The sequence below is a fragment of the Micromonospora sp. NPDC049662 genome (genome assembly GCF_040675055.1).
GTDB lineage: Bacteria > Actinomycetota > Actinomycetes > Mycobacteriales > Micromonosporaceae > Micromonospora.
This window is the reverse complement of the sequence record NZ_JBFAOC010000020.1, coordinates 1-113585: the sequence shown is the minus strand read 5'-3', so window position 1 is coordinate 113585 and position 113585 is coordinate 1. Positions and strand designations below refer to the sequence as shown.

The 113585-nt window shown below is 70.6% G+C and carries 113 protein-coding genes and 3 tRNA genes (1 of these 116 running past the window's edge); 64 read left to right on the top strand and 52 right to left on the bottom strand.

Going from position 1 to position 113585, the window contains the following annotated elements; all coding sequences use genetic code 11:
* Positions 1-593: the final stretch of a GH25 family lysozyme gene (locus AB0J36_RS17595; protein ID WP_357393815.1), read on the top strand. It extends 637 nt beyond the left edge of the window; only the last 593 of its 1230 coding nucleotides appear in the window; its start codon lies beyond the left edge, outside the window; its stop codon occupies positions 591-593.
* 57 nt (positions 594-650) lie between these two features.
* On the opposite strand, the gene AB0J36_RS17590 is transcribed toward AB0J36_RS17595, so the two are convergent.
* The 3 genes from AB0J36_RS17590 to AB0J36_RS17580 form a co-directional block, all read right to left on the bottom strand.
* On the bottom strand, positions 651-1307 hold the full coding sequence (locus AB0J36_RS17590) for a response regulator transcription factor (protein WP_357131747.1): 657 nt from the start codon (positions 1305-1307) through the stop codon (positions 651-653).
* Positions 1295-2521: a sensor domain-containing protein gene (locus AB0J36_RS17585; RefSeq protein ID WP_357393813.1), complete on the bottom strand. Its 1227-nt coding sequence runs from the start codon at positions 2519-2521 to the stop codon at positions 1295-1297. Before AB0J36_RS17585 ends, AB0J36_RS17590 begins: the two co-directional genes overlap by 13 nt.
* A gap of 185 nt (positions 2522-2706) precedes the next feature.
* The gene (locus AB0J36_RS17580) at positions 2707-3546 is read right to left on the bottom strand and encodes an ATP-binding cassette domain-containing protein (RefSeq protein ID WP_357171814.1); all 840 of its coding nucleotides are present in this window, start codon (positions 3544-3546) and stop codon (positions 2707-2709) included.
* 159 nt (positions 3547-3705) lie between these two features.
* On the opposite strand from AB0J36_RS17580, the gene AB0J36_RS17575 reads away from it, so the two are divergent.
* The 3 genes from AB0J36_RS17575 (at position 3706) to AB0J36_RS17565 (ending at position 7570) form a co-directional block, all read left to right on the top strand.
* Positions 3706-4923 (top strand): low temperature requirement protein A, encoded by a 1218-nt coding sequence (locus tag AB0J36_RS17575; RefSeq protein WP_357171813.1) that lies wholly within the window; start codon positions 3706-3708, stop codon positions 4921-4923.
* Positions 4924-5171: 248 nt separating this feature from the next.
* Positions 5172-6290, top strand: coding sequence for a ricin-type beta-trefoil lectin domain protein (locus AB0J36_RS17570; RefSeq protein WP_357171812.1), 1119 nt, complete (start codon positions 5172-5174; stop codon positions 6288-6290).
* The gene (locus AB0J36_RS17565; protein ID WP_357171811.1) at positions 6287-7570 is read left to right on the top strand and encodes a cellulose binding domain-containing protein; all 1284 of its coding nucleotides are present in this window, start codon (positions 6287-6289) and stop codon (positions 7568-7570) included. The genes AB0J36_RS17570 and AB0J36_RS17565 overlap by 4 nt, the downstream gene beginning before the upstream one ends.
* Positions 7571-7666: 96 nt before the next feature.
* Here AB0J36_RS17565 and AB0J36_RS17560 read toward each other — a convergent pair whose 3' ends face one another.
* The 4 genes from AB0J36_RS17560 to wrbA all read right to left on the bottom strand — a co-directional run bounded on the left by AB0J36_RS17560 (position 7667) and on the right by wrbA (position 11077).
* Positions 7667-8263 carry a TMEM175 family protein gene (locus AB0J36_RS17560; protein ID WP_357131729.1) on the bottom strand — a complete coding sequence of 199 codons (597 nt, stop codon included), beginning with the start codon at positions 8261-8263 and terminating at the stop codon, positions 7667-7669.
* Positions 8264-8415: 152 nt separating this feature from the next.
* Positions 8416-9618: a low temperature requirement protein A gene (locus AB0J36_RS17555; protein WP_357131726.1), complete on the bottom strand. Its 1203-nt coding sequence runs from the start codon at positions 9616-9618 to the stop codon at positions 8416-8418.
* Positions 9619-9758: 140 nt separating this feature from the next.
* Positions 9759-10184, bottom strand: coding sequence for a peptidase inhibitor family I36 protein (locus tag AB0J36_RS17550; RefSeq protein ID WP_357131723.1), 426 nt, complete (start codon positions 10182-10184; stop codon positions 9759-9761).
* A gap of 284 nt (positions 10185-10468) precedes the next feature.
* On the bottom strand, positions 10469-11077 hold the full coding sequence (gene wrbA / locus AB0J36_RS17545) for an NAD(P)H:quinone oxidoreductase (RefSeq protein WP_357131720.1): 609 nt from the start codon (positions 11075-11077) through the stop codon (positions 10469-10471).
* A gap of 140 nt (positions 11078-11217) precedes the next feature.
* Between wrbA and sigJ the strand changes: the two genes are divergently transcribed.
* Both sigJ and AB0J36_RS17535 read left to right on the top strand, forming a co-directional pair.
* Positions 11218-12153, top strand: coding sequence for an RNA polymerase sigma factor SigJ (gene sigJ / locus AB0J36_RS17540; protein ID WP_357131717.1), 936 nt, complete (start codon positions 11218-11220; stop codon positions 12151-12153).
* A gap of 225 nt (positions 12154-12378) precedes the next feature.
* Positions 12379-12756 carry a hypothetical protein gene (locus tag AB0J36_RS17535; RefSeq protein WP_357131714.1) on the top strand — a complete coding sequence of 126 codons (378 nt, stop codon included), beginning with the start codon at positions 12379-12381 and terminating at the stop codon, positions 12754-12756.
* Here AB0J36_RS17535 and AB0J36_RS17530 read toward each other — a convergent pair whose 3' ends face one another.
* From AB0J36_RS17530 to AB0J36_RS17500, 7 genes are all read right to left on the bottom strand, one after another.
* The gene (locus AB0J36_RS17530; protein WP_357131711.1) at positions 12757-13521 is read right to left on the bottom strand and encodes a hypothetical protein; all 765 of its coding nucleotides are present in this window, start codon (positions 13519-13521) and stop codon (positions 12757-12759) included.
* A complete protein-coding gene (locus AB0J36_RS17525; RefSeq protein ID WP_363660861.1) occupies positions 13511-14107 on the bottom strand; it encodes a hypothetical protein in 597 nt (198 codons plus the stop codon). Before AB0J36_RS17525 ends, AB0J36_RS17530 begins: the two co-directional genes overlap by 11 nt.
* The gene (locus tag AB0J36_RS17520; protein WP_357171807.1) at positions 14104-15357 is read right to left on the bottom strand and encodes a sulfotransferase; all 1254 of its coding nucleotides are present in this window, start codon (positions 15355-15357) and stop codon (positions 14104-14106) included. Before AB0J36_RS17520 ends, AB0J36_RS17525 begins: the two co-directional genes overlap by 4 nt.
* A gap of 19 nt (positions 15358-15376) precedes the next feature.
* Positions 15377-17545 (bottom strand): ATP-binding cassette domain-containing protein, encoded by a 2169-nt coding sequence (locus AB0J36_RS17515; protein WP_363660860.1) that lies wholly within the window; start codon positions 17543-17545, stop codon positions 15377-15379.
* Between the two features lie 8 nt (positions 17546-17553).
* Positions 17554-17736, bottom strand: a complete 183-nt coding sequence (locus tag AB0J36_RS17510) for a hypothetical protein (protein WP_357131699.1) — start codon at positions 17734-17736, stop codon at positions 17554-17556.
* Entirely contained in the window at positions 17729-20797 is a 3069-nt protein-coding gene (locus AB0J36_RS17505) for a type 2 lanthipeptide synthetase LanM family protein (RefSeq protein ID WP_363660859.1), read from the bottom strand. Before AB0J36_RS17505 ends, AB0J36_RS17510 begins: the two co-directional genes overlap by 8 nt.
* A gap of 100 nt (positions 20798-20897) precedes the next feature.
* Positions 20898-21113: a hypothetical protein gene (locus AB0J36_RS17500; protein WP_357131693.1), complete on the bottom strand. Its 216-nt coding sequence runs from the start codon at positions 21111-21113 to the stop codon at positions 20898-20900.
* Positions 21114-21523: 410 nt separating this feature from the next.
* Here AB0J36_RS17500 and AB0J36_RS17495 point away from each other — a divergent pair, with 410 nt between their 5' ends.
* Entirely contained in the window at positions 21524-21724 is a 201-nt protein-coding gene (locus AB0J36_RS17495) for a hypothetical protein (RefSeq protein ID WP_357171805.1), read from the top strand.
* A gap of 358 nt (positions 21725-22082) precedes the next feature.
* Here AB0J36_RS17495 and AB0J36_RS17490 read toward each other — a convergent pair whose 3' ends face one another.
* Positions 22083-22400, bottom strand: coding sequence for a hypothetical protein (locus tag AB0J36_RS17490; RefSeq protein WP_363660858.1), 318 nt, complete (start codon positions 22398-22400; stop codon positions 22083-22085).
* Positions 22401-22749: 349 nt separating this feature from the next.
* On the opposite strand from AB0J36_RS17490, the gene AB0J36_RS17485 reads away from it, so the two are divergent.
* Positions 22750-22983, top strand: coding sequence for a GntR family transcriptional regulator (locus tag AB0J36_RS17485; protein ID WP_357131684.1), 234 nt, complete (start codon positions 22750-22752; stop codon positions 22981-22983).
* A gap of 302 nt (positions 22984-23285) precedes the next feature.
* Here AB0J36_RS17485 and AB0J36_RS17480 read toward each other — a convergent pair whose 3' ends face one another.
* Positions 23286-24566, bottom strand: coding sequence for an MFS transporter (locus AB0J36_RS17480; RefSeq protein WP_363660864.1), 1281 nt, complete (start codon positions 24564-24566; stop codon positions 23286-23288).
* A 78-nt stretch (positions 24567-24644) separates the two neighbouring features.
* Complete coding sequence (locus tag AB0J36_RS17475; RefSeq protein WP_357131681.1) at positions 24645-25166, bottom strand: GNAT family N-acetyltransferase; 522 nt, start codon at positions 25164-25166, stop codon at positions 24645-24647.
* Positions 25167-25773: 607 nt separating this feature from the next.
* Here AB0J36_RS17475 and AB0J36_RS17470 point away from each other — a divergent pair.
* A complete protein-coding gene (locus AB0J36_RS17470) occupies positions 25774-27630 on the top strand; it encodes a hypothetical protein (RefSeq protein WP_363660857.1) in 1857 nt (618 codons plus the stop codon).
* A 15-nt stretch (positions 27631-27645) separates the two neighbouring features.
* Positions 27646-28314, top strand: a complete 669-nt coding sequence (locus AB0J36_RS17465; RefSeq protein WP_357171801.1) for a hypothetical protein — start codon at positions 27646-27648, stop codon at positions 28312-28314.
* Between the two features lie 115 nt (positions 28315-28429).
* Here the strand turns inward: AB0J36_RS17465 and AB0J36_RS17460 are convergent.
* A tRNA-Arg gene (locus tag AB0J36_RS17460) sits at positions 28430-28502 on the bottom strand.
* A 35-nt stretch (positions 28503-28537) separates the two neighbouring features.
* Positions 28538-28628: transfer RNA gene (locus tag AB0J36_RS17455), tRNA-Ser, on the bottom strand.
* Positions 28629-28941: 313 nt separating this feature from the next.
* On the opposite strand from AB0J36_RS17455, the gene AB0J36_RS17450 reads away from it, so the two are divergent.
* Positions 28942-30189: a hypothetical protein gene (locus AB0J36_RS17450; protein ID WP_357171800.1), complete on the top strand. Its 1248-nt coding sequence runs from the start codon at positions 28942-28944 to the stop codon at positions 30187-30189.
* Between the two features lie 4 nt (positions 30190-30193).
* Here AB0J36_RS17450 and AB0J36_RS17445 read toward each other — a convergent pair whose 3' ends face one another.
* The gene (locus AB0J36_RS17445; RefSeq protein ID WP_357131669.1) at positions 30194-30964 is read right to left on the bottom strand and encodes a CPBP family intramembrane glutamic endopeptidase; all 771 of its coding nucleotides are present in this window, start codon (positions 30962-30964) and stop codon (positions 30194-30196) included.
* 144 nt (positions 30965-31108) lie between these two features.
* Here AB0J36_RS17445 and AB0J36_RS17440 point away from each other — a divergent pair, with 144 nt between their 5' ends.
* The gene (locus tag AB0J36_RS17440; RefSeq protein ID WP_357131666.1) at positions 31109-32224 is read left to right on the top strand and encodes a globin domain-containing protein; all 1116 of its coding nucleotides are present in this window, start codon (positions 31109-31111) and stop codon (positions 32222-32224) included.
* A 70-nt stretch (positions 32225-32294) separates the two neighbouring features.
* Here the strand turns inward: AB0J36_RS17440 and AB0J36_RS17435 are convergent, their stop codons facing one another.
* Positions 32295-33824 (bottom strand): peptide deformylase, encoded by a 1530-nt coding sequence (locus tag AB0J36_RS17435; protein WP_357131663.1) that lies wholly within the window; start codon positions 33822-33824, stop codon positions 32295-32297.
* A gap of 153 nt (positions 33825-33977) precedes the next feature.
* Here AB0J36_RS17435 and AB0J36_RS17430 point away from each other — a divergent pair, with 153 nt between their 5' ends.
* The 3 genes from AB0J36_RS17430 to AB0J36_RS17420 all read left to right on the top strand — a co-directional run bounded on the left by AB0J36_RS17430 (position 33978) and on the right by AB0J36_RS17420 (position 36402).
* The gene (locus AB0J36_RS17430) at positions 33978-34502 is read left to right on the top strand and encodes a SigE family RNA polymerase sigma factor (RefSeq protein ID WP_357131830.1); all 525 of its coding nucleotides are present in this window, start codon (positions 33978-33980) and stop codon (positions 34500-34502) included.
* Entirely contained in the window at positions 34499-35410 is a 912-nt protein-coding gene (locus AB0J36_RS17425; RefSeq protein ID WP_357131659.1) for a hypothetical protein, read from the top strand. Before AB0J36_RS17430 ends, AB0J36_RS17425 begins: the two co-directional genes overlap by 4 nt.
* A 209-nt stretch (positions 35411-35619) precedes the next feature.
* Positions 35620-36402, top strand: coding sequence for an IucA/IucC family C-terminal-domain containing protein (locus AB0J36_RS17420; protein WP_357131656.1), 783 nt, complete (start codon positions 35620-35622; stop codon positions 36400-36402).
* Between the two features lie 8 nt (positions 36403-36410).
* Here AB0J36_RS17420 and AB0J36_RS17415 read toward each other — a convergent pair whose 3' ends face one another.
* Entirely contained in the window at positions 36411-38240 is a 1830-nt protein-coding gene (locus AB0J36_RS17415; RefSeq protein ID WP_357131653.1) for a hypothetical protein, read from the bottom strand.
* Between the two features lie 212 nt (positions 38241-38452).
* On the opposite strand from AB0J36_RS17415, the gene AB0J36_RS17410 reads away from it, so the two are divergent.
* Entirely contained in the window at positions 38453-39163 is a 711-nt protein-coding gene (locus AB0J36_RS17410; protein WP_357131650.1) for a class I SAM-dependent methyltransferase, read from the top strand.
* A gap of 97 nt (positions 39164-39260) precedes the next feature.
* Here AB0J36_RS17410 and AB0J36_RS17405 read toward each other — a convergent pair whose 3' ends face one another.
* Complete coding sequence (locus AB0J36_RS17405) at positions 39261-39803, bottom strand: YbhB/YbcL family Raf kinase inhibitor-like protein (RefSeq protein WP_363660856.1); 543 nt, start codon at positions 39801-39803, stop codon at positions 39261-39263.
* Positions 39804-39946: 143 nt separating this feature from the next.
* On the opposite strand from AB0J36_RS17405, the gene AB0J36_RS17400 reads away from it, so the two are divergent.
* Positions 39947-40102: a hypothetical protein gene (locus tag AB0J36_RS17400; RefSeq protein WP_355048704.1), complete on the top strand. Its 156-nt coding sequence runs from the start codon at positions 39947-39949 to the stop codon at positions 40100-40102.
* A 10-nt stretch (positions 40103-40112) separates the two neighbouring features.
* Here AB0J36_RS17400 and AB0J36_RS17395 read toward each other — a convergent pair whose 3' ends face one another.
* Both AB0J36_RS17395 and AB0J36_RS17390 read right to left on the bottom strand, forming a co-directional pair.
* On the bottom strand, positions 40113-40418 hold the full coding sequence (locus AB0J36_RS17395; protein ID WP_357393779.1) for a hypothetical protein: 306 nt from the start codon (positions 40416-40418) through the stop codon (positions 40113-40115).
* 337 nt (positions 40419-40755) lie between these two features.
* Positions 40756-41967 (bottom strand): helix-turn-helix transcriptional regulator, encoded by a 1212-nt coding sequence (locus AB0J36_RS17390; protein ID WP_357393821.1) that lies wholly within the window; start codon positions 41965-41967, stop codon positions 40756-40758.
* Between the two features lie 342 nt (positions 41968-42309).
* Here AB0J36_RS17390 and AB0J36_RS17385 point away from each other — a divergent pair, with 342 nt between their 5' ends.
* The gene (locus AB0J36_RS17385; protein ID WP_357393777.1) at positions 42310-44256 is read left to right on the top strand and encodes a hypothetical protein; all 1947 of its coding nucleotides are present in this window, start codon (positions 42310-42312) and stop codon (positions 44254-44256) included.
* 322 nt (positions 44257-44578) lie between these two features.
* Here the strand turns inward: AB0J36_RS17385 and AB0J36_RS17380 are convergent, their stop codons facing one another.
* From AB0J36_RS17380 to AB0J36_RS17370, 3 genes are all read right to left on the bottom strand, one after another.
* Positions 44579-45640 (bottom strand): hypothetical protein, encoded by a 1062-nt coding sequence (locus AB0J36_RS17380; RefSeq protein WP_357393775.1) that lies wholly within the window; start codon positions 45638-45640, stop codon positions 44579-44581.
* Positions 45637-46605 (bottom strand): hypothetical protein, encoded by a 969-nt coding sequence (locus AB0J36_RS17375; protein ID WP_363660855.1) that lies wholly within the window; start codon positions 46603-46605, stop codon positions 45637-45639. The genes AB0J36_RS17380 and AB0J36_RS17375 overlap by 4 nt, the downstream gene beginning before the upstream one ends.
* 242 nt (positions 46606-46847) lie before the next feature.
* Positions 46848-46934 (bottom strand) — tRNA-Ser (locus AB0J36_RS17370).
* A gap of 339 nt (positions 46935-47273) precedes the next feature.
* Between AB0J36_RS17370 and AB0J36_RS17365 the strand changes: the two genes are divergently transcribed.
* Positions 47274-48251: an NAD(P)H-quinone oxidoreductase gene (locus tag AB0J36_RS17365; RefSeq protein ID WP_357393771.1), complete on the top strand. Its 978-nt coding sequence runs from the start codon at positions 47274-47276 to the stop codon at positions 48249-48251.
* On the opposite strand, the gene soxR is transcribed toward AB0J36_RS17365, so the two are convergent.
* Together soxR and AB0J36_RS17355 are read right to left on the bottom strand one after the other, a co-directional pair.
* The gene (gene soxR, locus AB0J36_RS17360; RefSeq protein ID WP_357131626.1) at positions 48234-48689 is read right to left on the bottom strand and encodes a redox-sensitive transcriptional activator SoxR; all 456 of its coding nucleotides are present in this window, start codon (positions 48687-48689) and stop codon (positions 48234-48236) included. The two genes, AB0J36_RS17365 and soxR, sit on opposite strands and share 18 nt — an antisense overlap.
* A gap of 48 nt (positions 48690-48737) precedes the next feature.
* Positions 48738-49445, bottom strand: coding sequence for a glycosyltransferase family 2 protein (locus tag AB0J36_RS17355; protein ID WP_355240514.1), 708 nt, complete (start codon positions 49443-49445; stop codon positions 48738-48740).
* A 124-nt stretch (positions 49446-49569) separates the two neighbouring features.
* On the opposite strand from AB0J36_RS17355, the gene AB0J36_RS17350 reads away from it, so the two are divergent.
* Complete coding sequence (locus AB0J36_RS17350; RefSeq protein ID WP_357393769.1) at positions 49570-51798, top strand: hypothetical protein; 2229 nt, start codon at positions 49570-49572, stop codon at positions 51796-51798.
* Positions 51799-51853: 55 nt separating this feature from the next.
* On the opposite strand, the gene AB0J36_RS17345 is transcribed toward AB0J36_RS17350, so the two are convergent.
* The 6 genes from AB0J36_RS17345 to AB0J36_RS17320 form a co-directional block, all read right to left on the bottom strand.
* A complete protein-coding gene (locus tag AB0J36_RS17345; protein ID WP_357131619.1) occupies positions 51854-52447 on the bottom strand; it encodes a hypothetical protein in 594 nt (197 codons plus the stop codon).
* Between the two features lie 56 nt (positions 52448-52503).
* Entirely contained in the window at positions 52504-53970 is a 1467-nt protein-coding gene (locus AB0J36_RS17340) for a histidine kinase dimerization/phospho-acceptor domain-containing protein (RefSeq protein WP_357131616.1), read from the bottom strand.
* Positions 53963-54655, bottom strand: a complete 693-nt coding sequence (locus AB0J36_RS17335; RefSeq protein WP_357393768.1) for a response regulator transcription factor — start codon at positions 54653-54655, stop codon at positions 53963-53965. Before AB0J36_RS17335 ends, AB0J36_RS17340 begins: the two co-directional genes overlap by 8 nt.
* 78 nt (positions 54656-54733) lie before the next feature.
* A complete protein-coding gene (locus AB0J36_RS17330) occupies positions 54734-55246 on the bottom strand; it encodes a hypothetical protein (RefSeq protein WP_357131610.1) in 513 nt (170 codons plus the stop codon).
* 112 nt (positions 55247-55358) lie between these two features.
* The gene (locus AB0J36_RS17325) at positions 55359-56372 is read right to left on the bottom strand and encodes an aminoglycoside phosphotransferase family protein (protein ID WP_357393766.1); all 1014 of its coding nucleotides are present in this window, start codon (positions 56370-56372) and stop codon (positions 55359-55361) included.
* A 54-nt stretch (positions 56373-56426) separates the two neighbouring features.
* Positions 56427-57599, bottom strand: a complete 1173-nt coding sequence (locus AB0J36_RS17320; protein ID WP_357393764.1) for an acetyl-CoA C-acyltransferase — start codon at positions 57597-57599, stop codon at positions 56427-56429.
* 134 nt (positions 57600-57733) lie between these two features.
* Here AB0J36_RS17320 and AB0J36_RS17315 point away from each other — a divergent pair, with 134 nt between their 5' ends.
* The gene (locus AB0J36_RS17315; RefSeq protein WP_357131601.1) at positions 57734-58162 is read left to right on the top strand and encodes a PH domain-containing protein; all 429 of its coding nucleotides are present in this window, start codon (positions 57734-57736) and stop codon (positions 58160-58162) included.
* Here AB0J36_RS17315 and AB0J36_RS17310 read toward each other — a convergent pair.
* Positions 58155-59072 carry a rhomboid family intramembrane serine protease gene (locus tag AB0J36_RS17310; protein ID WP_357131598.1) on the bottom strand — a complete coding sequence of 306 codons (918 nt, stop codon included), beginning with the start codon at positions 59070-59072 and terminating at the stop codon, positions 58155-58157. The genes AB0J36_RS17315 and AB0J36_RS17310 overlap by 8 nt on opposite strands.
* A gap of 100 nt (positions 59073-59172) precedes the next feature.
* Positions 59173-59703 carry a peptidylprolyl isomerase gene (locus AB0J36_RS17305; RefSeq protein ID WP_357131595.1) on the bottom strand — a complete coding sequence of 177 codons (531 nt, stop codon included), beginning with the start codon at positions 59701-59703 and terminating at the stop codon, positions 59173-59175.
* Between the two features lie 84 nt (positions 59704-59787).
* Here AB0J36_RS17305 and AB0J36_RS17300 point away from each other — a divergent pair, with 84 nt between their 5' ends.
* Positions 59788-60555 carry a hypothetical protein gene (locus AB0J36_RS17300; protein WP_357171791.1) on the top strand — a complete coding sequence of 256 codons (768 nt, stop codon included), beginning with the start codon at positions 59788-59790 and terminating at the stop codon, positions 60553-60555.
* Positions 60556-60634: 79 nt separating this feature from the next.
* On the opposite strand, the gene corA is transcribed toward AB0J36_RS17300, so the two are convergent.
* The 4 genes from corA to AB0J36_RS17280 all read right to left on the bottom strand — a co-directional run bounded on the left by corA (position 60635) and on the right by AB0J36_RS17280 (position 64224).
* Positions 60635-61783: a magnesium/cobalt transporter CorA gene (gene corA / locus AB0J36_RS17295; RefSeq protein ID WP_357131588.1), complete on the bottom strand. Its 1149-nt coding sequence runs from the start codon at positions 61781-61783 to the stop codon at positions 60635-60637.
* Positions 61784-62088: 305 nt separating this feature from the next.
* A complete protein-coding gene (locus tag AB0J36_RS17290; RefSeq protein ID WP_357131584.1) occupies positions 62089-63183 on the bottom strand; it encodes a PLP-dependent aminotransferase family protein in 1095 nt (364 codons plus the stop codon).
* Between the two features lie 106 nt (positions 63184-63289).
* The gene (locus AB0J36_RS17285; RefSeq protein WP_357171790.1) at positions 63290-63748 is read right to left on the bottom strand and encodes an ester cyclase; all 459 of its coding nucleotides are present in this window, start codon (positions 63746-63748) and stop codon (positions 63290-63292) included.
* Positions 63749-63831: 83 nt separating this feature from the next.
* Positions 63832-64224 carry a CBS domain-containing protein gene (locus AB0J36_RS17280; protein WP_355048683.1) on the bottom strand — a complete coding sequence of 131 codons (393 nt, stop codon included), beginning with the start codon at positions 64222-64224 and terminating at the stop codon, positions 63832-63834.
* A gap of 114 nt (positions 64225-64338) precedes the next feature.
* Here AB0J36_RS17280 and AB0J36_RS17275 point away from each other — a divergent pair, with 114 nt between their 5' ends.
* The 5 genes from AB0J36_RS17275 to AB0J36_RS17255 all read left to right on the top strand — a co-directional run bounded on the left by AB0J36_RS17275 (position 64339) and on the right by AB0J36_RS17255 (position 67843).
* Positions 64339-64518 (top strand): NUDIX domain-containing protein, encoded by a 180-nt coding sequence (locus tag AB0J36_RS17275; protein ID WP_363660854.1) that lies wholly within the window; start codon positions 64339-64341, stop codon positions 64516-64518.
* Complete coding sequence (locus AB0J36_RS17270) at positions 64515-65282, top strand: hypothetical protein (protein ID WP_357131574.1); 768 nt, start codon at positions 64515-64517, stop codon at positions 65280-65282. The genes AB0J36_RS17275 and AB0J36_RS17270 overlap by 4 nt, the downstream gene beginning before the upstream one ends.
* A gap of 77 nt (positions 65283-65359) precedes the next feature.
* Positions 65360-66091 carry a phosphocholine cytidylyltransferase family protein gene (locus AB0J36_RS17265; RefSeq protein ID WP_357171787.1) on the top strand — a complete coding sequence of 244 codons (732 nt, stop codon included), beginning with the start codon at positions 65360-65362 and terminating at the stop codon, positions 66089-66091.
* Entirely contained in the window at positions 66079-67146 is a 1068-nt protein-coding gene (locus AB0J36_RS17260; RefSeq protein ID WP_357131568.1) for an iron-containing alcohol dehydrogenase family protein, read from the top strand. Before AB0J36_RS17265 ends, AB0J36_RS17260 begins: the two co-directional genes overlap by 13 nt.
* Positions 67121-67843 carry a CDP-alcohol phosphatidyltransferase family protein gene (locus AB0J36_RS17255; protein WP_363660853.1) on the top strand — a complete coding sequence of 241 codons (723 nt, stop codon included), beginning with the start codon at positions 67121-67123 and terminating at the stop codon, positions 67841-67843. The genes AB0J36_RS17260 and AB0J36_RS17255 overlap by 26 nt, the downstream gene beginning before the upstream one ends.
* Positions 67844-68212: 369 nt before the next feature.
* Here the strand turns inward: AB0J36_RS17255 and AB0J36_RS17250 are convergent, their stop codons facing one another.
* Positions 68213-69226: a tetratricopeptide repeat protein gene (locus tag AB0J36_RS17250; RefSeq protein ID WP_357131562.1), complete on the bottom strand. Its 1014-nt coding sequence runs from the start codon at positions 69224-69226 to the stop codon at positions 68213-68215.
* Positions 69227-69526: 300 nt separating this feature from the next.
* Between AB0J36_RS17250 and AB0J36_RS17245 the strand changes: the two genes are divergently transcribed.
* The gene (locus AB0J36_RS17245; protein ID WP_357131559.1) at positions 69527-69649 is read left to right on the top strand and encodes a hypothetical protein; all 123 of its coding nucleotides are present in this window, start codon (positions 69527-69529) and stop codon (positions 69647-69649) included.
* Entirely contained in the window at positions 69639-70835 is a 1197-nt protein-coding gene (locus tag AB0J36_RS17240) for a tetratricopeptide repeat protein (protein ID WP_357131556.1), read from the top strand. The genes AB0J36_RS17245 and AB0J36_RS17240 overlap by 11 nt, the downstream gene beginning before the upstream one ends.
* 30 nt (positions 70836-70865) lie before the next feature.
* Here the strand turns inward: AB0J36_RS17240 and AB0J36_RS17235 are convergent, their stop codons facing one another.
* Positions 70866-72140, bottom strand: a complete 1275-nt coding sequence (locus AB0J36_RS17235) for a glycosyltransferase (RefSeq protein ID WP_357131553.1) — start codon at positions 72138-72140, stop codon at positions 70866-70868.
* A 24-nt stretch (positions 72141-72164) separates the two neighbouring features.
* On the opposite strand from AB0J36_RS17235, the gene AB0J36_RS17230 reads away from it, so the two are divergent.
* From AB0J36_RS17230 to AB0J36_RS17210, 5 genes are all read left to right on the top strand, one after another.
* Positions 72165-73025, top strand: coding sequence for a DNA-formamidopyrimidine glycosylase family protein (locus tag AB0J36_RS17230; protein ID WP_357131550.1), 861 nt, complete (start codon positions 72165-72167; stop codon positions 73023-73025).
* A gap of 264 nt (positions 73026-73289) precedes the next feature.
* Positions 73290-74861 carry a sugar transferase gene (locus AB0J36_RS17225; RefSeq protein WP_357131827.1) on the top strand — a complete coding sequence of 524 codons (1572 nt, stop codon included), beginning with the start codon at positions 73290-73292 and terminating at the stop codon, positions 74859-74861.
* Between the two features lie 32 nt (positions 74862-74893).
* Positions 74894-76120 (top strand): histidine kinase, encoded by a 1227-nt coding sequence (locus tag AB0J36_RS17220; protein WP_363660852.1) that lies wholly within the window; start codon positions 74894-74896, stop codon positions 76118-76120.
* Positions 76117-76875, top strand: a complete 759-nt coding sequence (locus AB0J36_RS17215; protein WP_053651534.1) for a LytTR family DNA-binding domain-containing protein — start codon at positions 76117-76119, stop codon at positions 76873-76875. The genes AB0J36_RS17220 and AB0J36_RS17215 overlap by 4 nt, the downstream gene beginning before the upstream one ends.
* 66 nt (positions 76876-76941) lie before the next feature.
* A complete protein-coding gene (locus tag AB0J36_RS17210; RefSeq protein WP_363660851.1) occupies positions 76942-77604 on the top strand; it encodes a DUF5701 family protein in 663 nt (220 codons plus the stop codon).
* 28 nt (positions 77605-77632) lie between these two features.
* Here the strand turns inward: AB0J36_RS17210 and AB0J36_RS17205 are convergent, their stop codons facing one another.
* A complete protein-coding gene (locus tag AB0J36_RS17205) occupies positions 77633-78184 on the bottom strand; it encodes a Uma2 family endonuclease (RefSeq protein WP_357131539.1) in 552 nt (183 codons plus the stop codon).
* A gap of 183 nt (positions 78185-78367) precedes the next feature.
* Here AB0J36_RS17205 and AB0J36_RS17200 point away from each other — a divergent pair, with 183 nt between their 5' ends.
* The 7 genes from AB0J36_RS17200 to AB0J36_RS17170 all read left to right on the top strand — a co-directional run bounded on the left by AB0J36_RS17200 (position 78368) and on the right by AB0J36_RS17170 (position 86953).
* Positions 78368-79045, top strand: a complete 678-nt coding sequence (locus tag AB0J36_RS17200; RefSeq protein WP_355048673.1) for a response regulator transcription factor — start codon at positions 78368-78370, stop codon at positions 79043-79045.
* 68 nt (positions 79046-79113) lie between these two features.
* Positions 79114-80115, top strand: a complete 1002-nt coding sequence (locus tag AB0J36_RS17195; protein ID WP_357131824.1) for a HAMP domain-containing sensor histidine kinase — start codon at positions 79114-79116, stop codon at positions 80113-80115.
* 185 nt (positions 80116-80300) lie between these two features.
* Complete coding sequence (locus tag AB0J36_RS17190) at positions 80301-82106, top strand: DUF4173 domain-containing protein (RefSeq protein WP_363660850.1); 1806 nt, start codon at positions 80301-80303, stop codon at positions 82104-82106.
* Positions 82107-82150: 44 nt separating this feature from the next.
* Complete coding sequence (locus AB0J36_RS17185; protein WP_355048671.1) at positions 82151-82564, top strand: hypothetical protein; 414 nt, start codon at positions 82151-82153, stop codon at positions 82562-82564.
* A 1-nt stretch (position 82565) separates the two neighbouring features.
* On the top strand, positions 82566-84206 hold the full coding sequence (locus AB0J36_RS17180) for a cation acetate symporter (RefSeq protein WP_357131532.1): 1641 nt from the start codon (positions 82566-82568) through the stop codon (positions 84204-84206).
* A gap of 288 nt (positions 84207-84494) precedes the next feature.
* Positions 84495-85259, top strand: a complete 765-nt coding sequence (locus tag AB0J36_RS17175) for an ABC transporter ATP-binding protein (protein ID WP_355048664.1) — start codon at positions 84495-84497, stop codon at positions 85257-85259.
* A complete protein-coding gene (locus AB0J36_RS17170; RefSeq protein WP_363660849.1) occupies positions 85244-86953 on the top strand; it encodes an ABC transporter permease in 1710 nt (569 codons plus the stop codon). Before AB0J36_RS17175 ends, AB0J36_RS17170 begins: the two co-directional genes overlap by 16 nt.
* On the opposite strand, the gene AB0J36_RS17165 is transcribed toward AB0J36_RS17170, so the two are convergent.
* Together AB0J36_RS17165 and AB0J36_RS17160 are read right to left on the bottom strand one after the other, a co-directional pair.
* The gene (locus tag AB0J36_RS17165; RefSeq protein WP_363660848.1) at positions 86950-87150 is read right to left on the bottom strand and encodes a DUF397 domain-containing protein; all 201 of its coding nucleotides are present in this window, start codon (positions 87148-87150) and stop codon (positions 86950-86952) included. The genes AB0J36_RS17170 and AB0J36_RS17165 overlap by 4 nt on opposite strands.
* Entirely contained in the window at positions 87147-87932 is a 786-nt protein-coding gene (locus tag AB0J36_RS17160; protein WP_363660847.1) for a helix-turn-helix transcriptional regulator, read from the bottom strand. Before AB0J36_RS17160 ends, AB0J36_RS17165 begins: the two co-directional genes overlap by 4 nt.
* 448 nt (positions 87933-88380) lie before the next feature.
* Between AB0J36_RS17160 and AB0J36_RS17155 the strand changes: the two genes are divergently transcribed.
* From AB0J36_RS17155 to AB0J36_RS17095, 13 genes are all read left to right on the top strand, one after another.
* Entirely contained in the window at positions 88381-89133 is a 753-nt protein-coding gene (locus AB0J36_RS17155) for a flavin reductase family protein (RefSeq protein ID WP_357131821.1), read from the top strand.
* A 174-nt stretch (positions 89134-89307) separates the two neighbouring features.
* Positions 89308-89673, top strand: a complete 366-nt coding sequence (locus AB0J36_RS17150; protein WP_355048660.1) for a DUF485 domain-containing protein — start codon at positions 89308-89310, stop codon at positions 89671-89673.
* Positions 89654-91342, top strand: a complete 1689-nt coding sequence (locus AB0J36_RS17145) for a cation acetate symporter (protein WP_357131519.1) — start codon at positions 89654-89656, stop codon at positions 91340-91342. The genes AB0J36_RS17150 and AB0J36_RS17145 overlap by 20 nt, the downstream gene beginning before the upstream one ends.
* An 82-nt stretch (positions 91343-91424) precedes the next feature.
* Positions 91425-92402 (top strand): NAD-dependent epimerase/dehydratase family protein, encoded by a 978-nt coding sequence (locus AB0J36_RS17140; RefSeq protein ID WP_357131516.1) that lies wholly within the window; start codon positions 91425-91427, stop codon positions 92400-92402.
* A 76-nt stretch (positions 92403-92478) separates the two neighbouring features.
* Positions 92479-93693, top strand: coding sequence for an LCP family protein (locus tag AB0J36_RS17135; RefSeq protein ID WP_363660846.1), 1215 nt, complete (start codon positions 92479-92481; stop codon positions 93691-93693).
* Positions 93694-93899: 206 nt separating this feature from the next.
* The gene (locus AB0J36_RS17130; RefSeq protein ID WP_357131509.1) at positions 93900-94301 is read left to right on the top strand and encodes a hypothetical protein; all 402 of its coding nucleotides are present in this window, start codon (positions 93900-93902) and stop codon (positions 94299-94301) included.
* 274 nt (positions 94302-94575) lie between these two features.
* Positions 94576-95835 carry an LCP family protein gene (locus AB0J36_RS17125; protein ID WP_363660845.1) on the top strand — a complete coding sequence of 420 codons (1260 nt, stop codon included), beginning with the start codon at positions 94576-94578 and terminating at the stop codon, positions 95833-95835.
* A 214-nt stretch (positions 95836-96049) separates the two neighbouring features.
* Complete coding sequence (locus AB0J36_RS17120) at positions 96050-96964, top strand: LCP family protein (RefSeq protein WP_357171779.1); 915 nt, start codon at positions 96050-96052, stop codon at positions 96962-96964.
* A gap of 58 nt (positions 96965-97022) precedes the next feature.
* Positions 97023-97358, top strand: coding sequence for a rhodanese-like domain-containing protein (locus tag AB0J36_RS17115; protein WP_357131500.1), 336 nt, complete (start codon positions 97023-97025; stop codon positions 97356-97358).
* Positions 97359-97368: 10 nt separating this feature from the next.
* Positions 97369-98157 carry a glycerophosphodiester phosphodiesterase family protein gene (locus tag AB0J36_RS17110; protein WP_357131497.1) on the top strand — a complete coding sequence of 263 codons (789 nt, stop codon included), beginning with the start codon at positions 97369-97371 and terminating at the stop codon, positions 98155-98157.
* A 116-nt stretch (positions 98158-98273) separates the two neighbouring features.
* Complete coding sequence (locus AB0J36_RS17105; RefSeq protein ID WP_357131494.1) at positions 98274-99728, top strand: ATP-binding protein; 1455 nt, start codon at positions 98274-98276, stop codon at positions 99726-99728.
* 60 nt (positions 99729-99788) lie between these two features.
* Positions 99789-100199 carry an ATP-binding protein gene (locus AB0J36_RS17100; protein WP_357131818.1) on the top strand — a complete coding sequence of 137 codons (411 nt, stop codon included), beginning with the start codon at positions 99789-99791 and terminating at the stop codon, positions 100197-100199.
* Positions 100200-100277: 78 nt separating this feature from the next.
* Positions 100278-101165, top strand: coding sequence for a DUF5926 family protein (locus AB0J36_RS17095; RefSeq protein WP_363660844.1), 888 nt, complete (start codon positions 100278-100280; stop codon positions 101163-101165).
* A gap of 31 nt (positions 101166-101196) precedes the next feature.
* Here the strand turns inward: AB0J36_RS17095 and AB0J36_RS17090 are convergent, their stop codons facing one another.
* Positions 101197-102426: an arginine deiminase gene (locus tag AB0J36_RS17090; RefSeq protein ID WP_357131487.1), complete on the bottom strand. Its 1230-nt coding sequence runs from the start codon at positions 102424-102426 to the stop codon at positions 101197-101199.
* Positions 102427-102589: 163 nt separating this feature from the next.
* Between AB0J36_RS17090 and AB0J36_RS17085 the strand changes: the two genes are divergently transcribed.
* From AB0J36_RS17085 to pheA, 5 genes are all read left to right on the top strand, one after another.
* The gene (locus AB0J36_RS17085) at positions 102590-103330 is read left to right on the top strand and encodes a hypothetical protein (RefSeq protein ID WP_357131483.1); all 741 of its coding nucleotides are present in this window, start codon (positions 102590-102592) and stop codon (positions 103328-103330) included.
* A 168-nt stretch (positions 103331-103498) separates the two neighbouring features.
* Positions 103499-103957, top strand: a complete 459-nt coding sequence (locus AB0J36_RS17080; protein WP_357131480.1) for a hypothetical protein — start codon at positions 103499-103501, stop codon at positions 103955-103957.
* 75 nt (positions 103958-104032) lie between these two features.
* Positions 104033-104422 carry an ACT domain-containing protein gene (locus AB0J36_RS17075; protein WP_357131477.1) on the top strand — a complete coding sequence of 130 codons (390 nt, stop codon included), beginning with the start codon at positions 104033-104035 and terminating at the stop codon, positions 104420-104422.
* Between the two features lie 81 nt (positions 104423-104503).
* Positions 104504-105070 carry a hypothetical protein gene (locus tag AB0J36_RS17070; RefSeq protein ID WP_357171778.1) on the top strand — a complete coding sequence of 189 codons (567 nt, stop codon included), beginning with the start codon at positions 104504-104506 and terminating at the stop codon, positions 105068-105070.
* A gap of 10 nt (positions 105071-105080) precedes the next feature.
* A complete protein-coding gene (gene pheA / locus AB0J36_RS17065) occupies positions 105081-106034 on the top strand; it encodes a prephenate dehydratase (RefSeq protein WP_357131471.1) in 954 nt (317 codons plus the stop codon).
* Positions 106035-106098: 64 nt separating this feature from the next.
* Here pheA and AB0J36_RS17060 read toward each other — a convergent pair whose 3' ends face one another.
* The 3 genes from AB0J36_RS17060 to AB0J36_RS17050 all read right to left on the bottom strand — a co-directional run bounded on the left by AB0J36_RS17060 (position 106099) and on the right by AB0J36_RS17050 (position 107797).
* Entirely contained in the window at positions 106099-106821 is a 723-nt protein-coding gene (locus AB0J36_RS17060; RefSeq protein WP_357131467.1) for an AIM24 family protein, read from the bottom strand.
* 103 nt (positions 106822-106924) lie between these two features.
* The gene (locus tag AB0J36_RS17055; RefSeq protein ID WP_357131815.1) at positions 106925-107272 is read right to left on the bottom strand and encodes a metallopeptidase family protein; all 348 of its coding nucleotides are present in this window, start codon (positions 107270-107272) and stop codon (positions 106925-106927) included.
* A gap of 93 nt (positions 107273-107365) precedes the next feature.
* On the bottom strand, positions 107366-107797 hold the full coding sequence (locus AB0J36_RS17050) for an OsmC family protein (RefSeq protein ID WP_355048644.1): 432 nt from the start codon (positions 107795-107797) through the stop codon (positions 107366-107368).
* A gap of 186 nt (positions 107798-107983) precedes the next feature.
* Here AB0J36_RS17050 and AB0J36_RS17045 point away from each other — a divergent pair, with 186 nt between their 5' ends.
* The 3 genes from AB0J36_RS17045 to AB0J36_RS17035 all read left to right on the top strand — a co-directional run bounded on the left by AB0J36_RS17045 (position 107984) and on the right by AB0J36_RS17035 (position 110707).
* Positions 107984-108727: a hypothetical protein gene (locus AB0J36_RS17045; protein WP_357171777.1), complete on the top strand. Its 744-nt coding sequence runs from the start codon at positions 107984-107986 to the stop codon at positions 108725-108727.
* Between the two features lie 346 nt (positions 108728-109073).
* Positions 109074-109895, top strand: coding sequence for an HAD hydrolase family protein (locus tag AB0J36_RS17040; protein WP_355048642.1), 822 nt, complete (start codon positions 109074-109076; stop codon positions 109893-109895).
* Complete coding sequence (locus tag AB0J36_RS17035; protein WP_357131459.1) at positions 109895-110707, top strand: HAD family hydrolase; 813 nt, start codon at positions 109895-109897, stop codon at positions 110705-110707. Before AB0J36_RS17040 ends, AB0J36_RS17035 begins: the two co-directional genes overlap by 1 nt.
* Positions 110708-110711: 4 nt before the next feature.
* Here the strand turns inward: AB0J36_RS17035 and AB0J36_RS17030 are convergent, their stop codons facing one another.
* Complete coding sequence (locus AB0J36_RS17030; protein WP_357131456.1) at positions 110712-111302, bottom strand: bacterial proteasome activator family protein; 591 nt, start codon at positions 111300-111302, stop codon at positions 110712-110714.
* Between the two features lie 85 nt (positions 111303-111387).
* On the opposite strand from AB0J36_RS17030, the gene AB0J36_RS17025 reads away from it, so the two are divergent.
* On the top strand, positions 111388-112185 hold the full coding sequence (locus AB0J36_RS17025; protein WP_357171776.1) for an alpha/beta fold hydrolase: 798 nt from the start codon (positions 111388-111390) through the stop codon (positions 112183-112185).
* Positions 112186-112264: 79 nt separating this feature from the next.
* A complete protein-coding gene (locus AB0J36_RS17020) occupies positions 112265-113452 on the top strand; it encodes an ABC transporter substrate-binding protein (RefSeq protein ID WP_357131451.1) in 1188 nt (395 codons plus the stop codon).
* The last annotated feature ends 133 nt before the right edge of the window (positions 113453-113585 follow it).

Sequence of the window (113585 nt, the reverse complement as noted above, 5' to 3'; positions counted from 1 at the left end):
AGAACGCGTCGTTCGGCGCGAACCCGTTGGACATCGCCGGCTACACCACGGCTCGTCCGCCACTGCCGGCGGGTTGGACCACGGAGGCCATCTGGCAGTACGCCGCCGGCAACCCGAGCCAGCTCGGCAACTACAGCCAGAACGTCTTCAACGGCACCTACGCGGCGCTCACCAAGCTCACCAGCACGCCGGTGGCCGCGCCTCCCGTCGCCCTCCGCTCGCGGGCGAACAAGCGCTACGTGGTGGCCGAGAGCGCCGGCACCAAGCCGCTGATCGCCAACCGCACCACCGTTGCCCGGTGGGAGCAGTTCGACGTGATCAGTGCCGGCGGCGGTTACGTCGCGCTCCGCTCGCGGTCCAACGGTCGGTACGTGAGCGCGGAGAGCAAGGGAACGAAGCCTCTCATCGCCAACCGGACCAAGGTCAGCACGTGGGAGAAGTTCACCATCGTCAACAACTCGGACGGCACGATCAGCCTGCGCGCCGCGGCCAACGGCAGATATGTGGTGGCGGAGAGCAAGGGCACCAAGCCCCTCATCGCCAACCGGACGTCGATCAGCAGCTGGGAGAAGTTCGACCGGATCTCCCTCTGATCGCCGCCGCCTGCCCGGTGCCCTGATCGCGGGGGCGCCGGGCAGGCGGTTCCGGGGCTACCGCTGCCCGCCGTCGAGGTAACGCAGCACCGCGGTGACCCGACGGTCGGCGCGGTCGTCCGGCGGCAGCTGGAGTTTGGCGAAGATGCTCCGGATGTGCTTGTGCACCGCGCCGTCGGTGACGAACAGCCGCTCGGCGATCGCGGTGTTACCGAGCCCTTCGGCCATCAGTCCCAGCACCTCGCGCTCGCGGGGCGACAGCTCGCCCAGCGCCGTGTCCGTCCGCCGGTTGCGGGCGAGCAGTTGGGCCACCACCTCGGGGTCGATAACGCTGCCGCCGTCGGCGACCCGGCGCAGCACGCTGAGGAACTCCTCGACCCGGCCCACCCGTTCCTTCAACAGGTAGCCGAGGCCGACGGCGCCCACCGAGAACAGTTCGGTGGCGAACGCCTGCTCCACGTACGCCGAGAGGACCAGCACCGCGAGGCCCGGGCGACGTCGCCGGGCCTCCACCGCGGCCACGATGCCCTCATCGGTGTGGGTCGGCGGCATCCGTACGTCCACGATCGCCACGTCCGGCGCGTGCTCGTCGACGGCGACCAGGAACTCGCCCGGCGTACCCGCCGTGGCCACCACGTCCAACTCCTCCGCCCGCAGCAGCAGCGCCAACCCCTCGCGCAGCAGCGGGTCGTCCTCCGCGATCACGATCCGCACGGCAGCTCCACACGCATCCTCGTCGGTCCTCCCGGTGGGCTGGTCAGTGCCATCCGCCCGTCGTACGCCTCGACCCGCCGGCGGATGCCGGTGAGCCCGGAGCCACGCGCCTCGGCGGCGCCGCCGCGCCCGTCGTCCTCGACGGTCACCAGTAGCTGGCCCTGCTCACGACGGACGGCGACGTCCACCCGGCTCGCGCCGCTGTGCCGGACGACGTTGGTCAGCGCCTCGGCCACCACGAAGTACGCGGTGGCCTCGACCGATGCCGCGCAGCGGACGGCAACGTCGACCGTGAGCCGACAGGGCACCGCGCAACTCGCGGCCAGGCCCGCCAGCGCACCGGCAAGACCTCGATCGTCAAGCACCGGCGGCAGGATGCCCCGCACCACCGTACGGAGTTCGCCGAGGGCCTGTTCCGCCGCATCCTGCGCCTGCCCGAGGATCTCGTCGGCGCGGTCGGGGTCACGCCGCACGGCCCGCCGCGCCGCCCCCAGCAGCACGTTGACCGCGACCAGCCGATTCTGCGTCCCGTCGTGCAGCGACCGCTCGATGCGGCGCAGCTCCAGCGCGTGGGCGTCCAGCGCGGCGGCCCGGGTGGCGGTCAGCGCGGCCACCCGCAGCGACAGGTCGATCCCCGGCGGCGGAGGCAGCAGCAACCGGCCGGGCCAGGCCTGGACCCGGGCCAGCGCCGGACCGAACCCGATCGCGGCGACCAGCCAGCCCACCCCGAGCAGGCCCACCAGGAGCGCTTCGGACAGCTCGTCCACGCGCCACCAGACGATCCCCGGAGCACCGTCCTCGGGTGCGACCAGCCGGTACCAGAGCGGAAAGGTGATTTCCTGGAGGGCGTTGAGCGGCAGGGCGAGGCCGACCAGCCCCGACAGCAGTCCGATGACCGAGTGCAGCGTGATCCAGCCGACTTCCCGGCGGACGAACGGATCACGTGCCGCCTCCCGCAGCCCCTCCTGCACCGGCCCCGGTGCCGGGATCGGCGCGCCCCAGCGGGACAGCCGGGCGCGCTCCCGATCGGCCACCGAACGCACCGCGCGCAGTGCGCCGGGCACCAATCCTCGGCCCAGTCCGGTCAGGCAGACAAGCGCCACGACCGCCGCCCACAGCAGCGCGCCCAACGCGAGCAGGGCGGTGCCGAGCCCGCCGACGAGGTGTTCGAGGGCGTCGACGGATGCCCGGAACCGGCCTCGCACGTACGCCATCGCCGCCCACCTCCCGCGCCAACATAGGTCACGGTGGGCACCCTCGGCAGCCTCCGCGGCGGAAAGTACAGCCTGCTGTACCAGCGGTTGTCGAGCTGGGGGGATCGTCGCCGTGGGTTACCGCTTCGCCGCCATCCCGCCAGATCTGATCAGCCGTTCACGCCGAAGGCGTACCCGAATTGGTTCTAGCCGGTGGCGACCGCCGCCCGTCGGACGGACCCGGCGCGGGCCGCCCAGCGCCCGTCCTCGTGGCGTACCTCGATGGGGTGCGCGAAGGCCGCCGAGACCTGCGCGGTCGTGACCGTCTCGTCGGCCGGGCCGGCGGCGACCACGCTGCCGCCGTTGATCAGCATGGCGTGGGTGGTCGTCGCCGGAAGTTCCTCGAGGTGGTGGGTGACCATGATCGAGGCGAGGCTGGGGTGGGTCTCGCGGAGCAGGTCGATGGTCTCGAGCAACTGTTCGCGGGCCGCGACGTCGAGACCGGTCGAGGGTTCGTCCAGCAGCAGTAGTCGCGGCTGGCTGATGAGCGCCCGGACGATCAGGGCACGGCCGCGCTCGCCCTGCGAGAGAGTCGGCCAGCGCTCGTCGGCCCGGTCGACCAACCCGAACATGCCCAGCAGGGAATCCGCCCGGTCACGGTCGTCCCGGGTCGGCTGCCAACGCGGCGGCAGGTCGATCGACCCGACGAGCCCGGTCAGGACGACCTCCCGGATCGTCAAAGGTGACCGCAGCGGATGACGGGGGTTCACGTGACCGATCGCCCTGCGGAGCTGCTGCAGGTCGACGCGGCCGAGTCGTTGACCGAGGATCCGTACGGTCCCCGAGGTCGGGTGGGTCAGCGCACCGCAGAATCCCAACAGCGTGCTCTTGCCCGCCCCGTTCGGGCCGAGCAGCGCCCAGTGCTCGCCTTCGCCCACGGTGAGGTCGATGCCGTGCAGGATCTGCTTGCCGTTCCGCCGGAACGTCACGTCGCACAGTTCGACGACGGGAGACGGCGGGTGGGGCTCGGCGGTCCTGGGGAGCATGGGCCCTCTATCGGTACGGCGACGGTTGCCCTGCACCGTGCCACAGACCGGTCGTACGGGTCAGTGACCAGGGCCACCGCCGTCGTACGCGCCCCATCGGCGGTATCCCTCGACGGGCTCACTCGTTGGTAGCCGTGTGCCGCGCGCCATTCGGTCCGGATGTCCGGCGTCGTCGCGGCGGCGTGGGCGGACGACGGCAGCGGGGGCGGCGAAGCCATGACGAGGGCGGACCCGACCGGGCCACGACGCAAACCCAGCTCGTCGGCTCGGGCCACCCTCCTGGAGTTGTTCTTCGACGTCTTCTACGTGGCCGTGTTCGCGCAGTTGTCGATGCAGTTGGCCAATGATCCGACCTGGGCGGGGCTCGGGCAGCGACTCATCCTGCTGTTGGCCGCCTGGTGGACCTGGTCGGTGACGGTGAACACCACCGAGTTCTACGAGCCGCAGCTCCGGGCGGTCCAGGGTGTGGTCGTCGGCACGATGGTCGGCGTGTCTCTGCTCGCGGTCGCCCTACCGGGGGCCTACGACGGGCGGGGCCTCCTCTTCGCCGCCGCGTACGTCGGCCTCCACCTGGCCCGGGGAATCATGCTGATCGTCGCGCTGCGTCCACGCCGGGCGCACGCGCGGGAGGAGCGCTTCCTCTTCTGGTTCGTCGTGTCCGGCGTGCTGTGGGTCGCTGGCGGCCTCGCCGAGCCGGGTTGGCGTACCGGCCTCTGGATCGGCGCGCTCGCGATCGACTACCTGGCGGCGGCGCTGCGCTACCCGACGCCACTGCGCGGACGGATACCGCTGGAGCAGTACAGCCAGTTGAGCGTCCATTTCGGCGAGCGCTATCAGCAGATCGCGATCCTGGCGCTCGGCGAGCTGACCCTGATGACCACGCTGACGTTCGGCAGCACCCCGTACACCCCGGCCCGCGCCGTCGCGTTCGCCGCCGCGATCCTCACGGCGCTGTTGTTCTGGCAGATCTACGTGTTGCAGAGCAACAAGCTCGTCGACCGCTCGGCGCACTCGCGCCCACGCCACTCGGTGTACCTCGCGCCGTACGTCTACGCCCTGGTGGTGACCGGGGTCATCGCCACGTCGGCGGGGGTGGACCTCGTACTCCACGAGCCGCTGCGGACCACCCCGGCGAGCTGGGTGGTCCTCATCGCCGGTGGGCCGGTCCTGTTCGTGATCGGGCGGATGAACTCCGAGTACGTACTCCTGGGCCAGCTACCGAAGTCGCGCCTGGCCTGGCTGGCGCTGCTGGTGGGCGCGACGCCCGTGTTGATGCTGCTCGACCCCGTCCTCGTCACGGTCGCCGCGGCGGGCGTCCTGGTCGGCATCACGCTCAGCGACACCTGGCGGCTTCGCGCCCGCGCCCTGGCGAGCTGAGGGCGCGGCTGCCGTCGAGGTAGACCAGATCGGGCCAATGAATCTACACTCATCTCTGTTAGCGCTCACACTCGTCCCAGTGCTGAGGCAGAACGCCGTGCCGATCCGACGATCGGCGCGAGCCGGGCCACGCCCGGCAGCCGGCGGCTGCTCGGTCCGGCCGGCCCCCTCTCGGATGTCGACTGCCCCGGGCGGCCCTACCGATCGGCCAACGCCCTCGGCCAGCTCTACCAACCAAGGGGAGATCCATGCGAACGAGGGCACGATGGCTCGCGACACTCGCCGCGCTCGGTGTCGTGATCGCCGGGGTGGTGGCACCCACCAGTCCCGCCAGCGCAGAGTCCAACGGTGGGGTACGCGTGATGCCGCTCGGTGACTCCATCACCGAGGGCACGCAGGTGCCCGGCGGATACCGCATCGGGCTCTGGCAGCGGCTCGCCGCCGGCCGGTACACGGTGGACTTCGTCGGATCGCAGTTCAACGGGCCAGCCAGCCTGGGCGACCACGACCACCAGGGGCATCCCGGCTGGCGGATCGACCAGATCGACGCGAACATCGTCAACTGGCTCAACACCCAGCGGCCGGCGACCGTCCTGCTGCACATCGGCACCAACGACATCCTGCAGAACTACAACGTGAGCACCGCGCCGAACCGGCTCTCCACGCTGATCGACAAGATCACCACCACCGCGCCCACCGCCGAGGTCTTCGTGGCGCAGCTCATCCCGCTCTCCAACAGCAACCAGGAGAACGCCGCCCGGACCTTCAACGCGGCCATCCCCGGCATCGTGCAGAGCAAGGTCAACGCCGGTAAGCGCGTACACCTGGTCGACATGCACAGCGCCCTCACCACCGCCGACCTGATCGACGGCATCCACCCCACCTCTGGCGGCTACGACAAGATGGCCGCCCGCTGGTACAGCGCGTTGCAGTCGGTCCCCGGCAGCATCGGCAACCCGAGCAGCGGCGGCGACCCGACCACCACCACCACCCTCGTGGGTACGCTGTCCGGCCGGTGCGTCGACGTCCCCGGCTCCTCCACCACCAACGGCACCCAGGTGCAGCTGTGGGACTGCCACGGCCGCACCAACCAGCAGTGGACCTACACGTCCACCAAAACCCTGACGGTGTACGGCAACAAGTGCCTCGACGCCGCCGGCTACGGCACCTCGCCGGGCACCCTGGTCACCATCTACGACTGCCACGGCGGAACGAACCAGCAGTGGAACGTCAACGCCAACGGCACCATCACCGGCGTGCAGTCCGGCCTCTGCCTGGACCCCTACAACCAGGGCACCGCCAACGGCACCAAGCTCGTCCTCTGGACGTGCACGGGCCAGACCAACCAGCAGTGGAGCCGTCGATGAAGCAGCCGACACGATGGCTGACGGCCGGGCTCGCGGTGGTCCTCGGCCTGGCGCTCGCCACGACGACCCGGGACGCGGCGGTCGCGGACAGCCCGTACCAGCGAGGCCCGGACCCCACCCTGGCCAGCGTGGCCGCCACCCGAGGTCCGTTCGCCACGACGCAGGCGACCGTGCCGGCCGGAAACGGCTTCAACGGCGGGTACGTCTACTACCCCACCGACACCAGCCTGGGCACCTGGGGCGCGGTCGCGATCGTTCCCGGTTACTCCGCGCTGTTCGCCAACGAGGAGGCCTGGATGGGCCCCTGGCTGGCGTCCTTCGGATTCGTGGTGATCGGCATCGAGACCAACAGCCGTACCGACGGCGCCGACGCGCGGGCCACCCAACTGCTCGCCGCGCTGGACTACCTCACCCGGACGAGCCCGGTCCGCAACCGGGTCGACCCGAACCGGCTGGGCGTCATGGGCCACTCGGCGGGCGGCGCAGGCACCCTGCTCGCCTCGCTGCGGCGGCCCACCCTGAAGACGGCGGTCGGTCTCGCGCCCGGCACCCCCGGCAACAACCTGAACATGTCCAGCACGCAGGTGCCGACCATGCTCATCTCCGGCCAGAACGACGGGACGGTCACGCCCTCGTACGTCCAGGGCATCTACAACAGCCTGCCGGCAAGCGTCGAACACGCCTGGGCCGAGCTGGCCGGCAACGACCATCTCTCCTTCACCAGGTCGAACCCGACCGAGATGCGGCTCCTGATCCCCTGGCTGAAGACGTTCCTCGACAACGACACCCGCTACACCCAGTTCCTCTGCCCGCTGGCGGACAGCCGGGGCGTGTCGCGGTACAGCGCCACCTGCCCCCTGGTGCCGCCGGGTGAACCGACACCACCACCCACCACGGGTACGCCCACCACACCGCCGCCCACCACACCGCCGCCCACGACGCCGCCTCCGACGACGCCCCCACCCACCACGCCGCCACCCTCCGACGCTGCCTGCACCGCGGCCTACCACACGGTCAACTCGTGGTCGGGCGGCTTCCAGGGTGAGGTCACGGTGACCGCGGGCACGACCGCCGTCAACGGGTGGACCGTCCGCTGGACGCTGGGCAACGGGCAGAGCATCAGCCAGGTCTGGAACGGCACGCTGAGCACCAGCAGCTCGACAGTGACCGTCCGCAACGCCACCTACAACGGCTCGCTCGCCCCCGGCGGCACGGCCACGTTCGGCTTCCTCGCCACCGGTACGCCGACCAACCCGTCGCCAACCTGCACCAGCCCGTGAACAGCCGCGTGGCGGTCGTCGGCCTGGAGTCCGCTGACGACCGCCACGCGGGTCCGAGCAGTTGCCCGGTCAGCGCCGTCATGCCCAACGGCGCGGTCAGCGATCCTCGTTGTCGAGCGGAACCGGTTCGAGCGCGGGCAGGGGCAGCCAGAAGACGGGGATCATCAGGGCGTAGATGACCAGCCCGGCGGCGGGGGCGACCGTACCGACCGCCGCACCGAGGAGAGTCAGCACCGGTCCCGCCAGGAAGCGTCTCCCCACGAGCCTGCCCGCGTGCGCGCTGACCCGCGGATTCAACAGCCTCGGCGCGCGCATCGCGTACCACCAGAGGGCGTTGAAGAAGATCGCGCCCAGGCCGAAGGAGCCGCCGAAGAACAACACGGCGAGCGGCTCACCCGACCCGTTGCGAAAGGCCGCCGCGAGTACGGAGGCCGCGAACGGCAGGAACGCAACGGTCATCAGCAGCACGGTGTTGAGCAGGAGCACCCCTCGATCAGCGGCGACGACCTGGTCGAACATGACATGGTGGTTGGTCCAGATCGACGCGATCAGGAAGAAGCTCAGCACGTACGCCAGGAACGAGGGCCACAGCTCGACCAGACCCCGACCGAGGTTGGAGGTGTCCTCGGGCGGGTGGATCTCCAGCACCAGGAGCGTGATGGAGATGGCGAAGACGCCGTCGCTGAAGAACACGGTCCGGCTGGGGTCCCGGAGAGCGCTGTCCTGTAGCGCAGCCTCATCCCCCGGTCGTGTCCGCCGCCGGAAGCGCCACCGCCTGGCCATCAGCCTGCCCGGCCGAACGGACAAAAAGCCATAGATGTGAGCATAGTAGGGAAATCGTCCCGTCAACCTCCGACGTCGGGTGGAGAGGGCTGCTCGGGGGGTTTACCCATCGCGCGCATCGCGTCCGAGATGGCGATGCCGGCCAGGACGGCGACGGCGGTGCCGGCCACGGCCAGCGGCGGCACGAGGATCATCGCGGGCGCGACGGCGACCAGCAGGAGGGCGCCGATCAGCCGGGAGCGGGACACCCGCGCGAACACCGCGTGCTCGACCAGCATGCGTCCAGCCAGGAACAGCACCGGTCCGCCGAGGATGGCGATGATCCAGGAGGCACCGGTGGGCCCGAACGGATGGGTGATCACGATTTCGTAGCCGACGGCGATCGCGACGGTGCCGACGACCATGAGCATGTGGGCGATGAACGCCTCCCGGATGAGGTGCGCCGGGTCACGGGCGGCCGTGAGCGCCCCGGGCAGCAACTGGCCCGCCTTGAAGAGGTACACCCGGAACAACAGCACGGTCGTGGCGAACGAGACGGCGAACGCCGCAGCGGCGCCGCCCTCCTGGAACGACGTGTCGCTGTAGGCCGATCCGGTGGTCAGGATCAGCTCACCGAGCGCGATGATGAAGAACTGTCGGTACCGCTCGGAGATGTACTCCGCCGACACCGGCCAGCCCGGTCGGCTGGAGATGTTCCACGGCGCGGGGTAGAAGAGCAGCAGCGCCGTACCGTCGATGGCGAGGGCGAGCGCCCACAGCACCGTCCGCGCCGCACCCGGCAGCAGCGCTCCGACGATCCACGGGACGGCGGACATCGAGAACCACAGGAGCACCCCCGCCGCTCGACTCTGCGCCTTCAGACCGCGCAACGCCGGCACGATGACGAGGCCACGGACGATGTGCACCGCCACGTACGAGCCGGCGAAGACCAGACCCCCGGCACCGAACGCCTCCGGCACCGCGACCGCCATCATCAGGGCGCCGAGCATGGCCGTGTAGACCACGAACTGGACCTGTGGCCGCTCGGAGTTGTAGAGATCGGTGACCCACGCCGTGACGAACCAGAGCGACATGAAGGCCATCAGCAACAGGAACGTCTCGCCGACCTCGGCGAGGACCATTCGCCCCTCGGTCAGGTCCTCGACGAGCCGGTGGGAGACCCGGTTGAGCGCGAAGACGAACACCAGGTCGAAGAAGAGCTCCAGGAGGCTCGGCCGCTGCGGCTGCTCCGGCTTGCGAAGCAGCGTTGCTGCGCCTGTCGACATCCCGCCGCCCGACCTTGCCCGGATTCTTCACCTGTTGGGAATTGATACCACCTTCGGCGGCCCATCGGGGCCGGTACGACATGCCGCCGCCCTTTGGCGTCACCACCCGAGGCGTCCGGACCACGGAGACCGGCTTCCGCTCAGTCGTAGAACACGATGAACGCTGATGCGGAGTCGTTCGGGATCTCGTCTCCGCCACCCCTGAAATCCACTCCACTGTGCGCGGGAACGAACGTGATCCTGCCGCCGCCACTGCCGGCGGCGAAGCCGTGCTCGAAGACACCGATCGTGTGATTACTGCCGTTCCACACGGAGGACGCTGAATCGTTCAGGTTTTTTCCGTTGGTGTACTGGTACCAGCGGAAATCGGCGAAGCTGGCACCGGCATCGACGGTCCGGAACGCCATGGTCGAACCCGTCCAGCCAAAGTTCTCGTAGAAGCAGACCTCCACATACTTCTCGGCGCACCTGTACACCGCCTGTGCGGCCGTCGGGGCGACCGTCACCGAGACCACGACGGCCGCGGTGGTAGCGAACGTAGCCGCGAGAGCTTTGCGCTTCTTCACGTCATCTCCAACAAGAAATAGCCGGCAGAAATTTGCCACGAACCTACGGGCCAGTTCTTGATTCCTTCTGAACATCCCGTTCAGACGAGCTGCGGCGTTCTGCTCCAGGGCTCCGGCAAGAGCCCGAAAGGCCCCGGGCTCGAACGGCTCGCCCCACGGGAACGTCCCGGTCGTGCAAGGCCCGGAGAGCCCCGCAGACGCTCGCCGTACGCCACCGGTTCCAACCCCGCACCGGTCCCGACGGCGCGCTATCACGACCAGGTCCGGTACGTCGTCGCGAGTGATCAGGCGGCAGCGCCCGCCTTGAGGCGGGCGGTGATGTCGACGACCCGTCGGGCCTGATGGCGGGCCGCCTGGAGGACCACCTCGCCGGGCGGGCCGTCGCCGACCACGTGGGAGGTGCCGTAGGGGTTGCCGGCCTGGAACTGGACGGGGTCGGTGTAGCCGGGGGGCACGATGATGCCGCCCCAGTGGCAGAAGGTGTTCGCCAGCGCCAGGAGAGTGGACTCCTGGCCGCCGTGCGCCGTGTTGGATGAGGTGAACGCCGAGTACACCTTGTCGGCGAGCTTGCCCTGAAACCACAGCGGGCCCGTCGTGTCGATGAATGCGCGTAGCTGGCTGGCCGGGTTGCCGAAGCGGGTCGGGGTGCCGAAGAGCACCGCGTCGGCCCAGTCCAGATCGTCGTGGCTGGCCTCGGCGATGTCCGCCGTCTCCTGCAGGTGCCGGTCCCACTCCGGCCTGGCGCTGACCGCCGCCGCCGGTGCGGTTTCGAGCACCTTGCGCAGTCGCACGGTGGCGCCGGCCTTCTCGGCGCCCTCGGCGGCGGCCTGCGCCAGCGTGTGGATGGTGCCGGTGGAGCTGTAGTAGATGATCGCGACATGCACGGGTTCCACGGTCGATCTCCTCCCTCTGCGGTTCTGACCGGTACGACGAGACAGCGCGAGAAGATGTGAGGCGACCTGCGACCGCACAATTCGCGGCGACGGTTCGTCGTAAGGGGTGAGCCAGATCGTTCGAAGGAGTCGGTGAACCCATGGCCCACCCACCCGAGCGGCTGCACGACCGGCCCGATCCGAGCCTCAGCGCGATCATCAGCGAGCGCCGTCAGCTGACCAACCTGGCGTACCGACTGCTGGGCTCCCTGGGCGACGCGGAGGACGTCGTGCAGGAGACCTACGCCCGCTGGTACGCCATGTCCCCCCGACAGCAGGAGGGCATCGACGCTCCCGGCGGCTGGCTGACCACAGTTGCCAGCCGCATCTGCCTGGACCTGCTCCGCTCGGCGCGGGTCAGGCGCGAGCGTTACGTGGGCGAATGGATCCCGGAGCCGCTCCCCGACCGGGCCGAATGGATCAGCGGCCGGTCAAGCGGCGACGCCGACCCCGCCGACCGGGTCACCCTCGACGAGTCGGTCAGCATGGCCTTCCTGGTCGTCCTCGACGCGATGACCCCTGCCGAGCGGGTCGCGTTCATCCTGCACGACGTCTTCGGCTACCCCTTCGCCGAGGTGGCCGCGATCGTCGGCCGTACCCCCGGAGCCTGCCGTCAGCTCGCCACGTCGGCCCGCCGCCGCATTCACGTGCCGCGGCCCGATGCGGGCTCGTCGGCACGACGTGCCGATCTCGTCCGGGCCTTCAAACGCGCGTGGGAGGCCAAGGACATCGACGCGCTCATCGGCCTGCTGGCGTCCGACGCCACGGCGACCGGCGACGGCGGGGGGCACGTCACCGCCGCGCTCCGCCCGATCGAGGGAGCCGAGCAGGTAGCCCGCTTCTTCGTCGACCGGCCCACGGCGGCGGCCGGCGTGACACTTCAGGACTGCACGGTCAACGGCCAGCCCGGTCTGGTGGCTCGGCGGTACGGCGTCCCGGTGTCGGTGATGGCGTTCGACGTCAGCGACGACCACATCCACCACATCTGGGCCGTACTCAATCCCGACAAGCTCCGCTCCTGGAGAGCGACCTGTTGACTACAGGTCCACTGTGGAGGTTTTCGGGCGAGTGTCATGAGACTGTCATGTTTGGTCACCCGGCCGGGGGATACTTCAATCACGTTCGACTATCCACGGGGGATAGTGGTACGGGGGATCGGCTCAGCGGCCGAGTCAGTGCCGCCCGGCCACCGCCGCGCCGCAATGCCGGGTGAGATGATGATCAGGCCCGGTGTCTCCATGAGTTGCGGGGGACGACAGGACGTGCAGTCGCACACGCCAGGGCAGCAGTTCACGCAAGAAGGCGCTCAGGCCGGCTCGGTCGCGGGCTCACCGCAGGCGCCGGAAGTCGCCATCGATCGGCTGGCTCAGCTTTCGCAGGACCTGGAACAATTGGCCGAGGCGATCCTCGACCAGTGCGCGGATGTCAGCCAGCAAGATACCGAGTCCGATGCGGTTGAGCTGATCACCAAGGTGCTGACGCTGCAGACGCGCTCGGTCACCATGGTGGAATGCGCCGTCGCGCACGCCCGCTACCGAGGCGTCAAGTGGCGGCAGATCGGGGATCTGCTGGGCGTGAGCCGACAAGCAGCTCACGCCCATTTCAGCAACATCGTGCAGCAGCACCGGTGTCCCACGTGATCAGACCAGCAGGCGTGCGCCGGCCATGGCGAACAGGCCGGCGCCGAACGACCACAGGAACCGTCCGAGGCCCATGATGATGGCGACCGACACGTGCATGAGGATCGCGCAGACCATCCAGGCGATGAGCGGCCATCCACCGAGAATGAGGAAGATCGGGCAGGAGACCTCGATCAGGATCACGCTCCAGGCGGTGAGCCGCGTGATCGTGGGCCGGTTGAGCATGTGCCAGGCGATCTGCGCCGAGCCGAACCGCGGCGAGTTGACCGCCAGAGCGACCTGACGTCCGTGCCGCCACGCCGGCACCCGGAGCTTCGCCACGCCGCTCCACAGGTAGGCGAGGCAGACGTTCAGGGCGACCAGCCACGCCGCCCAGTCGGTCAGGGCGGTCGACGGCACCAGCCAGAGCACGCCGAGGCCGGCCAGCACGATCATGAGCATGATGTCCGCGCCGTCACCGAGCGGTTGGAGTGCGACCATCAGGTAACCGAGGATCAGAACGGCCGCCAGCCCTCCACCGGACAGGCACGCTCGCGGGTCGACGAGGAACCAGCCGCCGAGCAGGGCCGGCAGCAGGGCGATCATCCGGTGCGCGAGCACCCACCGCGGGCCGGCGGCGGCGTCCGGGCGCCGCCAGCGGGCCAGCCCGGGAAGCGCGGCGGTCAGCTCGGCGCCGGTCACCAGCAGGGCGATGCCGGCCACCCGGGCGGCCAGCGGGAACAGGTCGTCGGCGAAAAGACCGCTCGGGAACCATTCAGCTGTCATGACGGATCTCCGATCGGCTGCTTGCTGCGGGGAGGACGGGTTCGCGGGCGGACACGAAGATCGTGCGAGGCGGCGATGTGGTCCAGTACCCACGGGTCAGCACCAGCCGGAACTCGGCCCGGTCCGCAGGTGTGGGGTCGGCGGTCCGCAGCGCTGAGCGGCGTACCGACGCCATGACCCGCCGGTATGCGGGGTCGTCACGCATGTCGCGGCCGTCGGCCGCACCCCCGCTGATCAGCCGGTACGCCAGGATCTGCGCGCTCTGATCGGCGCGCTGGCTGGGCCGCCACATCGCGGACCACCAGCGCCAGCGGTTGCTCGTCAGCGGTGTCCAGGGGTGCTCGTCCGCGTCGGCCGAGGTGGCCGCCGCCGATCTGCTGTGCATCCGGTAGGACAGGTCGAGGTCGAACATGCCGAAGCGCTGAGCGAACAGCCCCCAGAACGGCAGGATCGACCGCAGCGTTGCGACCCCGATCCGGACCTGTCGCATCCGGCGGTCCACCGCCGGCACGAAGCTGATGATCGCGGCCGCGGTGTAGGCGGAGAACAGCAGCAGGAAGCACCACGCCAGGAGGTGACCGATCATCGCGCACCGACCGTGTCCGCCAGGGCCCGTGGGCCGGTGGCCTGGTGCCGGTCGCGCAACCCGGCCACGACGTCGGCCACGCGGGAGACGCCGCCGACCGCACGCAGCGCCCCCGTGCGCAGCACACCACCGATGTTGGCCTCCCCGGTGACGACGCCCCGCAGGGTGGCCGAGTCGGTCAGGATGCGGGCCCGCGGCAGGCACGGCCGGTCGCAGAACGACGCCTCGCCGGTCGCGGGGTCGATCAGCCAGGAGGACTGCCGGTCCTCGATCGTCACCAGCACGTGGTCCCGCAGGCGGTCCTGCTCGTGGGAGCAGAGCCGCGGGGCCGGATCGTCGCCGCCCAGCACGTCGGCCAGCGCAGTGACGGCAGACCGGCCCGGGCTTTCGCCCGCCGGCCCTTCGGACGGCAGGGCATTCCAGTCGGGTCCGACCTCCGGGTGGTCCAGCTGTCGCAGGCACTCGTTCATCCGCTGCATGAGGTCGGGCGGGATCAGGTGGATCGGTACGCGTCGTCCCGTACCCACGCTGTCGGCGGAGACCCGGTCGGTGAACGGCAGCTTGTGGTCGCCGGCGCCGATGTCGTGCTGTCCGGCGAAAGCCGACCGGGACAGGCCGGGGACGTCCTCGACGCCCAGGAATCCGGTCAGCCGGCGCAGCTCGCGGTCCGGGTCGCGGGCGAGGTCCTCGTACCGGACGCGCACCGTGCGGTCCGGGTTGCGTCGCTCGTAGCTCAGCAGCGCCTCGGTGTGATCGCACCAGTACCGCACGAGCGCGTGCACGGTGTTGCCGGGGGACTTCTGGACGTACTTCTCGAAACCGTACGCGGCGAAGCCCCAGCGGCTCGCGTCCAGGCCGGACATCACGAAGTCGAGGCAGTGCCGGTGCAGGGCGACGAAGCGGGCCTGCGGAAAGACGTCGGAGAGCAGCGGTGCCAGCCAGAGGTTATCGAGCGACTTGTCGCACCAGAGGCGCTTGTCGCGGGCCCGGGCGTACGCGCGCATCGGCCGGTCCACCGCCGTGCGGATCTCGTCGATCACCTCGGTCGGCAGCGGACCTCGACCACCGGAGAGGCAGACCTGCCGCCAGGCTCGTTCGGTGGTCTCGCACACCCGGGCCACGCTCGTCTCGGGTGGGCTCGCCAGCTCCGGATGGGCGTCCAGCAGAACCCGCAACAGGGTCGACCCTGACCGGGCGAAGCACAGGATGAAGACCGGGCCGTCGGTGCTGGTGCGCGGCTCGCTCGTCATGGCGTTACCTCCAGTCTGATCAGTTGACGGCGCTGACGTCGGTGAGGGACCGCGGGCCACCCGGGACGACCGTGAGCGGGGTGAGATCACCCGCGGTCATCCGCAGCGCCCGATCGCAGGCGCCGAGGACCGGCGCCGAATGGGCGACCACGATCCGGGTACCGGGCATCATCTGCAGCGCGGTGAGCACGGTCTGCTCGGTGCCCGGGTCCAGGTGGCTGGTGGGCTCGTCGGCCACCAGCAGGTCCGGCCGGGCCAGGAAGGCGCGGGCCAGGGCGAGGCGTTGCCGCTGCCCGCCGGAGAGGTGCATGCCTCGGCTGCCGATCGGAGTGTCGAGCCGCAGCGGCATCGCCGCGACGTCCTCCTCGACAGCGGCGAGCTCCAGCGCCTCCCATACCGCCCGGTCGGGCACGCCAGCGCGCCACGCCAGCACGTTGTCGCGGATAGTGCCAGAGAACAACTCCGGGTCCTGCGGTACGTAGGCATAGGACAATTCGCCGGGCGTCCGCCGGCCGCCTGCGTCGACGCGCACCCGGGTCACGGTGCCCGATCGCGGCTGGTACAGGCCGAGGAGAAGGTGGATGAGGGTGGTCTTGCCCCCACCGGTGGCCCCACCGATGCCGAGCAGTTCGCCGGGGCGCACCTCCAGTGACACGTCGTCGACCACATCGGCGCCGTCCTGGTGATAGCGATAGCTGACCCGCTCCAGCCGGATCGCCGCTCGGGCCGGCTGCCGGACGGCGCCGGTGACGTCAGCGGTGTCCTGGCCGGTAGCCGTATCGCCGGCATGCGCGACCGGCGCCGGCGCTGCGCCGTCGATGATGTCCTCCAGCCGCTCCAGCTGGCCGCGGACCAGGAAGATGCCCTGCGCCCCGGTCACCAGGCGCCCGAGGGTAGCCAGGAACATGCCCGCGACGGTCAGCATGGCCAGGACGGAGCCGAGCCGTACGGTGCCGTCGGCCGCCAGCCAGACGCCGGTTAGCACGATGGTGATGGGGACGGCGAACTGCACGAGGCCGGTGAAGGCTTGCAGGGTCTGCAGTTCGGAGTCGCGCTTGAGGCCCCGGGCGGCCGACGCCGCGAAGGTCCGCAGCCAGCGTCCGGTCACCCCGGCTTCCAGCCGCATCGCCTTGATCACCGCGTAGTTGTTCACCGCGTCGACCGAGTTGATCTGAAGCTCGGCATCGGCGCGGAGTGCCTCCCGCTGGGCAGCCTCCACCCGCCGACCGAAGGCGACTGCGGCGCCCATCTGCAACGCGGCGCCCAGCAGCGCGATCACCGACAGGGCCGGCGAGACGGCCACCAGGGCGGCCAGATAGATCAGGGTCAGGGGCAGGTGCAGGCCGGCGGCGAGAAGCAGCAGGGTCAGGGAATCCCGGAGGGCGGCGTTGGCGGAGATCCGGGAGAGGATGTCCCCCGCCGCACGCTGCTCGAGGAATTCCAGGTCCTTGCCGAGGAGGTGGTGGACGAAGGCGGTCATCAACCGCGCGTCGATCCGGGCCCGTAGGCGCAGGACCAGTCCCGACTGCAGCAGAGTGCCCAGGAACTGCAGGCCCAGACAGCCGGCCGCCGCGACGCCGACCAGCCAGGGCGACAGGTGCCCCTCGCGGGCCACGGCGGCGTTGACCGCCTCGCGGGTGAGCAACGCCGGGCCGAGAGTGGCGGCGACCATGATCGCGGTGGCGGCGATCAACTGACCGCGCAACCCGCGAGAACTCCGCGTGATCACTCCCCGCAGGGACAACCGCGACGCGACGTCCGGCGACGAATGCTGCCGCCCGTCACCGGCAACGCCGAAGACGATCAGCGGCCCGGACATCCGCCGCGCAAGGGCCTCCGCATCGCAGCGTTGCCGGCCCTGCCCCGGATCGACCATCTCGACCTGGCCACCCCGCACACGGGTGAGCACCACGAAGTGGTTGCCGTCCACGTGCAGGACTGCCGGCATCGCGGTCGAGGTGACCGCGGCGCGCAGATCCTGCACGGCGTACGCCCGCGCGGTCAGTCCATGGGCGGTGGCCGTCGCTAAGATCCGGGCGACGGACGTACCGTCCCGGCCGCTACCGAGAGCGCGCTGCCAGAAGCCGGTCGAGGCGCTGCGGCCGAGAGCGCTGCCGACCATCGCCAGACAGGCCGCGGCGCAGTCCGACTGGGACATCTGCAGGATCGTCTGAACCCGTTTCGCCATCGCTGCCGCTACCTCCCGATCCGGTCCACGACCAGCACCAGCACTCCGAGCGCGAGCAGGATCCACACCGCGAGCGCCACCCACAGGCGGGTGATCGAGCGCTGCGCGGCCAGCCCACACAGCGCCGCACGTTCCACCCCGGCGGCGGACGCCTCGACGCCTTCGTACGGATCGGTGACGCTGTCACGCATCGCCCCGCGCTCCTTCCTCGACGGGCCCCTCCGGCGACCGGCAGCCGGCCGGCAGGCTGAGCGTCACGACGCGCGGAACGGCGCGTGGTTCCAGATGCCGCAGCAGACCAAAGCCGACGCCCGCGACGCCCGTGAACAGGCCCGGATCCGGCATCGGCCGCGGCAGGCCCGTCCGCCAGCCGTGCCGCTCAGCGGCCGCGAGGAGTCCACCGAGGTGGACGCCGTACTCCTGCTCGCATCCGGCGGCTCGCAGCAGCTCCAGTGCTCCCATGGCGCCGTGGCAGAGGCTCTGGTCGTACCCGAAACCGTGCTCGACGGTCAGCCGGACCGCCAGGTCGATGTCGCGCTTCTCCTCGCTGTCGATCAGTGCGCCACCGCCGGCCGCCTCCTCGCCGAGTGCCAGTCGGACCAGTCCGATCCCGGCCCCGCCACGGCACCAGCTCTGCCGCTTGCCCTCCTGCGGCACTCCCTCGCGCGCCAGCAGGGCGTCGTGCCAGCCACCCGCGTCGGGACGGCGCTGCGAACGCTCGGCGTCGATGCACACCCGGGCGGCGGTGTCCCATCCGGCGCCGGGAAACAGGCCGGCTCCCCGACCGAAGGCGAGGGCCGCGCCGGACATGCCATGTGCCACGCCCGCCGGGATCTCCTCGGCACGCAGGACGGATTCCAGCTGCATCGCGGTCGATCGGAGGAACCGGTCGGCGGCCGCCGCGTACACCTCCGGGCCGAAGGCCGTGGCAAGCTCGGCCGCCGTGGCGGCGATTCCGGCGGAACCACCGAGCAGGTCCCAGCAGTCGGTCGGCAGCGGGGCCGGTGCCAGCCGGCCAGCGACGTCGCGGGCCCAGCGAGCCAGGCCGGGATCCCCGGCGGAGTGGCCGAGGCACGCCGCCACGTACACCGTTCCCCAGAGCCCGTTCAGCACGCCAAGCTGACGGTTGCGGGCCAGCTGCTCCAGCGTGCTGTGCTGCAGCACGGACTCGGCATCGACCAGCATCGCCGACCGGGCGGAGGTGGCCAGCCGGCTGCGTGATCCGGTGATCAGGTCCAGGTACCCCGCGAACAGGGCGATCCCGGCGACGCCGTCGTAGAGACCGAAGGGGCTCGGTCGCACGCCGAACATTCCGCTGGACACCTCGACACCGCCCAGCCACCAGGCTCGGCCGCGATTGTCGGCCATGTCGGCGGTCAGGGCGTCCCTGATGTCGGTCGCCGCGCGAAGGACGGTGTCGCTGTCCGGCGTTGCAGCGCGGACCGGGGAGTACGACTGCCGGTGCCGTGCATCGGCCGGGATGCGCAACAGTGACAGGGTGGCTCGGATGATCCCGGTCTGCACCCGCAGATCCTCGGCGGACAGCGAGCGCAGCCGCTGGCGGACCAGGTCCAGCCCGCTGACCAGCAGAGCCGACGAGTGCACCAGTTCGCCGTTGGAGAGCAGGTCGACATCACCCGCGCGGCGCTCGAACGTCGGTATGCAACCGTGCAGTAATCCGCGGCGTTCGCTGCCGAACAGATGGAGGGCGAGCTGCCGCTCGTGGGCGTTCGCCGGCCAGATCGTGTTGACGACTTCCTCTTGCTTGAGTGCCGACCGGGCGGCATCGGGATGGCCCAGCTCGTACAGCAACTTGCCGTACTGCCAGCTCGGTCGCACGATGTGCCGCACGCGGGCCCCGGCGAACCCGGCCAGGAGCTGGTCGAGGTGATCACGGTCGGCCAGGAACATTCGGTACGCAGCGACGAAACCGTCGGCGACCGTGTCCTCGTACCCGACCACCGGCACCACGCGGCCGTCGAGCACCGGCATGTGCGTCGCGTCCTCCGCCGGCAGGGACCGCATCACGAACTCGGACCGGCCGTGCTCGTCGACGCGCAGCTCGCGGATCTGCCGGGGCTGCCGCCGTTCGCCGACGGCGCCGAGCATCGAGAGGTCCAGGGCCGTCGGCAGGTCGCCGCGGTGGCCGGGTTCCGGCAGCAGACCGGAGTCCAGGACGGTGGTGGCCTTCACCCCACCCATCTCCTCGACACCGTCGCCACGGGTGCGGAAGGAGGTGGTGAACAGGCACTCGGGATCGACCAGGACGGGCGACCGGCCGTCACACAGCACGTTCTCGTAGTGCAGATCGGTCGCCCGCATCAGGTACGCCAGCGCAACGAGCGCTCCCGAGCGGCGATAGAAGGCCCGCACCTCGTCGGCCGAGCGAGCCGGCGACCACGCGACGAACTCCTGCCACCCGTAGCGACCGCGGTCCACCGATCGGGGAACCCGGGGGGCGAGTCCCGGCTCGTGGCTGTCCAGCCACTGCAGAACCGTGGTGAGCTGGACTTCCAGGGCGAGGCTGCGAGGCTTGTAGAGGAGCTGGGTGTCGTCGGCGAAGGTGAGCAGCAGCACCGCGCCCGGCTCGTGCAGGTCGCCCACGGCGCGTACGGCTCGCATCTGCCCGGCCTCGACCCCGCCGAGCAGCGGCGTGATGAGCGGACCGTCCGCGCGCAGCCTTTGCAGCATCTCGGTGAACGTGCGCAGGTATCCGTCGAGGATGTGCTTCACCTGGCGAAGCAGAGGGGCGTAACGGTCGGCGAATTCGGCTGCGGCGGGGCGGGCCGCGTACCGGACGGCCAGCGTCTTCGCCGCTTCCGCCTCGGTCCGCCGGGCAGTCGGCGCTTCTCCGGCCTTCCCGGCTTCGTCGACTGGGGCGTCGAGATCTTCTGCGGCCGCGCGACACGCGAGCCGGCGAACGTCGCCCAGCAGACTGCGGAGGTAGCGATCGGCCACCGTGGCCGCCGCCCCCTGACCCTCGGCGCGTCCCGCCTCGGTGAGGGCCCTGTGCAGGTCGGCGAGCCGGGGCCACAACGGCAGCAGTGGCCAGAGAACCGGCTCCTCGGTCATCCAGCCGACCGGCGACTCCGCCAGCGTATGCGGCAGCTCCGCAGGCCCGGATCCAGGCGCGTCACCCGCAGGTGGTGGGCTGCCGCCGACGGGAAGGGAGAGTCGGGTACGCAGTGCGTCCTCCGGCAGCGTCCGGAACGGCGGCACCGTGGACCAGCGCCGCATCAGGTCAGTCGACATGGAGCCTCCCCGCGTCATGGATGAGGACGGCCGCCCGCCCCGGTCGGGCCGGGACGGGCGGCCGGTGCACCGGACTACTCGGCGCAGCGCTTCCGCGCGATCAGGCGCAGAGGTTCGACGTCGTCGGGCAGACGACCGTCGGCGGGACGCTGCTGCTGCAGACGAAGGTGAAGAAGTCGAGGCTGTCGGCGGCGCCACCGACGATCGACTCCAGGTACATCTCGTCCAGCGGAGAAGCACCCGCCGGAACGGCCGGCATCGTGGCCTCCTCGGACCCTCGGTTCTGCCAGGCGTCCGTCATACCCTTGATGATCATTGCTCGTCCTCCCTTTCGTTCGTGCGAACAACGGAGACCCCAAGATATCCACAACAGTGACGGGCAACACCCCTTTGTGAATTACTCGGCATCCGCTCGACCGTCTGTCAAATTGGCATTGACGGACGCCTCTGGACACCTTGTCAAACAATTCTTGACAGAGCGGATCCGGCCCTCATTCCGAACGAGGCGCCCACAGATCCGGCCTCGCGTGCGAGCAAGCGGGGCGCGACGTAGGATCGTCCCTATGGGACTTGCCGGAGCAGGGATCGTACTGGGGGTGGCCGCAGTGGCGGCCTTGGCAACGATGCTGGCCAACGTGATCACCCGACACCGCCGACGGCGCCGCTGACCGCCGGCCTGCCCTTCTGCGGGCAGCGCAGTGTCGGAATCCGCGATACCCTTGGACGATGACGATCGTCCTTATCGTTGGATTGTTCTCACTGGTGGCTGGCGCCCTTCTGGCATGGCGCCCGATCGGGATGGCACGCCTGGTCGGCCACTTCGGCATGGTAAAATTCGACCCCGCAAGAACTACCGAGTACCGCACCGCCGGAATGGTGATGGCAGCACTCGGCCTCATCCTCGCCGTGATCGCATTGTTCGCCTGACCCGAGGCGCCTGCCCGCCGTTGCGGGCGCGATCCGGAAGGGTCGCCATTATCGCCTACTACTCCAACGTCACCTCCCCTGCCTGTACTTGTGGTGGGTTCGTCGGGCGCGGCTTGAGGATCTTCGTCGCCAGATCGACCAGGGGCAGGGTGCGCTCTGATGGGGAGCGCCACGGCGAGGACGGTAAGGACGGCCAAGGCGAGCATGGCCAGGGTGATAGACCGGTGCCAGCCGATCCGTAGGCGTCCCCTGTGGACAAGTTCTACTGACCAGCGGAAACACATGATCGAGAGCACCAAAACCCGCCGGGATTAGCGGGTCTGAACCGACCCCACCCGAGACCCTGTACGGATCTGAACTACAGAGATCCCTTCACCCTGCGGGCCGAGGTCTTCCCCGAGCCCTTCCGGACGGGCGCAGGCTCCCTACGGACCGGGGAGGCCGCCGGACGGGGCGACGGAGCGAGCTTCCGGAGACCGGCGGGCTGGACGAAGAGTTGCCGCCGGGCTACCGCATCTCCCCGGGTGTCCAGCTCGTACCCCTCGATCCAGGCCCACCCGTCGTACGTGATCCGGTCTTCCAGTACGCGGATGAGCCGGAAGTAGAACGGCCGGGAGAACTGGACGCTGGCCGCCTGCGTGAGGTGCAGCAGGTCACCACCCTTGAACGGGCGCACGCCCCACCGCCCGTCGCCACGCCCCGATCCGCGCTCGGGCCACCGCGACCCTCGGACACCAGCCGTCCGGATGACAACGGCTACATCTCTGCATGCGGTGGTAATCGATCACCGTCCAGGAAAGCTCGACCTCGAACGGCACCGCGCTCACCGCGACCCCTCCCGCTCCGGGTGGGGTGGAGCAGGACGGGCGAACGGCCAGAGCTTCACGAGGTGCCTCCTACCTGGGCGAAGGTCTGACCTCAATCTAGTTCAACTTGTACAGTTCGTATAGCTGTTTCTATAAGTACAGAACGTTTGGTAGGTACCCGACGGCCCGCCCGTGCTAGGCGTCCATAAGGTGTCGATCATGATCGACGAGATGAGTCCGGTAGCGCTCTACATCCAGCTCGCGGATCTCCTCGCCAAGAAGATCGAGTCCGGAAAGCTCAAGCCCCGTCAGCCGCTCCCCTCCGAGGCCCACCTCCAGCAGGAGTACGGCGTGGCTCGCGGCACGGTCCGAGCGGCTATCCGCCTGCTGCGGGAACGGGGTCTCGTCGTGACGCTTCCAGCGCGCGGGACGTTCGTCGCCGAGAAGCCGTAGCCAGCACCACCATCACTCACCGAGGCGTCAGCCAGGTGCGCGGTCACCGATCGGGCGTACCGGTAAGCGGTCCCCAGCACGGCGGCGAAGCCGATGAGCACGGTGTAGGACCAGGCATCGCCGGGACCGGTCAGCTCGCCGTAGCGGTGCGCCAGGAAACCGACGAACGTCGCCGCGCCCAGCGCGGTCACCGCGACCACCGCGCGAAGGTCGGCCACCATCGCGGCGTTGGTCGGGGCCGCCGCCGCTGGGGCTGGTCGGGCCGTCCGCTGCGTACGCGGCGGTCGCCGCACTTGTGGTGGTCAACTTCTCGCGCGTCGTCGGCGGGTTGCGGACAGGGCGGATGGTGAGACAGCACGGTCGAGCGGGGGCGGAATCGAGCAGGGAGCGACGGTGGGGATGGTGGTGGGTCCGGCCGCGGATTCGGGGTGTTGGTGACTCGACCGGGTCGGCAGTACCGCCAGCGCGATCAGCGCGCCGAGTAGGCCCGTCGCGGCGAAGCCCCAGGCTGGCACGGTGGCATCGATCACCGCCCCGGCCAGCGGGGCGCCGAGCGCAACCCCTACCACCATCGCTGAGCCGTGCAGGCCCATCGCCTCACCCCGTACGCTCGCCGGCACCAGCCTGCTCACGGCGTCGGCGGTGGCCGCCACGGTCGGCGCGGTGAAGGCTGCGGACGGCAGCAGCATCAGGGCCAACAGCCACCACTGGCCGCTGCCCAGGCCGACCGGAACGGTGACCAGACCGAGGACCAGGGTGAGGATCAGCGACGGCACCGGGCGGGACAGCGCGCCGTAGGTGAAGCCACCGATCAACGAGCACGACGCCCAGAGCGCCAGCACCACACCGGTCCAGTCGAGCTGGCCAGCATCACGCAGCACCGCCACCACCGACACATCGATGCCGGCGATCACCAACGTGCCCGCCGCGCCGCCGGCGAGCAGTCCGATCAGCCGTGGGGTCAGCCACTGCCGGCGCGGCAGTGCCGGTGCCGGCGTCGTCGCCTCGTCACGCGCCCGGGTCGGCGGGTTCAGCACCAGCAGGGTGAGTCCGGCCAGCACGATCCCTGCGCCGACGGCGTACATGGTCAGGGTGGGCGAGACCCTGGTGGCCAGGGCCACCGCCCCGGCTGGCCCGATCATGAAGCTGAGTTCGACCGACATCGAGTCCAGCGCGTACGCCTGACGGCGTTGGGTTGGCGGGACCAGCGCGGCGATCGACTGCCGGACCACGGAGAAGACCGGGAGGGTGAGCAGCCCGCCGACGAACGCGGCACCGAGCAGCACCGGGTACGGCAGAACCGGTGCCGTAGCCCAGAACAACGCCGAAACCGCTGTGGTCAGCAGCAGCATCGGCCGCAGGCCACGTCGGTCGACCAGCCGGCCGAGCAATGGCGCGCCGAGCGCCGAACCGACCGTCATCGCGGCCCCGACCAGCCCGGCGGCGAAGAAGCCGCGGCCCAGATCGAGGACGTGCAGCGTCATCACCACGGCGGTGGCCGCCACTGGCACTCGGGCCAGGATCGCTACCAGCAGCAGCGGCCGTAACCCTGGCAGCGCGAGCGCGTCCCGGTACGGCTTCACATCCAACACGGTCCGCACCTCCCGGGCCGCCCTTGCCTAATACGGGTAGTTCCTAGTTACGGCTTCGGCCGGGTGACCTCACCGATCCAAGGCGATCCAGTAGCGCCTTACTGGACCGTGCTCGGTGTCGCGGATGCCCTCGAGGACGCCGCCGTGGTGTTCGATCGTCCGGGCCGACGCGATGTTGTCGGCCAGGCAAGGGATGAGGACGCGATCTAGGCCCAGGACGACGCGAGCCTCTGTGAGCATCTCGCCGAGTGCCCAACTCGCCAGTCCTCGGCGGCGCGCGGACGGCCGGACGCCGTAGCCGATCTGGCCGATCTCGTCATCGAACTTGTGCCGGAGGGCGATACCCCCGAGTACGTGGCCGTTCTCGACGATCCACCGGGGTGAGCCGTGCTGTTCGTCCGGACACGGATCGCCGGCCGGATGGACCATTCGGACCCGCGCGTGCACCCAAGCGGCGAAGCCTTCGGGCGAGTCCACATCGTCGTCAGCCCTCAGGCCGAAGCCGTCCTCGTGAAGGCCAGGGCCCCAGTCGTCGCGGCATTTCAAGAACGCGGCGTGCAGGCGGACAGTCGGCAGAATCAACTCGGGCATGAGGTCACGTTATTAAGAGCCGGACCGCCGGGCGAGCCGCGTCTTACCAGAATTGATCATGCCCAGAAGGCGATCCAGCTCCATATAGTCCATGTGCTTCGACAGCAACCAGAAGGTGCCGTGCCGCCCTCCTGGGCAATGTCAGCCTGGTCAAGGACGCAACCCAGATGACGAAAGCCAGGCACTTGGCAAGCCCCACGGACGGCCATTTTGTGACTTGCGTCATACCCGAGTGGCCGTAACCGTCGGCGATCCTCCGACTCGCCGCCCGCGTGCGGTCAGCAGTTCGGCGGCCTGGGGTTTGTAGAGCCGCTGCTGCGGGCCTTCCCGACCAAGCCAGCCCACGCCACCCTCCGCTTCGGCGAGCCGGACGACCCGACCGCCGTCGAGCGGCGCATCGATATATGACCGCCCGATAACCCTCCTCAGAACAGAGTTCCAGACCGAACGTCAAGCATGTCCTGGGACGTATTCGTCAAGCGGGTGGTCGGACCAGACAATCACCGGTGGCGATTGTCCGCCGCCGACTGCCGCGCGCCACATGTCCGCCAGCTGATCTGCCACACCTCGGCGCACTGATCGCGGCAGAGGGTGAACCCGATTTCGCTTGCGCGTCCGCCGTGCACAGCGGCACCACGCGGGCTTGGCCGAAACGTATACATTGACCAGCGCCGGTTTGCTGTCGATGGATCGAGACGCCATGAACTACCCGACGCCGCCACCGTTTCCCCCGCCGCCACCGCCTCTTCTGCCCCCACCGCCACCGCCACTGCCGCCGCAACCGGCACGGCCGCGACGGCTTTTGCTGCTGTTTGGTGGCCTGGCCCTGGCGTTCCTGCTGATCTGCACGATCGGCGCGCTTGTCGTGGTGCCCCGCTTCACCGGCAACCCGGGTGGCAAAAAGGAACGGGCCACTGAGGCGCAGGTGGCGGTGAATACCGCCGATCAGGAGTTGAGACAGGCGGCTGAGCGGCTGCTCACCACGTCGGCGGTCCGCTACCAGGGGTCGTTCTCCGGACCGGACGGCGACCGCATCAGCATGGACGCCCAGGTGACAAACGAAGGCACGGTGCGAGGCAAGCTGATCACTGGCGGCCAGACCGCCGAGATCCTGGACCTTGGCGATCGTACGTTCCTCAAGGTCGGCGAGGCGTTCTGGCGTAAGGCCGGGATCACCGACGGGCGCGAGAAAAAGTTTGCCAACCGGTGGGTGCGGGTCGCGGGCGACCTCTTTGGATTCGACTTCGGTGACGTCCTGGCGCCGGCTCTGCTCGCCACCGGCATGGTGCCGAGCATTGAGGAAAACGGCTATCCGCAGCAGGAGGAGTCACTCGGACTCGGCGTGGTCACCTCGGTGGATGGCGTCGAGGCACGAGCGGTGGTCCTCGACGGTGTCACGTACCTGATCAGTACGGCCGAACCGAAACGGCTGTTGGGTATGAGCACCACCCCGGTGGCCGAGTCGGGGAGCGGCTTTCAGACGATCGCGCACCGGGTGAGTGACGTCGAGTTGCGCGCCAAGCTGCAGGTTCTCACCGACGACCAGCGGCAGTTGCTGTTCGACGAGGTGAAACGTCAGATGGGCGTACTGGCGCAGTCCCTCGACAGCATCGTCCAGGTGTCGCTCACCGGCGACGCGAGCCTCAGCCCCTGCACCACCAACGGCTGCACCGCGAACCTGAAGCTCCGCAGCAGGGTGACGTCGGCATCCAAGTACGTGACGATCGACAAGCAGGTCACCGTCGAGGTGAACATCACCATGACGTTGGACGGCAGGCCGGTGCAGACCTGCCCGGAAGTCCTGATCATGAAGCCGAAGGACACCAAAACGGTACGGTGCCGCGCGTCGTACTACATCCCGCCGGCCCGGAAACCCAAGACCCACCAGGTGTATGCCGCGTACACGGCGGTCGCCCGGGCGGTCACCACGGCGGATGCCAAGAAGATGGCCGCTGACCTCGCCGACGAGATCAAACGCAACGGCACGTTGGGCGTCAAGCCGGCGGACAAGCCTCATGAGTACCTGCCGACCGGCGCGAACCCGCCGGCCCTGAACACCCGTCAGCAGCAGGCGAAGACCCGCGTCGAACAGCTCGCGAAGCAGGCTTGCAAAGACGTGCAGCGGTGGCCCGGAGAGTCCCCGCAGCACTGGGGCGACCGGGTGCACAAACGACTCGCCGAGCTCGTCGGTGCGGAACCGGCATCGGCCAACCTGTTCGCGGAGGTCGGCTACCGCAACGGTCTGCTCGCCAGGAGGTGGAAGAATCCGGTCACCGCACGAGAGGGCTGGGAGAAGGGCGCCAAGGCGCCGGATGTCGTGCTCGGCGTGGACGAACTGCGACCGGAACTCATCCTCGACCTGAAGACCGGCGCCAAGGGGCTCGAAACCAAGTGGTACGGGGACCTACAGAACCAGCTCCCAGCAAGGTATCGGAACGTTCCGGCGATCACCGTTCGATGCTGAGAAGGGGATGATCACGTGGATGTCGGCAGGTGGGAAAAGGCCGTCGACGCGTACCTGCTGCCCGCTCTGGGTGATGGCTGGCGTGCTGCGGAGGGCCGACTGGTGCGGGGTCCGGTCGGCTGGACCGCCCAGACGGTGCAACCAATTCCACCACTGCGCCGGCGGCCCAATTTCCAGGTCGAGGTGATCGTCTGGTTGCTCGCGGTGCCAGCGGCCGACGGCCACACGTGCTCACGGCGGCTGGAGGGAGTGTTCCCGGAGCCGGACGCCCTGGCCGGCTACGAACCGGTGATGGCCGACATCCGGGACGTCGTACTCCGGGAGGGCATCCCGTTCCTGGACCGTTACGGAGATGTCGAGGGCTTGCTCGCTTACCGACTGGAGTGGGAAGCCCAGGACGCGGAGCGTGGCCTGACCGACCCCGACATACGTGCAGCCGAGGAACTCGCCTACCTGCATGTGATCCGCGGTGACTGGGACGCCGCGCTGGCGGCTGCGGCGCTGGCTGAGGAGGCCGGCGAACTGAACCGTTCCCGCCCGCACCCGATCGCCTGGGAGGATGAGATCCTCGAACGCGTTCGTGCGGTGATCGCCCTCGGCCCGGACGGCGCCCGCGAGGCCCTCGCCCGCAACGCGGCCACAACGGCGGCCGCGTTGTCCCTGCCCTACTCCATGCCGCGTTGAAGCGCCAGGGCGAGCGGATGAGCGGCACCGAGGCGGATTAGAACGTTGCGGTACTTCGCCGCTGTGCGGGAACGGAAAAGGGCCGTCTCGGTTTCCCGAAACGGCCCTGATCTTGTGCGCCCGAAGGGACTCGAACCCCTAACCTTCTGATCCGTAGTCAGATGCTCTATCCATTGAGCTACGGGCGCTCGTGCTCAGCCAGTGTACACACCCGGCTTTCGCGCGGAGACTCCGGGATTCGAACCCGGGAGGGGCTTTAAGACCCCAACCGCATTAGCAGTGCGGCGCCATAGACCAGACTAGGCGAAGTCTCCCTGGTGGCCCGCAGACCACCGCGCCCGAGGATACAGGTCGGCACCCACCGGGGGCAAAACGACTTCCGGGGTACGCCGACCCGGGCAGCGCGCCCCGGTATTTCACCGCTGTGCGGGGGCGTGATCGGGACTACGCTCCATCGATATGCAGGAGCAGCCGCCCAGCGAACCGACCCGCCAGGAGCCTGCTGAGCGCCCGCGTCGGCGCCCGGCGCGGGCCACGTTCACGCCGCCGCAGGCGACCGATCAGCCTGCCGAAACGGCACCGGCGGCACCGGCGAGCCCGCGTCCCCGCCGGGCCAAGGCGGCGCCGGTGATCTTCCAACCGCCGGATCCGGACCGTCCCCTGCCCCGGCAGACAGAGCCCGCCCCCGCCCACCCGGAGAGCACCCCGGTCAAGCCGCCCGCTGCCGCCAGCGACGCGCCGCACCCCACCAGGGAACCCGCCGGCACCGCGGCGCACCCCACCAGGGAACCCGCCGACGACACGGCACACCCCACCGAGGAACCCGCCGGCACCGGGGCGCACCCCACCAGGAAGTCCGCCAAGAAGGCAGCTCAACCCGCCCAGGGCGCAGCTCGACCCGCCCAGGACGAGGCGCTTCCCGGCGCGGCGGGAGAGCCGACGGGCCAGCCACCGAGGGCGCGGGCGCCCCGGCCCCGGAAGACCGCCACCAGCACGGCGGCCGTCGCACCGACACCACCTCCGCCAGCGCCGGTCATCCCGGATGCGACGCCCGTCACACCAGAGCCGACCGAGATCACGCCAACCCCTCGCAAGCGCGCCACGCCCACCCGTAGAGCCGCCACGGCGAAGGCGGGCGCACCCGCAGTCGCACCGGCACCCGCGCCGGAAGCGGCTTCCGCGATCACCCCCGAGCCGGCCGCAGCGGCGGTCCCCCCGGGCAACCCCGAGGCGGCTTCGACGCGTACCCCCGAATTGCCGGCGGTGGTCGCGCGTCTGCGCGACCATCCCGGTTTCGCTCCGGAGTTCCTGGCGATGGAGGCGGTGCGGACGCTCGGACCCGGCGCGGCCGAGTGGACGCGGCGGCTGCGGGACCGCTACCCGGACGCTCCGGCGGACGGTCTGGCCCGGCTGGCGACCCGGCGGTACGTGCGGGCGGCGGGCGCGGGAGGGGCGGCGGCGGCGCTGGCCGGTCTGTTCGCGCCGCTGGCGGAGCTGGTGTCGGTGCTCTGGACCCAGGCGAACCTGGTGCTGCACCTCGCGGCGGCGTACGGACGCGACCCGGCGCATCCCGATCGGGCCGAGGAGCTGCTGGTGTTGACCCAGGTGCATCCCGACGCGGCGAGCGCGCGGGCCGCGCTGCTCGGTGCGCGGGAGGCCGGTGATCCGGTGGAGGGGACGTGGCCGAAGGCGGCGGAGGCCGCCTGGCGGCTCGCCGCGCCGCTCACCGCGCAGGCCGGCGGGTGGGTGGCGTTGCGGTTGGCGTCCCGACTGGTGCCGGGGGCGGCGGTGGTCGCCGCCACGCTCGGCGACGCGGCCGCGGCCGATCGGCTGGCGGCGCGGGCGGTGGCCGCCTACCGGCCGCACCGGCGCTGAGCGGTCACAACCAGTCGAACCACTCGCGGGGCAGCGACGCGTAGCCGACGAAGGCGACCACGTCGAGCACGGTGTGCGCGATGACCAGGGGCATCACCCGGCGGGTACGCAGGTAGAAGAGGCTGAACACGACGCCCATCACCGCGTTGCCGACGAACGCGCCGAAGCCCTGGTAGAGGTGGTAGCTGCCGCGCAGCAGCGCGCTGGCCGCGATGATCGCGGCGAGCCGCCACTGGAGTTGGCGCAGCCGGGTGACCAGGTAACCGACCACGATCACCTCCTCCAGCACGGCGTTCTGCACGGCGGCGAGGATCAGCACCGGGACCGCCCACCAGACCTTCGGTAGCGCCGCCGGCACCAGCGTCGCGTTGAGGCCGAGGTGCGCCGCCACCCAGAACAGGGCCAGGCCGGGCAGGCCGATCAGCGCGGCCAGGCCGGCGCCCCGGGCCAGATCCTGGCCGGGCCGCCGCGCGTCCAGGCCGAGGGTCCGCGCCGGGTCGCCGGGGTCCCTGCTGATCAGGTGTACGGCGAGCAGCACCGGAAGCAGCGCGAACACGATGCCGAGAAGCTGGTACGTCAGGTCCAGCCAGGGGCGGGCCGACGCGGAGGTGTTCAGGGCGGCGGTCTGCTTGGAGAGCGGGCCCTCGGCGGTCAGCTTCGCGATGATCGAGACCACCGCGTAGACGGCGGACTGGCCCAGGGACAGGCCCAGGACCAGCAACGTTTCGGTCCCCAGCAGCCGGCGGGACACCGGGCGGGTCAGCTCAACGGTCACCGCACCACTCTGCCCGACGGACCGGCCAGCGGGCAGGGCCGACCGGCCGGCATGAACCGATCGCACATTCTGTGCGACCGGTGCACACGCTCCGTGGAGATTCTATGGGTGCCCGATCCGCTGCCGTCTGGAGAAGGAGCACCGGTGGACGATGTCGCACGGTTGCTGAAGGAGAGCTGGACCCTGGTCGAGGAGGACCGGGAGCGGCTGACCGGGCACTTCTACGCTCGGGTGTTCCTGCTCGATCCCGCCCTGCGCCAGCTCTTCCCGGTGCAGATGGCCGGCCAGGGTGACCGCCTGCTGGAGGCGATCATCACGGCGATCCACACCGTGGACGACCCGGAGAGCTTCGACGAGTTCCTGCGCGCGCTGGGCCGCGACCACCGCAAATACCACGTCGACGACCGGCACTACGCCACGATGGGCGTCGCGCTGCTCGACGCGCTGCGCAGCACCGCCGGCGACGGCTGGAACCTGGAGTACGACCAGGCGTGGCGGGACGCGTACGCGGCGATCGCCGCCAAGATGGTGGCCGGGGCGGCCGACGACGACAACCCGCCGTTCTGGCACGCCGAGGTGCTGACCCACGAGCGCCACGGCCCCGACATCGCCGTGCTGACCTGCCGGGCCCTGCAACACCCGCTGCCCTGGCGGGCGGGCCAGTACGTCAGCCTGGAGCTGCCCCGCTTCCACCCGAGGGTGTGGCGGAACTACTCGGTGGCGAACGCCCCGAACGACGACAACGTGCTGGAGTTCCACGTCCGGAGCCCCGGCGCGGGCTGGGTGTCCGGGGCGCTGGTCCGCCGGGTGCGGCCCGGACACCTGCTGCGGCTGGCGGCGCCGATGGGGTCGATGACCCTGGACCGCTCCTCCGAGCGGGACATCCTCTGCGTGGCCGGTGGCGTCGGGCTCGCGCCGATCAAGGCGCTGGTGGAGGAGTTGGCCACCTACAACCGGACGCGGTGGGTGCACGTCTTCTACGGCGCCCGGCAGGCGACGGACCTGTACGCGCTGGCCGCGCTACAGGATCTGGTGGCCACACACCCGTGGTTGTCGGTCACCGCCGCGTGCAGCGACGACCCGGACTTCGACGGCGAGCAGGGCGACATCCCGGACGTGGTGTCCCGGTACGGCCCGTGGACCACGCACGACTGTTACGTCTCCGGATCGGCGCAGATGGTCCGGTCGACGCTGCGGGTGCTGGCCGCCGACGAGGTGCCGCCGTCGACCGTCCGCTACGACACGTTCGGCGATCTCTAGACGTTCCTCCCCCCACACCGGGGCGCGTGCCCCTGCCCCCTGGGGCGCGCGCCCCGGTCCCCTCGCTGTCTCAGTAGCGCCAGGGTCGCCCGGTCTCCCGGTACTCCTCGACCGGCACCAGCGGCACGCCCGGCGCCATCCGGTCCACGTAGAGCCGGCCCTGAAGATGGTCGATCTCGTGCGCGACGAGCCGGGCCATGCCGAACTCGAACGACGTGATGATCCGGCTGCCGTCCCACTGGGCGTGTTCGACGTCGAGCCGCAGCGGCCGGGGCACCAGACCGCGGTGGTCGAAGAAGGAGAGGCACCCCTCGTACTGCTCGTCGGTCTCCGGGTCGGCGTCGACCACCCGGGGGTTGAGCAGGACGACCGGTTCCGCCGAGCGGTCGGGGGGTCGGACGACGGCCGCGGCACGGCCGATGGCGAGCTGTGGGGCGGCGATACCGACCCCCTTGCTGAACGGGTGCAGCTCGTCGAGTCGGGCCAGCGCCATGATGAGGCGGTCCACGATCTCGCGGGCCGCCTGCTCCTCGCCGGGGAGGTCGAACTGTCGCACCGGCTGTCGGAGCAGGTCGTCGCCGCGCTGCACGATGCCGATCCCGCGCATGCGGTCGCTGGGGCGGACCCGGGTGGCGCCGGGGCCGACGTCCGGCTCGGTGTCCGGCCGAGCCCGGAAGCGCCACTGCATCCGGTAGCGGGCGTTCAGCGGCGGGTCGTCGGTCTGCCAGTCGACGATCGCCCGGTCACCCTCGTCGTGCCGCTGCGGGGCCGTCCGCAGCGGGCCCTCCTCCGCCGAGAGCGAGGTCTCCACGCCCCAGACCTGCGGATCGAACGCCGCCGGCAGATCCAGGCGTACGGCGAGACGCCGGGTGGGCAGCCGGACGGCCCGCTGGAACCAGGGGCCCCACTTGTCGTGGCCGACGCTGTACGCGTACTCGATGGTGGTCCGGTCGCCGGGGTACAGCGGAAAGCGGCGTTCGCCGTTCTCGAAGAGGAGCCAGATCTCCTTGAACGCGTCCCGGTCGTGTTTCGCCCGCCAGTGCATCGGCTCGGAGTCGCCGGTGCCGTCGTCGCGTCGGGCCTGTAGTTGCAGCTCGGCGAAGGTGAGCGGGTGTTCCCGGTGGTGCCGGTTGGAGCGACCGGGATCGTTCGGGTAGCGGTCCACCGCGACGCGGACGAGGTAGCGGGTGACCGGCTCGGTGCCCGCGTTGTACAGCTCGCGGCGGATGACGCACCGGTAGCCGTCATCGGTGTGGGTGAGGGTGGCCAACTCCCGCTCCACCACGAGGCCGGTGCCGGGGGGCAGCCACTGGCTGGACAGCGGGGGTTCGCGCTGCGGTTGGCCGGAGCGGGCGTGCCGGAGGTCGTCGTACTCGCGGAAACGCTGCCAGATCGCGCCGCTGGCCTCCAGGACGGCCTCGGCGCGGCGGGCGAAGTCCTCGGTCGGGCGGTGTCGGCGCCCTTCGACGTGGCTCACGTAGGACGGGTCGAAACCCATCAGCACGGCCAGTTGTTTCTTGGAGAGGCCCCGCCCGGCGCGCTGGCGGGCAAGCTCGGCCGCAAAGGACTCGGCAGCCCGCTCGAGGGGTGAGGTCGTCATCGGCTTCCTCGCGGCCGGGAGTATCAGTTTCACGTTCCGTGGCCGAGCGCACACTCATCTGGCATGTTCCCGACACACCGCTTGACAGCTCATGTCTTGCCGCCTGTGACGGCGGCCGGCGGTGGCAACCCCCGCCGGGCGGCTGGAGTCCTTATCCCCGTGAGAGTTGATCCGAGTTTCGACAGCTTCGTCGAGCAACGGTCGGCGGCGCTCCTGCGGCTCGCGTTCCTCCTCACCGGGGATCGGGGCCACGCGGAGGATCTGCTGCAGACGGCCCTGCTGCGCACGATGCGTCGCTGGTCGAAGGCCCGCGAGGCCCCTGAGCCGTACGTCCGGCAGGTCATGGTCAACCTGTCCCGGGACCGGATCAGGGACCTGCTGCGACGCCCACGCGAGACGGCGCTGCCGGACAACCCCGACGCCTTCCGCTCCACCGATCCCGGATTCGACGGCGTCGGGGAGCGGCAGACGGTCGCCACGGCGCTCGCCCAACTTCCCGTGCGGCAGCGACAGGTGATCGTGCTCCGGTACTTCGAAGACCTCTCCATCGAGCAGACGGCGGAGCTGATCGGCTGCTCGATCGGAACGGTCAAGTCGTACACCTCCCGGGCGCTGGCGCGGCTGCGCGAACTACTCGGCGACCTTCACGAAACCGAAGAGGCAAGGACCCTGCGATGACCGCTCTCGACGACGAACAGCTGGGCCGCCTACTGGGCGACCGGCTCCACGAGGAGACGTACACCATGACCGCACCATCGAATCTCACCGAGACCCTGCACCGTAAGAACCGCCGTCGTACCCGGGCACTGGGTCTGGCCGTGGCCGCGCCGGTGGTCGCCGCCGTGGCCGTGGGCGCCTCGCTGGCGTTCGCTCCCGGAGGCGTGGGAGGCGGCGGCGCCCCGAAGGAGGCGCCGGAGATGCTCACCGTCGGCTACGTCGCCGAGCAGACGGCCACCGCCCTGGGCCAACTACCGGGGTACGTCCAGCACGAGACCGCCAAGCACCAGGGCCGGGACGGCAAGCAGGCGAGCCTGATCGAGCTCTGGGCCGACCGCACCACCAGCCGCGAGCGGCAGGACAACAAGATCTACTACGGCGACGTCCGCTCGTACACCGTGGCGCTGGACGGCTCCACCGCCGTCGAGCTGAACCATGACAAGAAGAAGTGGTGGACCTACCAGGTCTCCTCGCTCAAGCCGGCCGACACCAAGCAGGTCCAGTACCTACCGCCGTCGCTCAACCCCAAGGACCTCAAGCGCGCCGTCGACAGCGGGAAGGTGACGCTCGTCGGGAAGGAGCGGCTGGACGGCAGGCAGACCGTGCACCTGCAGTGGCTGGGCGGCCCGGACAGCGCCATGGACACGGCGAAGACCGCCGAGGAGTCCATGCAGATCTGGGTCGACGCGAAGTCCTACCAGCCGGTCCGGGTCGTCAACAAGGTGTTCAGCGGCACCACCACCAGCGACTACGAGTGGCTGCCCCGCACGAAGGAGAACCTGGCGAAGGTGACGGTGACTCCTCCGGCCGAGTACCGGAAGCTGTCGTGCACGCCCACGCCGGCCAAGGACTGCGGCTTGAACGACTGAGTCGTGTTTACGAGGCCCCGGATCGCGGTACGCGGTCCGGGGCCTCTCGGCCTGCCCGAACAGGGCAGCCGCTGTCGCCCGGATTACAGAACACTCGGGTATGCCGGCGAGCATGGTTAGGCTAGCCTTAGCTCAGGACGGCATCTGACCGTCCGCCGGGGGAGGCTCCTCGGCCATCCGGACGGGGGACGGCTCAGGTGACTGCGGTGATGCCGAGGCGGGACGTGACCGCCACGCCGCTCGCCCCCGTCACGGCCGCGCTGCGGACCATGTTCGGCACCGACGACCTCCCCGGGCTCGCCCGGGGGCTGCTGGTCGACGACGAGCTGGGCTGGGCCCCCGCCACGACCCTGGTCGACGGCACCCGCCTGCCGGAGCTGCTGCGCGCCGCGAGTGTCCGCTGGGGCGGCACCCCGCACGCCTGCGCCGCGCTGGCCTGGAAGTCGTACAGCTACTGGACGGCGCTGCCGGTCGTGCTCGGTTGGGCCTCGGCCCGCCGGGTTCCGCTGCTCCACCCGGCCGACGTGCTGATCCACTTCGAGGACCACCGGCCCCTGATCACGCTGGGTCTGCGCCGCGGCACCACCGTGGCGGTCCTGCCGAGCGACCCGCTGGCGCTGTCCGGCCTGCCGGAGGTACGCGTCGTCGCGGGTGAGGCGGAGTTGCTCGCCGAGCTGCGGGCCTCCCTGCTCGACGCCCACCTGGCCCCGCTGATCGCGGCGATCCAGGCCGAGGTGCGGGTGGGCACCCGGACGCTGCTCGGCTCGGTCGCCTCCGGCATCGCGCACGGCATCCTGCGCGGTGCCGACGCGCTGCCCGGCTCGACGGTGCAGAGCATCGACACCCTGCTCGGCGCGCTCGACCTGGCCGACCTGGTCGAGCTGGTCCCCGGCCCGGCCGGCGAGCCCAGCGTCCAGCGCCGTACCTGCTGCCTGGCCTTCACGCTGCCCAGCCCCAAGGTCTGCCAGGGCTGCTGCGTCCGCCAGGGCTGACCCCCTTTTCAGTCGGTCAGCGACCGGACGTCCCACACCCACACGCCGCCGGTGAAGGTCGGCTGGATACCGGTCAGCTCGGTCATACCGCGACGTAGCTCCATCTCATGCTCGTGCGGTCCGAGGATCACCACGCCGGCCCGCCAGTAGCGCAGGTCGTCGACCGCCTTGACCCGACTCTGCGGGGTGATCGGCGGCACCGCGCCGGTACGGCGGATGGTGGCGAAGAAGCTGCTCGTGGGTCGCGGCGGCGCGGTGAACAGCGCGACCTTCGGCGGCTGGGCGCTCGGGCGGGTGTCCGGGCCGAGGAAGTAGCCCCGGGCCAGCGGCATGTCGAGCCGGGTGACGGCAGCCCAGCGCAGCGGCTCCGCGTAGGTGGTGTCCGGCAGCGGCAGGGTCACCACACTGCGCCCACCAGCCACGTACGGCCGCCAGGCCCCACTGGTCACGAAGGTGGGCACCGGATCCAGTTGGACCACCGGCAGCGGGGTGGGCAGGATCGGCAGCAGGGCCATCGTCAGCACGGTCGCGGTGGCGAAGCGGATCTGCAGCCGGGCCGCCGGTCGGGCGCGGGCCAGCTCGCGGGCGCGCTCGGCACCGTAGGCGAGCAACACCCCGATGATCGGGGTGATCGCCAGCGCCCACCGGGTCGGCACCACCGAGTGCAGGATCGGCAGGTTCTCCAGCGCCGCCCAGGGCCCCGGCACCCCGGTGCCGCGATTGTTGAAGCGGATCTCCCGGCCGAGCGAGAGCACCGCGAAGAGCAGCCCGAGCCCGGCCAGCGCGAGCACCACCGCCGAGCGCCGCAGCCACCAGACGAGGGCGACCACCAGCACCAGCAGCGACCAGCCGAAGAAGCTGTTCTCCTCGGTCGGGTTCTTGGCCAGGCCGGCGGCGGTGCGCGGGCTGCCGGCCAGCGACTCCCGGGAGTACGCGACGAACGAGGCCAGGTCACTGGAGTAGCCACGGATCAGGCTGGACAACCCGGAGTAGGCGCCGGGGCCGAAGAACTGCACGTACAGCGGGTACGCGAGCAGCGCACCGGCGACCACGGCGGCGACGGCCAGGCCGGCGAGGAACCCTCGGGTCCGTGATCGCAGAGCGGGGCGAGCGAGGGCCAGCACGCCGACGACCACGCCGAGCCCGATCGCGGTCATCAGCAGGATCTCCAGGTTGAGAAACGCCTGCCAGACGATCACCAAGGCGAGCAGCACACCGTTACGCAGCCAGCGGCCGGGGTCGGCGAGCCGCAGCGTACGCCAGATGATCAGCGGGACGACGAACTGCGACACGATGTTCGGGTGGCCGTTGGCGTGCGACACCATGGCCGGCGCGAACGCGCAGAAGCCGGCGCCCAGCCAGGCCGGCCCCCGGCTCTTGACCAGGACGCGGGAGAGCAGGAAGTACCAGGCCGTGGCCGTGGCGATCATTCCGAGAGTGAGAAAGAGCAGGAATGACACACGTGGCCCGAACAACAGGGTGATCGGCGTTATTGGCAATGAAATGGATAATACGGACGTATTTGCCATGAGGTTGACGCCGTCCGGCACGTTCATCTGGTCCGAGTGGAACGGGTACGCGAATTGCGTGACCACCCGCGCACCGTGCGCCATCATCCATTCGAACTGCGACTGGTCCGAACGGTTGTCGCGCACTCCACTGCCCGGGTCCCACCAGAGACGCCCGGTGATCCAGAAGGCGAGCACCACGAAGCTCAGCACGGCGGCCAGATCGACCCACTTCCCGTTACGGCGCAACCGATCGCCGTCGCCGGGCTCCTCCACCCGCGACGCGGTGGACGGACCGTCGCCGGGAGCGTCCGATTCGGGAGTAGTCATGACAATTCATAGGGTAGTCAGCGTATGACGGTGCCGTGACATGTTTCGAGGTACTGCCGTACTATGTGCCGGGTTCGCCGACCGCCGATCACGTGCCCACCCCCCGACCCGCAATTCGGCCAACAGCTCCCCCGATTCCGCTGCCATCCAAGCGGATGATTCACTCTGTCGGTCCAGGCACGGGTCGAGTTCATATCGTGAGGAATCGACGCATGGCAGAAATCACTGGGGACCAGCGCGTCCAGTCCGAGGTGCTTGAGGGCCTGGCGATGGCCGTCAACCACCGTCGCTGGTTCGTCGAACTGGCGGTGCCGTACCTCGGTGACGACCCGATCGAGATCGGCAGCGGCCTCGGCGACTACGCGCTGGAATGGTCGCAGCGGCTACCCCGGTTCACCGCCACGGAGGCCGACCCCGACCGGCTCGTGCAGCTCAAGGAGCGGCTCGCCAGCCAGGCGGGTGTCGACGTCCGGCAGATGCTGCTGCCGCACAACGATCGGGGAAACTACAGCGCCGCGGTCTCGTACAACGTGCTGGAGCACATCGACGACCACGTGGGCGCGCTGCGCAGCATGCGTGACCTGGTCCGACCCGGCGGCGCGGTGATCATCATCGTGCCGGCGTTCCAATTCGCCATGAGCCCGGCCGACATCGCCACCGGCCACGTCCGCCGCTACACGAAGAAGACGCTCGGTACGGCGATGACCGAGGCCGGCCTGACCGTAGAGAAGATCCACTACGCGAACGCGCTCGGGTTGATCGGCTACTTCATGGCCACCAAGGTCTTCCGGCTCATGCCGAAGGAGGGCCCCATGGTCAAGGCGTACGACACCCTGGTCCTCCCCGCCACCAAGGCCGCCGAGCAGGTCGTCCGCCCCCCGTTCGGCCAGTCCGTCTTCGCCGTGGCCCGCGTCCCGGCCTGACCCTTCTCAACCGCGCCGATCTTGCACTTCCTGTTGCCGTAACGTCCCCTCTGCGGGGGTATGTCGGCACAGAAAGTGCAAGATCGGCGCGGTGGGGTTACTCCTTGGTCTGGTGGGTGGGGCGGATTACCGCCCGCGCCAGGGTGTGGAAGGTCAGGTTGAAGCCGACGTAGGCGGGGCTCGCGTCGGGGGTCACGTCCAGGCGGTCGACGTCCAGGGCGTGCACCGCGAAGACGTACCGGTGGGGGCGGTCACCGGGCGGCGGCGCCGCGCCCCCGTACCCCTGCTCGCCGTAGTCGTTGCGGACGGAGAACGCTCCGCCGAGATCGGTGCCCGCCGCGCCCCCGGCACCGGCGGGGAGCTGCGTGACATCGGCCGGCACGTTCACCAGCACCCAGTGCCAGAAGCCGCTGCCGGTCGGCGCGTCCGGGTCGTAGCAGGTGACGGTGAAGCTCTTGGTCTCGGCGGGGAAGTCCGACCAGGTGAGCTGCGGCGAGACGTTCTCACCACCGGCGCTGCCGTGCGCGTGCCGGACGTCCATCGGCTCGCCGTTCTGCACGTCGTCACTGGTCAGGGTGAACGAGGGAACGGTCGGCAGCAGCTCGTACGGGTCCGGGGCGATCGGTCGTTCCAGGGTCATCGGTACGCGTCCTTCCGGAGTGGGCAGATACCAGCCTCTTCATACCCCTTTCCACGGCGTGGAACGACCGATTGGTCGGGGTGTGCCGGATCACGGGAGCGGGCTAGGGTGATGCCCCTGAAGCGTTCCACGGGGGGAATTTCTTGCTCAGCATCTGGCGGGACTTTCTGGTCGCCGTCGTCGGCGTCCTGCGCAAACCGGACGAGCGGGCGCTCGCCGAGGAGCGTCGACGCGCCGTCGAACGACTCGCCGACACCACGATCCGCGAAGCCCGACGGGACGAACCCGAGGGAAACTAGTCGTCGCCGGTCAACGGGCCCAGGAAACGAAGCGCTCGTACAGCTCGCCCGCCGGAATGGCAGGCAGTTCACTCACCGCCACCGCGTGCAGGCTGCCCACGTACATGGACAGGCCGATCCGGTCCCGCCCGTAGGCCTCGGCGAGGCGGACTCGGGCCGGCGCACACGGCCAGGGCGTGTCCTGCTCACAGCTCCGGCAGGTCCATTCCGGCCTGCGCGGCACGTGGAAATCGGCGAGCCGGCCATCTAGTGCAGCGGCGGCCCGCTCGCCCTGAGCCGCTCGGGCTCGCACCGCCGCCGTGACGGTGGTCGGCACCTCCCCGATCATCGACCCGCACCGGTTTCCGGCCTATCGGCGGACTGGTCACGAGCCTGAGCCAGCAGCCGCGCCCGCGCCGCCTCCTGCTCCGCACGTTGGATAGCCGGACCGATGGCCGTCCGTGGTGCAGCGAGCGACAGCCACCGGAATCTCCGGCGCAGCAATCTGAAGGGCCAAACCATCGCGGCGTCCTCCCGCCTCAGGGCGTGGCGGCCTGGCCGCTGCCCCTCCGGATCGACGGCCACCCGCAACACCTACTGCAATCGCGAGGACACGCTATGGAGTTGAACGGGCCGCAGAGGGTACGAGACGTACCCAGCGACAAGACGTACCCCTAGAGTTCCGGCACCGCTATCCGGCTCTCCAACTGAATCGCCTCAGCCCGAATCGCCGCTGGCGCCTCCCGAGCCAGCCTCCCCGCCAACTCCTGGGCGGCTGGCGAGTATCGAACGGTCTCCGGAGACGTGGCTTCGGCGAGACCCAGCAAGTGAAGTGTCGCCTCCTGCGCTCCCTCAAGATCAGCGGAGCGGGCAAGCTCGACATAGTGTCGGCCGCGCCGCTCGGTCGACGGGATCGACGCTGGATCGAGCGAATGCGCACGCCTCTGCGCCTCGTCCGGATCCCCCAGGTCCACCGCGCACATCACGGCGTACACGTCGACCAAGGGCCGCGACACCCGGGTGCGAAGGCCGACGAACTCCGCTGGTAGCGCCTGCTCGACCACCCGACGGGCGGCATCCAGATCCGACCACGCGCCCTGGTCGCCGGTGCGGGCCCTCGTCAAGGCGGTACAGAGAAACAGGTCTGCCAACATCTCCGCCCACTCGGTGCCCCCATCGGCGACCCGGGGCTCGATCAAGGCGCGAGCCTCCCGCAGACGCTCCAACGCTTCGTCACCGCGGCCGACCGCCCGCAACAGGTGTGCCGCGTACCAGGTCGACTGAGCGATGGCGAGTGGGTCATCGGCGTCAAGGGCCGCAGCCATGCCTCGATCGACGGTCAGCCAGCACAGCTCGCGGTCACCGTGCCAGGCGAGGTATGCCTGTGCGAGATGATGCGCCTGGGCGAGCAGCGCGAGGCTTGCGCGCCGGTCGCCGCCGGTGTGCAGCCGGGCCGCGCGCTGGGTGGCGTCGAGCAGGCCGGGCAGGATGACGCTCACCTCGGTGCGTTGATGCCGCGAGGTGTGCCAGGTCTGCCAGGCGGCATCCACGGCACCTCGTAGATAGTCAGGGGAGTCCGGCGTACCGGAGAGGGTGATCTGCCAGGCGGTGAGTGCGCGTCGAACGTCGCCGATGGCGGGATGACTGGGTCGTCCGTCCAGCGACAGAGTTACCTGCGGACCGAACAGGTCGCCGAGGTCACGCACGCCAAGGTGCGGAGCTAGCTGCTGGGCGGCCCGCAACGTCAGGCTTCGACGCCCGTTCTCCACGAACTTGACGGTGGTCGGCGAGAGCCCGGCAAGGCCGGCGAGCTGTTCGCGGGACAGGCCGGCAGCGCGACGAAGCCGCTCGACGCGCTGACCGGGGGTGAGTTGCTGATCGGACATGGAGGCACCTCGCAGCATCGGGTACATCGCGTACCCCGACCGTACGCCGCGGCGAGGCACCCGTCGATGTTCTGCGGAGCACGGAGTTCAGCACACGCAAAGTTATCGCTGGCTTCAGCCCTTTGACGATCAACTAGTTCACGGACCGGACCTGCTGGACCGGGATTGCGCGACTGACCATGACCCGGTTCGACGATCTCTGCGAATCTTCGTGTCGGCTTAGCCGAGGCGAGCTCTTAGGCGCCGGCCATCACGCATGGGCGACAAACACTCGGCGCGCTGGATCAAGCGCGAAGCTTGCTTGACTCGTCAGGCTTGTCCAGTACCTCTATCGTTGAGGGGATGTCCAAGGACCAGCGCAAGCCTCATGCTGGGGCAAGACGCCTCTGGCGAATTTTGGTCATTGTGGGTGTAGTGGGCATCTCTGGCTGGTGGTGGTCACCAACGGCTGTCGGAATCGCCGCCAGCTTTCTGCGCTCTGACTTGGCAGTTAAGGACAGCGTCAGCAGCGTGGTAAGCATGGCCGTGGGGATCCTGTCGCTTCTAACGTCGACCTGCTTGGGGTTGATCCAACTTAGAGCCTCTCAACCGACGGCATCGCTAGACGACGGGACGAAGGTCACCAAACAAGAGGAGAGTTCGGAGCCTCTAGAGGTGACGATCCACAATCTGCCCCAGGTGAACAAAGTGCGCGCTTTGGCGCTAAGGGTTCACGCGTCAATTGACTTGGATCACCATGTAGCAGGGGACGGCAATACGGGGTTGAACGACGAGCTGCCGCTGTTTGTTCCTCGCGAGAATTTTGGGGCCGTTGTCGACGCGCTCCGCCGTTGCAGGACCACTGGCGGCTTTCTACTTCTAGTCGGCAATTCGAGCGTAGGCAAGACTCGCCTCCTGTATGAGGCGCTACGCAAAGCCCTCCCAGACTTTCGCCTTCTTGCGCCAGATCTTGGTGACGGCCAGCTTCTGAATCGGCTTGCCGACTCGAACCTACCACTATCTCCAACGGTCATCTGGCTGGACGAGCTGCAGCGATTTATCGAGGGCCCTTATCTTGCCGCCGGCGATGCCCCTGTTAGCGCTTCCGCCGTGCGGAAGCTACTCGGTTCCTCCAGCTCGGTTGTTTTCGTCGCCACACTATGGCCCGAATACGCGCAACAGTTGAGGGCAACCCATATCATTCCTGCGCTGGGCGTCCACAAGCCCCTATACCCTTCGGCAGTAGATATTCTTGACAATGGACAGTTAACAGAGATCGCTTTAACTAGCTTCACTGTCGAGGAGCGTGCGAGAGCCGAGCATCTAGCTCTGCAAGACCCTCGCCTTGCCATAGCTCTACGAACGACCGATTACAATGTAACGGAAGTACTTGCGGGTGCACGAGAAGTTGTTAGACGCTACGACAGGGGAACCAAAGAGCAGCGCGCAATTATACATGCAGCGGTTGATGCTTGGCGGCTAGGAGTTAAGGCTCCCTTGACCCTCGGCACGCTTTCAACCGCCTCCAGGGGCTATCTGCCGGGCCACTACCCAGAGGATTCTTGGTTCCAGCGCGGCTTGAACGAATTGACGACGGCAGAGCGTCCGCAAGACAGGGCCACCGCACCCATAGTGGTGGTCACTAGCGCTGATCGTCGACAGGTAATCGGATACCTGGTGACCGACTATCTCCTGCAACGCTTGAGTGTAAGCCGGGCGTCATCGGACGTCCCGGATGTAGCTTGGGAAGCATTCGTCGGCACGGCAATCAGCATGGACGACCAGATGCGACTGGCCGAGAGTGCAATCCAATTAGGGATGCCCCATCACGCTGAATCGCTCTTACGTCGGCAGATGGGCAAGAAGCACCCCTGGCGGGCAGAGCATCGGCTGGCACTCCTACTCTCAATGCAAGGTCGCTTTGAGGAGCTGAGCCAACGAGCAAATCTCGGGGATGAGTTCGCTCTTGACGCGTTAGTCGGGTCGTTGATGCAGTCGAATCAACCGAAGGATGCTCTTGCAGTCATACGGTCATTTGCCCAATCGGAAAGCCCGCAATTGCAGCTGAAGCTCGCTGTGCTTTTTGACATCACTGGGCGAACAGATGAGGCAATTGCTATCTTCCAGGACCTAGTAATCAGGGGTGACCTCTATTCTCAGCGTCGCCTACTCGAGCTGCTCGTGTCCCAGGGCCGCGACTCTGAGGCAATCCAGGTTGTGAATTCACTAACCGATCGAAAATGGCTCCCCGCGTTCAGGTTGGGTCATTTAGATTCTGCGACACAGAGTAGCGCCTCCCCGTTATTTTGACATCGTACAATCTCACCGATGTTTATGTTTCAGTCGCTGCAAGCTCGACTAGAACATAGCCATCCTGCGCATTGTCGTACTCACCCCGCCCGCTCGAGCGGCCCGGAAATTGAATCGATGTTGGTCGACCAGGCTGCACCGCCGACCACCAGCACTCCGGCCACCCCGCTCCCTTAATTCCGGATAAGCCTCATGCGGTCTGGGTTCGCGTATAATTCGCAGATAGCGACGTCCGAGGCATAACACAAGGGGCCGGTCCTTCAAGACCGGCCCCTTGTCGCATTTAGTCTCAGAACTCGCGCAGCGCTGTTCCCGAATATCTTCAGGCTGCCACGGGCGCAAGGTGTTGGCCGACCGCTTCGTCCAAGTCCGGATCGGCCAGTCGAAGAGCAGCGTCGAACCGGTGCTGAAGATTACTAACGAGTCTGGCAATTGTATTCCCACACCCGCCCTGCTCTAGATAAACTCGCATCCAGACGTCGCCGATGTCAAATCGCAGCCGTTGCCCCACGTGCAGGTCAACCGCCTCGACCTCAGCAATCCCCTGCGACGTTACTTCGGGCATCCCCCATAGCCTGAAAGGCGCGCGCGATGAGAACAGCGTCTCAAGGAAATTGGGAAGATCTGGGATCGCCTTACTGAACAAGATCACTACTGGGCCGCCAGTCACGCATCCGCCGCCATCCTCGTTACCGGAGGCTTGCCACGCGAGGGCCTTCTGTTCACACAGCTTCACAAGATGACTATAGCGATCAACGACTGTGCTCACGAATAATGCATGCAGCTCGAACGAATTGCCAGATACGGCAAACTTTCCCATTCGGTTAACAGCTTCCCGCACCGTGCCAAAATCTGGATCGGATAGGTTGGTTTCGACGCCATCGAAGGATACCGCAGATCGGAAGTCAGCACTATTTGATATAAAATCTAGTAAAGCCTCAGCATTGCGGCCCGATAGCTGAACCCGCAGATCCTCGGTGTCTGCACCAACGCCTCCCAAGAGCGCCCTACCCCGGAAATCCGTCCGCACTCGCCGAGCGCGAGCACCCGGCCAGATATGCCGCAGATGCTCTGACGGGAGCCAGATCCAGTCCAGATCCCGCCGGCTTCCGACCCAGGAGTTGAGAGTTGAGGACGCCCGGTCAGTCCTCATATCGGTATGGAAGCTCCAAAAACGAGGATTGAGCTGGTCCACCCAGAAACTTCCATTATCCGTATGTAAGCGATAGATGTATGCGTCACCGGTGGGTTCGACGTTTGACTGACCGGCAAGATCTTCGAGGTACGCGCCCGGCTCATCCGTATGGGCTTCGAGGACGAATGTCTTTGTCGGCGAGGCAGGGTTGAGAGTCAATGCCTCAGCCATGGCAGCCCTGGAGCTCACGACTGACCCCCTTCCTCTTCGGCCATCGAATCGATGTCCTCAACGTCATTATCCATCGTGCTCAACTCGCTGAGGAGGTCCATCTGGTCAGGGTTTGCGGGGGCTCGTCGACGTCGGGGCGCTTGCCCCGTCCTACTCAACGCCTGGTAGGCCTGGGTCCGGCCACGAGGATCATGGTCCTCCGGGGTTCGCAGAAATCTGATCAAGCCTTCTCGGCGGGAGCCGGAGGGGGGATCGAAGCTGAAGCGGTCAGGAGAAGCTTCAACGATCGTCGCTACGGCGGCCTTAACCACTGACTTTAGCTTGTTCTGGGCAGCATGACCGTAAAGTCCGTAGTGTGGCGCGACGCGCTCGGTTAGGCCAGTCCAACTAATGTGAGCGGTGCGTTTTGCCAGCTCAGCCACCATCGCCGCCCGGACATGGCGTTCCACCTCTTCCGGTGGGGACTCAGGGTCAAAGGCGATGACCCTCGGCGGCGGCGCGTTAAGCGTCACACCATCGGCGAGAGGGTCATGAAGCCTTTCTGATGCGTACTCACCGTCATGAAGGGCGATTCGGCGGTCACTCACCCCAAAGACCGGGAAGGGTATCCCTACGGTCTTCAAGCCAAGCCGGATCCGCTCAGCATGCTCCTCAAGACACAGGTACAACGTCTCGATGGTCGGCGTGGCCCTGTGCCGCAGACTCACATAGGCCGCCTGTACGGCGTTGGCAGCCGGCATGGCTGCATAGGCCCGCGCCTGGCTCTCCTCGATGTTGGCACCGGACTTCGCCTCGCACTGCACAAGGTGGTTTGTGGCTTCATGGAATAGCAGGACATCGATAACAACCTTGCCGGCAGGACCAACCGCAGGGACCTCCAAGCCAACCACCCTGAAGCCAGCCTGGGCGAGGGTCGGGGGGTTAATGTCTCCGGCCATAACCAGACCGAGGAGCGCATTGACCGGTCGGAGGCGCGCCTCCATGCTGGGTCCCCCCTTCGCCGATCCGCCGACCATATCGTCAAACGAAAGCTAAGGCTGTCCGGACATCGTCTGATTTTGCTGGCCATCCAGCGAGATCGCCCGGCGAACTTTGCCGCCCACTTGCCGCACGAGCAAGAGGCGGCGGTTCCGAACGGGACATTGTGAGACCGATTCGTCATTTACAGACGCACCCCCTAGCCAGCATTAGCGCTGGTCAGGGGGCACTTTGCTGTCCAGAGGGGCGGAGGGTGTGGGATTCGAACCCACGAAGACATCGCTGCCTTACCGGTTTTCAAGACCAGCGCCATCGGCCACTAGGCGAACCCTCCCGGACCGACACCCGTGGGTGCGCGGCCGTGAACAGTCTGCCACGGCACCCGGCGGCCGGCTCGGCGTCCCTCCCCGAAAAGCGCCGGCCAGGCGGCAGCTCCAGCGTCCACTGTGGCGCTGATCGACTCGACTTCCCTGAAACCGGGCGTCCCGCGCGCCCGGATGCCCCGATTTCGCTGAAGCCGAGTTGACCAAGCCCGCGGACCGCCCGGGTTCCCGCAAGCCGGGGCAACCGAGCCCTCGGTCCGCGCTGAAGCCGAGTTGACCAAGCCGACAGGGATCGGACCGCCGCGAGGGGTGCGTCTGCGGCGGGGAGCGCGGCGGGTGAGACTGGGGGCATGCGAGCCATCACCGTTCCGCAGCCCGGTGGACCCGACGCGCTGGTCTGGGCCGAGGTGCCCGATCCCGAGCCCGGCCCGGGTGAGGTGATCGTCCGGGTGCGGGCCAGCGGGGTCAACCGCGCGGACCTGCTGCAACGGCAGGGGCACTATCCGCCGCCGCCGGGCGCGCCCGCGTACCTCGGTCTGGAGTGTTCCGGGGTGATCGATGCGATCGGCCCGGAGGTGACCGGGTGGGCGGTCGGCCAGGAGGTCTGCGCGCTGCTGGCCGGTGGCGGGTACGCCGAGCGCGTGGCGGTGCCCGCCGGCCAGCTGCTGCCGGTGCCGGCCGGCGTGGACCTGGTCGACGCCGCGGCGCTGCCGGAGGTGGCCTGCACGGTGTGGTCGAACGTGGTGGGGGTGGGTCGACTCACCGCCGGCGACACGCTGCTGGTGCACGGCGGGGGCAGTGGGATCGGCACGTTCGCGATCCAGTTCGGGGCGGCGCTCGGCGCCACGGTCCTGGCGACCGCCCGGACGACGAAGCACGCCCGGCTGCGCGAACTGGGCGCGGCGCACACGATCGACTACCGGGACCAGGATTTCGTCGAGGAGGTCCGTGAGGCCACCGACGGCCACGGCGCGGACGTCATCCTCGACATTCTGGGCGCTTCCTACCTGGGGCGGAACGTGGAGGCGCTGGCCACCGGCGGCCGGCTCGTGGTGATCGGGATGCAGGGTGGCCGCAAGGCCGAGCTGGATCTCGGCGCGTTGCTGACCAAGCGGGCCAGCGTGTCGGCGACCGCGCTGCGCTCCCGGCCGCTGGCCGAGAAGGCGGCGATCGTGCGGGGCGTACGCGATGAGGTGTGGCCGTTGGTCGCGGCTGGCGCGGTCCGCCCGGTGGTGGACCGGCGGCTGCCGATGGCCGAGGCGGCCGAGGCGCATCGGCTGGTCGAGTCGAGCGACCACGTCGGGAAGGTGCTACTCACCCTCGGGTGAGGCGGGCGGCAGCATGAGGCGGGCGCCGGGGCCCTGGGCGGCGAGGGTGTCGCCGGGGTTGTAGAGCATGCAGCGTTGCAGGGACAGGCAGCCGCAGCCGATGCAGCCGTCGAGGTCGTCGCGGAGCTTGGTGAGCAGCCGGATCTTCTCGTCCAGCCGGCCGCGCCAGCTCGCGGAGAGGCGCTCCCAGTCCTGCGGGCTGGGGGTACGGCGCTCGGGCAGCGATTCCAGCGCGTCGCGGATCTCGTCGAGCGAGACGCCGACCTGCTGGGAGATCCGGATGAAGGCGACCCGCCGCAGCTCGGCGCGGGCGTAGCGGCGCTGGTTGCCGCCGGTGCGGTCGGCGCGGATCAGGCCGAGGCGCTCGTAGTAGCGCAGCGCGGACGGTGCCACGCCGGAGCGGACGGACAGCTCACCGATCGTCAACGCGTCCTGCATCACCGGGTCCTTGAGTTGAAGTGGACTTCAACTCAAGGTTACCGGCGATCAACGCGCGGAGGAGACCGCCGGGCGACGGCGGGCGCGCTCGCGACCGAGGATCCAGATCGCCTCGACGCCGTCCTTCCAGGTGATCTTCTTGCCCTCTTCGCGGCCCCGGGCCCGGTAGCTGATCGGCACCTCGTACGGGCGGATCCGGCGGCGCAGCAGCTTGCCGGTCACCTCGGCCTCCATGCCGAAGCCCCGCGAGCGCACCTCCAGCGACCGGTACAGCTCCACCGGCATCAGCTTGAAGCAGGTCTCCAGGTCACCGATGTACGAGTTGAAGAGGACGTTCGCCGCCATCGTGACGCCCTTGTTGCCCATCACGTACCAGAAGCTGTAGGCGCTGTGGCTGCCGAACGTGCGATTGCCGTAGACGACCGTGGCCCGCCCGTCGAGCACCGGGGCGAGCAGCTTCGGGATGTCCTGCGGGTCGTACTCCAGATCGGCGTCGAGGATGACCATGTATTCGCCCTCGGCGCTGTCGACCGCCGTCTTGATGGCCGCGCCCTTGCCCGCGTTGCGCTGGTGGGTGATCACCCGCAGGCGCGCGTCGTCGGCGCGACCGAGGACCTCGCCGGTGCCGTCACGGCTGCCGTCGTCGACCACGACCAGCTCGATCTCGCAGGGGTAGTCCACCGCCAATGCCTGCTTGAGGGCATCCGCGATGCGTTCTTCCTCGTTGTAGACCGGCATGAGGATCGAGAGCTTCACGGGAATCTCCACGGTGGCGACAACACGTCGGGCCTAGCCTAGCCTGGCTGGTCAGCCCAACGGTGGCCGCCACCGTCGGACAGCCGGCGTGGCGGTTTCAGCCCGATGGTGTTTACTTCCCGCCATGTCGGCTGCCGGCCCCCTGCTCGCGGTGCTCCCCGCCGCCTCGGTGCTCCTGCTCACGATCGCGTCGAAGCCGCGCGGGACGTCTGCGGTGGCCCCGTCCCGGCTCGCCGCGGTGCGCGCCGCGCTGCTCACCGGCGCGTACGCGGTGCTCGTCGTCGAGGTGCTCGGCGCGCTGCACACCCTGACCCGGCCGGCGTTCGTCGCCGCCTGGCTGCTCTTTCTCCTCGCCGCCGCGACGGCGGTGGCTCTGCGCCGGCGACGCGACACCCCGGCCACACCGGCCGCCGCCGCGACGCCGCAGCCGGTGCCGGTGGGCGCGGCGGTGCCCGCCGGCGCCGCCCCGGACACACCCGCCCCGGCCGTCGACCACGGCCCGGTGGGCGGGCGCACGGCCGCACCGATCCAGCCCAAGGGAGTACGCGCCAGACTGCTCACCCGGGCGACCGAGAGTTGGCGTACGGCGGGTCGGGGCGAACGGCTGCTCGCGGGCGGCATCGGCGGCCTGGTGCTGCTGGAGCTGCTGATCGCGCTCTTGGCCGAGCCGAACAACTTCGACTCGCAGACGTACCACCTGCCGAAGGTCGAGCACTGGGTGGCCCAGGGCGACCTCGACTTCTGGCCCACCGCCATCCACCGGCAGGTGACCATCCCGCCCGGCGCGGAGTACCTGCTGCTGCACCTGCGCCTACTCACCGGCGGCGACGCGCTGCACAACCTGGTGCAGTGGGCCGCCGGGGTGCTCTGCCTCCTGGTGGCCGCGCGGATCACGGCGCAGCTCGGCGGCGGCCGGCGAGCCCAGTTGATCACCGCGTTCGTGCTGGCCAGCACCCCGATGGTCGCGCTACAGGCCACCAGCACGCAGACCGACCTGGTCTGCGCGGCGTGGGTGGCGTGCGCGGCGACCCTCGCTCTGGACGGTCTGCGCCGACGCACCGGCTGGGGAACCGTGCTCGGCCTGGGGGCGGCCACCGGGTTGACCGCGGTGACCAAGACCAGTGGTCTGATCGCGGTGGGCCCGCTGCTGGTGCTCTGGGGTCTGGCCCAGCTCCGGCTGGCCCTGGCGGCTCGGCCATCAGCCGCCGAACCGTCGGGTCGGGCGGCGACCGCCGGGGCGTCGGCCGGTCGGGCGCGGCCGGTGTTCCGGGTAGTTACCGGCTCGGTGCTGATCATGGCGGTGGCCGCGCTGGTGGTCGGCCCGTTCCTGGCCCGGGTGACGGCCGAGTTCGGGCACCCGTTGGGCCCGCCCCGGCTACGTGAGTCGATCCCGATGGAGCGGCACGACCCGGCCTCGATTCTGGTCAACGCGCTGCGCATCGGGCACACGGCCTTCGACACGCCGGTCGCGCCGCTGCGAACCGCCGGCGCGGACGCGATCATCGGCGGTGCGGAGGCGATCGGCGTCGACCCCCAGGACCGGGCGATCACCTTCGGCCGGGAGGTGTTCCCGGTGCCGGCCTGGTACCCGGACGAGGATCGGGTGGCGTTCCCGATCGCCGGGTCGGTGGCGCTGCTCGGCGCGCTGGTCGCCCTCGTCCGCCCGCGCCGGATCGATCCGGCGCAGGCGGGGCCGCTGCGGGCGTACGCCGTGGTGGTGCTGGCCGCCGTGCTGCTGCACACCTCAATGATCAAGTGGCAGCCGTGGGGCAACCGACTGATCCTCTACGCCCTGGTGCTCGCCGTCCCGCTCGCCGGCCTCTGGCTCGACGCGCTCCTGCGCCGCCACGCCGACCGGACGCCGGAGCCCGCCGACCCGGATCGGAGGCGACGCTCGGTGGCCGCCGTGGCGGTCGTCGTCGTGCTCGCCACCTCGGCGCTGGCCGGAGTGCTCGCGCTGTCGTACGGCTTTCCGCGCCGGCTCGTCGGCTCGGGCTCGGTCTTCACGACCTCGGACTGGGACACCCGGTTCCTGCGCCGACCCGAGTGGGCCGACGAGTTCCGCTGGGCCGCGGCGGCGGTCCGCGAGAGCGGCGCGCGCCGGATCGGTCTGGTCGAGCGGAACGACGACTGGGAGTACCCGTGGTGGCTGCTGCTGCGCCAGCCGGACGGCAGCTCCCCGGATCTGGTGTCGTTGCAGTCGGTCCTGCCGGAGCGACCGCCCGCCGACCCGGCCTCGGTGGACGCGATCGTCTGCACCGGTAGCCAGCCGGCCTGCGCCGAGCTGATCCCGGCCGGGTGGCGGTTGGAGTTCCGCGACTACGTCGGTTACGCCCTGCCCCCGGGACGCTGACAACTACGGCAGGCGAGGGCCCCGCACGTACGACGTGCGGGGCCCTCGCTTTCGGCTACTTGGCGCGAGGGATGAGGACGAGCCGGGCGACGCCCTTGTCCCCGTCCTTGGTGCCGGCGACGCCGACCGTCGTGCCGACCTTCACCTCGCTGGGCTGCACCGTCGACCGCTTCTCGACGACGCGCAGGTCCTCGCCGAAGGTCCACGTCATCGTGAAACCGTCGGTGGACTTGACGGTCATCGAGTCGCCGTCGACGGCGGTCACCGCGCCACGCTGGACGGCGACGGTCTGCGTACCGTTCTCCTTGGTCTGCACCACCGCCTCGCCGTGCAGGGTGTTCTTCCGCAGCAGCACGCGGGCCTGGTGGCGCTTGCGCAACTCCTCGCCGCGCTTCTGCTTACCCTTCTCGGCCGCCGTGGGAGAAGGTGCGGGCGTCGCCGGGGCGGCGAGGGTCTGCACGTCCAGGTCGTTGGCGTCGAAGCCCATCGCGGTGAGCGCCTGGCCCTCCACACCCATCGCGGCGGCGACCTCGACAGCCGCGTCCCGCGCGGGCTGGCTGGCCACCTCGGCCGCGCCGCATCCGCTGACGCCGAGCGCCACCGCTGCGAACAGTGCCGTGGTGCCGGTGACGAATCCCCAACGTGGCATGACTCTCCCTCTCGTCCGTGGAGCCTTCAGCCTTCCCCGCGAGGACGAGCGGACCGTCAGGCCGATGTACGGGTCCGGTAAGGATCACCGGGCAGCCGGACCGTGAAGGCAGCGCCACCCTCGGGCGCGTGACCCGCGACAATCTCCCCGCCGAGCCGGCGCACCAGCCCGGCCGCGAGCGCCAGCCCGAGACCGCTGCCCACCTTGCGCACCCCCCGGTACCGCTCGTGCAGCGCCCCCCGCTCGAACGCCACCGCCAGGTCGTCGTCGGTGAAGCCGGGCCCGCCGTCGCGGACCTCCAGCACACCGCCGGCCGCCGGGTCCGGACCGACCGGCCGGACCGCGAGCACCACGGGCGCACCCGGGGGTACGACCCGCAGCGCGTTCTCCAACAGCCCGTCCAGCACCTGCCGGATCCGACCCGGATCGGTGTACGCGGACACCGGCGCGCCGGGCGTCTGGAGGTGGAACGGCACCCCGACCGCAGCGCAGCGGCCGGACCAGGTGGGCTCCGCGTCGGCGGCCAGTCGGGTGAGGTCGACGGGTACCGGCTCCAGCGGGAAGTCGGCGGCCTCCAACCGGGCCAGCGCCAGCAGGTCGCCGATCAGCCGGTCGAGGTGCTGGGCCTCGGCCAGCATGGTCCGGCCGGTGTCGGCGGTGCCGTCCGCGTCGATGACCCCGTCGGCCAGCGCCTCGGCGTACCCCCGGATCGCGGTCAGCGGGGTGCGCAGCTCGTGCGAGACGGACAGCAGGAACTCCCGCTGCCGGCCCTCGCTGGTGGTCAGCGCGGCGGCCAGGCCGTTCAACGCCTCGGCCAGGTCGGCGACCTCGTCCGGCGACTCGACCGGCACCCGCACGGCGCGGTCGCCGGCGCGCAACCGGGCGGCGGCGGTGGCCGCAACGCGGATCGGTCGGGCCAGGCGGCGGGCCAACAGGAGACCGGCCACCACACCGGCGGCCAGGCCGGCCAGCAGCGGCAGCCACAGGCTGAGCAGCACCTGCGCCCACAGCCCGTCCGACGTGGCGCGGGAGAGCACGACCCCGTTGCCGTCGGGCAGCGCCCGGCCCTCCACCAGGGCGCGGTGCCCGTTGACCGACCGGCGGGCCGACACGTTGCGGCCCTGCCCGATCCGCTGCACCACGCGCGGCGGCAGGCCCGCCCGGTCGACGGTCCCGCGCCGGATCAGGTACGCGTCGATGCCCTGGTCACGGAGTTGCTGGATGAGCTTCTCCTCGTCGGCGGCGCGTCCCCGGTCCAGCCGGGTCCGCAGCACCTCGGCGGCGAGTCGCGCCTGGGCGGCGAGGGCGTCCTGATCGCGTCGCTCCGCGCCCCGGATCGCCAGCGGCACGGCGACGATCGCCGTGACGAGCACCGACACCAGTGCCACCGCACAGGTGACCAGCACCGCGCGGGCGGTCAGGGTCCGGCCGAGCCGGTTACGCCGGGGGGCGGCCGACTGGCGGTCGCCGACCACTGGCAGCGCCATGGTCGGCGACTCGACGCGTACCGGCTGCTCAGGCATCGACCGCGTACCCCACGCCGCGGTGGGTGCGGATGACGCTGGCCGGGCCGAGCTTCGCGCGTACCTGCGCGACGTGCACGTCCACGGTGCGGGTGCCGGCGTGCGCGGCGTATCCCCAGACCCCGGCCAGCAACTCCTCGCGGGTGAAGACCCGCCCCGGCCGGGCCATGAGATGGGCCAGCAGGTCGAATTCGGTCGAGGTGAGCTGCACCGGCAGCCCCCCGGCGGTGACCGTCCGGCGGGCCGGGTCGAGGGTCACCGGGCCGACGACGCGCGGGCGTTCCGCGCCCTCGGGGCCACCGGCGGTGCGACGCAGCACGGCGCGTACCCGGGCGACCAGCTCGCGCGGGCTGAACGGTTTCGTCACGTAGTCGTCGGCGCCCAACTCCAGCCCGACGATCCGGTCGACCTCGTCGTCGCGAGCGGTGAGAAAGATGACCGGCGTCCAGTCGCCGGCCTCGCGCAGCCGTCGGCAGATCTCGGTGCCGGGAAGGCCGGGCAGGGCGATGTCCAGGACGCAGGCCACCGGGCGCAGCCGGCGGGCCGCGTTCAGGCCGGCCTCACCGTCGCGTTCGAGGTGGACGCCGAACCCGTCGCGGCCCAGGTAGAGCCGTACCAGGTCGGCGATGGCCGGCTCGTCCTCGACCACGAGGACGAGTCCGCGGTGCGGCGGTTCCGAAGTCACCGGCCCATGATTCCCGACCCGGTGGCTCGGCGCGATCGGTACGTGTTCGAGTTCGGTAAAGGCGCTCGTCGTACGGCGTCAGCGCGCGACGGCGGGACGGAACACGCTGGGCCGTACGGGGGCGGGCGTGTCGCCGATGGTGGCGAGAACCCGTTCGCGGGGTGCCCGCAGACGGGTCCGAAAGGCGTGGTTGAGCAGCGCGTCGAGCTGCCACACCTGCTTCGGGTGGGTGGTGCGGATGAGGAACCGCTCGCGGATCCCGTCGATCGCGGTGGCGGCCAGCTCGACCGAGTGCAGCCGCGGGTCGGGGCTCCACGTGACGTTGCTCAGCTCTCGCAGCTCGGTGTTGAGGTGCAGGCGCAGTCGGTGCAGGAGTCGGGTCTGCTGGGTCACCACCAGTCGGCGGTGCGTGAGCAGCAGCAGGTAGTCGCCGGTGACCGGACGGTCGGGGCGGCTACAACGGGTGACGAGGATGGTCGCGTCACCGGAGCCGACGCAGCGGCGGAACACCGGCATGTGCCGGCTCACGGTCTGCACGGCGAGGCCGGCCTCGGTGGCGGCCGGGAGGAACGTTCGGGAGAAGACGTCCATGACCTGCCCAACGACCTGCCCGGCGGGGTGACGTGGGTCACGGCGAATTTTTGGAAGTTCCACGCCGGCCCGTCGCACTGCCTGTCCGATTTCCGACCTGGACGGATGCCGGTCAGCTTTCGGGCTGAAGCGGGGTAGCGGCGAACAGCTCGGCGAGCCACCCGGGCACCGCCTCGGCGTACTCAGCGCGGGCCGGGTCGGTCGTGTCGAGGGCCCGCCGCCAGGAGAGCGACCGGCTCACCGCGCCCAGGTTCATCGCCAGGCCGGCGGCCTCGACGAGGGTGCGGCGGTCGTAACGGTCGGTCCACGCCTCCAGGTAGGCGTCGCGCAGCCGGGCCAGGCTGGCGTCGTCGGCGGACAGCGCGGTGGCGTACCGAATGGAGCGCAGGGTCACCAGCAGCGTGCCGAAGGGGTGCGCCACCGAGGCGTCGCCCCAGTCGAAGTAGCGGTACCCGGCCGGCCCGGCGAAGACGTTGCCGTCGTGCAGGTCGTCGTGCTGCACGGTCGCCTCGATGCCGATGTCCGCGAGCCGACGGCACCGCCGCGCGTACGCCGGAACCTCCGCCCGCAACCGCTCGTACGTCTCGACGGTCAGTCCGCCCTCCGCGCCGACGCGCAGCGACTCGGCATCGTCGAGCAGGTCGGCGAGCAGCCCGGCCAGCGCCTCCGGACGGTGGTCCGGCACGCCGAGGGCGACCAGTTCGTCGGCGCGCGACGCGGTGGCGAGTTGCAGCGCCGCGTACCCGGGCAGGGCCCGCTCCCAGTGCGTCAGGTCGGGGTCGCGGCCCAGCACGTCGCGCAGCGTCTCCCCGCCGTCGGGGAGCAGCGACCAGCCCCGCTCCCGGTCCACCCCGATCGGGGCCAGCACCCGCTCGGGCGTCAGCGCGGCCAGCGTCGCGATCAGGACCGCCTCGTGCGTCGTGCCGGAGTTGTTGGCCTTGAACCAGACCGGTCCGTCGTCGGTCGGCACCCGCCAGACCAGCGACCACGGCCGGACCCGGGGCTCGACCGGCCCACTGACCCGCCGGCCGGTGCCCGCGAGTCGCTCGTCGACCCAGGACCGGGCCTGCTCCTGCCACTGCACGCTGGACCAGTCGGGAGCGCGCTCGTCGGCGATCGTCGTCACGATGGGCACCCTAGGCGGCGTGCCCGACCTCGGCGAGAGCATTTCCGGGGCGGATCAGACCAGCTCGACGATCGTGGCGTTGGCCATGCCGCCGCCCTCGCACATGGTCTGCAGGCCGTAGCGGATTCCGTTGTCCCGCATGTGCGCCAACATCGTCGTCATGATCCGGGCGCCGGAGCCACCGAGCGGATGCCCGAGGGCGATCGCCCCGCCACGCGGGTTCAGCCGCTCCGGGTCCGCCTCGGTCTCCGCCAACCAGGCGAGCGGTACGGGGGCGAACGCCTCGTTCACCTCGTACACCCCGATCTCCTCGATGCCCAGCCCCGCGCGGCGCAGCGCCTTCGCGGTGGCCGGGATGGGCGCGGTGAGCATGGTGACCGGGTCGTCGGCGGCGACCACCGCGGTGTGGATGCGGGCCAGCGGGCGCAGGCCGTGCCGGCTGGCCCAGTCGGACGTGGTCACCACGAGCGCGGCGGCGCCGTCGGAGATCTGCGACGCGGAACCGGCGGTGACCACACCGTCGGCGCGGAACGGGGTGGGCAGCTCGGCGAGCCGGTCCAGTGAGGTGTCCCGGCGGATGCCCTCGTCGGCCGCGACCGTGCCACCGTCGTCGAGGGGCACCGCCGCCAGCTCCGGGTCGAACGCGCCGGCGTCCTGCGCGGCGGCGGCCTTCTCGTGGCTGGCCAGGGCGAACTCGTCGAGCTGGGTACGGGAGAAGCGCCAGCGCCGGGCGATCAGCTCGGCCCCGACGCCCTGGTTGAAGGGGAGCGGCGCGTCGTCCGCGAAGCCCTCCACACCCCGGTAGCGGGCGCGGAGCTGGTCGCTGAACGGCAGGCCGTCCGCCACGCTGGAACCCATCGGCACCCGGGTCATCGACTCCACCCCACCGGCGACCACCAGGTCGGCCTGGCCGGAGAGCACCGTCGCGGCGGCGAAGTGCAGGGCCTGCTGGCTGGAACCGCACTGCCGGTCGAGCGTGGTGCCGGGCACCGCCTCCGGCCAGCCAGCGGCGAGGACGGCGTTGCGGGCGATATTCCACGACTGCTCGCCGACCTGGGACACGCAGCCCCAGAAGACGTCGTCGACCTGCGCCGGGTCGAGCCCCGTACGCTCGGCGAGGGCGCGCAGCACGTGCGCCGACAGGTCGACCGGATGGACACCGGCGAGACCGCCCTTGCGCCGCCCGACCGGGGTGCGTACCGCGCCGACGATGACCGCGTCACTCATGTTTACTCCCCGGTAACTTGGGCTGTCCCGATCCTACGCTGACGCGGCGGGCCGCCGCCCGCCCCTCTCCGGCGTCGATCATGGAGTGGTGGTGGGCAGAAGCGGGAGGCCATGACCGCTGGCATGCTGGGCGGGTGGATGACATTCCCGGAACTCGGCAGTGGCGGGTGCCGTCGACCCTGCCCACGGCGAAGCTCGCCGGTGCCGTTCTGCTGATCGCACTCGGGTTGCTGTTCGCCGACGGTGACCCGGTGCGGCTGGTCGTGGCCGGCGTGGCCGCCGCCGCGCTGGCCGTCTGGGCGGTACGCGACCTGGTGGCGCCGGTCCGGCTGGCGGTCGACCCGGCGGGGCTCACCGTCATCCACGGCTTCGCCGGCCGGCGACTGCTGCCCTGGTCGACGGTCGAGGCGATCAGCGTGGACCGCCGGCAACGGCTGGGGTTGACCGGCGAGGTCCTGGAGATCGACGCGGACGAGTCGCTGCACCTGTTCGGCAGGTACGACCTGGGAGCCACCCCGGAAGAGGTGGCCACGGCGCTGCGGGCCGCCCGCCCGGTCAGCTGAGCAGTTGCACGGTTCGGAAGATCACCGCGGCGAGCAGGATCAGCACGATGACCGAGCCGCCGACGACCTGCACCAGCGTGCGCCGCTCCCGTGGCGCGTACGCGAGCACCGCCGCCATCGCCCCGCCGACCACCAGGCCACCGATGTGCCCGGCTTTCGAGATGCCCGGCACGGCGAAGGTGAATACCAGGTTGATGACGAGGAGCGGAACGATCGCCGAGGTGTTCAGGCCGAGACGACGCATGATCACGAAGATCGCGGCGAAGAGCCCGAAGGTGGCCGTCGACGCGCCGACAGTCAGACCTTCGTTGGGAGCACTGGTCAGGAAGACGGCGACATTGCCCCCGATCCCCGCGATCAGGTAGAGGGCGAGGAAACGCACCCGCCCGAGCGCGCCCTCCAACTCCCGCCCGAGCACCCACAGCGCCCACATGTTCAGCAGCAGGTGGAACACGCCGTAGTGCAGGAACATGGCGGTGACCAGGCGGTACCACTCACCGGCCGCGACACCGTGCACCGGGCCGAAGGCAACGTACGAGGCGTAGCCGAGCACGCCACCCCAACGGGTCAGCGGCGTTCCGTCGCCGGCCAGCCCGCCGAAGCCGGAGCCGCCCAGCACCGCGGTAAAGGACCGGGCGGAGGCGACGGAGAGCAGGAAGAACAACACGTTCAGGGCGATGAGCGCCTTGGTGACGTAGCCGTGCCGGCCGGCGGCACCGCCACCGAAGGCGGTACGCGCCGGCCGGACACTACGACGACCCTCGTTGACGCACTCCGGGCACTGGTGCCCGACGGACGCCTCCCGCATGCACTCCGGACAGATCGGCCGGTCGCAGCGGGTGCACCGGACGTAGGTCTCCCGACCGGGGTGCCGGTAGCAGACCGGGGTGGTCGGCGGAGACTCGCTCACCGGGCCGACCCTCCGTCCGCCACCGCGCGAGGCACCGACGCCGGCCGGCGTGATGCTCCGGAGCGCTCAATCATGCGAGCAAAGGTACCTCGCGATGTCGTCAGGAAGCGGATCGCTCGATCTCGACCCGCTCGATGACGACGTCCTGCAGCGGACGGTCGCTCGGGCCGGTCGGGGTGTTCGCGATCGAGTCGACGATCTTCACCGACTCCTCGTCGGCGACCTGGCCGAAGATGGTGTGCCGGTTGTTGAGGTGCGGCGTCGGGGACACGGTGATGAAGAACTGCGAACCGTTGGTGCCCGGTCCGGCGTTCGCCATCGCCAGCAGGTAGGGGCGGTCGAACCGCAGCTCCGGGTGGAACTCGTCGGCGAACTTGTAGCCCGGCCCGCCCCGGCCGGTGCCGGTCGGGTCGCCCATCTGGACCATGAAACCGCTGATCACACGGTGCGAAATGGTGCCGTCGTAGTACGGCCCGTTGCCCGGCTGACCGGTGCGCGGGTCGGTGTACTCCCGGTTGCCCTCAGCCAGGTCGACGAAGTTGCGGACGGTCTTCGGCGCGTGGTTCGGGAAGAGCTCCAGCCGGATCGGGCCAGCGTTGGTGTGCAGGGTGGCGTAGACAGCCTCGGCCACGGGTACTCCTCACTTGTTGGTCAGTTCCATGCGGATCCTCCCATGTGCCCGATCTGGCATCGCGGAGGCATCCGAAGGTGGAGGATGACGAAGGAACAACTCCCAGGAGGTAGGACCGTGTTTGGAATCGGGCGGCGTAAGTCCCAGGGCCAGCTCGCGAAGGCAGAGCTGAACCAGAGCATCAGCCACCTGATGCAGGCAGCCAACCACGCCGCCAAGGGCGCCGGCTCCTCGGTCGGCCCGCGGGTCCAGGCGGCCCGGGGCTACGTCGGGCCGGCCGCGGTGAAGGTGCGCGACCGCGCGTCGACCGGTTGGGGTACGACACTCACCACGCTGGCACCGCTGGCCGCGGCGGCTCGGGACGGCGCCGCGCAGGCAGGGCCGCTGACCAGGAAGGCCAAGTCGAAGACCATGCGGATCACGGGGAAGAAGAAGCAGCCGCGCCGTCGCGGTTCGAAGATGACCGGCCTGCTGGCCGCGGGCGCCGTCGTCGGTCTGGTCGGTGCGGTGGCCCTGCGCCGCCGCCGCGAGCAGCAGGAGTGGGCCGAGTACGACCCGACCCACACCCTGGAGCCGATGCGCGACGAGGTCGACTCGATCGAGGTGCGTACCCCGGCCGCGACCAAGGGCTCCGACGGGTCCGCCATCTCCGGGATGACCGGCGCGGGCAGCTCGGCGGTGGCCGGCGGCGACAGCGCCAGCACCACCGCCACGGCCAAGCCGACCGCTGTCCGCCCGACCGACAAGGTTCCGTCGGTCGCCGAGGGCGCCAAGGACGTTTCGGGACGCCCGGCCGACGACCTCACCAAGGCGCTGGGCAAGGACACCGCCCGCACCAACGGCCGCCGCTGACCCCTGACAGCAGCGCGACGAGCGCCGGCGACGCGGGCTTGCCCCCGCGCACCGGCGCTTCGCGCGTCTGCCGGGCCGGTCAGAGCCAGCCGTTGCGGCGGAACCAGCGGTAGAGGGCCAGCGAGACGCCGAGCATGAGGGCCAGGGCCACCGGATAGCCGTAGGTCATCTTCAGCTCGGGCATGTTCTCGAAGTTCATGCCCTCGACCCCGGCGATGGAGGTCCAGACGGCGGCGATGGCCGCCCACGCCGCGATCTTGCGCATGTCGTTGTTCTGGTCGACGGACACCTGGGCCAGCCGCGCCTGGAGGATCGAGTTCAGCAGGTCGTCGTACGAGTTCACCTGCTCGACCGTACGACTCAGGTGGTCCTGCACGTCCCGGAAGTACTTGCGGATCTCCTTGGGTACGTCCCGGTTGACCTGCGAGGTCAGGTTCATCAGCGGCCGCTGCAAGGGGACCACCGCCCGCTTGAACTCCACCAGCTCCCGCTTCATCTGGTAGATCCGCTGGATGCGCCCGTGGCTGTTGCGGTCGAAGACCTCGGCCTCCAACTGGTCCAGGTCGTCCTCGAGCTGCTCGGCCACCTCGAGGTAGAGGTCGACCACCCGGTCGGTCACCCCGTACGCCACCGCCCACGGGCCCTGGAGCAGCAGTTCCTCTTTGGTCTCCAGATCCGCCCGGACCGGGGAGAGCCGGCAGGCGTCACCGTGCCGGACGCTGATCAGGAAGTTCGGGCCGATGAAGAGCATCACCTGACCGGTCTCGACCACCTCGGAGGTCTCGGTCAGCTCGGTGTGCTCGCAGTACCGGGCGGTGCGCAGCACCAGGAAGCTGACGTCGCCAAAGCGCTCCAGCTTGGGCCGCTGCTCGGCCTTCACGGCGTCCTCGACGGCCAGCTCGTGCAGGCCGTACGTCTCCGCGATGGCGCTCATCTCGGCCAGCTCGGGCTGGTGCAGCCCGATCCAGACGAAGCCGTGCTCCTCGCGACGTGCGGCCTCCAGCGCCTCGGCGTACGACCAGTCGCCGGGCTGCCGCCTGCCGTCGATGTACAGCGCGCAGTCGACCACTCCGCTGCGCCCGGCGCCGCTGGGCGCCGGGGTGGGTGGTGAGCCGTCGGCGTTGAGCATCCGGGTCATCGCCCGGACCGGGGACGGCCAGGCTCGGGGTCGCAGCACCCGAGATGTGTTCAACGGCGCCGTCCGGCCCCGCTCCGCCCGATCCGTCATCGCGACACCTCCCCGCGCTCGCCTGCGGCTTGCAGGCTACGCCGATGGTGGCCATCGGCAGGTGTGACGGCGGTCGCGGGTGCGGCGCCGGGCGGGCCGGGCCGCATCGGGGGGTGAAGGGACGACACGGCCCACCCGGCGCCCGTGGGGGCGGGGGTTGTGCTGCACGCGTGATCCGAGGTGGGCGGGCGGTGATCTCCGCTACACCTGACGGATGACGCTCGCAGCATTGTGGGCCGCCGGCCGCCCGCTGGGGAGACCTGAGACGGCCGGCATCGTCTTTTTGTCGGAAACCCGACAGATTTTCAGCTTCGGCTGGCCTCGACGGCCTCGGCGAGCCGGCGGACGCCCTCGTCGATCCGGTCGGCCGTCACCGCGGAGAAGGCCAGCCGCAGGGCGTGCCGCCCGCCGTCGAGGACGAAGTCACTGCCCTTGACGACGGCGACGCCACGCTCGGCCGCCGCCGGGGCGAGCCGGTCCACCAGCACGTCCTCGGGGAACTCCACCCACAGGAAGTAGCCGCCGTCGGGCTCGACGAACCGCGCCTGCGGCAGGTGCCGGCGCAGCGACTCGGCCAGCACCTGGGCCCGCTCGCCGAGCGCCGCCCGGACGGTCTCGATCGAGCGGTCGATGTCGCCGGAGACGCAGAACTGGTGCACGATCGCCTGCGACACCATGCCGGGCGAGATGTAGAGGCTCGTCGCGTTCTTGGCGATGTCGGCGATCAGATCCGCCGGACCGACCAGGTAGCCGACGCGTACGCCCGGGCAGACCGTCTTCGTGAAGCTCGACGCGTGCACGACGACGTTGCGGGTGTCCATCGAGAGCATCGACGGCAGCGCCTCGCCCCGGAAGCGGATGTCCGCGTACGGGTCGTCCTCGAAGATCGTGAAGTGGTATTCAGCGGCCAGGTCGAGCAGCTCGCGGCGCTTCTCCAGCGACAGCGTCACGCCGGCCGGGTTCTGGTAGTTCGGGATGACGTGCGCCAGCCGGGGGCGCACCCCGGACTCCAGCAGCTTGCGCAGCTCGGCGGTGTCCAGGCCGTCCGGCTGGACCGTCACACCGTGCAGCTCGCCGCCCATCCGCTGGAGGTTGAGCAGCGTGCGGTCGTACGTGGGGCGCTCGACGACCACCGCGTCGCCGGGGCGGATCAGGTGATCGAAGAGGAACGCGTCGGCCTGCAGCGACCCGTTGGTAACCAGCACCTGGTCGGCCGCGACGCCGTGCTTCTCGGCGATCCACTTGCGCAGCGGCACGTAGCCGACGGAGGTGCCGTACGCCGTGACCCCCGCGGGATCGGCGTCGAAGGCGCGTACGGCGGCGGCCTTGAGCCCTTCGACATCGACGATGTCCAGCGAGGGGGCCCCACGGGCAAAGGAGATCAGCTGCTCGGCGGTCATGGATATTGAGCGTACGGGCGGCGGCGGGGGACGCGCCGACGGCACGGCGATGTCCGCATCCTGAGCCACCGGGACGGGTGACCCGGCCGGGCCGGACGGCGACAGATCAGACCGGAAGTGCGAGCGAGTCGTGCTGCGCCGCCCGGGAGAGGCCGTCAAACTGCACGCCGAGCGAGTCGAGGAGCTGGCTCCAGTCGAAGTAGGAGCGCCACGCGACGATCCGACCCCGGCGTGCCCGGACCACGTCGGCGACCTCCCAACTCACCGAACGGCCGGTCGGGGCGACCGTGCCGTACGGCGAGTGCAACGTGCCGGTGTGGGTGCCACTGAGACGCAGCTCCACGGCCGCGCCGCTGGACGTGCGCACCGTGCCCAGCGGGTCGACCAGCAGGTCCGGAAAGGCCCCCGTCCAGGTACGCAGCAGCGCCGGCAGCTCGATCGGTCGGACCGTGACACCCGGCATGGAGTAGAACGCCTCCGGGGCGTATAGGTCCGGCAGTCGGGCCACGTCCCGCCGCAGGAGCATCGCGTACTGCTGCTCGACCAGGCGCTCCGCGTCACGCATCGGGCCCTCCCCCACGGGCCACGGCATCTCCGCGCCCGCGAGGGATCCTTACCCGTCGATCCGACCCGGCACACCTGCGCGGTTCAGGTCGTGGCGGCCACCTCGCTCCGGGCCCAGACGCGCATGATGTCCCGCACCGAGATCACCCCGGCCACCTCCCCGCCGTCGAGCACCACGAGGTGCCGGAAACCACCCCGGGCCATCGCGGCGGCCGCCTCGGCGACCGTCCACTCCGGCGCCGCGTACACGACGTCCCAGGTGAGGTGGGCGCCGGTGCGTTCGGTGTCGCAGTCGAGACCCGCGCCGATGGCCTTCAACACGTCGCGTTCGGTCATGATGCCGACCCCCTCGGACTCGGGATCGATCACGACCGCCGACCCGACACCGCGGGCCGACATCATCCGGGCCGCCTGACGGAGCGTGTGCTCCGGACCGACGACGAGGACCTGGCTGGACATTGCTTCCCGTACCTGCATCACGCATCACCCCTTTGGGACCGTGGCATTCGGTACGGACATGGTCGTCCGTGGATGTTTCCAGGACAAGACCGGACATCGTCGGGATGCGGCGACGCTCGCTACTGTCGACGCGTGTCCACCGAGCCCCTGCGCTGCGCCGGCGCGTTGATCGTCGACCGCGACGGCCGCATCTTCTTCCAGCGCCGCTCACCACACCGGCGCCTGTTTCCCGACTGGTGGGACATCGTCGGCGGCCTGATCCGGCGGATCGCGGAGGAGGGCTTCGCGCTCCTGCGGTCGATCGGCCGGTGAACAGCGTCGCGCTGCCGCCGCACCGGATCGCCGGACTGCTCGCCCCGGCCGTGGACCGCACCTTCCGCGCCACCATGCTCGCCGGCCACCACGGCGGTGGGGCCGAGTTGTCCCAGCGTTACGGCGGGGCGGCGGCGAGCGGTTTCCTCGTCGACCTGCGCACCCGACTGGCCGCGCCCGGTGGCGCTGTCGACGGGGCGGGGTTCGCGGCGATCACCAGGTACCGGGATCCGATCGCCTGCCGACGAGCCGTGGACAAGCAGGTGGCCCACGCGATGATCCACCGGAGCCCGGACGGCGCCCTCTCCGCCACCGAGCGCGGTGCCGCCTTCCTCGGCGAGCTGTACCAGGTGCACGCCGAGGTCACCGAGGAACTGTGGTCCGGGCACGACGAGCGGGTGGCGCGACTGGTCGCCGTGCTCGGACGGCTGGTGGCGTACGCCCTCGTGCTGGCCGACGAGGAGGGGACCCGGAGCGGCTCCGCCTTCGCCGCGCTCGCGCCCCCGCACGAGCCGGACGGCACCCCGCCCGGTGTGCTGCTGCTCAACCGCCTCGGCGCGCTGCGCTACCACCGGGCGGACGCGCACGCCGCCGCCTGGACCGCCGCCGGGCACACCGCGTCCAGCGTCACCGCCCTGCCACCCGGCCCGGAGCGGCTCGCCATCGAGCTGGAGACCGACCGCCGGGCCGCCGGGCCGTACGCCGTGCTCGCCGCCGAGGAGCGGCTGACCATGCTGGCCGACCTCGCGGCGCTGCCCGGCTGACCGGTTGGCCGGAGTCGCCGGGCTCCCCGGGGCTATCCTCCACCGGTGACGGCAGCAGGACGAGGGAGGATGTCGCGATGATCGGAATGGTGCTCGCGGCCGGGGCGGGGCGCCGGCTGCGCCCGTACACCGACACGCTGCCGAAGGCGCTGGTGCCGGTGGACGGCGAGATCACGATCCTGGACATCGCGTTGGGCAACCTCGCCGAGGTCGGGCTCACCGACATCGTGATCGTGGTCGGCTACGCGGCGGACGCGGTCCGCGTACGGCAGGCCGAGCTGGAGAAGAAGTACGGGGTCACGCTCACCCTGGTGCACAACGACAAGGCCGAGGAGTGGAACAACGCGTACTCCCTCTGGCTGGCCCGGGAGCACTTCGCGCGCGGCGTGCTGCTGGTCAACGGCGACACCGTGCACCCAGTGAGCGTGGAGAAGACCCTGCTGGCCGAGCGCGGACCGGGCATCCTGCTCGCGGTGGACACCCTCAAGCCGCTGGCCGAGGAGGAGATGAAGACCACCTTCGACGCCGCCGGCCAGCTCACCCGGATCACCAAGATCATGGATCCGGGCGAGGCGTACGGGGAGTACATCGGCGCGACGCTGATCGAGCCGCAGGTCGCCGACGCGCTCGCCGACGCCCTCGAGGCGACCTGGCGGCGGGACCCGAACCTCTACTACGAGGACGGCTACCAGGAGTTCGCCGACCGTGGTGGCGAGGTCCGGGCCGCGCCGATCGGTGACGTCCCGTGGGTCGAGGTCGACAACCACGCCGACCTGGCCCGCGCGCGGGAGATCGCGTGCCGCTACTAGCCCGGAGCGTCCTCACCCCGCTGCACATCGACGTGCGACGCGGGGCGGTCGCCGACCTGGCCGCGATCCTGGCCGACGGGCGGATCTCCTCCGGCGGCGACGTCGCGGTGGTGCTCGGCCCGGGTCAGGGCGCCCAGATCGCCGAGCTGATCCAACCGTCGCTGCGCTCGGCGGACGTCTTCACCGTCTCCGGCGGGACCCTCGAGGCCGCCGACGACCTGGGCGGCAAGCTCCGCACCCGCTCGTACGACGCGGTCGTCGGCATCGGCGGTGGCAAGACGATAGACGTCGCCAAGTACGCCGCCACCCGCCGAGGGCTGCCGATGGTGTCGGTGGCGACCAGCCTCGCCAACGACGGGATCGGCTCCCCGGTGGCCAGCCTCATCACGGACGGGATCAAGGGCTCCTACGGGGTGCACATCCCGATCGCGGTGATCGTTGACCTGGACTTCGTGGAGAGCGGCCCGGACCGGCACAACCGGGCCGGCATCGGCGACGTGGTCAGCAACATCAGCGCGCTGGCCGACTGGGAGCTGGCCCGGCAGGTACGCGGTGAGCCGGTCGATGGACTGGCCGCCTCGCTCTCCCGGGCGGGCGCCGAAGCGGTGCTCAACCACCCCGGCGACATGAGCGACGACTCCTTCGTGACCGTCCTCGCCGAGGCGTTGATCTCCAGCGGCCTGGCGATGGCGGTCTGCGGCACCAGCCGTCCGTCCAGCGGCGGCTGCCACGAGATCATGCACGCGGTCGACTCCCTCTTCCCCGGCACCGCCTCGCACGGCGAGCTGGCCGGGCTGGGGGCGTTGTTCTGTACCTGGCTGCGCGGTGACCAACGCCGCTTCGCGGAGATGTCCGCCTGCCTCGCCCGGCACGGTCTGCCCCGGCTCCCCGCCGAGGTGGCGCTCACCGACGACCAGTTCGTGGAGGCGGTGCAGTTCGCGCCGCGTACCCGCCCGGACCGGTACACCATCCTCGAGCACCTGGCCCTGTCGCCTACCGAGACGCGGGAGCGGCTGGCAGACTACGCCGGTGCAATCCGCGACCAGCTTGGCTGACCCCCGTCCCACCGTCGCCGACTTCCACCGGGTCAACCGGGGCGGCGGCCTGTTCAGCGAGTCGATCAGCCAGTGGCTCGGCGCGGTGTTCGCGCTGGTCGCGCAACGCCTCGGGCTGCGCCCGACCGCGCTGACCCTCACCAACCTGGTGCTCGGGCTGGCCACCTCGATCTCCGTGGTCGCGCTCGCCGGTCCGGTCGCCGACGGGGACGTACCGGCCTGGGTCGTCGGCCTGATCGCCCTGGTCGGCTGGCAGGTGGCGTACTCCCTGGACTGCGCCGACGGGCAGCTCGCCCGGGTGACCGGCCGGGGCAGCGCGGCCGGGGCCCGGATCGACGTGCTCTGCGACGTGGCCGCGCAGATCGCCCTGGTGGCCGCGCTGGCCGCCACCGCCGTCGCGCAGGAGCCGTCCACCCCGACCTGGCTGGTGGCCACCTTCGCGGGCACCTGGATGGTCAACCTGGTCACCTCGGTGATGCAGGCCGGCCCGAACGCCGCCAGCATGGTCACCTCGACCTCGCTGCCCGTACGCCTCGTGAAGCTGGTCCGCGACTACGGCGCGGTCGTCTTCGTGGCCGCCCTGGTCCTCGCCGCAGCGCCCGCGCTGGCGCTCTGGGTGCTTGTCGCGTTCACCATCGTCAACGGCGGCTTCCTGCTGGCGAGCATCGCCTTCTCCGCCCGCGCCTCGCTGCGCTGACCCCACCCCCGCCGCGTTCCGCAAGATCCGCAGCCTCCCTGCGCTGACCCGCCCGCGGCTGCGTTTCACAAGATCCGCACAACTTCCCCGAAACTGCTGCCTCCTGGATGTGGGAGGCAGCAGTTTCCCTGATGTCGTGTAGATCTTGCCGCGCCCGTGCGCCCGAAACGACCGCAGTGGTGTCCTGACCCGACGCCCGCCGACAAGATCGTGCTCGAACCAGGAAACAGTGCCATCCGGCCGCCCCGAGGCCACTAGATCCTGGATCAAGCACGATCTCGCGGGGGCGCGGGGTGTCGGCGTGTGGGTTGAGGGAAGGCAACCCGTTGGCATCGGGGCGTCTCGTCTTCGCCGTCGGCAGCGCTGCCCTCACGGTCCCGCAGGCGGTTCAGAACCGCGGTCTTCCGCGCGTTGTTGGCGGAGTTGTTCGAGGATGGCGGTGTCGGCTTCGAGGTCGGGGTGGTCGACCTGCCGGTCGAGGTCGACGACCTGTTCGAGTTCCCGGATCGCCTGGTCGAGGTCACCCCCCGCCCGGTGGGCCATCGCGATGTTGTACCGGGTGACGGCTTCGCCGGCCCGGTCGCCCACCTCCCGCTGGATGGGCAGGGCCTGGTGATAGTGGTCCAGAGCCCGCTGCCGATCCCCTGAACCGGCGTACACGTGGCCGATGTTGCTGAGGGTGGTGGCTTCGCCGGCCTGGTCGCCGACCTCCCGCGTAATGGGGAGGGCCTGGTGATAGTGGTCCAGGGCCTGCTGCCGATCCCCTGAACCGGCGTACGCGTGGCCGATGTTGCTGAGGGTGGTGGCTTCGACGGCCCGGTCGCCGACCTCCCGCGTAATGGGGAGTGCCTGGTGGTAGTAGTCGAAGGCCCGCTGCCGATCCCCCAACCGGCTGTACACGTGGCCGATGTTGTTGAGGGCGGTAGCTTCGCCGGCCCGGGCGCCGACCTCCCTCAGGATGGGCAAGGCCTGGTGGTAGTGGTCGAGGGCCCGCTGCCGATCCCCCAACCGGTTGTAGACGCTGCCGATGTTGTTGAGGGCGGCGGCTTCGCCGACCCGGTCGCCGGCCTGCTGGTACAAGGTCAGGGCCTGCTGGTAGTCCTCCAGTGCCGGCCAGGGCCGACCGGTCGACGACCGGGCCCAGCCACGCTGATAGAGGGCATCGGCGTCCGGGCCGAGGGTCAGGGTCGCGGTAGCCATGGCCTCGACCGCGGCGAACCGCGACGTATCCAGCCACACCTGACACACGCGGGCACCGAGGTCCCGGGCGATCGCCGGCAGCCGACCAGCGACAGCAAGCCGATGCACCTCCACGTGTCGGGCGACGGTGGTCGCCGCAGCGGGGGCGACGGGGCGCGGTCGCGGCGTTCCCCGACCCGCCATGCCCGACCCACCTCGCTCCTCCTGCTGCTACCGGTTGCCGACGCGGCGGTTGCCGAGGGTCGGACCGCGACACCACCGGCATGCGGCGGTGGCATCGGCCGTCATTGTTCTTCCCACGATGGCCGGGATGCGCTAAGCGCGTCGGAAACCCGTCACCTGAGGCGGACTCATCGAGCGGTCCCGGGAAGCGGATGAAACGTACAGTAGCCGCCAAGGTCCGCCCGTCGATCACTTAGCCGAGGCCGGACGTGGGCGGTCCTGGGCCGGCTTGACCGGGCGTACCGGGGGAGGGCGCGGGCGATGGGAAACGCCACGGTGCAGGTGTCCGGGGCGCAAGCCGCGAGCTGGGCGGCGGAGCTGCGGGCCGCGCTGGTCGGGGCCGTGGGGCCGAACGACAGCGTCGCCCCTTCCGATGGCCACTGACCCGAGGGACCTCGCCCGATGGGTCGAGGTGCATCGGCTTGCTGTCGTCGGGCGGCAGCCGGCGATCGCCGGGGATGTCGGTGCCCGGGTGTGTCAGGTGTGGCTGGATACGTCGCGGTTCGCGGCGGTCGAGGCCATGGCCACCGCGACCCTGACCCTCGGCCCGGACGCCGACGCCCTCTATCGGCGTGGCTGGGCGCGGGCGTCAACCGGTCGGCCCTGGCCGGCACTGGAGGACTACCAGCAGGCCCTGACCTTGTACCAGCAGGCCGGCAACCGGGCCGGCGAAGCCGCCGCCCTCAACAACATCGGCAGCGTGTACGACAAGCTGGGGGATCGGCGGCTGGCTCTCGACCACTACCACCAAGCCCTCCCCATCCTGAGGGAGGTCGGCAACCGGGCCGGCGAGGCCGCCACCCTCAACAACATCGGCCACGTGTACAACCGGTTGGGGGATCGGCGGCAGGCTCTCGACCACTACCACCAAGCCCTCCCCATTGGTAGGGAGGTCGGCGACCGGGCCGGCGAAGCCGCCACCCTCAACAACATCGGCCTCGCGTACCACGGTTTAGGGGATCGGCAGCAGGCCCTCGACCACTACCAGCAAGCCCTCCCCATCCAGCGGAACGTCGGCAACCGGGCCGGTGAAGCCGCCACCCTCAACAACATCGGCAGCGTCCACAACAGTTTGGGGGATCGGCAGCAGGCCCTCGACCACTACCACCAGGCTTTCGGCATTGCGCGGGAAGTCGGCGACCGGGCCGGCGAAGCCACCATCCTCAACAACATCGGCCACGTGTACGACGGTTTAGGGGATCGGCAGCAGGCCCTCGACCACTACCAGCAGGCCCTCCCCATCCAGCGGAACGTCGGCAACCGGGCCGGCGAAGCCGTCACCCTCAACAACATCGGCAGCGTTCACAACCGGTTGGGGGATCGGCAACAGGCCCTCGACCACTACCACCAAGCCCTCTTTATCCAGCGGGAGGTCGGCGACCGGGCCGGCGAAGCCGTCACTCGGTACAACATCGCGATGGCCCACGGGGCGGGGGGTGACCTCGACCAGGCGATCCGGGAACTCGAACACGTCGTCGACCTGGACCGGCAGGTCGACCGCCCCGACCTCGAAGCCGACACCGCCCTCCTCGAACAACTCCGCCAACAACGCTCCCTGCCCAACACCTGAGCGGTGATCAACCTTTCGGCAGGTTCGGGGTCAACGGCGGCGGGCCACGTCGGCGTAGATGTCCAGGTGGCGCTTGATGACCACGTCGGGGTGAAACGTCTGCTCGTACCGCAGCCGGGCCGGTGCGGCGAGCGCGGCGGCGCCAGCCCGCGCGACCGGGAGCGCTGCGGCCAACGCGGCCGGGTCCGGCGGGACCACCCAGCCGGCGGTGCCGGTGACCAGGCCGGCCGGCACCGCAGGCGGACCTGCCGGCGGCGGGGAATGGCCGGCGACGGCGGAGGCGATCTCGGCGGGCCCGGTGCCGGCGGGCTCGTGCGGGGCGTCGGCCCCGACCAGGTACGGAATGCCGCCCAGCGCCGTCCCCAGCACCGGCCGGCCGCTCGCCAACGCCTCGATGATCACGGTGGGCAGCACGTCGTGCCACATCGCGGCGGCGATCACCACCGCGCTCGCCTCGACTGCGGCCTGCACGCCGGCCCGGTCGAGCTGACCGAGGTAGACCACGTCGGGTCGTTCGGCGGCGGCTGCCTCCACGAGCGGGCGCAGCTCGCCGTCACCGGCCACCCGCAGCGTGCCCAGCGAACCCACCGGATGCCGCCGCCAAGCGTCCAGCAGCAGGTCGACGCCCTTCTCGGGGGAGAGCCGGGCCAGGTAGAGGAACCCGTCACCCAGCGGCGACGGTCGGCCCGGGTCGGGGATCGCGTTCGGCTTCACGACGATCCGGTCGTCCGGGATGCCGTAGTCGCGGAGGTGGTCGGCGATGGCCGTGGTGAGCGCGATGTACCGGTCCACGGAGCGCCAGGTGCCCCGGTGCACGGCCAGGGTGGTCGCCATCAGCGCGCTCTGCGCCGCCGAGTCGCGGTAGCACCGGTGCCTGATCGCCGGCACGCCCAGCGCCCGGCCCTTGCAGTCCTGGCAGATCACCCCGTCGCGGAAGTAGATCCCCGAGGAGCAGACCTGCCGGTAGTTGTGCACCGTCTGCACCACCGGCACGCCGTGCCGGTGCGCGGTCCGCACCACCCAGGGCGAGATCAGAGGGTACGGGTTGTGCAGGTGCAGGACGTCCGGTCGGTGCTCGGTGAGCAGCCGGCTCAGGTCCTGCTGTGCGCGGGGCGCCCAGATCGGTGAGATCGGCAGCAGCGCCTTGGCGGCCTTCGACATCGAGGGGATCTCGTCCGAGCTGCGGATGAAGGGCAGCACCTCGACACCGGCGGCGGTGAGCTGGGCGATCTCCGCGTCGACGATGGTGTTCTCGCCGGAGGGCTGAGCTTCCCGGTACCGGTTGTGCGCCACCACGATTCTCACGGGAAAGAAGGCTACCGTTGGCTGGTGCCCGAACTACCGGAGGTTGAAGCGCTCGCGGGTTACCTGCGGCAGCGCGCGGTGGGGCGGCGTGTCGACCGGCTGGAGATCGCCGCGATCAGCGCCCTGAAGACGTACGATCCGGCACCCACCGCCGTCGCCGGCAAGGCGGTGGTCGACGCCCGTCGGCACGGCAAGTTCCTCGACGTGGTGATCGAGGGTGACCTGCATCTCGTGGTTCATCTGGCCCGGGCAGGCTGGCTGCACTACCGGGAGGCGTTCCCGGCCACCACCCCGTTGCGCCCCGGCAAGGGCCCGATCGCCGTGCGGGTCCGGCTCGACGACGGCTCCGGCTTCGACCTCACCGAGGCCGGTACGCAGAAGAAGCTGGCCGCCTACCTGGTCACCGACCCGGCGGCGGTACCCGGGGTGGCCAAGCTGGGGCCGGACGCGCTCGCCGCCGACCTGCCCACCTTCGCCGAGCGGCTGCGCAGCCGACGCGGGCAGGTCAAGGGGGTGCTGACCGACCAGTCGGTGCTGTCCGGGGTGGGCAACGCGTACTCCGACGAGATCCTGCACGCCGCGAAGCTGTCTCCGTTCGCGATCACCGATCGGCTCACGGACGCCCAGCTCGCCACCCTGCACGCGGCGACACGGCAGGTGCTCGGGGACGCCGTCGAGCGGTCCCTCGGTCAGCGTGCCGCCGAACTCAAGGGCGAGAAGCGATCCGGGTTGAAGGTGCACGCCCGTACCGGCCTGCCCTGCCCGGTCTGTGGCGACACCGTCCGGGAAGTCTCGTTCGCCGACTCGAGCCTGCAGTACTGCGCCACCTGTCAGACCGGCGGCAAGCCGCTGGCTGACCGACGGTTGTCCCGTCTCGTACGGTGAGTAATCCCACGAGGCGACTACAGAGCGGAATCGACCCGAGTGAGCCGAACCTCCGGTCCACCGTTCTCGCCACAGGCGTATCCATCGGTATAGTGGCCCGGTCCCCGGCTTCTGAAATGGTGCGGAGCCGGCCAGATCCCGCCGACACCATCGGTCGCCAATCTCCTGCGGGGCGGCGACCGGCCGGAGCCCGCGTGGGAGACTGGGACGGTGGGCGACCCGGGCCCTCACGGCGAGTGAGCGGCACGTGTCATGCGGGAGGACATGGGTGAGGTGACGGCAAGCCTCCAGCGCCCGGTATCCAACGAAGGCCGGAGCAGACTCGTGCGGCACGTCGACAGCTTCGAGATCCAGCCGCCGACGCCGCCGTCACACAACGGCGTCCCTCGGTCGGCGTGGGCCAGGGCGCGACGACGTGTCTCCCGTTGGCACCGCCCCTACACCGCGATCCTGCTGCTGCTCGACTTCGGCGCGGCGGCGTTCGCCAGTTGGATCGCGATCCAACTCTTCGACCAGGCCGCCTCGGGTTTCTCGGGCACCAACCAGGACCCGACCTGGTTCCACACCATCTCCTACCTCCTGCTGCCGCTGGGCTGGGTGGTCATCCTCTGGAGCAACCGGGCGTACGACCGGCGCTATCTGGGGCTCGGCCCGGACGAGTTCAAGCGGGTCATCAGGGCCGCGGTCACGGTGGCGGCCAGCGTCTCCTTCCTCGCCTTCGCCACCAAGACCGCGCTGTCGCGGTGGACGGTGGGCACGGCGCTGCTCGGGGCGCTGCTGCTGATCCTGTGGGGCCGTTTCGTGGCCCGCTGGGCGCTGCACTACATCCGTCGGCGGGCCGGTCAGGCCGCGCACCGGATGGTGCTGGTCGGCACCCTGCCGGAGTGCCTGGAGGTCTACGCGGCGGTCACCCGTAGCCCGGCCGCCGGCCTGATGCCGGTCGCCATCCACATCACCGACGGCTACGCGGCGGCCCGCGGGGTGCCGACACCGGTGCCGGTGCACTCGGGCCGGGACGTCCTGGCCCTGGTCCGCGAGGTCGGCGGGGACACCATCGCCGTGTGCGGGTCGGCCAGCGCCGAGCCGGGCGAGCTGCGCCGACTGGCCTGGCAGCTCGAAGGCTCCGGGGTCGATCTCGTGGTCGCCCCGCAGTTGACCGACATCGCCGGCCCGCGTGTGCACATCCGGCCGATCGAGGGTCTGCCGCTGCTGCACGTCGAGGAGCCGACGCTCTCCGGGCCGGCGCTGCTGGCCAAGAACCTGATGGACCGGGTCGCCGCCGGCCTGGGCCTGCTGCTGCTGATCCCGCTCTTCATCTCGATCGCGGTGGCGATCCGAATCTCCGACCGCGGGCCGGTCTTCTTCCGCCAGCCCCGGGTGGGGCACGAGGGACGCACGTTCCGGGTGTGGAAGTTCCGGACGATGTACGTCGACGCCGAGGACCGGCTGGCCAGCCTCACCGACCAGAACGAGACCGACGGCATGCTGTTCAAGATGAAGCAGGACCCCCGGGTCTTCCCGGTGGGTCGCTTCCTGCGGGCCTCGTCGCTGGACGAGCTGCCGCAGTTGATCAACGTGCTCTGGGGTGAGATGTCGCTGGTCGGACCGCGCCCGCTGCCCGCCGACGACGGCGACTTCCTGGGCGACGTGCGACGCCGGCTGCTGGTGCGCCCCGGCATGACCGGGCTGTGGCAGGTCTCCGGCCGCTCCGACCTGTCGTGGGACGAGGCCGTCCGGCTCGACCTCTACTACGTCGACAACTGGTCGCTGGCGTACGACCTCAGCATCCTGTGGCGGACGGTCGGTGTGGTGCTCGCCCGCAAGGGCGCCTACTAGCGCGGGCGGCGGCGAGCCGTCAGGATCGCTGCGTGGGTGGCAACCTCTCCGCCGTCGTCGGCGTCGTCTCGCTGGTCACCGCGCTGACCGCGGCTCTGCTGGCGGTGCTGCGACTGCGCGCCCGGCGCGGCATCGCCACCGCCACCCAGCGGGCCACCTACGAGGTGCTGCACACCGCCGGGCTGGCCGCCGAACCGCTCCGGGCGGGGCTGAGCGCGGCCGGCGCGGCGAAGGCCGTACGCCATCTGCGGGCCCTGGTGGGCGCGGTCGGGCTGGCGCTCACGGACGCCGACAAGGTGCTCGCCCTCGACGGACGCGGCACGCACCACGGCGAGCAGCTGCTGGCGGCGGCCCAGCGGTCGATCAGCTCCGGGCGGTCGACGGTGCTCGGGGAGTCCGACCTGCGCTGCGACCGGGTGGACTGCCCGATCCGGGGTGCGGTGGTCGCGCCCCTGCACGGCGCCGACGCCCGGGTGGTCGGGGCGCTGGTGGCGATCGCCGACAACGCGCCGGCGCCGGGGCTGGTGCAGGCGACCCTGGAGACCGCGCACTGGGCCGGCAACCAGCTCGCCCTGGCCGAGCTGGACTCGTCCCGGGAGCGGCTGGCGCGGGCCGAGATCCGGGCGCTGCGGGCGCAGATCAGCCCACACTTCATCTACAACGCGTTGACCGCGATCGGCTCGTTCGTCCGCACCGACCCGGAGCGCGCCCGGGAGTTGATCCTGGAGTTCGCGGAGTTCACCAGGTACTCGTTCCGGGCGCACGGGGAGTTCACCACCCTCGCCGAGGAGCTGCGGTCGATCGACCGGTACCTGACGATCGAGCGGGCCCGCTTCGGCGACCGGTTGCAGGTGCGGTTGCAGATCGCGCCGGAGGTGCTGCCGGTGACGCTGCCGTTCCTGTGCCTCCAGCCGCTGGTGGAGAACGCCGTCCGGCACGGGTTGTCCCGCAAGCCGGGCACGGGCATGGTGAGCATCGAGGCCCGGGACGCGGGCGCCGAATGCCACATCACGGTGGAGGACGACGGGGTGGGTATGGATCCGACCGCGCTGACCGCCGGCATCGCCGAGCTGGCCCGCAGCACCGGCGACCCGGGTGACGACACGGGCCAGCACGTCGGCCTCTCGAACGTCGACGAGCGGCTGCGCTCGGTCTTCGGTGATCGTTTCGGGCTGGTCGTCGAGACCGGGCTGGGCTCGGGCACGCGGGTGAGCGTGCGGGTGCCGAAGTTCCACCCGGGCGTAAGGGCCGGCTCGTGACCACCGGGTTCCTGCGGGTGTTGGCGGTGGACGACGAGCCGCCGGCACTCGACGAGTTGGCGTACCACCTGCGGGCCGATCCCCGGGTGGCCCGCCTGCACACGGCCGGGGACGCCACGGAGGCGCTGCGGCTGCTGCGCGACGGCGACGTGGACGTGGTCTTCCTGGACATCCGGATGCCCGGCCTGGACGGCATGGAGCTGGCCCGGGTGCTGCGGCGGTTCGCCCGGCCACCGGCGATCGTCTTCGTCACCGCGTACGACGACGGCGCGGTGGACGCCTTCGACCTGGGCGCCACGGACTATGTCCGCAAACCGGTACGCGCCGAACGGCTGGCCGAGTCGCTGCGGCGGGTGATCGGTTCGCGGGTGGTGCCGTCACACCCGGCGGCGCTGGCCCGCGCCGAGGAGGATCCGACCATCCCGATCGAGCTGGCCGGGACGACCCGGATGCTGCCGCGCTCGGCGGTGCGGTGGGTGGAGGCGCAGGGCGATTACGCGCGGCTGCACACCGCCGAGGGGTCGCACCTGGTACGGGTTTCGCTCGCCACGCTTGCCGAGCGTTGGGCGGACGCGGGTTTCGTGCGGGTGCACCGGTCGTACCTGGTGCAGTTGAAGTTGATCGCGGAACTGCGTCTGGTGAACTCCGGCTACGTGGTGGTGGTCGACTCCACCGAGCTGCCGGTGAGCCGGCGGCACACCCGCGAGCTGAAGGACAAGCTGGTCAGGGCGGCGAAGCAGGATTGGAGTCGCTGAACCGGGAATGCGCCCGACCATCCCGTACGTTGTACGCTAGGCCGTACGACAACCCGGGAGGCCGCCGTGCACGAAACTCCGTTCAACGCCGAGACCGAGTTCGACAGCCAGCTCGACCGCCTGCTGGAGTTGGGTTACCCGACCCTGGCCGGGATGACCGAGAGCGCCTTCCGCGACCTGGTCGCGCCCCTGCGGGCGCGAGCGGTCGACGGTGCCGCCGGCCTGCCCGCGCCCACCGACGCCCGGGTGCCGTTCCTGCTGGTCGTCACGCGCGACCTGATCGGCGTGGAGCCCCGACTCGAACTCACCACCCTGGCCGGCAAGCGCAAGCCCGGGTTCCTCGACCGGCACTACGCCGAGGACGACCTGCCGCGCTTCGACCCCATCAAGGAGCTGGAGGCACCCGCCGGGCCGGCGTACCTCCTCTTCGACGTCGACCGTGGTGAGGAGTTCCGCAACCTCGCCCCGGCGGCGGCCATGGAGGGTATGACCGCCCAGGATCGGCTTCCGCTCACCATCGACGAGGGGCTCGCCTTCATCACGCTGTACCCCGAGGCGCTGGCCAGCAACAGGTGCTTCTCGCTGGTCGGATCACGGTGCGGCGACAGGCGGGTGCCGGCGCTGTGGATCAGCCAGGGCGCGCCGAAGCTCGGCTGGTGCTGGTACGGCAACCCGCACACCTGGCTCGGCTCCGCCTCGGCCCGCCCCGAGCGCGTCGGCCTGGACTGAACCCGGCAACCACCGAGCAGAGGCCAGGTCAGAAGATGTCGGCGAGCGCAAGCGTGAGCGGGAACGGCTGCTCACTGCGGTAGACCTCGCCCGCTGGCATGACGACCTGCTCCCGGTAACCGCCGGGCGCGTTCACGAGCACCGTCACGGTCTGCTTGCGGGGCTCCACCAGCCAGTAGCGGGGAATGCCGGCCGCCGCGTACTCGTGCCGGTTGAGCACCAGGTCGCGGCCGGCGTTGCTCGGCGAGATCACCTCGACGACGAGGAGCACGTCGACCGGGTCGAGCGCGGCGCCACCCCGATCCATCGCGCTCTCGCGCGCGACGAACAGATCCGGAACGAAGTACGACGAGCGCTTCGCACTGACGCCGATGTCCTGCCCGACAAGCAGACCAGCCGGTGCCTGCCGGTCGAGGATTCGGCGGAGGCGGTTGGCGACCGCGCCGTGGAAGACGTCCGCATGGGGGGACACGAGCAGGCTCCCGTCGAAGATCTCGTAGACCTGGTTGTCCTCGGGGAGGGCCTGGAGGTCGTCCACCGTCCAGGCGTCACCTCGGCCGGGCCGGGCAGGGTTGGTCACCGTCACACCTCCTCTCTACCGGTCCACCCTGACAGCTCGGTTGGTCGTCCACAACGAGCCTCGGACGTTCGGGGAGGCCGGCGGCCATTGCCGCCGAGTTATCCACAGGGCTGACCGGTTCTCCACAGGTTGTTCACAACGCCACCCACTGATCTCCACGGTGGCTCCCTACAGTCAGACCCCATGAAGGAACGCCGCGTCCTGGTCGTCGAGGACGAACGCACCATCGCCGAGTCGGTCGCCGCCCGACTCCGCGCCGAGGGTTTCGCGGTGGAGATCGCCACGGACGGCCCCAGCGCGGTTGAGCGGTTCCGGACCGGGCAGCCGGACCTTGTCGTCCTCGACGTGATGCTGCCCGGGTTCGACGGTCTGGAGGTGTGCCGGCGTATCCAGGCCGTCCGGCCGGTTCCGGTGCTGATGCTCACCGCCCGCGACGACGAGACCGATCTGCTGGTCGGGCTCGCCGTCGGCGCGGACGACTACCTCACCAAGCCGTTCTCGATGCGCGAGCTGGCTGCCCGCGTCCACGTGCTGCTGCGCCGGATGGAACGGGCCGCGACCCCCGCGCCACCCGCCATCCGCCTCGGCGACATCGAGATCAACGAAGCCGAACGGCGGGTTCGCCGGGCCGGCGCGGACGTGCACCTCACGCCGACCGAGTTCGACCTCCTGCTGCACCTCGCCGGCCGACCCCGGACGGTGCTTCCCCGGGAACGACTGCTCGCCGACGTCTGGGGCTGGGCCGACGGCACCGGCACCCGCACGGTGGACAGCCACGTGAAGGCCTTGCGCCGCAAACTCGGCGCCGACCTGATCCGGACCGTCCACGGCGTCGGATACGCCCTGGAGGTTCCCGCGTGACCGGCCGGCAGGTGGACTGGCTGAACCGGGTGCTTCCCCGCCCCCTCGACCCGGTCCGCTCGATCAAGATGAAGCTCGGTGTCCTGCTGGTCGCCTCCTGGGCGGTGGCCATCGGCTACTTCTGGTACGGCATCGGCTGGCTCCCACCGGGCACGGCGATCACCGCCATCTGCATCGCGCTGGTCACCTCGCAGGTGCTCGCCCACGGGATGACCTCGCCGCTGCGCGAGATGACGGCCGCCGCCGGGGTGATGGCCCGCGGCGACTACACCCGTCGGGTACGCGCCACCTCCCGGGACGAGGTGGGCGAGCTGGCCCAGGCGTTCAACAAGATGGCCGAGGACCTGCACGCGGCGGACCAGCGGCGGCGTGAGCTGATCGCCAACGTCTCCCACGAGCTGCGGACGCCGATCACCGCGTTGCAGGGCGTACTGGAGAACATGGTGGACGGGGTGGCCGAGCCGGAGCCGGCGGCACTGCGCGCGGCGTTGTCCCAGACCGAGCGGCTCGGTCATCTCGTCGCCGACCTGCTCGACCTGTCCCGTCTCGACGCCGGGGTGGTGCCACTGCGCCGGGTCACCATCGACGTGGGGGACTTCCTCGACGAGGCGGTGGAGCACGCCACCGCCAGCGCGGCCGGCGCGGGGCTGGACGTGGACTTCCGGCTGCACGAGTTGGCGACGCCGTTGACCGTGCACGCCGACCCGTGGCGGTTGCACCAGGTCTTCACCAACCTGCTCGACAACGCGGCGCGACACAGTCCGCCGGGCGGCACCGTGCGGGTGAGCGCCGAGGAACACGCCGGCCAGCTCCACTTCGAGGTCAGCGACGAGGGACCGGGCATCCCGACGGCCGAGCGGTCGCGGGTGTTCGAACGATTCACCCGCGGCGACCGCGCCGCCGGGGGTGGAACCGGCCTCGGCCTCGCCATCGCCCGCTGGGTCGTCGAACTCCACGGCGGCCGGATCGCGGTCCTCGACCCGGTCAGCGCCGCCAAGGGCGCCCGTCCGGGCTGCCGCATCCAGGTCACCATCCCGAACAACGGCCCAGACCGAGGAGAGGTCGCATGACCACCCCTGGCAGCACTCCGCCGCCGACCAGCGGCCCGGCGACGCGAGTCGCCGAAGCACCGGCGCGGCCGACCGCCAACCCGTCGGCACCGCCGACCGGAGGCCCAGCGGCACCGCCGACCGGTCGCCCAGCGGCACCGCCGACCGGCCCCGCCGGACGGCCGCTTCCGGCCTGGCCCCAGCCGATGGCGGCTGTACCCCGGCCACCGTCGCTGATCGAGCGGCGCTGGCCAGGGCCATCGGGTGCCGCGCGCCCGCTCGTCCTGGCGGCCCTCACGGCGGCTGCCGTCCTCGGCGCGTCGACGATCACGATGGTTCGTCCCGGACTCGGCTGGCTGGTGGCCGTGCTGGCCGGCACCGCCGCGCTGGCCGTCGCCGCCGTCGTTCGGGGGAAGCCGTCGACCACTCCACCCGCGTCGGCGACACCGACGCCACCGACCACCTCACCCAGTCCGACGAGTCCGGCGACCCAGCCCAGCGCAACCGGCCAGCCCAGCCCGGCTACCCCGGCCGCCCCGACGGCCCAGGTCACCTCGACCACGCCGGCCACGGCGGCCGGTCCGGCCGGTCCGGCCGCTCCGACCACGCCGGCAGCCCAGGCCACGCCGGCAGCCCAGGCCACGCCGGCGGACCGGGCCACGCCGGCGGACCGGGCCACGCCGACGGACGGGGTAACCCCGGCGGCCATCGCCCGTCCCGATGCCACGGGGGCATCGGGGCGGGCGGCGCAGGTCGTCTGGGCCGCCGCGACCGTCGCGTTGGTGGGCGTGGGTACCCTCCGGGCAGCCGGCTGGCTCTTCGCGCTCTGCCTGCTCGCCGCCGTGGTGACCGGGACGCTCGCGGTGACCGGCGGGCGGAGCCCGCTCGGGATGCTGCTGGCCGCGACCCTGCCGCCGGCCGCGACGGTACGGGCGCTCCCCTGGGCGGTACGCGGGCTGCGCGACACCCGACCGGCCGGCTCGGGGATCGCCGTCGGACGGGTCCTGACCAGCGTGGCGATCTCCGCCGGTCTGCTGATGCTGTTCGGCCTGCTCTTCTCCTCCGCCGACGCGGTCTTCGCCGACCTGGTCAGCGGCTTGTTGCCCGACATCTCGGTTCCCGGCACCATCGGGTGGACGTTCCGTCTGCTGCTGATCGGTGGCGGTCTGCTGGGTGCCGCGTACCTGGTCAGTCGACCGCCCAACCTCGACGGCCTGCGGCCTGGGCCGGCGCGGCCGGCGCACCGGCTCGAGTGGACGCTTCCGCTGGTGCTGCTCGACGCCCTGTTCGCGGCGTTCGTACTGGTCCAGTTGACGGTGCTGTTCGGTGGCTCGGGGCACGTGCTGCGCACGGCAGGGCTCACCTACGCGCAGTACGCGCGCGGCGGCTTCTGGCAACTGCTCGCCGTCACCGGGCTCACCCTGCTGGTGATCGCCGTCGCGGCCCGTCGGGCACCGAAGGCCACACGGACCGACCGGCTGCTCGTCCGCGCGCTGCTCGGGGCGCTGACCGCGCTCAGCCTGGTGATCGTCGCCTCGGCGCTCTACCGGATGCAGGTCTACGCCGACGCGTACGGCGCCACCCGCCTGCGGCTCGTCGTGGCAACCGTCGAACTGTGGCTCGGGCTGCTGTTCGTGCTGGTCGGCGTAGCCGTGGTACGGCTGCGGGCCACCTGGCTGCCCCGACTGGTGATCGGCACGGCGGTACTGGCGCTGCTCGGGCTGGCCCTGGTCAACCCCGATCGGCTGATCGCCGACCGGAACGTCGACAGGTACCTGCAGACCGGCCGGTTGGACGTCGACTACGTGTCCGGCCTCTCGGCGGACGCCGTACCCGCCCTGGCCCGGCTGCCCGAGCCGATGCGGATCTGCGCTCTGTCCCGGCTCGCCGTCGAACTGCCACGGGACGGTGTCTGGGCGACGAACCTCGGACGGGAGCGCGCCCGCCCCGAGCTGGACCGGATCCCGGTGATCGGCCCGGCCTCGCACTGCCTCGTCCCGCGTGGCTGGTGAGCGTCGACGCTTGACAATCCGGCGAGGCGGGCAAGACTGCCGGGGTGGCCAAGCAACTCCCTGACGTGGGGTCGGGCGGTGCGGTTCCGCCGCCCCGCCGGGCCCGGATCGTGTTGGCCGACATCACCCGGCGCGACACGCGCTCCGAGCGGACCCGCGCCGAGCTGGCCCAGCAGACCCAGGTCGGCGAGGCGCTGGTCCGTGGCCTGGTCCGGGCCCAGCTCGCGCTGGCGTTGCGGTTGTCGCTGGTGGTCGTCATTGGGCTGGGCGGGTTGCCCTGGCTGTTCGCCATCGCGCCGTCGCTCGGCCGGACCACCGTGGCCGGCGTCAACCTGCCCTGGCTGCTGCTCGGGGTGGCGTCGTTCCCGTTCCTGATCGCGGTGGGCTGGGCGTACGTGCGGCTGGCCGAGCGCAACGAGCAGGACTTCACCGACCTGGTGCAGCGGCCGGAGCACTGAGGTGGGCAACGACTACGTGGTTCCGGCCATCGTCGCGGTCACCCTGGTCACCGTCGGCATCGGCTTCTACGGGCTGCGGCTGGCCCGGACCACGTCAGATTTCCTGGTCGCCTCGCGGGCGATCAGTCCGACCTGGAACGCTGCCGCCATCGGTGGGGAGTACCTGTCGGCCGCGAGCTTCCTCGGCATCGCCGGCCTGGTCCTCAAGTACGGCGTGGACGTGCTCTGGTACCCGGTCGGCTTCGCCGCCGGCTACCTGGCTCTCCTGCTGTTCGTGGCCGCGCCGCTGCGCCGCTCCGGCGCGTTCACGCTGCCCGACTTCTGTGAACTACGGCTCGGGTCACGCCGCCTGCGCATCCTCGCCACCGCCTTCGTGATCTTCATCGGCTGGCTCTACCTGGTGCCGCAGTTACAGGGTGCCGGGCTCACGCTGGCCACGGTGGCCGGCTCCCCGTACCCGGTGGGTGCCCTTCTGGTCGCGGCCGTGGTCACCGCGAACGTGGCGCTCGGCGGGATGCGGGCCATCACCTTCGTCCAGGCGTTCCAGTACTGGCTCAAGTTGACCGCTCTCGCCGTACCCGTGATCTTCTTGGCGCTGCAGTGGCAGGCCGATGCCCGCCCGGCGGTGACACCGCCGGACGGGCCGACGTTCCGGGCCGCGACCACCGTCGTGGTCGAGCACCGCGCGACCCTCACCCTGGCCGACGGTGAGATTCGGGAGGTACGCCCCGGCGACGAGCTGTCGTTCGCCGCCGGTGACCCGGTGCCGGAGGTGTCCGGGGTGGCCACCGACGCGGCGGACTGGTTGCTGCCCAGCGCCGCCGGCGCCGACGACCGGGGCCTGTTCGGCACGTACTCGCTGATCCTGGCCACCTTCCTGGGCACGATGGGTCTCCCGCACGTGCTGGTCCGCTTCTACACCAACCCCGACGGCGCGGCGGCACGCCGCACGACGCTCGTGGTGCTGGCCCTGGTCGGCGTCTTCTACCTGCTACCCACCCTGTACGGGGTGCTGGGCCGGATCTACACCCCGCAACTGCTCGTCAGCGGGCAGACAGACGCGGTGGTGGTCCTGCTGCCCGGCGCGGTCCTCGGTGACGGGCTCACCGGGCGGCTGCTCGCCGCGCTGGTCTCGGCGGGAGCGTTCGCCGCCTTCCTGTCCACCTCGTCGGGCCTGCTGACCAGCGTCGCCGGGGTGATCTCGACGGACGTGCTCGGCCGCGGCTCGGTACGCGGCTTCCGCTGGGCGACCGTCATCGCCGGGGGCGTACCGGCGGTGCTGGCCCTGCACGTCTCCGGCCTGGACGTCTCACAGGTGGTCGGGTTGGCCTTCGCCGTCGCCGCGTCGAGCTTCTGCCCGCTGCTGGTGCTGGGCATCTGGTGGCGCGGTCTGACCGACCTGGGCGCGGCCGCCGGGGTGCTGGCCGGCGGCGGGGCGGCGATCGGCGCGGTGCTGGTGACCGTCCTCGGCCCGCCGCTGTCCGGCTGGCCCGCCACCCTCACCGCGCAGCCGGCCGCCTGGACGGTGCCGCTGGCCTTCACCGTGATGGTCGCGGTGTCGATGGCGACCCGCCGCCGAGCACCGGCCGACGTAGCGGCCACCATGCTCCGCCTGCACACCCCCGAAGCCCTGCGCCTGTAGCCCCCCGCCCCCCGCCCCCTCCGCCCCCCGCCCCGCGCCCCGCGATCTTGTAGTTTCTGTGGCGACAAAGACGACATCTCACGCTTATGGACAACCGAAACTGCAAGATCGGCGCCGCGAGGGCGTTGATCTACTCGGGATCACTGAAATAGGGGTGTCCGGGCGGAGGGGATACCGCAGCATCACGAAACACGAGTGGATCAAGCCGGGCGGCTACGCCTCCGGAATGATCGTGCGTCCGCCTGTCGCCGGACGGCGGATCTGGCGGTCGGCGGATAACGTCGGGCCATGACTGGTGAACATCCCGCGCTCGTGCTGCGTGGTCTGGCTAAACGGTTCGACGGCACGGTCGCGGTCGCCGGTGTCGACCTGGACGTACCGGCCGGGTCCTTCTACGGGCTGCTCGGCCCGAACGGGGCCGGCAAGACCACCACCCTGTCGATGGCGGTCGGCCTGCTACGGCCGGACGCCGGCTCGGCGTGGGTGCTCGGCCAGGACGTGTGGCGCGACCCGGTCACGGCCAAGCAGTTGCTCGGCGTGATGCCCGACGGTGTCCGGCTGTTCGACCGGCTCAGCGGCGCGGAACTGCTGGCGTACCACGGGCTGCTGCGGGGGATGGACCCGGCGGTGGTCGACCAGCGGGCCGCGGAGCTGCTGGACGTCCTGGCGCTCGGCGACGCCGGCCGGACGCTGGTGGTGGACTACTCGGCGGGCATGAAGAAGAAGATCGGCCTGGCCTGCGCGTTGCTGCACGCGCCCCGGGTGCTGGTGCTGGACGAGCCGTTCGAGGCGGTCGACCCGGTGTCGGCGGCGCTGATCCGCGACATTCTCACCCGGTACGCGGCCGGCGGCGGCACGGTGGTCTTCTCCAGTCACGTGATGGAGGTCGTCGAGCGGCTGTGCTCGCACGTGGCGATCCTGGCCCAGGGCACCATCAAGCGGGTCGGCACGATCGCGGACGTCCGGGGCGACCGGTCGCTGGAACAGGTCTTCGTCGAGGTGGTCGGCGGGCGCACCGCGACCGGTGACGAGTTGTCATGGCTGTCTCGGTGAACCCGGCCACCGCGGCCACGGCGCCCGCCGCTCCGGCGCGACGGGTCTCCGCGCGGCACTTCGTACGGCTCAAGCTCCGGGTGATGGGCAACAACTTCCGGGGCCAGGGCTGGCGGATCGCGATGTTCGTCGGCGGGGCGCTGGTCGGCCTCTGGCTCGCGGCCAGCGGCTTCTTCCTGTTCGCCGCGCCGGGCATGACGGGCAACGGCCGGTACGCGGTGCTGGTCGCGGCGGCCGGCGGGGCCTTGCTGGTGCTCGGTTGGCTGCTGCTGCCGCTGGTCTTCTTCGGGGTGGACGAGACACTGGACCCGGCCCGGTTCGCGCTGCTGCCGCTGCCGCGCCGCACCCTTGTCGTCGGCCTGTTCGCCGCCGCGCTGGTCAGCGTGCCGGTGCTGGCGGCGTCGATCGCCTCGCTGGGGCTGGTACTGACCGCCTGGGCGCTGGGCGGCTGGTCCGCCGGTGTCGTGGCCGTGCTCGGCGTACTCGCCGGGTTGTTGCTCTGTGTGGCCGCGAGCCGCGCGGTGACCAGCGCCTTCGCCAGCATGCTGCGGTCCCGTCGGGTACGCGACCTGGCCGCCGTGCTGTTGGCGGTGACCGCCGCGCTACTCGGCCCGTTGCAGGTGTTCGGCCTGGCGGCGCTGCGCCAGACGGACTGGACCCGACTGACCGGAGCCGCGTCGGTGCTCGGGTGGACGCCGCTCGGGGCGCCGTGGACCGCCGGCATCGACGTGGCGCAGGGACGGGTGTGGGCCGCCCCGCTCAAGCTGCTGATCACGCTGGCGGCGATCGGCGCGCTGCTGGCCTGGTGGTCGCGGTCGCTGGAGTCGGCGATGGTGGGCTCGGCGACCGCCGGCCGGGCACCGGCGCGACGCGGCGTCGACGGCGGCGCGGTCGCCCAACTCTTCCCCCGGGCCGCCACCTGGGCGCGGCGGGACCGGTTCGGCGCGCTCGTCGCCCGGGAGGCCCGCTACTGGTGGCGGGACGCCCGCCGCCGAGCCAACCTGATCACCATCGCGGTGGTCGGCATCTTCGTGCCCGTCCTGATCAACGTCATGGGCGGCGACTTCGCGGCCGAGAACGCGGGGTTCACGGCGGCCGCCAGCGACAGCTCACCGGTCGTGGTCACCATCTCGCTTCTCTTCGTCGGCGTACTCGCCTCGGTCACCCTGGCCAACCAGTTCGGCTTCGACGGCAGCGCGTACGCCGCGAACGTCGTGGCTGGCGTGCCGGGTCGCGTCGAGCTACGCGCGCGGATGACCGCCTTCTCGCTGTACGTCCTGCCGATGCTGGCGATCATCGCAGTGGTGCTGTCGGCGCTGCTCAGCCGACCGGAGTGGATCGGGCTGATGGTGGGCAGTCTGCTCGCCACCTACGGTGCGGGATTGGCGGTGAACAGTTTCGTCTCGGTGCTCGGGGCGTACTCGCTGCCGGAGACGAGCAACCCGTTCGGGATGAACAGCGGTGCGGGCATGGCGAAGGGGCTGCTCACCCTGCTGGCCATGGTCACCTCGGCGGCCGTCGCGGTGCCGATGGTGGTGGCCGCCGCGCTGCTCGGCGAGGCCTGGCTGTGGCTGGCCCTCCCGGTCGGCGCGGCGTACGGGCTGGGTGCGGCCCTGCTCGGCGCTTACCTGGCCGGTGACGTGCTGGACCGACGTCAGCCGGAACTGCTCGCCACCGTCACGCCACGCCGCTAGGCGGCCGGGCCGCGAGACGCGTGGGCAGCGAGGAATCCGGTCCAGGCCGACGGGCTGAACGTGAGCACCGGCCCGGACCGATCCTTGCTGTCCCGCACCAGCACGACACCCGGCAGATTATCCGCCACCTCGACGCACGCGCCGCCTGTGTCGCCGGACCTGGTCGACGTTCGCCAACGCGGATGAGCAAGGGTCATGGAGTCACCTTCAGCTTCCGGATCAGGTCCAGCGAGGCGCTGGTGGGCAGCGCTTCGCCGAGCAGGCTATCCCATTTCCGACCTATCAGACGCACGACGTCCGGATCGTCGATGACGTGTCCTCGGGCGACGTCTTCCACATAGGTCACCCGTTCGCCATCCGCGAGTTCGGCGAGCAGGAAGCCACCGGTCAACCCGACATGGGCCCCGATGTCGAGCGAGACGATGTGCAATCTGACGCTCGGCATGGTGGCGAGTTCCATCAGTCGGCCAAGCTGCGCATCAAGTACCGCCGGCCCGCCTACCGGACGTCGCAGCGCGGCCTCGTCCAGGACGAACACACACTGGGGCGGCTCGGCGCGATGCCAGAGCCGCTGCCGGTCGAGCCGAACCGCGACCAACTCATCCACCACATCCGCAGGGTTCAGGCCCCCGGCGGAGATCACCGCTCGGGCATAGTCCTCGGTTTGCAGCAGACCAGGAATCAAGCAGGGCTCGAATTCGCAGAGGCGAATCGCGTGCTCCTCATGATGACGCCAGGGGACGAACCATGTCGGCAACCGCTGACGATCGGCAGCCGACAGGAGTTCGGCGAGGAGGCCGCCGGTGGCCAGGGCTTCGTCGGCGGCCACCGCGAATTCCATCGTCGGTCGGCGACGGCCGGTCTCGATGGCGGCCACCGTGGACGGACTCCACCTGATCAGGGTCGCCAGCGCCTCCTGGGACACGTCGGCACCGGCGCGGGCGGCCTTCAACGCCCGTACCCACATCTCGATGTTCATCCTTACCTCTCCGGTAAGTACGTGACTGCGCAGCGTAGTAAGCCCTGGAATCCTCCCGTGTCCGCGCCGCGCCGTCCAGGGTGGAGAGCACGCGGCCCGGCTGGTGGAGGCGATGACCCGGCGGTCGGTCCTGCGTCGGGGCCGTCCCGGTCACTCCCCCGATCGGGGCGGCCCTCGCATCCACTGGGAGGAGGTCAGCCGTGCTCGGATTCATTCCTGGTCGGGGCGGGGCGCGGTGGTCGTACTCGATGAGGAACGTGGCGGCGACGACCGTGCCGGGCGCGATCGAGCCGGCACACGGCGGTGTGGCGCGTCACGTGCGGGCACCTGACACCCCAACGAGCGTGATGCCTGTCAGTCATCAAGATGACTCACCGGCATCACGCTCACCGAAGTGTTGCCTCCCGCCAGCCGCCGGCGGTGCGGAGTGAGTCGGCCGCACCTGCCGATGCGACCGCTGTGGCGGTGTCGCGGCTGCGGCGCGCACTGGCCCTGCCAACCGGCGCGGCTGGCGTTGCTGGCCGAGTACCGGGACGACCGCACGGCGCTGCTGTTCTACCTGGGCACGCTGATGGCGGAGGCGGGCGATCAGCTCGCCCGGCTGAGCGGGCGACCCGCCGACCTGCACGCACGTTTTCTGGGCTGGGTGCGCGGCCGGGGCGGCACAATGTTTCACGTGAATCATGAGCCGGGCGCCGAGATCCACCACACCGATCCGTTCGCGGTGCCGGCCGGGCAACGGTCGCCGGCCCGCCGGCTGCGGGGTCGGCTCGCCGCGCCGGTCACCCTCTGGACGGCGCCCGGCCCGGCGGGTCTGACGGTCGCGTCGACACTGGTCGCCGAGGGGGAGCCGGACCGGCTGCTCGGGCTGATCGACCCGGAGTCCGACCTCTGGGCCGCCGTCGAGGAGGCGGGTCGGTTCGCCGTCGCGCCGCTCGGCCCGCCACACCGGCAGCTCGCCGACCGCTTCGCCGGCCTCTTTCCCGCGCCGGGAGGGCTCTTCGCCTCCGGCGGGTGGACCGACACGCCCTACGGGCCGGTGCCGTCCGACGCCGGCGGCTGGGCGGGGTGCCGGCTGGACACCGCCCGGGAGTACGGCTGGGGCCTGCTGGTGGAGGCCACCATCGAGGCCGTCGACCTGGCCGAGGACACCACCCCGCTGCTGCACTACCGGGGGCGGTACCTCGAGCTGCCGGGCTGACCAGGGGCCTGGGAGCGCGACCGGTCACCGGGGTGACGTAGGTCACTCGGCGCACCCAGCCAACCGCTCGGCGCACTCGACGACCGGCGTCGATCTCGACCTTCCCCGGCGGGGAGCGTGCCTCCTACGGTGCGCGCAACTACCCCCGACGCCTGTGAAGGTGGTGATCCACAGATGTCCACGGACACACCCGCGCCGACCGCTTCCCAGCCGGACAAGTACCTGGCCGTACAACAGTCAGACGAGTTCGCCGGGTTGCGGCGCGCGTTGCGCGGCTTCGTCTTCCCGATGACCGTCGCGTTCTTCCTGTGGTACGCGCTCTACGTCATTCTCTCCGCGTACGCCCGGGACTTCATGGGCACGAAGCTGTTCGGCAGCAACATCAACGTTGCCCTGGTCTTCGGCCTACTCCAGTTCGTCTCGACGTTCCTGATCGCCTGGCTTTACTCCCGGTACGCCGACCGGAAGATCGACCCGGTGGCCGACCGCATCCGTGCCGAGATCGGGGAGGTGACCCACGATGACGGTCCACGCGGCTGACCTGCTCCTCGCGGCCGACGCGACGAACCACACGGCCCGCAACCTGACCATCACGCTGTTCCTGGTGTTCGTGGCGGTGACCCTGGGCATCACCATCTGGGCCAGCCGGCAGACCAAGACGGCCACGGACTTCTACGCCGGCGGCCGCTCCTTCTCCGGTTTCCAGAACGGCATGGCGATCGGTGGCGACTACATGTCGGCCGCCTCGTTCCTCGGCATCGCCGGCATCATCGCGCTCTACGGCTACGACGGCTTCCTCTACTCGATCGGCTTCCTGGTCGCCTGGCTGGTGGCCCTCCTGCTGGTCGCGGAGCTGCTGCGCAACTCCGGCCGGTACACGATGGCCGACGTGCTGGCGTTCCGGATGCGGCAGCGTCCGGTGCGTACGGCGGCTGCCGTCTCCACCATCACCGTCTCGATCTTCTATCTGCTCGCCCAGATGGTCGGCGCCGGCGCGCTCGTCGCGCTGCTGCTCGGCATCAAGCCCGGGACGACCTTCCTCGGCATGGATGCCGCCACGGCCAAGGTGGCGACCATCATCATGGTCGGCGCCCTGATGATCATCTACGTGACCGTGGGTGGCATGAAGGGCACCACGTACGTGCAGATCGTCAAGGCGTTCCTGCTGATGAGCGGCGCCCTGCTGATGACCGTGCTGGTGCTGGCGAAGTACCACTTCAACCTGTCCGAGCTGCTCGGCGCCGCCGCCTCCGCGTCCGGCAAGGGCGACAAACTCCTGGAACCGGGCCTGCGGTACGGGGTGGAGGTCGCCGGGAACGCCACGCAGACGTTCTACAACAAGATGGACCTGCTCTCGCTCGGCATCGCCCTGGTGCTCGGCACGGCCGGTCTGCCGCACATCCTGATCCGCTTCTACACCGTGCCGACCGCCAAGGCGGCCCGTAAGAGCGTGCTCTGGGCCATCGGCATCATCGGCACCTTCTACCTGCTCACCCTGGCCCTCGGCTTCGGCGCGGCGGCGATGGTGGGTGGTCCGGCGATCATCGCGCAGGACAAGGCCGGCAACACCGCCGCGCCGCAGTTGGCCGAGGCGCTCGGCCTGGAGTTCTTCGGCGGTGACCTGGGTGGCGCGGCCCTGCTGGCGATCATCGCGGCGGTCGCCTTCGCCACCATCCTGGCCGTGGTCGCCGGATTGACCCTGGCCTCCTCGTCCAGCCTGGCTCACGACTTCTACGCGAACGTCCTGAAGAAGGGCGAGACGTCCGAGCGCCAGGAGGTACGGGTCGCCCGGATCTCCGCCCTGGTGATCGGCGCGATCTCGATCCTGCTGTCGATCTACGCGCAGAACCTCAACGTGGCGTTCCTCGTGGCGTTGGCCTTCGCGGTCGCCGCCTCGGGCAACCTGCCGGCGATCCTCTACAGCCTGTTCTGGAAGCGGTTCAACACTTCCGGAGCGGTATGGGCGATCTACGGCGGTCTGATCTCGGCCGTGGTGCTGGTGTTCTTCTCACCGGTGGTGTCGGGCGCGGCGACGTCGATGTTCCCGGACCACGACTGGCAGTGGTTCCCGCTGTCCAACCCGGGCATCCTGTCCATCCCGTTCGGGTTCCTGTGCGGGTTCGTCGGCACGCTCATCTCGAAGGAGCACGACGAGGACAAGTACGCGGAGCTGGAGGTCCGCGCCCTCACCGGCGCGGGTGCGCACTGACGCGCTAGCTGTTAGGAAGGGCCCCCTGTACAACGCCAGGCGTTAGCAGGGGGCCCTTCCTTCAGTCGGTAGGCTGACCGGCATGAAGGTTGCTACGCGCTTTGGGTCTGGTCACCGCGTTCTTGTCACCGGCGGCGCCGGTTTCGTTCCGTCGCACCTGGTCGACTCGCTGATCGCCCGCGGGTGCACGGTGGTGGCCCTGGACAACTTCGTCACCGGTTCCAAGGAGAACGTCGCCCACCTGCTGGACCGGCCAACCTTCACCCTGGTCGAGGCGGACCTCTCCGACGGCCTGCCGACGCACCACCCGGCGCTGGCCGAGCGCTTCGACGCGATCCTGCACATGGCCTCGCCGGCCAGCCCCACCGACTTCGCCCAGCTTCCGGTGGAGATCCTCCGGGTCGGGTCGGTGGGCACCCTGCACCTGCTGGACCGCGCGGTCGCCGACGGCGCCCGGTTCCTGATGGCCTCCACCAGCGAGGCGTACGGGGACCCGAAGGAGCACCCGCAGCGCGAGACCTACTGGGGCAACGTCAACCCCATCGGCGTCCGCAGCGTCTACGACGAGGCGAAGCGCTTCTCCGAGGCGGCCACCATGGCGTACCACCGGTACCGGGGGCTGGACGCCGCGATCGTGCGGATCTTCAACACGTACGGCCCGCGGATGCGCCCGGACGACGGTCGCGCCATCCCGACCTTCATCTCCCAGGCGCTGCGTGACGAGCCGATCACCGTGCACGGCACCGGCAACCAGACCCGGTCAATCTGCTTCGTCGAGGATCTGGTGCGGGGCATCCTGCTGCTGCTCGACTCGACCGAGACCGGGCCGGTCAACTGCGGTACCGAGCACGAGATGTCCATGCGTCAACTCGCCGAGTTGATCGTGTCACTCTCCGACAGCAACTCGGAGGTGACGTACATCACGCGCAGCGCGGACGACCCGGAGATGCGGCGCCCCGACCTGACCCTCGCCCGTGAACTGCTCGGATACGAGCCGGCCGTGACGCCCGAAGACGGCCTGCGACGCACGATCGAGTACTTCCGGGCGCGGCTAGGGTAACCGGCTCGCGGCGGACCGCCGATCGCTGAGTGTCACCTGAGGGCGGTAGTGGCCCTCGCTACGTACTCTGAGTTGCATGTCAGCGACCCCTGCCGGCGTTCCCCACCCGTACCTGCACCGCAGCGCCGGGCGCGCCTCGGTGCCCGGCCCCGACCGGGGCGCCTCCGGACGCGCGCGTCCGGCCGAGGCGCGCTTCTACCCGTCGTACGACGATCGGCAGGTCGGCCCCGGCGGGCCGACGGGACCGGGCGGGCCGGGTGGCGCCGGCGGGTCGGGACGGCGTGGTCCCCGCCCACGCTGGGGGCGGATCGGCCTGGTGGCGGGCATCGCGGTGCTGGTGTTGGCGCTGCTCGGCGGCCTGGGCGCGTGGCTGTACGCGCGCGGCCTCAACAACGACCTGGCCCGCACCGATCCCTTCGCGGAGATCACCGGCGGCCGTCCGGCGAAGCCCGTCGACGGCGCGTTGAACATCCTGCTGGTCGGCAGCGACTCCCGGGACCCGGACGCGCCGGTCGACACCAAGAGCCAGTGGCGGGCCGACACGATCATCGTGATGCACATCCCGGCCGACCATAAGGAGGCGTACCTGGTCTCCATCCCGCGTGACCTGTACGTGCCGATCCCGGAGAGCGCGGGCGCGGACTGCGGCTCCGGCCGGCGCGCGAAGATCAACGCAGCGTTCGCCTTCGGTGGCCTGCCGCTGGCGGTCCGTACCGTCGAGTGCTTCAGCGACGTCCGGATCGACCACGTCATGGCGATCGACTTCGGCGGGTTCAAGGAGGTCACCGACGCCCTCGGCGGGGTGGACCTGAAGGTGGAGCGGACGATCACCTCGATCCACAAGCCGTACCGGACGTTCGCCAAGGGCACCAACCACATGGACGGCGCGGAGGCGCTGGACTGGATCCGGCAGCGTAAGCAGTTCCCGGACGGCGACTTCGCCCGGATGCGGCACCAGCAGGACTTCCTGCGGGCGCTGATGGACAAGGCGGCCAGCACCGGCACCCTGGCGAACCCGAAGAAGCTCAACGACTTCCTCAAGTCGGTGACCGCGGCGGTGACCGTCGACCAGGGCTTCTCGTTGACCGATATGGCGGTGCAGTTCCGGAGCCTGCGTGGTGAGAACCTCACGTTCCTGACCAGCCCGAACTCGGGCAGCGACACCATCAACGGCGAGTCGGTGGTGGTGTCGGACCGGGAGAAGGCGCTGGCGATGTACAAGGCCATGTCGGCGGACACGATGGCGGACTGGGTGAAGGCCAACCCGCCGAAGAGCAACGACGGCGGCTGAGCCTCCTCTCCTGCCCCCACTCCGTAAGTGTCTTGACCGTCCATTGGGGATTGTCTTAGGTTTGGGCCTCGCACCTCGATCAATGACAACCACGGACACGGCAGGGGCCCTGGCCGGGCGAACCGCTTGCCGGGCGTCTCGATCGAGGGAGGCGCCCGGCATCGCTTCGGGTCGTTGCCCTCTGCCACCAAGGCGAGGAGAAGTCGATGACAGGCAAGCTGCACAAGGCGTTAGGGGCGACGGCCGCCGCCGCGCTCATCACGGGGGCTGGCCTGGCAGCCACCGCCGCACCGGCTCAGGCTGCCGCCCTCGGGTGCCCGTACCCCTACACGTGCCTCTCCGACCAGGACAAGGTCATCGATCACAAGTACCAGGTCGTGACCTCGGGCTTCCAGTCCATCTCGAACGGGGTCGATGTCGTGTACGGCGCCAACAGCCGCAACGACGACGTTGTGTACGTCCGGTACACCACCGGGCTGATCAAGTGCATGGCCGCCGGCAAGCCCAACACCCTCTACGACGTCGGGTACTACGGGATCCCCAACGGGATCCGCATCGACTCGGCGTCCACCTGCGCGTACGGGCCGATTCCGCCAGCGAGCAAGTAGACCCTGCGGGGGTCCGACCCATCCGGGTCGGGCCCCCTTTTCGCGCGTGCCACACCAGGTGCCGCGCCAACTTGTCAGATAGAATCGGACATTAGGGGCATTGAGGCGTTCGAGCCGATCAGGCCATCGCTGCCTCGCCTTTCTGGTCATCGAGTGGGGGCGATCGCCTGGTTGACGGTGCCTGGCGAGCGAATTGAGTCCAGATGAACTCGCAAAGTCGAATTGATGTACGTACAGTGGTGCCGCCCCCTCCTGATCACGAGCTGGAGCACGAATGCCGGTTCAGGCCAGCCGTCGCCCTCCGTCCACTACATCCGCCGCGCAGAGCGGTCGTATCGCCGCGTCCATACCGGTGCAGCCCGGCCCGTCGGGCGGCGGCCCGGGCGGTCGTCCGCCAGGTGCCGGCGACAGCCGGACAGGCGGCAAGGGGCCGGCGAAGAAGCGGCCCCGGCGCAAGGATCCGCTCTGGGCCCGCCTGACCGTGATCTTCGGTGCGGTGCTGATGCTCAGCAGCGGGGTGGCGATCGTCGGCACGAAGGTGCTGGTCGGTCAGGCCACCGGTGACATCGCCCAGCGCAACCTGCTCGGCGACGCCGGCAAGACCGACGCCGAGGGTGGCGCGAGCCTGGACGGGCCGATCGACATGCTGCTGCTCGGCGTGGACGCCCGGGAACGCTGGGCCGCCGACGACGTCCGGTCGGACAGCATCATCGTCCTGCACATCCCGGCCTCGCACGACCAGGCGTACCTGATCTCGATCCCCCGCGACACCGAGGCGCAGATCCCCCCGTTCAAGAAGAGCGGCTACACCGGTGGCACCGACAAGATCAACGCCGCCTTCCAGGCCGGTGCCCGCAACGGTGGCGGCTGGGAGGGTGGCGCCCAGCTCATGGCGCAGACGATCAAGCGCCTCACCGGCATCAGCTTCGACGGCGCGGCGATTATCAACTTCGGGGGTTTCAAGAACGTCATCGACACCCTGGGCACCGTGCGCATCTGCGTGACCCAGGAGGTCACGTCGCTGCACATGAGTTATGTCGACGGTAAGCCGATGTGGAACGCCGACGCCAAGAAGACCGGCAAGACGATGAAGCCGGTGGTGCACAAGAAGGGCTGCCAGGAGATGGAGGGTTGGGCTGCGCTCGACTACTCGCGGCAGCGCAAGACCCTCCGCAACGGCGACTACGACCGGCAGCAGAACCAGCAGCAACTGATCAAGGCGATGGCCCGCAAGGCCAACGACGGCGGCATGCTGACCAACCCGGCCAAGATGAACTCGTTGATCAAGGCAGCCGGCAAGGCCTTCGTCCTGGACACCGGCGGCGTGCCGATCGAGAACTTCATCTTCACCATGCGTGGCGTCACCGCCAACGAGTTGACCATGTTGAAGACCAACAACGGCAGCTTCAACGGCAACGGCAACAACCGTGAGGCGTTGAACGAGGAGACGATGGCGATGTTCGAGGCGGTCAAGCAGGACAAGCTCGCCGAGTTCGTCTTCACCCACCCCGAGGTGATCTCCGGCCGGAAGTGACGGCCAAGTCGCGGAAAGCCCGGCGACCGTTCCGTCACTGACCGTAGCCTGACGTGAGCAAGGTTCACGTATCGGCTGCGGGGAGGCGGTCACGTCCAGGTGGGGACGGAACGCGGCCGGCCGGGCACACCCGGCCGGGTCGCGCCGCGATCGCTGGCCACGCCTCCTGCTCGCCGTCGGACTGGCCCTAGTCCTGCTGGCCGGGCTCGCGGTGATGGGCCTCAAGACACTGACCCACCGGTACGACCGTACGGTCACCAAGGAGCAGTTGCTCGACGCCAACGCCCGAACCGACCGGACCGACCTGGACGGGGCGCTCAACTACCTGCTGATCGGCACCGACAAACGCGCCGGCGGCAGCGAGCCGGACCAGCGCTCCGACACCATCCTCATCGTGCACGTACCCGCCGGACGGCGTGCGGCGTACCTGGTCTCCATCCCGCGTGACCTGCTGGTCGCCATCCCACCGGCGAACGGCTTCGGCGGCGGCCCCGACAAGATCAACGCCGCGTACGAGCACGGTGGCGGCGGATCGGCCGGCGCCCGACTGCTCTCCACCACCCTGAACCGGCTCACCGGCATCCGGTTCGACGGCGCCGCCCTGATCGACTTCTCCGGTTTCCGGAAGGTGATCGACCTTTTGGGCGGGGTGCAGATGTGCGTCGACACCGAGGTGCGCTCGATCCACACCAACCGGGTCTTCCGGACCGGCTGCCAGCGGATGGACGGGGCACAGGCGCTGGACTACGTACGGCAGCGCTACGACCTGCCCGGGGGCGACTACGACCGGCAGCGCCACCAGCAGCAACTCCTGCGGGCGATGCTGGACAGCGCCGGCGACGCCGACCTGCGCAACAATCCGGTGAAGCTGGACCAGGTGCTCCGGGCGGTCGGCGGCTCGTTGACCGTCGACACCAACGGCGTACCCCTTGAGGATCTGCTCCTCGCGCTCCGCGCGCTGCCGCCCGACGGAATGCGCGGCGTCCAGGTGCCCTCGTCCCCGCAGACCATCGACCAGGTCTCGTACGTGGTGCTCGACAACGGCGGCAACGGGCTGTTCGAGGCGGTCCGGGGCACCCGCGTACCGGACTGGGCGCAGGCCAACCCGCGCTGGGTGACCCGGTTGTGACCGTGGCGACGGCCGGGTCGGTGCCGATCCGGCCCCCGAGGATCTAGTGTTGCTTCCTGTGTTCGGACCCCAGGTTCCCACCGTGCCCGTGACCGAGATCGCCGACGACACCTACCTGCTCGATGTGCGGGAGGCCGACGAATGGGCGGCCGGCCACGCCCCCACCGCCCACCACCTGCCGATGATGGAACTGCCCGCGCGGCTGGCCGAGGTGCCGACCGACCGGGACGTGGCCGTCATCTGCCGCTCCGGTGGACGATCCGCCCAGGTCGTCGCCTACCTGATCAACAACGGGTGGGGTCAGGTGCGCAACGCCGACGGCGGGATGCGCCAGTGGGCAGCGGTCGGCCGAGCAGTGGTCGACGCGAACGGGCAGCCCGGCCAGGTCATCTGAGGCGGCCGGGATGGGCGGGCCACTGGTCTTCGCGCACCGCGGCGCCTCGTACGACCTTCCGGAGCACACCCTCGCCGCGTACCTGCGCGCCCTCGACGAGGGCGCCGACGGGCTGGAGTGCGACGTCCGGCTGACCCGGGACGGTCATCTGGTCTGCGTACACGACCGGCGGCTGGACCGCACGAGCAACGGTCGCGGGCTGGTCAGCGCGCGAACTCTCGCCGAGTTGGACGCGCTGGACTTCGGCTCGTGGCATCCGGCCGGCGCGCCGAGCGGTGACCTGCCGCCGGACGAGTCGCACACCCGGCTGTTGACCCTGGCCCGGCTGCTCGACGCGGTGCTCGCCGCCGGGCGGCCCGTCCGGTTGCTCGTCGAGACGAAGCATCCGTCCCGCTTCGGCTCGTTGGTGGAGCGGCGGCTGGTCGACCTGCTGCGGCAGTACGGGCTGGTCGATCCGGCACCGGACGACCCGGTCCAGGTGACCGTCATGTCGTTCTCCCCGCTGGCCGTACGCCGGGTCCGGGAGTTGGCCCCGGCGCTGCCCACGGTGCTGCTGCTGGAGGTGCTTCCACCCTGGCTGCGGCTGGGCCGGCTGCCGTTCGGCGCCCGCATCGCCGGCCCGGGCATCGGCCTGCTCCGGGCCCGCCCCCACCTGCTGCCCGCGCTGCGCGCCGCCGGCAACCAGGTGTACGTCTGGACGGTCAACGAGCCGGCCGACGTGGAGCTGGTGCTGGCCGGGGAGGTGGACGGGATCATCACGGACCGACCGGCGCACGTGCTGGCCCGGCGGGACCGCTGAACGGGCCGCGACGCCGAGCCGGCCGCCCAGCGCGTCGACCGCCGGCAGCGCCTACGCCTACGCCCACCCGACAACCGGGGGTGCCGAAAGCCGGGCCGGCGGGGCAGACTCGGCACATGCCGGAGCGTATCGATTTTCCCGCTCTTCTCGCCGGCCACACCGTCGTGATCGAGATGATCAATGCGGGGGACGCGGGCCTGCCGGTCCTCACCCAACTCCTCCGGATGGCCCAACCGGCGCTGTCCGCGAGCGGAATGGCGTTCGTCGAGTTCGGTCCGACGGGCGGCCGGGTGATCGCGGCCACCGGCGCGGCGGAGTGGGCGCTCGGCCGCCCGCTCGCGGCGGACGACCCGGACACGGTCCGGCTGCTCTCCGGCCCGCGGGTGAGCCAGGTCCGGGTGACCGATCTGAGCGGCAAGCTCGCCGCCGAACTCGCCGGCAGCGGCCTGCACCGGATGGTGGTGTCCCGGGCCGAGATCGGCGGTCACACCGTCGGCAGCCTGCACGCCCTCTATCCGGGCGACGACGAGCCGGGCGCCGAGCAGCAGGGAGTCATCGCGTACCTCGCCTCGTGCGTCGCCCACATGTACGGCGACCAGAGCGGACTGCCGGTGCACGGCGACGGGCCGGTGGTGGCAGCGCTCGCCGACGGGCTGGCGGTGGTCGACCGGGACGGGCACGTCCGGCTGTGGAACCCGGCGGCCGTCCAGGTCACCGGCTGCACGACGGGCCAGGCCCTGAACCGGCCGTTGCCGTTGCCGCTGCCGCCTGCCGGCCAGGTTCGCGACCACCGGCTGCCGGACGGGCGCTGGCTGCGCATCACCTCCGGCGACCTGCCCGGCCCGGGCGCGCTGCGGGTGGTCACCTTCCGCGACATCACCGACCAGCAGCGCCGCGATCACGACCGGGAGCTGTTCGTCGCGGTGACCAGCCACGAGCTACGCACGCCGGTCACCGTCATCAAGGGGTACGCGGACACCCTCACCGACCACTGGGAGTCGCTGACCGACGGCGACCGACGGCAGGCCGCCCGGGTGATCGGGCAGCGCGCCAACGAGCTGGCCCGGTTGGTCGACCGGCTGCTCTCCTCGGCGGCCGAGACGGGGCCCGCGGACGAGCCGCCCACCCCGTTCGACCTCGGTGCGGCGCTGCGCGCGGCGGTCGTGGACCTGCCGGCGGAGCTGCGGCACCGGCTGACGCTCCGCCTGCCCGTCGACCTGCCCAAGGCGCTCGGCCACCGTCCCAGTTTGGCCACCGTCCTGACCGAGCTGGTGACCAACGCCGGCAAGTACTCGCCGCCGGGCTCCCCCATCGAGATCACGGCCGGGGTCGACGGTCAGTTGGTCGCGTTCCGGGTGAGCGACCGCGGCATCAGCATCCGGCCGGAGCACGTGGAACGGGCGTTCGACCGGTTCTGGCAGGGCGAGTCCGGTGACCGGCGCGGCTACCCCGGGGCGGGGCTGGGCCTCTATCTCGTCCGCCGGATCGTTGAACAGCAGAATGGATGGGTATCCCTACGTCCGAGGACCGACGGCGGTACGGTCGCAGAGGTGCGGCTACCGCGCGGTTGACCTGCGGGGCGCGACGTGGAGGCGACGGTGGCGACGGCGGCGAGGGATCGGGCGTGGTGCGTGGTGGTTCCCCACCACCCCGCCGGCGCACGACTGGCCCGGCATCGGCTCGCCGACGACCTGGCGGACGTCGTGCCCCCGGCGCTCCTCGCGGATCTGATCGCGGTGCTCGCCGAACTGGTGGGCAACTCGGTCCGGCACGCCCACCCGCTGCCCGGCGGCGTGGTCCGGGTGGCCTGGCGGCTGCGGCCGTCCGCCGACGGCCCACGGATCCAGTTGCGGGTGACCGACGGCGGCGCGGCCACCGGCCCACGGATCCGCACCGCCGGCCTCGACGCGGCGGACGGGCGGGGCCTGCACATCGTCGCCGGCCTGGCGACCCGCTGGGGTGTCGAGCGGGACGGTATGGGTCAGCGCGTCTGGGCGGAGTTCGACCCCACTCCCACCCCCGGCCTGGTGCCGGCCGGCTAACACCTTCATGATCAACTCGCGCTGGGTTGGGTGGGTCCGGGTCATGCCGGGGCCGGCGGGGCTCTAGGCTGTGACGCCGTGAGCAAGCGTCGAAAGAGCCAGCGAGCAGCCAGCGACACCACTCCCCGTCGGGACAAGGTGCGGGACGTCTTCGTGCCGCGTCCCTTCGAGGGCCTGGTCGACGAGCCCGAGTGGATCGCGCTGCGCGAGCTGGTGCCCGCCGCGTCCGCCCCGCTGCGCCTGGCGCCCGCCCTGGTCGAGGAGTTCGGCGACCGGTCGGCGACCCTGGCCACGGTGCTGCCGATGGCCGCGCCGGCGGTGAGCAAGCCGGACGGCCAGGTGCTCATCGGTCTACAGCGTCACCAGCAGTCCGGCGATGTCTCCCGGGACCTGGCCGAGGCGCTCCTCAGCGCGCTGCGCACCGAGCCGGGCGGCCAGGTTTCCGTGCCGCCGCTGCCCGGCCCCGGGCCGCGACTTCAGGACATCCTCGTGGACGGCCCGCTGGAGATCAGCATGCACGACGGGTTCGAGTTCTGGCTCGATCCCGGCGCGACCGATGACCCGAGCGTCCAGGCGTCCCTGGAGCGGGCGAACGCCGCCATCTACCCGACGGTGCGGATGACCTCCGCGAAGGCCGCGTACTGGTGCCGGGTCCCCGAGAAGGCGCACGTGCGCTGGGTGCTGCCGGACGACGAGGACGCCGCCCTCGACGCGCTGGCCCGGCTCGGCGCGGCCGGCACGCTGATGCTCGGCGACCAGACCAAGTTCGCCGGGATGTTCCGCGCCCACGGCCGGCTCGTACCCGTCTGGGACCTGCCCGAGGAGACGCCGGCGAGCGAGTGGGAGGACCCGGTGGCGCAGTTCGCCAAGCGGTACGCGGAGGCTCTCGCCAGCACCGAGGTGTTGGACGCCGCCGGCCGGCGGGCCCGCCAGGGGTTGCTCGGCCGACAGCTCACCCTGCGCTGAGGCGTTGTTAGGAAGGGCCCCTTGCTATGCACTAGGCGTTAGCAGGGGGCCCTTCCTTCAGGGGGGCGCGGACGATCGGGCAGGACATGCAGCGCGGGCCGCCCCGGCCGGAGCCCAACTCTGAACCGGCGATCGGGATGATCTCGATGCCGGCCCGCTCCAACTGCGCGTTGGTCTCCGTGTTGCGCTCATAACCGACGCACAGCCGGGGCGCGAGGGCGAGGGTGTTGTTGCCGTCGTCCCACTGTTCGCGTTCCGCGGTCACCGGGTCCAGGCCGGTGTCGATGACCCGCAGCTGGTCCAGGTCCATCGCGTCGGCGGCGGCTCGCAGGAAGGGCGCCGGGCCGTCCACCCGTGGGTCCTCGCCGTCCGCGCCGGCGATGACGGTGTACGCCGAGAGCGTGCTGGCGATGTTCGGATACATCAGGACGGCGTCGACGTCGACCATCGTGCAGACGGTGTCCAGGTGCATCGTGGCGCGTTTCTGGGCGATCGGCACCACCAGGATGGTGTGGGCCAGGCCGGCGGCGAAGACCTGCCGGCCGAGGCGTTCCGCGCCCGCCGGGGTGGTCCGCTCACCCACGCCGACCGCCAGCACGCCGGGTGCGAGCAGCAGCACGTCCCCGCCCTCCAGGTGTTCCAGGTCGGGGCGGTAGACGAACTCGGTGCCGGCGAACCGGGGGTGGTGCCGGTAGATGGCGTCGGTCAGGGTGGTCTCCCGGCGGCGGGCCGGCATGGCGAGGCTGGTGACGCCGACCCGGTCGCCGATCCACAGCGACGAGTCCCGGGTGAAGAGCAGGTTGGGCAGCGGGTCGATGACGAAGTCGTGCCGGTCCATCAGGGTGTAGACGAGCCCGCCCGGCCGCTCCGAGCTGATCCGCAGCTCCTCGTGGGCCAGCCCGGCGGTCAGCACGTCGGCCAGCGCGGCCGGGTCCAGGTAGGCGAGGTGGTCGGCGACCCGGGCGCGGAGCGTGTCGCCGAGGCGGCGCGAGCGCAGCACCTGCTCGGTCAGTTCGGCGCGGGCGTCCGCGACGGCCAGCGCCTCGGCCAGCAGGGTGGCCAGGTAGAGCACCTCGACCCCGCGCTCGCGCAGCGCCGCCGCGAAGGCGTCGTGCTCCTCCTGCGCGCGGCCGACCCAGGGGATCGCGTCGAACAGGAGCGAGTCGTTGTTGCGCGGGGTGAGCCGGGCCAGCTCCGGGCCGGGCCGGTGCAGCAGGACGGTGCCGAGCCGGCCGACTTCACTGTCGACGTAGTGGGTCACTCCCGCAGCGTAGGGCAGGGTTTGGCGGCATCCGAGAAAAGAACTGTGGATGAATATGGCATTCATCCACAGTCACTCCGGCGTTCCGGCTTGCCGAACACCCACAGTGGCAACGTAGGGTAGTGAGGACATAACTTCGAGGGACCTTTTGCCGGAGGTCGCGATGACTGTCTTTCCCGCACGACGAGCCGTACCGACCGCACGGGCACTGCCGCCCATCGCGGTTCCCCACCCCCGCGTCGAGGCGCCGGGGGCTCTCGAACCGATCCGCCCCACACCGCTCGAGTGGGCCCGACGCCGCCGTGCCGAGCGAGGCGCCCGTCGGCTGGAGGCGGCCGGCGCGCGGGCACTCGGTCAACTCGACCACCTCGGGCCGTCCTGGCACGTCATCGAGTGGCCCCGCACCGACGTGGCGGACGTCCTGCTCGACCGCGCGCAGGACGACCGCGCCGGTTTCCTCGCCATCGGGCCGAGCGGCCTGTTCGCGGTGACCATCGCCGACCACGGCCGGGCCCGGGTGCTCGTCGCCGGGGACGTCGTACAGATCAACGGGAAGCGGCCCCCGTACGTGACCGAGGCCCGCCGGGACGCCAAGCGGGCCAGCAAGGCCCTCTCCGACGCGGTGGGGCTGACCATCCCGGTGACGCCCGTGCTGACCTTCGTGGGTTCCGGCGTGATCAGCGTCTACGGCCTCCCGAAGGACTGCCTGATGGCCACCCACCGGGAGCTGGACCGGCTTCTCGTGGCCGGTGGCAACCGGATCAGCCCGACCACGGCCGAGAAGCTGGCACGGGTGGCACAGCACCCGAGCACCTGGCTGAACGGCACGTACCGTCCATCGGCCGACTACCGGTGGTACGAGGAGGGCCGAACGGCCGCTGACAAGGCGGCCCACCGCCGGTAACGTCACCGGCGACGCCACGCGGCCCCGGTCCCCCACCTACCCACCGGCTCCCGCGCCGTCGCCGGCCGCCCGGGAGTTCTCCGCTGCGGCGCGGTGACCCGGCTCGCTCGGTGAATCCGTCGTTGACCGGCTAGCGTGGACAGTCCGTCGTTGTACATAGGAGGCGCGGTGGCCCACGTCGAACTCTCGCTCTCAGAAGTGTTCGTGCCCTCGGCCCGAGCCTCGACAGAGTCTGAGTTCGACAATGTCGGCCAGTGGTCCTCGACCGTCGGGCGGGCGGACGAGCCCTGCCTGCTGATCGACGCCGACACCCGGGTGGTGGCCATCTCCACCGCCGGCTGCGCGCTGCTCTGCCTGGGCGAGCCCGCCGGCCTGATCGGGCGTCCACTGCTCGACGGCGGCCTTCGCCTGCTCGACTTCACCGCGAACCGGGGCGAGCTGACCGAGGCCGAGATCGACAAGATTCCGCCCCTGCTGGCGCTCTCCTCCGGCCGGCTCGCCCGGGGCCTGCTGCGGGTGCAGGCCGCCTCCGGCGGGGGGCCTGACGCGACGGTCGACGCGATCTCCACGCCGGTGCTCTCCGACGGCGCCGTCGCGGGCTCGCTCACCTTCTTCTCCGAGGTCTGACCTGCGGCGCGATGTGGTGTTCGCCGCACGCGGCGATGCCCAGATGGGCTCGGTTCCACGCCGTAGGGTGCCCTCATGCTCGATATCACTCTGCTGCCGGGGGAGTACGCCGTGTGCCGGCTCGGTGGCGGCACCGCCCTGCCGGACGAGTTGTCGAGCGGGCTGGGTCGCGCCGACGTGGTCACGGTGAGCTGGACCGCCGACGGGATCTCGGTGATCTGCCCGGCCGATCGGTTGCCCGACGAGGCCGTGGTGGAGACCATCTGGCGCTGCCTTCGCGTCGCCGGTCCGGCGGGCATGGACGGCACCGGCACGCTCGCGGCGCTCGTGGACCCACTCGCCGCGGCCCGGGTCAGCGTGGTCACCTTCTCCACCTTCGACACCGACTACGTGCTGCTGCCGGCCGTCCGACTGACCGAGGGCACAACCGCGTTGGAGCGCGCCGGACACCGCGTCCTCGGCTGAGCTTCACCCGGCCGACCGCTCGCCCTACGATGGGCTCGGCCACCCGGCCGCGACGTATCCCGATGTCCCGAGGACCGGCCCGTGCCGTTCAGCCCACCCCGCCACCCGTCTGCCCCCACCGCGCCCGCGTGGGCGGCGCTGCTGGCGCTCCTCACCATCGGAGCGCTGACCGGCTGCGGAGCACCTCCGGAACTGCGTGACCCGACCGGCGTGCCCACCGGGGCCGGCAGCCCCAGGCCGTCGGGCCCGACCGGCGTCGCGACCGGCACGCCCTCGACCGCGCCGACCGCACCGCCGCCCGCCACCCACGCGGCCACTCCGGAGCCCGGCCTGGTGGCGACGACCTGCCGGAACGGGCCGACCGGGCAGCGGGTGGTGCAGTTGCTGCAGGGACGGGCCTCGGTGCTCCCGGACAACGTCCGGGTCCGGGTCCGCACCGGCCCGTTGTGCGCCGGGGACTGGCAGTACACCGTGCTGGAGGTGACCGGGCACGAGGAGCTTCAGGTCGTCACCCAGGGCGGGCCGACGGCTCTGCAACTGGTCACGGCCGGCACCGACGTGTGCACCATCGAGGTCCGGGCCACCGGGCCGGCCGGAATCCGTACGCTCGCCTGCGATCCATCTCCAGCGGTCGGACCGGGTGCGTAGTCTGGGCGGCATGCCCGGAACACCGCCTACGCGCTACGTGTACCTCGGCCCCGAGGGCACCTTCGCCGAGCAGGCCCTGCGCACCATCCCGGCAGCCGAACACGGCTCCCGTACGCCGGCTCGCAGCGTCGGGGAGGCGCTCGACAGCATCCGGGCCGCAGAGGCCGACGCGGCGCTCGTACCGCTGGAGAACTCGATCGGCGGGGCGGTCGGCGTCACCCTCGACGAGATCGTCGAGGGTGCGCCGCTGGTGATCACCCGCGAGGTGGTCCTGCCGGTGGAGTTCGTGCTCGCCGCGCGTACAGGCACCGCGCTGTCGACGGTCCGCTCCATCGCGGCACACCCGCAGGCGTCCACCCAGTGCCGCGGCTGGCTGCGTGACCACCTGCCCGATGCGACGGTCGTCGATGTCCTCTCCAACGGCGCGGCGGCGGCCGGCGCCGGGTCCGGCGAGTACGACGCGGCGATCTGCGCGCCCATCGGGGCGGCCCGGCACCGGCTCACGCTGCTCGCCGAGAAGATCGCCGACCACCCCGACGCGGTGACCCGGTTCGTGCTGGTCTCCCGTCCCGGGCCACCCCCACCGCCGAGTGGCGACGACCTCACCTCACTGGCCGTCTACATCGCTCACGACCGGGTGGGCGCGCTGCTGTCGGTGCTGGTCGAGCTGGCCGTACGCGGGGTGAACCTGACCCGGATCGAGTCCCGCCCGACCGGTGAGGCGCTGGGCCGGTACGTCTTCTTCCTCGACTGCACCGGGCACGTGGCCGACGTACGCCTGGGTGAGGCGTTGCAGGGGCTGCGCCGGGTGTGCGCGGAGGTCCGTTTCCTCGGGTCCTATCCCCGACACCGTTGGGTCGAGGCCGGCGAGCGGCGGGTGCCCGCGCCGGCCGGCCTGTCGGACGTCGACTACGCCGACGCGGCGGCCTGGCTGGCCCGGCTGCGCACCGGCGAGATGAGCTGACCGGGCCGAGCGCCGAGGCCCTGGGGGTGGGGTGCTCCGGAGCGCGCCCCACCCGGATCGGCGCTCAGCTCAGCAGACCGCCGAGCAGGCCACCCTCCTGCTGCTGCTGACCACTGCCCATGACGGGCGGCTCCTCGGACGGCTGCACCACGACGAAGCCCTGACCGGCGAAGCTCATGGTGAACGACTCGCCGGTGCGTCGACCGAGCAGCGTGCCGAGACCGAGCTGCTCGGCTCGGTGGTAGCCGGTCTGGAGGTTGGCCGACCAGCAGACGGCCGCCTGCGGGTCGACGTACGTCGGGGCGTCCACGTTGAGCACCACGGGAGTGCCCTTGGTCGTGATGGCGATCCGGCCGTACCCGCTGAACACGCAGTTGAACAGCCCGGACGAGGAGGCCATGCCGGCGCCGCCGACCATCCTGATGTCGTACTGCAGGGTCGAGTCGAAGGCGAGCACGCTGGAACCGTTGATGGAGAGCGCGTCGCCCGGCTCCAGGTCGATGATGTGGACGTCCTTGGCCAGCTCGGCGAGGAAGACGTCACCCTGGCCGGTGACCTTCATCAGGGGGACGCCCTCGCCGGTGAGCTTCTGCTTGAGGAACTTGCCGAGGCCGCCCGAGCCCAGCGCCTGGAACTGCACGTTGCCCTGGTAGGCGACCATCGAGCCGACCCGGGCCATCGCCTCGCCGTTGAGCTCGATCTTCAACATCTTGGAGTTCTGCAGACGCATGCCCGCCTGCGCCGACTCCTTCTCCAGATTCTCGGACGAGAACAGCTCGCTGCGCATGAAAGGTTCCTCCTGAAATGGTCGCGGTCGCTGCATCGACCGTAGGTGACCACGGCAACCGGAGGCGATCGGTTCAGCGGCGCGCGGACGGTGGGCTCGCGCGTCAGCCCCAGCCCAGGGCGTGCAGCCGCTCGTCGTCGATGCCGAAGTGGTGGGCGATCTCGTGCACCACTGTCACCGCCACCTCGTCGACGACGTCCTCGTCGTTGTCGCAGATCCGCAGGATCGGGTGGCGGTAGATGAAGATCCGGTCCGGCAGTACGCCGGAGTAGTCCCAGCCCCGGTTGGTGAGCGCGTGCCCCTCGTAGAGGCCGAGCAGGTCGGACTCACCCGGCGGTGGGTCGTCCTCGACGAGGATCACCACGTTGTTCATCAGGCCGAGAAGCCCTTCGGGCACCTCGTCGAGCGCGTCAGCGACCAGCTCCTCGAAGCGCTCGCGGGTCATCTCCACCGGCACGACGTTCATTCTGCCCGACGCGGGACCGATCGGCCGGGTCGCGCTCGGCGACCCGGGCCGTGGTCCACGTGTGTGCGGGTCGCCGGGTCAGGCGGCCAGGCGGGCGGTGAGGGTGATCTCGGCACCCGGCGAGAGCAGGCGGGAGATCGGGCAGTTGGCCTTGGCGGCCTCGGCGAGCTTCTGGAACTCCGCCTCGTCGACCCCGGGCACCTGGCCGACGGTCTCGAGGTCGATCCGGGTCACGCTGAACCCGGCGTCGGTCTTGTCCAGGTGGACCTTGGCGGTGGTCTCGACCGAGGTGGGCGTGGTGCCGGCGTCGGCGAGGGCCTTCGAGAACGCCATCGAGAAGCAGCCCGCGTGCGCGGCGGCGATCAGCTCCTCGGGGTTGGTGCCCTCGCCCTCCTCGAAGCGCGACTTGAAGGAGTAGTTGCCGGACAGGCCGCCCTTACCGGTGCGGACGGTGCCGGAACCCTCGGTGAGATTGCCCTGCCATTGTGCGGAAGCGGTACGGATAGGCATGTTGAGAACGCTAGCGGATACCTGACCTGCGGGCGACCGGCCGGCACCGAGGACCGCCCTGCGATTCCCGTCACCGTGATCGGCGGCGCGGCGGACGTGGGCGGGCGCGCGGTGTCGACGGCAGCGCCGCGACCGAGGGCTGTGCCATGATTCGACGCAGGCCCGTGACCGGCGGAGGGATGGCCGATGCCCGAGGATCTGCCCGTTCCGCGGCAGGGAGACTCGCCCGACGCGCCGGCTGTGATCGAGTGGGGCGCCGACGAGCCCGCGCGGACACGCCGGTTCGGTAATCCCCTGGTCGGCCTGACCCGTGACCCTCGTCTGCCGCTGCTGCTGGCCGGCCTCGGCGCGGTCGCCGGGATCGCGTCGATGATCGGCGAGTGGCTGCTGACGACCGTGCCGAGCGGCGGGGCCGAGGGGCCCAACACGATCGAGGTGCGGGCCAGCGTGTCCGAGATCGGCGGCTTCGGGGTCGCCTATCTCGCCGGCCTGCTCGGCCTGGCCTGCGCCGTGGCCCTGGCGCTGGGGGGCACGGCGGCGGTCCGTGCGAACGCGCGGCTGGTCGGGCTCACGCTGGCCGGCGCGCTCCTGGCGTTGCTGGTCGCCGCTACCGCGACGCTCCACGACACCGGGGAGCGGGCCCTTCTCTACTCGCCCGAGGAAGAGTTCCGGGTCGAGTACGGCCGCGGTCTCGTGCTGGCGTTCGTCGCGTGCGTCCTCTTCGCCGCCGCCCTGCGACTGGCCGGGGCCGTACCGGCCGACGCGTCCGCCGGGCCGGCTGACGACGATGCCCCGGCCGCCGACGTACCCGCGATGCGCTCCTGGCGTCGCCGCCCGGACCCGGGGCCACTCGACGACGGCCTACCCGCCCCCGCCGATCTGACGGTGGAACCGGCCACCCCCTTCGCCCGCCCCGAAAACCCCACCTAACCCCACCCCCACCCCCGCGCCCCGTCCCCGCGCCCCGCGCCCGCGCCCGCGCCCGCGCCGATCTTGCGATTTCTGTCCTCACATAAGGCGCATAAGTCGACAAATCAGCAACCGAAAGTGCAAGATCGGCGAGGCGAGGGCGGGGCGAGAGGCGCGGGCGCGGGAACGGGGCGCGAGAGGCGCGGGCGGGGTTGGACACCTGGCGGGTGCCGCGCGTTGGTGCCCGATTCGCCGGGAAGCCATGGTTGCGACCCTTTCGGCGAGGTACGGTTGCTGCCCGCCGTCACGCCGGGTCTCGACCAGGACCGCACGGCTGGCTGCGACGGCGGTGGGCGAAGGAGGAACGATGACCCGCCCGGGACTGCCCAAGCTGATCGCGACCGACCTCGACGGAACCCTCGTCCGCAGCGACGACACCGTCTCCGCGTACACCCACGGGGTGCTCGACCGGGTGCGGGCCGCCGGTATTCCGGTGGTCGGCGCGACCGGACGCGGCCCTCGCCTGACCGAGCTGACCCGCAACGACATCCGCGCCGCCGACTTCCTGGTGATGGCCGGCGGCGGACGTGTGGTCGACCAGAGCGACCCGGCCGGCCCGGTGGTGCTCCGCGACGAGCGCCTGCCCGCCGAGGTGCTGGCCCGGTTGCTCGCCGACCTGGAGGCCGAGGTCGGCCCGCTGACCGTGATGGTCGAGGCGTCCGACGAGCACGACGCCCCGCTCTGGGGTGACTACCACCCGAGCTGGCCCTACCAGGACCGGTTCGAGGCGCGCACCCGCGACGAGTGCCTCTCCTGCGACGTGCTCAAGGCGTTCGCCAGAACCGCCGACCACCACGTGGACGAACTGCTGGCGGTGGCCCGCCGGATCGTCGAGCCGCAGGTCGCCACGCTCACCCAGGCCGGGCTCGGTTTCATCGAGATCTGCCCGCCCGGGGTGGACAAGGCGACCGGGCTGACCGTCGTGGCGCAGACGCTCGGGGTCGACCCGGCCGACGTGCTGGTCTTCGGCGACATGCCCAACGACCTGCCGATGTTCGAGTGGGCCGGCTGGTCGCGGGTGGCGGTCGCCAACGCTCACCCCGACGTCCGCGCGGCCGCCGACGAGGTGACCCTGCGCAATGATGACGACGGAGTGGCGGTGTATCTGGACCGACTACTCTCCCGATGATGGGAGAGACACCCCGGCTGGTAGCCACGGACATCGACGGCACGCTGATCCGCGACGACCACACGGTCAGCCCGCACACCGCCGACGTGCTCGCGCGGATCTCCGCGCGAGGCACGCCGGTCGTGCTGGTCACCGGCCGCCCGGTCCGCTGGCTCAAGATGGTGTACGACCAGCTGACCGAGCCTCTGCCGGCGGTCTGCGCCAACGGCGCCGTGGTCTACGACCCGGTCAACGACGAGGTGTTACGGGCCGACCCGCTCGCGCCACAGCATCTGGTGGAGGTGGCCCGGCGGCTGCGCGCCGAGGTGCCCGGCATCAGCTTCGCCGTGGAGATCCTGGACAGCCGGGAGATGCGTCACGAGGCGGACTACCCGCTGCGCTGGGATGCCGACGCCGACGCCATCCGGCCGATCGAGACGCCGGAGGAGTTGCTCTCCGTGCCGGCGGTGAAGCTCCTCGCCCGGGCCGGCGAGCAGGACCCGGACGCGTTCGCGGCGCTGATCGCCAGGGCGCTGCAAGGGCTGGCCGAGGCGACGCACTCGTCGTCCTCGGGGCTGGTGGAGATCTCCGCGGCCGGGGTGACCAAGGCGGCCGGGCTCGACTGGTACTGCGACCGGCTCGGCGTGGCCGCGGCGGACGTGGTCGCCTTCGGCGACATGCCGAACGACGTACCGATGCTGAGCTGGGCGGGGCGCGGCGTGGCGGTGGCCAACGCGCACCCCGCCGTCCTCGCGGTCGCCGACGAGGTGACCGGCTCGAACTCCGACGACGGCGTGGCCGCGTACCTGGAGAAGGTGTTCGGGGTCCAGTGACCGGTCAGAGGTACTGGCCGGTGTTGTGACCCTCACCGCCGCCGGGCTGGCCGATGCCCGGCATGCCCGGGACGACCCCACCGGGGCCGCTGGGCAGCGCCTGCCGGCCGCCGCGCATCTGCTCAAGCTGAACCCGGGCGGCCATCTGCTGGGCGACCAGGGCGGCCTGGATGCCGTGGAACAGGCCCTCCAACCAGCCGACGAGCTGGGCGTGCGCGATGCGCAGCTCGCTCTCGCTGGGCGCCTTGTCCTCGGTGAAGGGCAGCGAGATCCGCTCCAACTCGTCGCGCAGCTCGGGCGCGAGACCTTCCTTCAGCTCGACGATCGAGCGTTCGTGGATCTCCCGCATCCGGTGCCGGCTGGCGTCGTCCAGCGGAGCGGCCTTGACCTCCTCCAGCAGCTGCTTGATCATGCTGCCGATCCGCATCACCTTGGCCGGCTGCTCGACCAGGCGGGTCGGATCCTCACCCTGACCCTCCTCGGTCTGCACGGTGCCGATCGGCCGCCCGTCCGGACCGACCACCACCACGGTGCCGGAGTGGCCGGAGTCGTCGGGGCCGGGCTGGTCGTTCTGCTCAGCGGTCATGGGGTCCATTTTTACCCAGGAGGTCCGGCCCACGCCGCCCGGGACCGACTCCCCTGGACCGAACCACCCGGGCGGGGCGCGCTACCGTCGCGCCATGTCTGCCGACCCACGCGCCGTGCTGACCCGGCCGGCGCCCGCGCCGGACCGGACGGTGGCGTACGGCGACCACCCCGACCAGGTCGCCGACCTTCGCCGCCCAGCCGGTTCCGGGCCGGCCCGGCCGCTGGTCGTCGTGGTGCACGGGGGCTTCTGGCGGGCCGAGTACGACCGGCGGCACACCGGACCGCTGGCCGCCGCGCTCGCGGCCGACGGGTACCCGGTGGCGCAACTGGAGTACCGACGTACCGGGCAACCGAGTGGTGGCTGGCCGGGCACGTTGACGGACGCCCTCGCCGGGATCGCGGCGCTGCCGGCGCTGGTCGCGCCGGCGCTGCCCGGTCGGGTGAGCGGGGCCCCGCCGATCCTGATCGGTCATTCCGCCGGTGGCCACCTGGCGTTGTACGCGGCGGCCACCGCGCCGTCGACGGTGGGTGGGGTGCTGGCCCTGGCCCCGGTGGCCGATCTCGCCGAGGCGTACCGGCTGGACCTGGACTCCGGTGCGGTCGCCGCGCTGCTCGGCGGCGGTCCGGGGGATGCGCCGGACCGGTACGCGGCAGCCGATCCACGATCATTGGTACCGATGCCAACACGCACGGTAGTGATGCACGGCTCACTGGACGAACAGGTGCCGGTCTCGATGAGCCGGGACTTCGTGGTGGCAGCTCGTACCGTGGGATCCGATATTTCCCTTGTCGAGCTGCCCGAATGCGAGCATTTCGGGCTGATCGATCCGGAGTCCTCGGCCTGGCCCCGAGTGCTCGATGCATTGCGGTCCCTGCACGATGATCACTAGCCATTGACGCAGCGTCGCCGAGCAGGTAGAACGCCGGAGGGGCGCTGTTCGCCCTGCAACGCTCCTGGGAAGGAACTCGGTGTCGCAGATGAATCGCAGGCGGGCGCTCCAACTCCTGGCCGCGCTCGGTACGACCGGATTCGCCACCGCGTGCGGCTCCGACACCGAGGCTCAGCCGACCCCCACCAAGAGCCCGATCAAGATTGGTCTGATCGCACCGAAGGGCGGCGGCTTCAAGTCCATCGGTGACGACATCACCAACGGCTTCCAGCTCTTCCTCGACCTGCACAACCAGCAACTGGGCGGGCATCCGGTCGAGCTGCTCACCGCCGACGAGGGCGAGACCGCCAAGACCGGCAAGGCCGCCGTCGACCAGCTCCTCAAGCAGAACGTGCTGGCGCTCACCGGCGTGGTCAACTCGTCGGTGATGGTGGGTATCCGCGACACCATCGAGGACGCCCGAATCCCGCTCATCGGGTCGAACGCCTCACCGAGCAGCCTGCAGAGCGTCGTCTACATCTGGCGTACCTCGTACGTGCTGGACGAGGCCGGGCGGGCACTCGGCCGCTACCTGCGCGACCAGCTCCCGGCGAACGGCCGGATCGCGATCATCGTGCCGGAGAACGTGGGCAGCCCGGACGTCGTGCGGGGCTTCAAGCAGGAGTTCGGCCCCACCGACCCGCGCATCGCCGACCCGGTGACCAACACCAGCCCCACCCCGAACCCGAGCAAGACCACCTACGTGGCGGACATCGAGAAGGCGCTGCGCAAGAACCCGACCGCTGTGTTCTGCTTCTTCGCGGGTGCGGCCGCCGTCGAGTTCATCAAGCAGCTCCGCGACCAGTTCTCCGGGCCCGTGTACGCCCCCGGCTTCCTCACCGAGGGCGCCGTGCTGGATAGCCTGGGCCGGGACGCGCTGGGCATCCAGACCGCCCTGAACTACTCGGCCGACCTCAACAACACGTCGAACCGGGTCTTCGCCTCGGCGTACCGCAAGAAGCACCAGAGCACGCCGACGACCTACGCGATGGCGTCGTACGACGCGGCCCAGGTGCTCGACCAGGCCATCCAGCTGACCGGCGGAACGCCCACCCCGCAGCAGGTCAACCTGGCGCTGGGCAAGATCGGCCAGATCGACAGCCCGCGCGGCATCTGGCAGTTCAACCAGCCGCGTACCCCGCAGCAGAAGTGGTACCTGCGGGAGGTCCAGCAGGACGGTCAGGTCATGTCGAACGTGCTGATCAACGAGCTGGCCACGCTGGGCTAGAGCCTGTCGGGACGAAGCAGGGGCCGGCCTCCCGTGGTCGAAGGCCGGGTCGTCCGCGAGGCCGCGGCCGGCGAACTTGACGAGAACACTGTGCTTGACCTCGTGATGGCGGGGTCCTTGATGGAAGGCGCAC

Bases quoted from the DNA above. Each gene is read 5' to 3' on its own strand.
- AB0J36_RS17555 (WP_357131726.1), bottom strand. From the start codon at position 9,618: ATGTCGACAGGCGCAGCAACGCTGCTTCGCAAGCCGGAGCAGCCGCAG.
- sigJ (WP_357131717.1), top strand. From the start codon at position 11,218: ATGGCCCACCCACCCGAGCGGCTGCACGACCGGCCCGATCCGAGCCTC.
- AB0J36_RS17240 (WP_357131556.1), top strand. From the start codon at position 69,639: ATGGCCACTGACCCGAGGGACCTCGCCCGATGGGTCGAGGTGCATCGG.
- AB0J36_RS17265 (WP_357171787.1), top strand. From the start codon at position 65,360: ATGATCGGAATGGTGCTCGCGGCCGGGGCGGGGCGCCGGCTGCGCCCG.
- AB0J36_RS17340 (WP_357131616.1), bottom strand. From the start codon at position 53,970: ATGCCTGAGCAGCCGGTACGCGTCGAGTCGCCGACCATGGCGCTGCCA.
- AB0J36_RS17190 (WP_363660850.1), top strand. From the start codon at position 80,301: ATGGCGGCTGTACCCCGGCCACCGTCGCTGATCGAGCGGCGCTGGCCA.
- AB0J36_RS17175 (WP_355048664.1), top strand. From the start codon at position 84,495: ATGACTGGTGAACATCCCGCGCTCGTGCTGCGTGGTCTGGCTAAACGG.
- AB0J36_RS17050 (WP_355048644.1), bottom strand. From the start codon at position 107,797: ATGCCTATCCGTACCGCTTCCGCACAATGGCAGGGCAATCTCACCGAG.
- AB0J36_RS17155 (WP_357131821.1), top strand. From the start codon at position 88,381: ATGCGACCGCTGTGGCGGTGTCGCGGCTGCGGCGCGCACTGGCCCTGC.
- AB0J36_RS17405 (WP_363660856.1), bottom strand. From the start codon at position 39,803: ATGACCCTGGAACGACCGATCGCCCCGGACCCGTACGAGCTGCTGCCG.
- AB0J36_RS17085 (WP_357131483.1), top strand. From the start codon at position 102,590: ATGACTGTCTTTCCCGCACGACGAGCCGTACCGACCGCACGGGCACTG.
- AB0J36_RS17040 (WP_355048642.1), top strand. From the start codon at position 109,074: ATGACCCGCCCGGGACTGCCCAAGCTGATCGCGACCGACCTCGACGGA.
- AB0J36_RS17475 (WP_357131681.1), bottom strand. From the start codon at position 25,166: ATGCCCGAGTTGATTCTGCCGACTGTCCGCCTGCACGCCGCGTTCTTG.
- AB0J36_RS17290 (WP_357131584.1), bottom strand. From the start codon at position 63,183: ATGACCGCCGAGCAGCTGATCTCCTTTGCCCGTGGGGCCCCCTCGCTG.
- AB0J36_RS17145 (WP_357131519.1), top strand. From the start codon at position 89,654: ATGACGGTCCACGCGGCTGACCTGCTCCTCGCGGCCGACGCGACGAAC.
- AB0J36_RS17505 (WP_363660859.1), bottom strand. From the start codon at position 20,797: ATGTCGACTGACCTGATGCGGCGCTGGTCCACGGTGCCGCCGTTCCGG.
- AB0J36_RS17330 (WP_357131610.1), bottom strand. From the start codon at position 55,246: ATGGACGTCTTCTCCCGAACGTTCCTCCCGGCCGCCACCGAGGCCGGC.
- AB0J36_RS17125 (WP_363660845.1), top strand. From the start codon at position 94,576: ATGCCGGTTCAGGCCAGCCGTCGCCCTCCGTCCACTACATCCGCCGCG.
- AB0J36_RS17410 (WP_357131650.1), top strand. From the start codon at position 38,453: ATGGCAGAAATCACTGGGGACCAGCGCGTCCAGTCCGAGGTGCTTGAG.
- AB0J36_RS17565 (WP_357171811.1), top strand. From the start codon at position 6,287: ATGAAGCAGCCGACACGATGGCTGACGGCCGGGCTCGCGGTGGTCCTC.
- AB0J36_RS17525 (WP_363660861.1), bottom strand. From the start codon at position 14,107: ATGATCGGTCACCTCCTGGCGTGGTGCTTCCTGCTGCTGTTCTCCGCC.
- AB0J36_RS17435 (WP_357131663.1), bottom strand. From the start codon at position 33,824: ATGACGACCTCACCCCTCGAGCGGGCTGCCGAGTCCTTTGCGGCCGAG.
- AB0J36_RS17160 (WP_363660847.1), bottom strand. From the start codon at position 87,932: ATGAACATCGAGATGTGGGTACGGGCGTTGAAGGCCGCCCGCGCCGGT.
- AB0J36_RS17345 (WP_357131619.1), bottom strand. From the start codon at position 52,447: ATGCCACGTTGGGGATTCGTCACCGGCACCACGGCACTGTTCGCAGCG.
- AB0J36_RS17350 (WP_357393769.1), top strand. From the start codon at position 49,570: ATGTCGGCTGCCGGCCCCCTGCTCGCGGTGCTCCCCGCCGCCTCGGTG.
- AB0J36_RS17510 (WP_357131699.1), bottom strand. From the start codon at position 17,736: ATGCGTGACAGCGTCACCGATCCGTACGAAGGCGTCGAGGCGTCCGCC.
- AB0J36_RS17500 (WP_357131693.1), bottom strand. From the start codon at position 21,113: ATGATCATCAAGGGTATGACGGACGCCTGGCAGAACCGAGGGTCCGAG.
- pheA (WP_357131471.1), top strand. From the start codon at position 105,081: ATGCCCGGAACACCGCCTACGCGCTACGTGTACCTCGGCCCCGAGGGC.
- soxR (WP_357131626.1), bottom strand. From the start codon at position 48,689: ATGCAGGACGCGTTGACGATCGGTGAGCTGTCCGTCCGCTCCGGCGTG.
- AB0J36_RS17200 (WP_355048673.1), top strand. From the start codon at position 78,368: ATGAAGGAACGCCGCGTCCTGGTCGTCGAGGACGAACGCACCATCGCC.
- AB0J36_RS17420 (WP_357131656.1), top strand. From the start codon at position 35,620: ATGCCGAGGCGGGACGTGACCGCCACGCCGCTCGCCCCCGTCACGGCC.
- AB0J36_RS17110 (WP_357131497.1), top strand. From the start codon at position 97,369: ATGGGCGGGCCACTGGTCTTCGCGCACCGCGGCGCCTCGTACGACCTT.
- AB0J36_RS17585 (WP_357393813.1), bottom strand. From the start codon at position 2,521: ATGGCGTACGTGCGAGGCCGGTTCCGGGCATCCGTCGACGCCCTCGAA.
- AB0J36_RS17425 (WP_357131659.1), top strand. From the start codon at position 34,499: ATGACCGCTCTCGACGACGAACAGCTGGGCCGCCTACTGGGCGACCGG.
- AB0J36_RS17075 (WP_357131477.1), top strand. From the start codon at position 104,033: ATGCTCGATATCACTCTGCTGCCGGGGGAGTACGCCGTGTGCCGGCTC.
- AB0J36_RS17130 (WP_357131509.1), top strand. From the start codon at position 93,900: ATGACAGGCAAGCTGCACAAGGCGTTAGGGGCGACGGCCGCCGCCGCG.
- AB0J36_RS17485 (WP_357131684.1), top strand. From the start codon at position 22,750: ATGATCGACGAGATGAGTCCGGTAGCGCTCTACATCCAGCTCGCGGAT.
- AB0J36_RS17390 (WP_357393821.1), bottom strand. From the start codon at position 41,967: ATGTCCGATCAGCAACTCACCCCCGGTCAGCGCGTCGAGCGGCTTCGT.
- corA (WP_357131588.1), bottom strand. From the start codon at position 61,783: ATGACGGATCGGGCGGAGCGGGGCCGGACGGCGCCGTTGAACACATCT.
- AB0J36_RS17300 (WP_357171791.1), top strand. From the start codon at position 59,788: ATGACGAAGGAACAACTCCCAGGAGGTAGGACCGTGTTTGGAATCGGG.
- AB0J36_RS17575 (WP_357171813.1), top strand. From the start codon at position 3,706: ATGTCCGGCGTCGTCGCGGCGGCGTGGGCGGACGACGGCAGCGGGGGC.
- AB0J36_RS17035 (WP_357131459.1), top strand. From the start codon at position 109,895: ATGGGAGAGACACCCCGGCTGGTAGCCACGGACATCGACGGCACGCTG.
- AB0J36_RS17105 (WP_357131494.1), top strand. From the start codon at position 98,274: ATGCCGGAGCGTATCGATTTTCCCGCTCTTCTCGCCGGCCACACCGTC.
- AB0J36_RS17225 (WP_357131827.1), top strand. From the start codon at position 73,290: ATGGGTGAGGTGACGGCAAGCCTCCAGCGCCCGGTATCCAACGAAGGC.
- AB0J36_RS17045 (WP_357171777.1), top strand. From the start codon at position 107,984: ATGCCCGAGGATCTGCCCGTTCCGCGGCAGGGAGACTCGCCCGACGCG.
- AB0J36_RS17385 (WP_357393777.1), top strand. From the start codon at position 42,310: ATGTCCAAGGACCAGCGCAAGCCTCATGCTGGGGCAAGACGCCTCTGG.
- AB0J36_RS17285 (WP_357171790.1), bottom strand. From the start codon at position 63,748: ATGCGTGACGCGGAGCGCCTGGTCGAGCAGCAGTACGCGATGCTCCTG.
- AB0J36_RS17250 (WP_357131562.1), bottom strand. From the start codon at position 69,226: ATGGCGGGTCGGGGAACGCCGCGACCGCGCCCCGTCGCCCCCGCTGCG.
- AB0J36_RS17375 (WP_363660855.1), bottom strand. From the start codon at position 46,605: ATGGAGGCGCGCCTCCGACCGGTCAATGCGCTCCTCGGTCTGGTTATG.
- AB0J36_RS17245 (WP_357131559.1), top strand. From the start codon at position 69,527: ATGGGAAACGCCACGGTGCAGGTGTCCGGGGCGCAAGCCGCGAGCTGG.
- AB0J36_RS17030 (WP_357131456.1), bottom strand. From the start codon at position 111,302: ATGGACCCCATGACCGCTGAGCAGAACGACCAGCCCGGCCCCGACGAC.
- AB0J36_RS17060 (WP_357131467.1), bottom strand. From the start codon at position 106,821: ATGCGCAGCGAGCTGTTCTCGTCCGAGAATCTGGAGAAGGAGTCGGCG.
- AB0J36_RS17135 (WP_363660846.1), top strand. From the start codon at position 92,479: ATGTCAGCGACCCCTGCCGGCGTTCCCCACCCGTACCTGCACCGCAGC.
- AB0J36_RS17365 (WP_357393771.1), top strand. From the start codon at position 47,274: ATGCGAGCCATCACCGTTCCGCAGCCCGGTGGACCCGACGCGCTGGTC.
- AB0J36_RS17515 (WP_363660860.1), bottom strand. From the start codon at position 17,545: ATGGCGAAACGGGTTCAGACGATCCTGCAGATGTCCCAGTCGGACTGC.
- AB0J36_RS17520 (WP_357171807.1), bottom strand. From the start codon at position 15,357: ATGACGAGCGAGCCGCGCACCAGCACCGACGGCCCGGTCTTCATCCTG.
- AB0J36_RS17195 (WP_357131824.1), top strand. From the start codon at position 79,114: ATGAAGCTCGGTGTCCTGCTGGTCGCCTCCTGGGCGGTGGCCATCGGC.
- AB0J36_RS17165 (WP_363660848.1), bottom strand. From the start codon at position 87,150: ATGACCCTTGCTCATCCGCGTTGGCGAACGTCGACCAGGTCCGGCGAC.
- AB0J36_RS17025 (WP_357171776.1), top strand. From the start codon at position 111,388: ATGTCTGCCGACCCACGCGCCGTGCTGACCCGGCCGGCGCCCGCGCCG.
- AB0J36_RS17120 (WP_357171779.1), top strand. From the start codon at position 96,050: ATGGGCCTCAAGACACTGACCCACCGGTACGACCGTACGGTCACCAAG.
- AB0J36_RS17415 (WP_357131653.1), bottom strand. From the start codon at position 38,240: ATGACTACTCCCGAATCGGACGCTCCCGGCGACGGTCCGTCCACCGCG.
- AB0J36_RS17150 (WP_355048660.1), top strand. From the start codon at position 89,308: ATGTCCACGGACACACCCGCGCCGACCGCTTCCCAGCCGGACAAGTAC.
- AB0J36_RS17495 (WP_357171805.1), top strand. From the start codon at position 21,524: ATGACGATCGTCCTTATCGTTGGATTGTTCTCACTGGTGGCTGGCGCC.
- AB0J36_RS17580 (WP_357171814.1), bottom strand. From the start codon at position 3,546: ATGCTCCCCAGGACCGCCGAGCCCCACCCGCCGTCTCCCGTCGTCGAA.
- AB0J36_RS17170 (WP_363660849.1), top strand. From the start codon at position 85,244: ATGGCTGTCTCGGTGAACCCGGCCACCGCGGCCACGGCGCCCGCCGCT.
- AB0J36_RS17570 (WP_357171812.1), top strand. From the start codon at position 5,172: ATGCGAACGAGGGCACGATGGCTCGCGACACTCGCCGCGCTCGGTGTC.
- AB0J36_RS17280 (WP_355048683.1), bottom strand. From the start codon at position 64,224: ATGCAGGTACGGGAAGCAATGTCCAGCCAGGTCCTCGTCGTCGGTCCG.
- AB0J36_RS17140 (WP_357131516.1), top strand. From the start codon at position 91,425: ATGAAGGTTGCTACGCGCTTTGGGTCTGGTCACCGCGTTCTTGTCACC.
- AB0J36_RS17530 (WP_357131711.1), bottom strand. From the start codon at position 13,521: ATGACAGCTGAATGGTTCCCGAGCGGTCTTTTCGCCGACGACCTGTTC.
- AB0J36_RS17320 (WP_357393764.1), bottom strand. From the start codon at position 57,599: ATGAGTGACGCGGTCATCGTCGGCGCGGTACGCACCCCGGTCGGGCGG.